This window comes from Enterococcus infantis, assembly GCF_049166715.1.
Classification (GTDB): Bacteria; Bacillota; Bacilli; order Lactobacillales; family Enterococcaceae; genus Enterococcus_C; species Enterococcus_C leclercqii.
This window is the reverse complement of record NZ_JBMHFB010000004.1, coordinates 173,015-288,357: the sequence shown is the minus strand read 5'-3', so window position 1 is coordinate 288,357 and position 115,343 is coordinate 173,015. Positions and strand designations below refer to the sequence as shown.

The window sequence follows — 115,343 nt, the reverse complement described above, 5'->3', positions numbered from 1 at the left end:
ATAAAAACTCTTTTATGGCAGAATGAATCTGCCTTCCACTAAAAACGCTTAGTATCAAAATTGGTTTCTGAACCATCCTTGGCCACTCCCAAGCTTCAGGTCCAATCCTTCTATCGGTCAAATGACTTTTGCTCTGAGAAAAATTATCTCAAGGGTGCCCCTCTAGATTTTCAAACTCTAAAACAGTCACTCTAAAAAAACAGAGCGGTCAAAGAAACAGCGGGTCAAAATCGCCCCGCTGCCTCCAGTATCGTCAATTGAAAAAGCAATTCTTTGTCCATTTTGCCGGTTTTCACTAAATAGTCGTTTTCAATTAGCCTATCATAAACCTGCATCAACCGTTTTGCTGAAAATTTACGTACTTGCTGCATCGCAAGCTTAATTCGATAGGGATGAATACCAAGGATTTTTGCGATATTTGACTGTTGGTTTCCTTGTTTCATGAGGATTTGTGTCTGTAACAATAAACGCAACTGACTGATTAGAACCGCATTCAATTTGATCGTCTCTTCTCCTTGCAGCAACAAATCCTGATACAATCGTAAGGCAGCCTCCGTACGTCCTGCCAACAAGTGATCTGTCAGATCAAAAAGATTGTGATCCAGTGACTTAGGGATCAGTGCCAACAACTCTTCTGTCGTGACAGTTTTATTGCCCCCGGCGTACAAAACCAGCTTTTCCAATTCTCGCATTCCTTTGGACAAATCCAGATCCGTCAATTGAATAAATAAATCGAGTGTTTTTCTATCCATTTGTAGTCCGCTATTTTCCACGGAACGCTTTAAATACACAATGGCATCTTTTTCTTGCAAAGGCTGGACGTCGATAACCACAGCCGCTTTTTTCAAGGCCTTTGTAATTTTTTTTCGTTCATCCAATTTTTCATAGGGCGCCATGATTACCATTACTGCCGTATCTGCCGGTTGTGCGAGGTAAGTCAGAAAATCTTCAAAATCATGTTCTGGAACGCCAGTTTTGCGCTCGGCCGTCAAAAAGAAAGGATTCTCAATAAAAATCAAGCGCTTGTCCTCAGATGAAAACAAGGGCAGCGTGTCGGCTTCGGCAACTGCCAAGTTCAGATAGTCCTGCTCCATATCGAAACTCACTAAATCCAGATCGTCTTTTTGCAGATCCAATCGCTTCAAAAAGGCTTTTCTCACCTTGTCTTGAAGGTAGGCTTCTGTTCCTAACACTAGATAGATTGGTGCTAGTGGTTGTGATTTGATCTTTTGCAATGCACTTTGAGTATCCAGTATTTCCGCTTCCTCTCTGCCTTTTTTCGGCAAGAATCCCTTTTGCTATCCTATCATTTCGCTAGTATTTGTGCAATGCCGCAGCTAGCTTCACTCCTCTATCACAAGAACTTTTGCCGCTGCTGCTTCTTCGCCAATCGAATAGGAATAATAAATCATTCCTTGCAAGTCCGTTCGCAAAATATGGCAATTATTTGCTGTCAACGTATCTAACACTTCTTGATGGGGATGTCCGAAACGATTCTCAAAACCGGCAGAAATAATGACATCTTCAGGCTGAATCTGACTCAAAAAGTTCGCATCTGAAGAGGTCCGACTGCCGTGATGCCCGACTTTCAATACGTCAACTTTCAGTTGTGAAAACCGCTTGAGCAATTTCCCTTCGCCTTCCTTACCTAAATCACCGGTAAATAAGAATCGTTGCTGACCAACTCTAGCTGTCAGTACCACCGAGTCTTCATTTTCCCCTTTGCCCGAACCCGCCGGTGCCAACACCTGCATTGAAAAAGTATCATTTAATAAGTCACCGGCCGTCACTTGGGTGATTTTCGTTTTGGAGGGGATTGTCGTTAGTAACTGTGACAGATTTGGATGAGTGAACGCCCCTTTTCCGATGATTAGCTCATCGATTTGAAAATGCCGGAATAAAACCGCCGCATCCCCCATATGATCGCTGTCTCCATGAGTCAAGACCAGTTGATGAATCCGCGTTACACCTTCCCCTTTCAAAAAGGGAATCAGAGAGTACTCTGCAGCTGCTTTAGTCGCACCATGTGCCCACTCTTCTTTAGCAAAGCCCAAGCGGCCACCAGTATCAATCACAGTAACTTGCTGATTAAAACGATCCTTCACCACGATACTGTCTCCTTGACCGACATCAACAAATGCCACTATTTTATTGAGGGGGAAGCGACCAAAAATCAACGGAAGTAAAAAACAGACTACTGCCAGCTGCCATAACCCGGCATTTTTTTGTTGAATGAGCAAAAGACCCACTAAGAGGCAAAAGACAACTAGCATAACTGTCGGCTTGCCTGTGATTACCGAAACAAAGCCACTTCCTTGTAACAGGTAATTGATCATTAGTAATGCATTTTCAAGCAACTCGGAAAATACACCAGGCAGCGTCAGGCCGATTACCGAGGTGAGCGTCAAAAAAAGAAAGCCCGGTAATAAGAGATGACTGAAAAGTGACAAGCAGCAGACTGTCAATAAGCCACCTATTAAAGACCATTCATAAAACAAGTACATTAATAACGGTGCCGGCAATAAAGTTAGCTGTAATCCCTGAAGAAGCTGTTCCTTCAAAGTGACCGCTCGTGGCAACAACGTGAGCAACCAGGCCATATACAAAGACAGTTGCCCCCCTGTAGTCAAAAGAAAACGCGGCCAGACAAGTTGTAAGATTAATAAGACAATTGCAAACCGGTCCATGGCTGATAGTCGAATGCTAACCAGCTTCAACGTCCGGGTAACAAAATATAACAAGACAGCACGGGAAACACTACTGCTAGCTCCAAACAAGAGCCAGCCGACAGCTAAGCATAGACACATCGGCAAATAAGCTTCACCTTTTGTCAGTCCGATGCGGCGAAACAGTTTGTCCAGCAGTCCAAAGAAAAACAGTAAGTGCATTCCGGATATACTGAAGAGATGCAGGATACCGGCTTTTTTGAAGCCTTCTGCTGCTAATTGAAATTCGGGGTCTTTAAAACCGAAAAGAAGGGCTTTAATATAAGAGCCGGTAACAGGATAAAAGTGCTCTTCCACATGGTTGATCATATACCCACGAATGCGGCGAACCAAGGCAAAGAAACGGTCTTTCAAATTACTGTGACCCACTGGTTTATAGTTTTCAATGGCTGCTATTGTCACAGCCCCACGATAGCCGTTATTTTTCAGATACTCCTGATAAGAAAAGCCGTGTAGATTTCGCTTCAGCGTCCCTTTCGTCCACGTTCCAGTAACCGTCATTGCCAGTGTCTGTTCTCGAAAGTCTTGCCATTGTTGTTGCTGCTCCTGCTTTTTCAGATACAAAGAGACACGCAGCTTGTGTTTATCGGCAGTTATTGCATCAAAGCTGACCCGATCTCCATTGATTTGAATCGTATCACCTAAAAGCGTGAGGTTTAAAGACACTTTTTGTCCTTCAATCTGCCTATTTAAAGAACTTGCCTCGATGTCGTCATAAGAACCCAAACGAAGTACGCACAAAAAACCACAGAAGCAACCGATAACAACTAACCAGCGCTTTCTGTGGCAAAGAACCACACTAAAATAACCGAAAACCAACCAAAAAAACAGGGCACCTGTCACAACAGCCAAGACTAGCGACATTGCCAAAAGACTCGGGAAAATCAATTGGTTGCGCCAGCCCCTCCAATAGTTGTTACTCCTCAGAAGCATCCGCCAATGCACGAGCTGAGAGCTTCTCAAAGTACTTAGGGTCCAACGTCACCTGATGCACCGAGGCGCCTACTCGTTGGATCAGATCCATGGCATACTCGTCGTTGCGGTAGTCATGCAGGTAATGGATCTTTTTCACGCCAGCTTGCAACAAAGCCTTCGTACAATTTAAGCAGGGAAAATGGGTCACATAGATTTCTGATTGATCAGCTGAGATTCCCAGCTTCGCACATTGCAAAAGAGCGTTCACTTCTGCGTGGAGCGTGCGGATGCAATGCCCGTCTACCACATAACACCCCTCATCAATACAATGGACATCTCCAGAAACTGCGCCATTGTACCCGCCGGCAATAATTCGCTTGTCTTTGACCAAAGTAGCCCCCACCTCTAAGCGGGTACACGTACTGCGTAACGATAGTAAAACTGCCTGTGCCATGAAATACTGGTCCCAGGGGATGCGGGCATCTTTTCCCCCTGAAGAAATACTCAAATCACTGGTATCATCATATTTTTGCTGTTTTTCACTCATGTCAAATTCTCCTTATCTTCCAAAGTGGACACAAATTAGACACACGATTACATATTCAAGAAAACCATGTGCACGTTTTCTACTACAAAGTTGATCTATTCACAAAAAATCAGCAGCTTTCAAAAAAAAAAACGATAGAGCTACGGGCATTTTCTCATATCTATTTTGATACTGGATCTTGTTGAAATAAAAGCTTACTTTGGTCTATCTACCTAAATAGGTCTCGGATAAGTAATATTTTTGCTACTAACTATCCTAAATTTACCATATTCCCATACGTTTGGGTATCCACTTTTATAACACGACTCATCATCAGCCGCTACAATAAAAGTTATTGCAGCCTGCTTGCAAAACCTGCTTTATAAGCAAAAACCTTCCCCATCTTACATCAAACAAAAATCAGCGACATTTTTTCATCAGAATGACCTTTATCTGCTGGTACGAAGCATTCTTTTTTCAAAGATCGTTGTCAGCTAGAAGAAAATACTTGTGCCTAGTGCTTCAAACTGGTAAGGATTTAATCAACCTCTTCAAAAACTTCTTTTTCCTCGGCTCATAGTTAAAAACTTTTAGAAAACACTTGGTTTAAGAACCCCCGCCTACAGATAGCTTCCTACAATAAAAATCAAACCTGCAATTTTTTATCATTTCCCGAGGGTAGTTAGCTGTAGACCTCCAAGATAGGCCCATGGCTAGCCATGTTTCCGCATCGCTGACACATGATCTCAAAAATGTTTTCCTTTAAAATAATTACGTCTTTTTCTCCGCTTTTTTCGGAATTATGTAAATGATAACAAACAGTACTTGCAACTACGGATCCCAACTTAATTCAAGGTATGCCACGCTATTTTCCTGCGAAACTATAAAAAGGTCCCCACCGTTAACTACTTCTCTATATTAAAAAGGGGGCCGCTGTTTGTCTAAACAACGCCCCCAGCGGATAATTGATTTTGGAGATTAGTTATCAAATCATTTGGAAAATACTGGGAAACTCCGATACGCACCGTAATCGATTTTGCCTACTTTTAACAGAGTTTCCATATCGGTAGCCGAAATATCAAAGTCAACCGCTGCGTTGTTTTTCATATGCTCGCTATTCTCTGTCTTAGGCAATGGCAACAACCCCAGTTGCAACAAGAAACGAATCGCCAACTGTGGGATTGACACTTGATATTTAGTTGCCATTTTGGTGATAGTCTGATCTTTCAACATTTCCCCATGAGCAATCGGTGAATAGGCCTCTGTCAAAATCCCTTTCTCTGTTGTGTAGCGAATCAATTCAGTGGGGATTTCACCAATATGAGCCAGTACCTGATTGACCATTGGTTTGACAGTGCCGTGACTAATGATGTTTTGCAGGTCTTCTTTTTCAAAATTCGATACACCAATTGCCCGCAACTTGCCAGCTTGATAAGCTTCTTCCAACGCTTTCCACGCTGATAAATTTCCCGAAAAATAGTGCTCGTCTCCTTGAAATTCAGCCCATGGCTTCGGGCTGTGGATGATCATCATATCAATATAGTCGATATTCATTTTTTCAAGAGAACCTTCAATGGCTGCTACTGCTTCCCCGTAGTCTTTGATTTCTGCCGCTAATTTTGTAGTCACAAAGAGTGCTTCTCGAGGAACACCGGAATCACGGACCCCCGCCCCTACACCTGCTTCATTTCCGTAAGCTTGGGCTGTATCAATGTGTCGGTAACCGACAGCAATGGCTTGTTTTACTCGTTTTGCAGCAGCTTTTTCTTCAATCATCCAGGTGCCATAACCAATTTTGGGAATCTGGACACCATTTGCCAATTCGTAAGTATCACTTAACATGCAATTACCTCTTTTCTTTATTTCAGCACTTCTTTTAATCATTTAATTACATACAATTGAAAGTTCCTTACTTATGACTTTCTATCAACCTGTCTTGTAGTAAGTTTACTCGTCTATTTTCAGGCTTCTTTGCTAACAATCATCCCTTGCTTTAGGATTGGCTCTAAGCTTCAGGGAACGATTACCCAGGATTTCAGAAAACTTTTTTTGACACAGCCTGATTCCCAGCAGACATCCAAGTAGGATTCCCTCAAATAAAAACAGCCTGTTGTTCGTGATTGCCGGCAATACAGCCTGAAGTGCACCAATAACGATGGGCGAAAGTGCCGCCCCCAGATTAAACGTAATGAGTAAAATGGCCGTTCGCTTCTCTTGATTGAACTTAGCCTGATTCACACTATTAAACACATAAGGTACAAAGAGTCTGAAAAAGAATCCCGTCATCCCACCGCAAAGATATACCAGCCAAAGGGTGTTGGAAAATGCCAAAAGAATCAGCATGGCAGCCATTCCGGCGATTGAAAGTGAAACGATTCTTTGACCAAGCCAAGTAAATAGCTTACCAAAGAAAAATCCTGCCACCATAGCACCAGCACCAATTAGTGCAAGAAAGTTGCTAGCTTGCGTTCCGGCACCCAGATTAGCTGTCTGTAAGAACGAACCGATTTTAAAACTCAAAGACATATAGATGGTCACTAAAATCAGCAAGAGGCCCACAAGCTGAGTAAAGTTCGTTTCACTCGATCTTGGGGTTTTACCTTTTTCAGGTACAAGCTTGTGAGTCGCCAACACCGGCGGCATAATTTCCGGTACAAATAGGAGAAAAAGAACAAAGATTGGCAAAGCCATTCCATAAACAAGCAAAGAAGTCCGCCACCCAAAAATCATCAACTGGCCCACAGTAAGGGTAGCCAACATTCCGCCAATTCCTTCAAAGGCACTCTGAAAACCAATAACTGTCGCTAATTCTCTCCCTCGATAAAGTTGACTGGCAAAACTATAAAGCAAGGGATTGATCAACCCAATATCCACACCAAAGAAAATTCTTGAAAGCAGCAGCAGCTGAAAACTTCGCAGGAAAACAGGCAGAATTCCCATCAACAAAACCAATCCGATACCAACTAGAAGGCTCGTCTTATAACCAATTTTTCCTGCAAGCTTGGGACTGAGCAATACCGTGAGAATCACAAAAAGTGATGGAATGGTGACTAGCATTTCAATGAATACCAGACTGACTTCCGGATACGTTTGACTGATCTCAGGAATATTTCCGGCTATCGCTCCACCGGATACGATTAATAACGAAGCACTCAACAGACTGATCTTTGTCAGCAACGGATGCCTCTTTTTAGCCATCTTCATCTCATTTCTCAAAAATTTCTTTTGCCATACTAAAGGCAGACCAGGCTTTTGGCCAACCCGCGTAAAAGGCGAGATGGGTGATTAATTCCACAATCTCTTCCTTTGTGACCCCATTTTCTTTGGCAATGGTTAGATGACTTTTCAATTGCGGTGCCCCCATTGCCAATAATGCGGAACAAGTAATCAATGAACGGTCGTGTGCCGACAGCTGACTTTCTCTTGACCAGACTTCCCCAAATAGGACATCATCATTCAATTCAGCAAATTTGGGGGCAAACGCTCCCAGATGTTCTCTACCGGCTGTTTGTTTTTTCATTTGGATTCACCCCTCTGTAATTTTTTCCAACTCATTGTAATAATCGTCAGTAACGGGCTCCAACCACTCTGCCGACCCTGCCGTAATAGCGAGATGTTCAAACCAGCTATCTGCAGTGGCACCATGCCAGTGTTTAACACCATCATGGGTGATCACAACATCTCCTGCTGTTAAAAAGCGGGGGCTGTGTCCGTCTTCTTGGTACCAACCTTCGCCACCGGTCACTAACAATAATTGAAAGCCATCGTGATGAATGTGCCAATTATTTCGACAAGCAGGTTCAAAAGTAACATTTGCCACACCGACATTGATTTTGGGATCTGAGACCAACGATTTTAAATAGCTTTGACCGATAAAATATTGTGCAAAGGCCTCGTTTTTATCACCACTGGGGAAAATAACCCCATTCTTGATTTCTTCATTTTTTAACATTGTTGTCCCTCCAATTTTTTAAGTAACTGATCAGTTCTCCATGGCTGCCAACCAATTTTTGACAGCCGGTAATGCCTTTTGCACCCGGGAACCGGTGACCGGCAATTCCAAAGCGATTTCACTTTGGGGACACAGGCGTTTCAATTCGCAGATACTTCGTCCAAAGCCGCTTCCTTCGTGGGTACAGAAGGGATGGATGGTTTTCCCGTCTAAGTTTTGTTCACTAACGAAGGTCTTGATTACTTGAGGAAAACTTCCCCACCAATTTGGGTAGCCCAATAAAATTCTCTGATAATCGTTCAAATCCAGGTCAAGAGGCAGATAAGGTATTTGCAAATTGAGTTCAAACTCATTTTTAGCCAGCAGCTTAGTCCCTTCGTAGTCAGTTGGGTATGGGTTTAAGGGTTCTATTTTGCAAAAGTGCCACTGAGTTTGGGTTTGAATGATTTTTGCCAGCGTTTCCGTATTTCCTTGCGTCAAATGCTGTATTTCACCATCTAAATAATTCTCACCCGCTCTCGAAAAACAGAGGATACAAGTTTGCATTGCTTCACCTCCTAAAAAAAGCTGTAAAATGATTTCTACAATCATCTTACAGCCTGCTGGGTTATTATTCTAATGCCTATTTTATTCGGGTCTATGCTTTAAAAGCATATTTAAAACGGCGAATCACTTCTTTTACAACCGGTGTATGCATGCGTTTTTTCCAGACTAAGACACAGTTTGTTTTTACTTCTGGCATCAATGGCACAAATTTCGTACCCTCGCTCTTTCTATTTGAAATCGCTCCTTCAATAGCAAACGCAGAACCTACCCGATTTTCGACTAAAGCAAAGACATTAAAAATTAAATTATACGTACCAATCACATTGAAATCCTCCACCGGAATTTTGGCCCAGGCAGATAGCAATTCCCGGACTTCTTTTCTTTTAGAAAGAAGTAATGGCATGCCGAGAATATCAGCTGGCGTGATACAATCCTGTTGTGCCGCAAAACTGCTGGATGACACGAGAAAGCCCCACTTTTCTTCTCGAGGCAATCGCAGCGACTCCACAGCATTCAAGGTTACTGGTTCCAAAAGAACCGCCAAATCCAGAATTCCTTTTTCCAGCTTATCGGAAATTTCATCTGAAGTTCCAGTCACAAGGTCAAAACTGACTTGGGGGTGATCAGCTAAAACTTCCTCAAGCATCATCGCTACTGTGTCAGAGTTGTCTGCTTCTACACAGCCGATAGAAAAGCTGCCTGACAGCTCTTTATTTTGCCGATCCAGAAAGTCTTTTTCCAATTTAGCATTCAGTTGCAAAATCTCTTCGGCACGTTCTTTTAAAAAAAGACCATCCTCCGTTAGTTGCAGCTCTCTTGGACCTCGTTCAAAGAGGGGCGTCCCTATCGTTTCTTCCAGATCTTTGATTTGACGGCTTAAAGTTGGCTGCGTAACATTTAACACTTGTGCCGCCCGTGAGAAGTTTTTTTCTTCAGCAACCACCCAAAAATATCGCAGCAATCTGATTTCCATAAGAACCACCACCTTTTTTATAGTATAGCAAATAGACTACTCATCAGGTGTTTTTTTACAACGCCCCCACGATTCGATGCGGTACGTAAGGTTCTTCCAAATAGGTTATATCTTCTTCCTTGAGTTTCAAATTCACTGCCGGCAAAGCATCCGTCAGGTGTGTTATTTTCGTTGCACCGATGATAGGTGTGGCAACCGCCTTTTTTTGCATTAACCAGGCCAAGGCAACTTGAGCTCGCAGCACACCGTATTTATCAGCAACTTCAGCCACTCGATCCACAATAATGTGATCTTGCACTTCCGTGCTGTCGTATTTTTGCCGTGCAGTTTTATCAGTCAAAAAGCGTTTTGTCGTCGCCTCCCAGTCCCTTGTTAAACGTCCACCTGCCAGCGGACTATACGGGGTTACCGCAATTTTTTGATCCTCACACAAAGGCAGCATCTCCCGCTCTTCTTCCCGATACAATAAGTTCAAGTGGTTTTGCATGGAGACAAATTTCGTCCAGCCATTCTTTTCCGCCACATGCTGGGCCTTGGCAAATTGCCAGGCATACATTGCAGAGGCACCGATATATCTGGCTTTACCAGACTTTACAATATCATGAAGCGCCGCCATGCTCTCTTCAATTGGCGTATCATAATCCCAACGATGAATAATATAAAGATCCACATAATCCATTTGCAAGCGTTTTAAACTTTCATCAATTTGATACATCAGTGCTTTGCGTGACAATCCGCGATTATTCGGCGCTTTTTTCAATCCCATAAAGGCCTTGGTAGCAATCACCATTTCATCACGCTGAGCGTATGCTTTGATGGCTTTCCCAAGAATTTCTTCACTGGAACCATAAGAATAAATATTGGCGGTATCAAAAAAATTGAACCCTCTCTCAATCGCCTCTTTTAAAACCGGCAACGCTTCTGTTTCTGGTAAAGTCCATTCATGAAAGTTTGATTTTGGATCGCCAAAGCCCATTGCACCGATACACAATGGCGAGACATCCAGTCCGGTGTTGCCAAATTTGATATAGTCCATCTTAATTCCTCCGGTTCTTTCTTACTTCAATCAACTCAACAAACCTATCAACAGTCTTAGGATCCGCAAAGTCGAAAAACATACTTTCTTTCTTATCCAGCGTTTTAATACTTTCCATATCCGCTGACGAGAGATGAAAATCAAATACATCAAAATTTTCTGCCATTCGCGTTTTGTGGACAGATTTTGCCAAAACGACAATTTGTCGTTGAATCAACCAGCGCAAGATGACTTGAGCTGAAGATTTTCTGTATTTATGACCAATCTCAGTCAATATTGGGTCTTCAAAGATTCCCATTTTCCCTTCACCAAAGGGTGCCCAGGCCTCTGCTTGGATATTTCGCTCGACCAGATTTTCTTGTTCAGCAACTTGCTGATGAAAAGGATTGATTTCAATCTGATTAACCTGAGGAGTCACTCGATTGAAAGCCGCAAGATCTGCCACACGGTTCGGATTAAAATTGCTGACACCGATTGCTCGAATTTTTCCTTCTTCATACAGCTCTTCCAACGCCCGGTATGCTCCATAATAGTCACTTAAAGCTTGATGCAATAAGACTAAGTCGATGTATTCAACCTGCAGCTTTTCCATGGATGTCAAAACAGATGCCCGCGTTTTTTCATAGCCATAATTGTCTATCCAAACCTTTGTCGTGATAAACAGCTCTGATCGCGGAACAGCTGTTTCAGCAATTGCCTCTCCGACAGCTGCCTCGTTAAAGTAGCTTTGGGCGGTATCGATCAATCGATAGCCAACTGTGATTGCCTCCAAAACCGCTTGTTTTGTTTCCGCTTCGGGAATCTGGTAAACACCAAATCCCAAAACCGGCATTTTGATGCCATTATTCAAATTTACAAATTCCACTTGCTATCCCTTCTTTCTTTTAATGAACGACTGGATTGATAATGTCGACTAACTCGAAGGTCCTTTTTTCATAGTAAAATTTCAAAATACAGCAATTTTTTAACTTTTCCTTTTGATCCACATGACTGGTATGGGCCCATTTTCGCATAAATTGGCGACAAGCACCGCCATGAGAAACCATCAAAACCGTTGAGCCCGCCACTGCTGCCATCAACTGGCTTATGCCATTATTGATACGTTCGCGAAATTCTTGTTCTCCCTCACCGCCACTGAATACGAAAAAATCTCCATAAGGTAACGGCGGATTCAGCTCTTCTGAGGCCCCCTCGTATTTGCCGAAATACCATTCTTTCAGAGCTTTCACCCGTTGGTAGGCTTGACTGGTAATGATCTCCAGCGTGTCACTGGCACGTTCAGAAGTAGAAGAAAACGCCGCGTCAAACTGAATCCCCTGTTCACTAAAATAGGTCTTTGCCGCCATCGCCTGCTGAATACCAAGAGCAGTTAACGGCGAATCGCACCAACCTTGTATCAGTTTTCGCTGATTAAAAGCCGTCTGTCCATGTCGCATCAAATACAGTGTCTTCATTTGCTCTCCTCCACAGCTTTTTTATCCAATTTTATTTCATATGAACGCAAGTGCTCTTCATAGGTTTCAATTTTATGGTTCAAGTAATGCAAAGTTTCCGTTAGTTCCTTTACTTTTTCCTGCAATTTTTGTCGTTGTTCAATCAACAAGCTTTTTCTGGCTTCCGCAGTTTTTTCTCTGCCCATTTTGAAAAGTTCATTATACTCCACCAGTGCTTCAACTGAGACTCCAGCATTACGCATGGCTGTGGCAAAATATACCCAATTTAAATCATACTCTGAAAAATTCCGGTAACCATTTTGATCCCTTGTGATTGGTGGAATCACACCAACTCGCTCATAATACCGTAATGTGTCCGCTGAAACCTTGTACTTCTTACTCACAGATGTAATATTCATACGCTTCCCCTTCTTTCACGCTTAGGATACTCCTTGAAGGTAACTCCAACGCAAGTCAAAAAAGCATTGCCGCATATCATTTTTCAATTCCCAGTTTATAAACACTTCGCCGCTTCGTCCAATACTTCTCTTAAAAAGCAGCTATGCCTGAAAAGCATAGCTGCTTTTTAAAACACGGCTTCGGTTTTATTCCTGCAAATAGTTGCGCCACTCCTCGTGTCAACGTCCCCAGAAAGAACATTATCAGATGTAAAAAAAAGGTGAACGAGACTGACTTAACTTGATGCAATCAAGATCAGTCAGCGCTTGAAATTTTTAACAATAAAAAAACCAAGACCCTTCCGCTGTCTTTAAAGGAAATGACTTGGCTTTTCATCGTTCCTCACGTATTAGTAGTGTTCGTTTTGGAGGCGATTGCCTAGCTGATGCTCACAGTTTTTTGCCTGCAATTCGTCTCATTCGCTTCATGAAATGACGATACGACGATTATTGCAGTCCCTATCCTCAGTCAAACCGTAATAGACGGGCGCAGCTTTTCGACAGTTTTTTCGCCAATGCCCGAAACTTCCTTCAAGTCTTCCACTGTTTTAAAGGGTCCATTTTCTTCCCGGTAGGAAATGATCGCCGCTGCTTTTTTCTGCCCAATCCCTGATAACGTGGTTAGCTCAGCAACATCTGCTGTATTGATATTGACCTGCTCTTGGTGAGAGCTGTCTTGATCAGATTCAGGTGTCATACCCTGCCCGTTTTCCTGGAAGACTGCCGGAGACAAGTCTTGTTCTTTTGCTTCTGTCGTGGTGAGCACATAAATCATTTGTTGGTCTGTCAAAATTTGAGCCTGATTCAAAAGCTCAACCGCAGCTTCCTCTGTCAGGCCGCCAGCGAGTTTCAACAAATCATGTACTCGTTCACCGATTGACAGTCGGTACACACCAGGTTGCACAACCGCTCCTTTGATATCAACAAAAATAAACTGATCCTCACTACTATTTGCAGCTACTGAGGCGCTGGAAGCTTCTATGTCAGAAGTTTCCGAAATAGCCAACAGCTCCTCCTTTTTGTTTGCCGGCAGATTCTGCCGATCCGCAAAAAACAGCTTACCCAAGCCAAGTCCCACTGCTAGTAACAACAGAGCGCCAATCATCACCAGCTGTCTTTGATAGGCTTTCAATAAATCATACATACGCATCGGTTCACTCCCTTACAGTTTAGCAGTCCCTCTTTGAATCCTTAGTGTTGTTTACTCTTCATAAGAAGGTACGCAAAAAAAGCTGTCGGACTTAATTTGCCCCACAGCTTTTCTAATTTCTGGCTTTTTCTTTATTTCTCTAAAAGAGCAATAATTTCTTGCGGTGTATGACAGACGAAATCTGCAGCCACATGTTCCAATACATCCTCGTTATCAAAAAAACAAGAATGGATTCCAGCGCTATTGCCGGCTTCCACGTCCATGATACGGTCCCCAATCATAACACTGCTAGCGGGATCCATCTGATATTTGTTTACCAAATACAAAACCGCCTCAGGGTCCGGCTTGCGGGCAAATTTCATTTCAGGCCCGACAATCGCTTCGAAATACTCTGCCAAATCATCTTTTTCCAGCAAAGAACGGGTATCATCTGCCATCCGATGAGTCATAATGAATTGGCGCCCGCCACCTGCCTTAATAGCTGCTAGGGTTTCTTTTACACCAGAAAAGGGCTTTGGTACTCTCGCATCCAAGTCTTCAATGGCATGCTGCTCTTTGGCAAATTGCTCAAAATCAATCCCATAGGTTTCAGCAACCTTTTTTGAAGAGAACTCTTTGAGCATCTTATAAACAGTCTTTGAATCAGCTGCCACGCCATGATTTTCCAAAACCTTCATAATTGCCGCTAGAATTATCGGATAGGTATCATACAATGTCCCGTCAAAATCCCAAATAAAGTATTTCATTCCTGTAAATGTCACTCCTTTTATTGAATCCATCAGTTGTTGCTTTCTTTTAACAACGATAACCTAAAACAGAAATCGTCGCAACCTTTCTGAAAATAAATATATCTTTTTCAAACAATTATTTTCAAAAAAGATTGCAGCCTCAAATTCACTCCAAAAAAAGAAGACGACGAAATTCGCCGTCTCCTGAGAATGAAAATACAATTAGTTTTTGAAGGAATGAATTGGTGCTGGAATCCGTCCGCCTCGTTGAATGAAGGCAGTGGATTTCGCTGGGTTGGTCCCCATCACTGGTGCTCTTCCCAACAAGCCACCGAACTCTACCATATCCCCAACTTTTGTTCCAGCTGCCGGAATGATACGAACCGCAGTCGTTTTGTGATTGATGACACCGATTGCGGCTTCGTCAGCAATCATTGCAGCAATTGTCTCAGCCGGAGTGTCTCCCGGAATCGCGATCATATCCAAGCCCACGGAGCAAATAGCCGTCATCGCTTCCAACTTTTCGAGATTCAACAGGCCTTTTTCAACCGCAGTAATCATTCCTTGATCTTCTGATACCGGAATAAAAGCACCTGATAATCCACCCACATGATTGCAGGCCATCACACCGCCTTTTTTGACTGCATCATTCAACAATGCCAAAGCGGCCGTCGTGCCATGAGTTCCCACAGAACCCAGACCCATTTCTTCCAAAATATCCGCCACACTGTCACCCACAGCCGGTGTCGGTGCCAAAGACAAGTCCACGATTCCAAATGGTACTCCCAGACGTTGGGAAGCGATTTGTCCCACCATTTGACCCATCCGTGTGATTTTGAAAGCTGTCTTTTTGACGGTTTCTGCTACCACATCAAAGGATTCCCCTTTGACTTTTTCTAACGCTCGCAAAACAACTCCCGGCCCGGAAACACCCACGTTGATTTCACAGTCGGCTTCTCCTACACCGTGAAAGGCACCGGCCATAAAAGGATTGTCTTCGACTGCATTTGCAAAGACCACCAGTTTGGCACAACCCATGTCAGAAGCTTCCGCAGTCTTTTTGACCGTTTCGCCCATCAAGCGCACAGCATCCATGTTGATACCGGCTTTTGTGGAGCCAATATTGACAGAAGAACAGACAAAATCAGTTTCTGCTAAGGCTTGTGGGATCGATTCGATCAATGCCAAATCTGCCCCTTGATAGCCTTTTTCCACTAAAGCCGTATACCCGCCGATAAAATTGACACCCAATGTTTGTGCGCAACGATCCAATGTTTTGGCAAAGGCCACACAGTCCTGCCCGCCACTGGCAGCTGCCACTAGAGAAATTGGCGTTACTGAGATTCGTTTGTTAATGATGGGAATACCAAACTCCAGCTCAATCTCGTTTCCGACTTTGACCAAATCCCGAGCTTTAGTAGTGACCTTCTGATAGATATTGTCGCAGGTGGTTTTGACATCCGACGAGATACAGTCTAACAATGAGATTCCCATCGTGATTGTCCGTATATCGAGATTTTCTTCTTCCACCATGCGGATCGTTTCTAAAATCTGATTCGTTTCCATTGCTTACCCCCATGAAAATATTGTAAAAGCTGATAGGCAATTCCTTATGAATGCCACAGAATTCTTAACTGTGCTTACAATTTATGCATAGCGTTGAAGATTTCTTCGTTTTGGACTTTGATTGACACACCCAAAGTCTCGCCTACTTGATTCAGTTCACTTCTGATCTTTTCAAAATCGCTGTTTTTATCCATCGATAGCATCATCATCATCGTAAAGTAGTCATCCATGATCGTTTGTGAAACATCTAGGATATTAATTTCCAGTTCAGCTAATTTCTGACTGACTCCGGCAACGATCCCGACTTTATCTTTCCCGATTACTGTTAAAATGGCCCGCATGTTGAAGCTCCCCCTTTGATTTTTTCATAGTATAGCATAAAATTTATACTAAAAATGATTATTTGTTAACATTTATACGTTTCCACCTTTTTTTGTTCGTGTTTCTTCTTGCTAATCTCCTGCGAATATCAGCTATCCAAATGATTGTTTACAAGATGGATTTAGAAATGATCTGCAGGTTGTCATCAAATTCATATAAAACCGGCGCCGCATTTGGAATTTCAATGGTATCCATCTGATCTTCCGGCACCTGTTCTAAATACTTCACTAATGCCCGCAAACTGTTGCCATGGCCACAAACCAATATGTTCTTTTGCTGCAATAGCTGCGGGGCAATCTCATCTTGCCATAAAGGCAGAACACGTTGAACCGTCATAGCCAAATTTTCAGCATGAGGAATTGTCTGTGGGTCCAGATAGGCATAACGTCGATCCAATTGGTTTTGCTCCAGTCGTGGCGGCATTTCATAATAGCCTCGGCGCCATTTTTTCACCTGTTCGGCACCAAATTCTTTTTCCATCTGCTTTTTATTCTTCCCCACTAAAGCGCCATAATGCCGTTCATTTAACCGCCAGCTCTTCGTCACTGGTATATAGAGCTGATCACAGACCTCCAGCACCGTCTGACAGGTGATCATTGCTCGTTGTAATACGGATGTGTAGGCACCATCAAAAATGATTCCCGCCGCCGCAATTTTGGCTCCTGCTGCTGCGGCCTGTTGGCGTCCTTTTTCAGTCAGTGGTACATCCAACCAACCCGTCCAATAATTTTCGTAATTTGCTTCGCTTTCTCCATGACGGATGATTATCATCTTCATTGCCAACAGCTCCTTTTACGGTGAGACAGACTTGCTGAGTTGAAATGTATGCTCTTTCAGTGCTTTTTCTAATCAGTTCCATCTGTTTTCAGTATTTATTATTGCAGTTTTTCGGCAGCTTGTCATGAAAAGACCAACGAAAACTTGGAAAACAGTAAATTTTGTCATCTAGGCCGATTTGTCTAAATGCCCTGACCTAACTTTTGACCGATTTTTTTCTTCGGCGCATACTAAAAGTGGAAATAGAAACAACTGGTCTGGCACAGAAAAGCGTTGTTTCAACAGGCTTGCTTTTCTCAGATCAAAAATTGGAATCGGAGGGATCTTGATGTATTACAGCAATGGCAACTATGAGGCGTTTGCCCGCCCGAAAAAACCCGCAGATGTAGACAACAAATCTGCCTATCTAGTAGGTGCCGGCTTAGCTAGCTTGGCAGCCGCCAGCTTTTTGATTCGCGATGGCCGCATGAAAGGTGAAAACATCCACATTTTGGAAGAATTGCCCATCGCTGGAGGTAGCTTGGACGGAATCTTGAATCCGGACCGTGGATTTATCATTCGAGGTGGTCGGGAAATGGAAAACCACTTTGAATGTTTGTGGGATCTATTTCGCTCAATTCCTTCTCTGGAAGTCGAAGATGCTTCTGTTTTGGACGAGTTCTACTGGTTGAATAAAGAAGATCCCAACTACTCTAAATGCCGGATTATCAATAACCGTGGTCAGCGCAAAGCTACTGATGGCCAGTTCACGATGTCTGATAAATCATCTGAAGAAATGGTCAAATTGTTTCTAACGCCAGAAGAAGACTTGCAAGATATCAAAATCACTGATGTCTTTTCAGAGGAATTCTTTGAATCCAACTTCTGGATTTACTGGTCAACAATGTTTGCTTTTGAAAAATGGCACTCCGCTATGGAAATGCGCCGCTACATCCTGCGTTTCATCCATCATATCGGTGGTCTCCCTGATTTGTCAGCCTTAAAATTCACCAAGTACAACCAATATGAATCTTTAGTTTTACCATTGGTCAATTATTTAGAAAGTCATCATGTGGACTTTCAATACGACGTTAAAGTCACGAATGTTTTGGTAGATTCTACCGGCAATAAAAAAATTGCCCGCTCATTAGCCGTCACTCGTGGCGGAAAAGAAGAAACAATTGATCTGACCGTTAACGATCTTGTTTTTATCACAAATGGCAGTATCACTGAAAGCACAAAATACGGTGACAATGATCATCCTGCTCCAGCAACTCATGATCTGGGCGGCAGTTGGCAACTGTGGAAAAATCTTGCAGCTCAGGATAGCGCATTTGGTCGTCCGGAAAAATTCTGCGAAAATCTCCCAGAAAAAAGCTGGTTTATCTCAGCAACGACAACTGTCAAAGACAAGCGTGTTGCTGAATATATTCAAAAAATCAGTAAACGGGATCCTTATGCAGGTAAAGTTGTTACTGGTGGTATCGTGACTGCCGAAGATTCTAGCTGGATGATGAGTTATACCTTGAATCGTCAACCTCACTTCAAAGCACAACCCCATGACGAACTGGTGGTTTGGATTTACGGTCTATACTCCGACGTTCCCGGTGATTTTATCAAGAAGCCAATCACACAATGTACCGGTGCAGAAATCGCCGAAGAATGGCTGTATCACATGGGTGTTCCAGAAGAATTGATTGCTGATTTGGCCCACAACGGCTGTGAAACAATCCCAGTCTACATGCCTTTCATCACTTCTTACTTCATGCCACGGGCCTTGGGAGATCGTCCTCTTGTGGTACCAGAAGGCTCACAAAACTTGGCCTTTATCGGGAACTTTGCAGAAACACCTCGTGACACAGTCTTCACAACAGAATATTCTGTGCGGACTGCGATGGAAGCTGTTTATACTTTGCTGGATGTAGATCGCGGGGTTCCAGAAGTCTTCGCCTCTGCCTATGATGTCCGGACACTGTTGTCTTCTACTTCTCGCTTGATGGACGGCAAAAAACTAGCCGATATCAAAGTCCCATGGTTGATTAAGCTCGTCGAGAAAAAAGGCTTGAAGAAAGTAGATGGCACAATCATTCCACAATTGTTGAAAGACGCCGGCTTGTTGTAAGCAATCCCCGATTCTTTTTTGAGCAAATAAAATTTCATAATAGAATACAGTGAATAGAAAAAAGAGCATCGCCGGTTTTATTCGGCGATGCCCTTTTTTCTATTCATCAATCAGTGATTCGCTTGGTTTAATGACAGCATTCTCTTTTTCAAAAAAACAGCTTCAATGCTTCCTCCTTCATGAACTGTTCTATGAATACTTGGCATAATTTAGTTGGTTAAAACTTTCATAGCGTAAAGAGCTAGCCGTCTCTTCTGCGATTTTTTCAAAGCCTAGTTTCTCCAGCAAGGCGATACTGCCACTATTTTCTTCGTGCACATCCCCTTGAAGTCGCTCAATCTGCAGTTGCGTGAGGGCATAACCACTCAAAAAGCCGACACAGTCAAACGCAATTCCCCGCCTTTGATAATTGGGACTCACGGCATAGCCAATTCGACAAATCCCACTATCTTCTGAAATTGACAAACTAACGTTGCCCACTAACTTATTTTCTGACTTCAGAATAATCCCATACTTGCCCAGTGGTTGAGATAGGTGCCATTTAACCATCATCGATAAACTCTCTTCTAAGTTTTGATGCGCTGGATAATCATATTTCAGCGCTTCGTCATTTGCAGTCAACTCATGATAGTCTACCAAGTCGGCAATAGTGATTGGTCTTAAATAAAATTTTGGCAGCTCAAATTTCTGATTGCGAGCAAGTTGAATCAAGTTTTGCTGATATAAAGTCGCCATTGCTGTTCCTCCTCAGTTTTTCTTGATACAAAAATCATACCATGGACTCCTACATGAATCGCTTCTTCTGTTCTCTTTCCTTTTGAAATGCCCTTTTGCATTTCCCGCTATCTCCCTTCCTAAAAAGCAAGATACAACAAAGAAAAAGATAAGATTTTCCATATTTTTTTATTGATCGTTGTGATAGACTAAGGCTTGCTTGAAAGAACTTTGAAATTTTACATAAAAGGAAGATAAATAGATGCGTGATTTAACAAAAGGTACTCCTGCTAAACTGATTTTCCTCTTTACGATTCCATTGCTGGTCGGTAATATTTTCCAACAATTTTACAATATGGTGGACATGATCATCGTCGGTCAAACCCTAGGGAAAGGTGCCTTGGCTGCAGTGGGCTCTACTGGTAGTATCACCTTTTTAATCATTGGCTTTGCTCAAGGACTTAGTGCAGGGCTTTCGATTATCACAGCGCAACGTTTTGGAGCAAAAGAATACCGTCGAGTAAAACGCAGCTTTGCCGTCAGTGTCATGATTAGTCTGGCCGTGACAGTGATTCTAACTGCTCTGAGCCTGATTTTCATCGATCCGCTCCTGCATTTGATGCAAACGCCTGCTGATATCTACCAACAAGCAAAAGAATTCATCTCGATCATCTTAGGCGGAATGGTTGCCTCTATGGCTTTCAACCTGCTTTCCAATATGATCCGAGCATTAGGAGATAGCCGTACCCCTTTACTTTTTTTAATCTTTGCGGTCATTATCAATGTTGTATTAGATCTAGTTTTCATTATCAACTTTAATATGGGCGTTGCCGGTGCTGCATGGGCAACGATTATTGCGCAATTGGCTTCTTCAATTATGTGTTATATTTACATTTTGAAAAAGATCCCGTTATTACAGCTGAAAAAACGTGATTTTTATGTCCGCAAAGAGGAATATCGTGTGCATTTGAATGCTGGTCTTCCTATGGCTTTTCAGTCTTCCATCATCGCAATTGGAACGGTGATTTTACAAGCAGCCCTCAATAGCTTGGGAACTGACGTAGTTGCTGCACAAGCCGCAGCAGGGCGAATTGACCAATTTGCCACCCAACCAATGATGTCCTTTGGCGTAACGATGGCGACCTTCACTGGTCAAAATTTTGGTGCCAAAAAATACCGCAGAATCTTAATTGGTGTAAAACAGTGTTTAATGATGAGTATTGGTTTCTCCATTCTAGCGGGAATTGCTGTAATTTTCTTTGGACAAAATTTCGTGGCTCTATTTGTAGCGCGAAGTGAGACAAATGTATTTGAGCTGGCTCAAGTCTATTTCAATGCCAATGCCAGCATGTACTGGATTTTAGCTATCTTATTTATCCTGCGCTATACCCTTCAAGGTCTGGGACAAGCAAAAATCCCGACTATCGCTGGGATCATGGAATTGTTTATGCGCTCTTTTGCAGCAATTTTTCTGACTCGACTTTTTGGCTACCACGGGGCCGTGTTAGCTTCTCCATTGGCTTGGGCCGGTTCTGTAGCGGTCTTAGTCTACTCCTATTTGAAAGCCATTAAGGAATTGCGCCGCCTGGCAGAAGCACAAGAGCAAGAAGAGCTGCCTCTGAACTAGCAACTGACACTTTCTCTGCCTCCAAAGCTTGCGCAGTATTATTGCAAGCTTTGGAGGCTTTTTTTATATGTCTTCTGTGGGAAACGGTCACCACTTTGCTGCAATCCTAAGCCGAAACAGCTGTTCTAATAAAAAAAGAGGTGCACTTGGCTCCTCTTCTACGATTGCTATTCATCTGCTTCATTGTCTAAGAAAGTTTCCATCTCTACTACTTGGCGATAGGAATTGATGGCTGTGATACCAACGACTTTATCAATGTTGATGGAAAAACATATGCCATTGCCCGGCTTGTCGATTTTGATGCCCCGACTGATCGCATTCATCACCTCAGCGGTTAATGAATCTGGCACCAGTGTCAAGACAATATCTTTTTCCGGATCAATTTCCAAACCAAAAAATTTGGCCTTTTCATGGGCTCCGGTTCCGCGACCATGTATGATGGTACCACCGTTTGCACCAGCTTCTTTGGAATACTCAATAACATCTTCGCCGATCCCCCGATCCACGATTGTAACAATCATCTCTAAATTCAATGCAACTGGTTTATCCATTTTTATCCTCCACTTCCTGCAAGCGATTCTTTTCTTTTTGATCTCGTTCGGCTTTACGCTTGTATAAATAGCCCAATGCTAAGGTAGATAAGATTGGTGTCAAGGCAATCAATGCGACGACACCAAATCCGTCAATCAACGGGCTGCGGCCTTCGATTTGAGCGGCGATAGCCACAGCCATTGACAAAATGAAGGTTGAGCACATTGGTCCTGTAGCCACCCCGCCGTTATCAAAAGCCATCGCCAAAAACATATTATCGACTTTTCGACCAAGGATAAAAACCAATACATATCCGGGAATCAGGAAATAGTAGAGGCTGAACCCTGCCAACAGGCGCCACATCGACAGCGCCACTGCAACACCGATTCCCACTGAAACGACTGCCAATAACACTCTTCTCTTCACCGCACCGCCGCTTTCTTCTTCCACCTGTTTGACCATTACATGAATGGCTGGTTCCGCAAAACCCACTAAAAAGCCCATTAAAAAGCCCAGGGGAATCAAAATGTAATTATTTTCCAGTTTGGCCAGCTCGGTCCCTAAATGCTGCCCCACAGGTACATAGGCGATGTTGACCCCATGAAGAAACAAGATCAAACCAATTGTCGTAATCAAAAAGCCAATCATAATTTCACCGAATCGTTTAGGTTTCAAGTGGAAACTTGTAAAATTCAAAATCACAAACAAGAGGACGATTGGTGCAATAGCCATTAAAACTTCAGTAAACTGGATGTCGATTCCAGTAAAAATCTGTTTGAGAAGGTTCACTTAAAGATCACCCCCAAAATCATGACTGCCAAAACCGGACCCAGCGAAGAGACTCCTACCATGCCAAAACTGTCACTGTCCCCTTTGCCCTGGTGAATCATACTGGTGACCCCACTAGCTAGGGCTAAAATGAATGGAACCGTTACAGGTCCTGTCGTCACTCCTCCGGCATCAAAGGCAATGGGCATAAATTCTGGACTGGTAAAAAAGGACATTGCAAATACCAGAAAATAGCCGATGAGCATCATTTTGTAATAAGACAATCGAAAGACGGTCCGTAACAAAGCAAACGCCAGAAAGATCCCGGTACCGACAGAAACGACACCAATCAATAAGAGCTTCGTAATGGCACCATCAGAAATATCACGTACCTGACTTGCCAACACTTGAACGGAAGGCTCGGCAATCGTGATTCCAATTCCAATGGCAAAGCCCAAGCTCAACATAATCGCCAGGCTGCGCTTTTTAATCATATACTCCCCTACTAATGAACCTACCCGTAGCATGGAGTAATCGGCACCAAACAAAAACAGGGCCATTCCAATCATCATGATAGCTGCGCCGACAATAAATGTGATCAAGTCATCTTTGGGCAAAGGCGCGTAAATCAATGTAAGCACTACGATCAAGACTGTCATCGGCAAAATTGCAACAATGACCTCTTGAAAACTTTTCTTCATAGAATTCCTCCTCATATCTTGATTGATCATAGCCAATTGCACTTTCAAGCTTTCGGCCATCAGTGGCTTTTTTCTAAAACGCGGTGAATAGTTCAATTCATCCCCTCATCTTTAGAAAACTACAACGCATGGTATCTATGATCGATTCTGATTGATTACTTCCGAAAGCGCTATATTTAGTGTACCCTAAAAAATGACAAGACGCCAACCTGTTTTATTCAGTTTCTCATGGATCTGTGCTACTATTGGTCGGGAAATGAGGGAATTGATATGAAACATAAAAAACCATTATTCTTCCTTTTGCTGCTTTTGAGTTTTTTAGGAGTCTTATTCCTGGAAAAAGGCGTTTGGGCACCGACTGAAGGCCGTGCTGAGGGAAGTGCTGGCGAAAATTCGCTGTTCTCTGAAAAAGGGCAAGATTTCTGGATTTTAACAGATGTCCACTTTCTAGCACCGGAACTCCATGATGATGGCAAAGCTTTTTCCTTTATCAAAGGAACCGCTGCCGGCAAAGATTTGGATTATCAGGAAGAAAGCTTGGAGGCCTTCTTAGCTCAAGCACTTGCCAAAAAACCGGCTGCTGTGATTATTACCGGGGATCTCACTTTAAATGGAGAAAAAATCAGTGCGGAAAAGCTAGCCGAGATCTTGGCGCCTTTAAAGAAAGCCGGCATCAAACTCTATTGTATTCCTGGGAATCATGATATACACGACGGTTGGGCCCGTAAGTTTTCTGGCGACACACAAGAACGAACTGCACAGATCAGCCCAACAGACTTTAAAAAGATTTTTCCTCAAAGCTATGAAGATGCGCTTTCCACAGCTCCTGAAGACCTTAGCTACAGCTTATCAATTAACCGCTACTATCGTTTTGTGATGCTGGATAGTAATATTTATACTCGCGATGATAGCACCGCTCAACCTGTTACCCGAGGCGAATTGAAAGAGAGCACCCTGACCTGGCTGAAAGAGCAATTGGAAGAAGCAAAAAAGAATAAGCAACGCACCATTGTATTCATTCACCACAACTTGCTGACCCATAATCCGCTAGTAAACAAAGGCTATGTTCTTGATAATGCCGCCACAGTAAAAAAACTTTTAAAAACCTATGAGGTGCCAGTTGTGCTTTCCGGCCATATCCATGCTCAAGATATTATGGAAGAAGCTGGTCTAACGGAAATCGTAACCAGTTCTTACGCGATAATCAATCATGGCTACGGGGTCTTGCGTCTTACTCCAAAGCAGATTACTTACAAGCGGCAGACAATCAGTGTCTCTGATTGGGCCGTAAAAAAAATCGCGGAAGTCGGTGGCGCCAGCTCCCCATTAACCACCCATGATGCCTATCTAAAAGACTCATTTTTAAAAGACGGTGTCCGAATGGTTTATCAGGATTTGATGGACAAAGGGATTTATGACCAGAAAATCATTGATCCCGTGGCTGATTTGGTAGCCCAAGTCAATTTGGATTACTTTAGCGGCAACGATCAATTAACCAACCAACAAACCGCTGACATCAAAGCCAAAGACAGTTATAAAGCATTGGCAAAGAACTCCGAATTTTTAAAAGACTATGTTGACTTTGCCCTTCAAGATCACAATTTGCCAGATCAATTCTGGCAAAAAGATTTCACTGACTGACCGTGTGTGCTAAAGCTAAATGACTCTAGCTTTCATGAATATGGACTTTCTGTGAAAGGCTACGTTTTTTTATTCAGAAGTTTCCTGGTGTTTCTTGTAAAGGAAGACATCTCTTATAGTCCTAAAAAAAGCACCATCTGCTCCCTACTTCATCAAGTAGGAACAGATGGCGCTTTTCAATTTATTTGGTTTTGAGATTAGTCAAGAATCGTTACTTTGACTTGTCGTCGCCCCCAGGCTTCACATTGTGCATAGGTTGGGAAGTGAACATCGATGATATTGCCTTGAATGGCACCACCGGTATCCACGGCATATGCTTCACCGTAGCCTTCAACATACAGATGAGTCCCTAGAGGAATAACGCTTGGATCCACTGCGACTGCCATCGGGTTTTCTAAAAGATTTTGGCCGGTTGCGGTATAACTCCCGCCACCAAGGGCATCTGCTGGATCAGAGCTATAGGCTGTAGCTTCCATATACATCGTAGTTCCAGCGTAACTATTTTGATCACCAGCCGTGTCAGTTACAGTTTCTTGTGTTGCAGTTTGCGCTGCCGGTTCTTGGTTAGTTTCTGATGAAGCTTCTGTGTCAGCTTGGGTTGTTTTAACAGAAGCGGTAGACTTGTCATCGGTATTGATCAGTAAAACCTCGCCATCGTAAATCAAGTCTTTATTTACGATATCATTGTCTTCAGCGATTTTATCGATATACGCTTCTGATCCAAAGTATTTAACTGAAAGACCCCACAACGAGTCCGAGGATGTCACTACGTGTTCGATTTCTGCAGCATCTGCTTTCCCACCAAAGGCCACGATTCCTGCTACTACCGCGGAACCAAATAAGAATGTTTTTACCAGTTTCATAGATTCGTCTCCTTTAAGTTGCAATGTGTCTTATTGACGTAGACAATCATAGCAACTTTGAAGCTACGGATGGTAACAACTGGATAACAGAATGTTTCAGTCTCGTGAGATTGTTACAAAATAACCGTATTTTAAGTTTTAGCTGTTATGTAAACAGCTAGCAAGCGGACGAGACAACTTTAAATTTTCTGACAATCGTAATATGACAAAAATATTACGAGCTCAAACCATAAGATTTGATTAATTTGGATCTAAAAACGCGATTGTGACAGTCGCAAGATTACATAATCCTGTACTTTGTAACCTGGCGTTAAACTAATACATCTGCAACCGCTTTCTTATAAATAACAAAAAATAGATACAGATTAACAAAAGCCAGCTCGTAAAAAATCATCACATCCTTGCTAATCCGCATGGAAAAATACGTCTTGCATCTGGAAATGATTGCAATCAGATGAACTGAATCGTGTTTGTTCTGTATCGTAAGTGACAGCCTATTTATTATAGATTTTGGGACCTTTACGCATATTCTTACGGTCGTTTTTCGGAGTTTCCATTTTTTTTGAGCGACCGCCACCCTGCTTTTTCTCAATTAGTTCCTTCATCTTCGCTTTGGCATCTTTTCCTGTACTCATTATTTCACCTCATAATTTTCGCTTGGCCTTTCAGCTCTGTTCTTCCCTCAGACACAACTCGTTTATCATACCCGATGCCTTACTATTCAGCAAGTCTATTTTCAATAGGTACCTCTTTTTATAAGGAAAAAAATGACTCATTTGTGAAATTTTCTTGGATTTCAGTAGGTTTCTTTCGAAAGTTTAGCGTTTTTTCATGAAAAAACTATCTTTTATTATGAAAATTCTGCTTTAAAAGGACGGTTTATTGTGTTAGGCTGAACGGTGGTTTTTGTTATTATTCAGATCATAAATATCAGCAGTCTTATAGGATCTGGATTTCAGAACTGCATTTGTCTACTATTTTATAGAAGGAGAATCAAAAATGAGTACGAATACGAAACAACTGCGCTGGACCAACATCGGTATCATCGCCTTCAGTATGGTCTGGGGCTTGGGGAATGTCGTCAACAACTATGCACAACAAGGCCTATCTGTTGTCACTTCCTGGGTAATCATCTTAGTCTTATACTTCATCCCTTATGCACTGATTGTGGGCCAATTGGGTTCCACTTTTAAAAACAGCAATGGCGGCGTTAGCTCCTGGGTAGAAAATACGACGACTAAAAAGCTGGCCTTCTTCGCTGCTTGGACTTACTGGGTAGTCCATATTCCTTATCTGGCGCAAAAACCTCAAGGAATTCTGATTGCTTTAGGCTGGGCAGTCAAAGGCGACGGTACGCTTGTTTCTTCCTTACCAATCACTACCGTTGCGCTGTTGAGCTTGGCGATTTTCTTAGTTTTCTTGTACCTTTCAACAAAAGGTCTGTCCACACTGAAAATTATCGGTGGTCTGGCAGGAACGGCAATGTTTGTAATGTCCATTTTGTTTATCCTATTGGCAATTGGTGCACCTGCCATTAACTCTGGGGTCACCTTTGCAACACCACACATGGACAAACTGAGCAGCTATATCCCTAAATTTGACTTTACCTACTTTACAACGATTTCTATGTTGGTCTTTGCAGTAGGTGGTGCTGAAAAAATTTCACCATACGTTAACCAAACTAAAAACCCCGCAAAAGAATTTCCAAAAGGAATGATCTTATTAGCTGCCATGGTGGGAATCAGTGCGATTTTGGGTTCCATTGCGATGGGTATGCTGTTTGCCAGCAACAATATTCCTGAAGACTTGATGGCCAATGGTGCTTACACCGCTTTCCAAAAACTGGGCCAATACTACGGCGTCGGCAACAGCTTAATGATTGTCTATGCTCTGACAAATACTATCGGCCAAATCTCAGCACTGGCCTTTTCTATTGATGCGCCATTGCAGATCCTTTTGGCAGATGCTGATCCAGCTTATATTCCACAATGGCTGCGTCAACGGACCGACAAAGGCATTTTGAAAAATGGCTACCTGCTGACAGGAATCTTAGTCAGCACTTTGATTTTGCTGCCTGTACTGGGTATCGGTAACATGAACGAATTGGTAAAATGGATGACTAATTTGAACTCTGTCGTTATGCCATTACGCTATCTGTGGGTATTCTTTGCCTTCATGATGCTCAATAAAGCGCGAAATCAGTTCGACTCAGAGTATAAATTTGTGAAAAACCCTAAAATCGGTTTTGCTGTCGGCTTGTGGTGCTTCTTGTTCACTGCCTTCGCCTGTCTTTTAGGGATTGTACCAAAAATGGAATTTGATTTAAGCTCAAAAGCTTGGTGGTTCCAAATGATTTCTAACATTTTGACGCCAATCGTGCTAATTCTTTTGGGTGCTTTGCTACCAGTTATCGCTAAACGTAACAATCATCCGAAACAAAGTAACGAAACAACCATTTAATCTCTTTAACAAGTACTATCAAAAAAGCAGGTCCTAATAGTTTGTTTTTGATGCCATGACGTTTTCGTTCATCAAAAGAGCAAACTATCCGGTCTGCTTTTTTGTTTTCATGGGGTAATTTATTTCAGTTCATTCTGCGATTTGTCACGCTTCTTCGATTCTCAGCTTTGTCAATCCGGGCGCAATTTGCTAGTATGGAGTTGTTCAGAAAAAGCAGTTTTATTAAAGGAAGGAATCTGATTTCATGCACATACAAAAATCAAAAGTTGCTATTATTGGTAGCGGACTGGTGGGCTCTTCAACAGCCTTCAGCCTTATCACTCAAGGGGTTTGCGACGAAGTACTGATGATCGATCTCAATCACGAAAAAGCGTTGGGCGAGGTGCGAGATCTGAAAAACTCCATCAAATATCTGGATCGCAATGTCAAAGTGACTGCTGGTGGCTACGAGGACTGTGGCGATGCAGATATCGTCGTCATCACAGCTGGTGCTCCTCCAAAACCTGGTCAAACTCGCTTAGATACTCTCGATATCAGTGCCAAGATTGCCAAGTCCATCGTGGACCCGGTGATGGCGTCTGGTTTTGATGGCATTTTCATAGTAGTCTCCAATCCGGTAGATATGTTGGCTTACCTGGTCTACAAATTATCGGGTCTGCCAAAAAACCAAGTGTTAGGCACCGGTACCTCTATCGATTCGGCCCGTCTGCAAAATTTCTTAGCGGATCTCGTCGATGTAGACCCCCGCAGTGTTTACGGCTATGCCATGGGTGAACATGGCGATTCACTGATGGTGCCGTGGTCCACTGTCACTATTGCCGGCAAGTCTTTCCAAGATGTGATTACTGATAACCCAGAACTAGTAGGTGATATCGACTTGGATGAGCTGGTGTTGAAAACTACTCGCGAAGGCTGGGAGATCTTTAACCGTAAAGGTACTACCTATTACGGCATCGCTTCTGCCTGTGTGGGGATTATCAAAGCCATTCTTTACAATGAAAACTCCATCATTCCCGTCTCTACTCTTTTAGAAGGTGAGTATGGGGAAGCTGATATTTTCGCCGGTGTTCCAGCGATTTTGAACCGTAACGGTGTCACTGATATCCTTGAAATCCATTTGACAGAAGAAGAAAAAGATAAGTTTGCCTCTTCTGCAGCTGTGATCCGCGAAAATACTGGTAAAATTCTAGGGTATATTGCAGACTAAGCTGAAGATCACCCCATCTTTTATCTGACCCCAAAACCGTGGCCCTCTTCAATTATTAATCTGAAGAAATGGCCACGGCTTTTATGTATCTGAAAGCTTTTCTTGGTCAAAAGGTTCGGAAGAGATTATGATATACTAAAATAAAAAAAGTACGGAGGGTTCTTATGACCAACTCACTGATTCATCAAATCAAAACTGCGGGCAAACGGGAACCTGCTGACCTCGTTATAAAAAACGGACAAGTGGTCAACGTCTTTACTCGCCGAATTACAACAGCTGATATCGCAGTCACAGACGGAATGATTGTCGGATTTGGCGCTTATGAAGGGAAAAAAGTTTTTGATGCCGCCGGTCAATTTGTGGTCCCTGGATTAATCGATGGGCATGTCCATATTGAGAGTTCACTGTTACCGCCTCATGAATTTGCTAAAGTCTCCTTGTTGCACGGGGTCACAACCGTAGTTACCGATCCCCATGAAATTGCCAATGTCGCAGGAGTCACGGGGATTCAATACATGATTGATGACGCTCAAAAGGTACCTATGAACATTTTTACCATGCTCCCTTCCAGTGTTCCTGTCACGGCCTTTGAGACTAGTGGCGCCTCCCTTGCCGCAGAAGACCTTGTTTCCTTCATGGCGGACGAGCACGTCTTGGGCCTCGCTGAAGTCATGAATTACCAAGCAGTTGCCCATACTGAAAAAGAAATCATCGACAAGATTGTCGGTATAAAGGCCGCTGGTGGCGTCGTTGATGGTCACGCAGCAGGAATTTCCCCCGATGAATTAGCCGTTTATGCGACTGCCGGGATTCGCACCGATCACGAGGCGGTAAATTTGGACGAGGCCTTAGCCCGACTAGAACTGGGCTTTTATCTGATGATTCGTGAAGGAACCGTTGCAAAAGACTTACACGCGCTGCTGCCTGTAGTGAATGAGACGACTGCACGGCGCTGTCTCTTTGTGACAGATGACAAGCTGATTGATGATTTGTTAGAAGAAGGTTCCATCGACCACTGTCTCCGATTGGCGATCAAGCAGGGACTTGATCCTTTATTAGCTATCCAAATGGCAACTCTAAACGCGGCAGAGTGCTTTGAGCTAAGAACAATTGGTGCCATCGCTCCTGGCTATCAAGCAGATTTCTTTTTGACTGATGATTTAACAACGCTTGCCGCCACCGATGTTTTCGTCAAAGGGCAGCAAGTAGTCGCAGAGGGCCAATTGCAAGAGCAGCTTTTCCCAACAGCTAGCAGTAATCCATATTTGAAAAAACTCCCTTCGATGAATGCATTGCCGCTGACAAAAGATAGTTTCTCACTCCCGTTGAAAAGTACACAGGTCAAAGTGATTGAGATTATTCCCAACTCACTGATTACGAACCAGCTGATTGAAACCGTCACCCTTGAGAAGGGCAGCTTCTCCCCTTCCATTAAAGAGGATTTGCTGAAGATTGCTGTCGTTGAACGGCATCGTCAGACAGGAAATATCGGTCTGGGGATTGTCAAAGGCTTTCAACTGCAACATGGGGCGCTAGCGACGAGCGTCTCCCATGATTCTCACAACATCGTAGTCGTAGGTACCAATGATTCAGATATGCTTTTTGCTGTTGAACGGCTATTGCAGACAGGAGGCGGCATGATTGCAGTCAAAGATCAAAAAGAACTCGCCTGTCTCCCCCTCGCAATTGGCGGCTTAATGTCTCAACTCGGGTATCAAGAAACTTTCGAAAGCTTGAAAAGGCTGAATGCAGCTGCCGAAAAACTGGGTGCAAATCCTCACTTCGATCCTTATTTGACCTTGTCTTTCTTAACGCTGTCAGTAATTCCTGAACTGAAGCTCACAGACATGGGCCTCTTTACCTTCAGCACTTTTTCATTAACTTCTGTAGAAGCCTGATTCTTTCGCCTTTAGGCTATTCACATAAGTGCTGTTTTATAAAAAAAGCTTGAGCGGTCTATGAATGACGCACTAACAACCAGACGTTTCGTCTAGTCGCTAGTGAGTCATGATAGACGTACTCAAGCTTTTTTATTTTGTTTTATTGATGAGGCGGAGAGTTATTTTTCCAATAATGCTACTGCCTCCACATGATAAGTCTGAGGAAACAGATCCACCGGCTGGATTTTTTTAGTAGTATAGCCTTGTTCACCAAACAGTTTCAAATCTCTTGCCAAAGTGGCAGGGTTGCAAGAGACATAAACGATTCGTTTTGGAGCCACGGTTACTGCCGCTTCGATGAAACGAGCGTCCAATCCTTTTCTTGGCGGATCCACGAAAATCACATCTGGTTTCAGACCTTCTCTAGCCCATTGGGTCATGACTTTTTCGGCTTTTCCCACAAGGTAAGTCGTGTTTTTGATGCCGTTGATTTCTGCATTGATCTTCGCATCGGCAACCGCTTCAGGAATGGATTCGACGCCGTAAACATGATCTACTCGATCTGCTACTGACAAGCCGATGGTGCCGATACCAGAATAAGCATCGATTACTACATCTTCTGGCTTCAATTGGGCAAAATCAAACGCGGTTTCGTACAAAACTTCTGCTTGTTGCGTATTCACCTGATAAAATGAAGGGGCTGAAATACGGAATGTTTTTCCCAGCAAACGATCTTCAATGTAGCCTTTGCCGTAAAGCACGACTTCTTGGTTCCCCAAAATCACGTTGGTGCGTTCTTCGTTGATGTTTTGGATTACGGAAACAACTTCCGGCAATTCTTCAGCAATAACGCTGGCGATTGTTTCGCCTTTGAAGAATTTCGCTTTACGGGTCACGAGAACCACCATCATTTCATGGCTGTAATGTCCGCGGCGAATAACGATATGTCGCAGGAATCCTTCATGAGCGGTCTCGTTATACGCTTTGACACCAAAGCGTTCTAAGATTTCCCGAACTTTTATGATTGCTTTATCAATGACTTCATCTTGAATGTAAAAATCATCAATCGGAATCATATCATGGCTGTTTTTCCGGTAAAAACCGGTAGCCAACTTCCCATCAATCTTACGCACGGGAATCTGAGCCTTGTTGCGGTAGTGCTCAGGCTTAGCCATGCCGATAGCCGGCAGAACCGGAACATCTGGCATACCAGCGATTTTGCGCATGTTGTTGGCGACTTGTTCTTGTTTGAAAAGCAACTGACTTTCATATTGCAAATGGCTTAACGGTGCAATCCCTGTTCGCAGCAGATCTTCATTGGCGGTTTCTACTCGAGCTGAACTCTTTTCTTCGTAGCTGAGTACTTTGGCAAAGCCGAATTTGTTGCCTACCTTCAATACTTTGATTTTAACGACTTCTTGTGGCAGCGCATTTTCAATAAACAACAGGTAATTGTCGACTTTGGCAATCCCCATTCCTTCATGGGATAAATCGGTCACAGTAACCGTTAATTCTTGATTTTTCTTCACTGGGTATTCTTTCACATTGATCCCTCGACTTTCTTCGTACATCATACGGGAAACCACTCCCGGTTACAACCTTTTTCAGAGCCTCTTAAAGCAATCACAGCTTTCCGCTACCTTTACTCCGAAAAATCTTAGAACTCACACAAAAAAGGTGAAACCAAAGTGGTGATTTCACCTTCATTTCCTGATTTGTTTGCGTATCATTGTGATTACTATTGCTTCGGAGATTGTTTATCATCAGCAATTTTGCCATCGCCATCCAAATCCTCTTGAGACAGGTGCTCAACTTCCTGGATAAATTCCTTACTGACAATATCAAAGTCTTTGTCTGCTTCATCCATGCCTACCACTGCTTCGTCTGGTATATCATCCAGGTTGGCATACATTTCGATATGCTGATGAAGATTGGTAAAGGTCATTGGCGCATCACCACCATACTCCCCATCCAGATTGATCATCAGCCGATCCTCCGTTTTAGGAACAACTTCTAATTTTGAGGTCTTTGTATACAACAAACGAGGATCTTTGATGTGTTTTCCACCGTTCATCATGAGGGCTACCAGGTGTACGATTTCAAAAACATTGGCCGTTTTCACAACAATCAGTGAAAATTTTCCGTCATCCAGTTTAGCATCCGGAGCAATTTGCTCGAAGCCGCCTACTGAGTTGGTTAGACCCAGGAAAAACATGGAGGCATTGCCTTCATAGACCCCTTCATCATAGACTAACTTCATAGGAATCGGTTTGACCCGCGGCAATAATTCGGCCCCTTTGGCTAAATACGCAAGATAACCAAAGACACTTTTCAGCTCTGAAGGGACATCATACGTCAACTCCGTCAAATGCCCCCCCGCCGCAATATTAATAAAATAGTCGTGATCTGTCTTACCAATATCCATTTTGACCGTCTGTTTTTTCAAGATGACCTCGGCTGCGGCTTTGACATTGTTACGAGGAACTTTTAAAGCCCGGGCGTAGTCATTGGTTGTCCCGGCCGGAATAATCGCCATCTTCGGTCGTTTTTCCAACGGGGCAATACCGTTGACAACTTCATTGATCGTACCGTCTCCTCCGGCAGCAACAATCAAGTCAAATCCTGCTAGACCGGCACGGCGCGCTTCCTTAACGGCGGAATTTGGTTCTGGTGTTGTCGCATACGCGCTGGTTTCAAAGCCGGCACGCTCCAAAACATCCAAAATATCTGCCAGATTTTGTTTCATGATCTCTTTTCCGGAGGTGGGATTGTAAATAACACGGGCTCGCTTCATCAAGACCGCTCCTTTCCAGGTGATTTCAGAAGGCACGCAAATGACAGTCCAGCTTTTTCACCGAGACTTTTTCGTGTCTATTCATTTCATGGGCTTATGGTGCAGTCGCCGTTCTCCTAAATTTTAGCATAACACAACGGTCTGTGCCAATCGCGGCACAGACCGTTTCTACAAGATCCTCTTAATTTGAGGATGCATTCTTTTTTTAGCGTTTGGCCAATTCTTCTTGCAACAGCTTATTGACAACCCCCGGATTGGCTTTTCCTTTAGTGGCTTTCATGATTTGGCCAACTAAGAACCCGACAGCCCGGTCTTTCCCGTTTTTGAAGTCTTCCACGGATTGCGCATTGTTGTCAAGAACCTCATTGATGATTGGTAACAGTTGTGCTGGATCAGAAAGTTGTACCAACCCTTTTTTCTCAACGACTGCTTTTGCATCGCCACCGTTTTCAATCAATTCTTTGAAGACTGTTTTGGCAATCTTGGAACTGATGGTTCCGTCTGAAATCAATGTGATCATCCCTGCCAGGTTTTCAGGTGTCAGCTTGGTTTCTCCCAGTTCCAGTTTTTCACTATTGAGATAAGCGGAGACTTCACCCATCAACCAGTTGGAGGCTTGTTTGGCATCTGCTCCGGCGGATAACGTTTCTTCAAAGAAATCAGACATTTCTTTGGTCAACGTCAAGACTTTCGCATCATATTCAGGCAATCCCATTTCTTCAACATAGCGTAGGCGCCGAGAAGCTGGCAGCTCAGGCAATGTTGCTTTCACTCGCTGAATCCATTCGTCATCAATGACAAAACGAGGAATATCCGGTTCAGGGAAGTAGCGATAATCGCTTGAGCCTTCTTTGACACGCATTAAGATTGTCTTATTTGTCGTTTCATCAAAACGGCGAGTTTCTTGTTGGATTTCCCCACCAGACAACAAGACTTTGGCTTGACGTTTTTCTTCAAAAGCCAGCCCTTTGCGAACAAAGCTCATGGAGTTCAGGTTTTTCAATTCCGTTTTGGTCCCGAATTCTTCTTGCCCATAGGGACGCAAAGAAATATTGGCATCACAACGCATGGAGCCTTCTTCCATCTTGACATCAGAAACCTCAGTAAACTGAATGATTGAACGCAAGGCTTCCAGATACGCATAAGCTTCTTCAGGAGAACGCATATCCGCTTCTGATACGATTTCGATCAAAGGCGTGCCTTGACGGTTCAAGTCGACATAGGAATAGCCGCCGATCCCGTGCATATTTTTACCGGCATCTTCTTCCAAGTGAACCCGTTCAATACGAATCTTTTTCTTCTTGCCCTCTACTTCAATCTCAATCCATCCATCATGGCCAATCGGCTGATCAAATTGTGAGATTTGATAGGCTTTGGGATTGTCAGGATAGAAGTAATTTTTTCGGTCAAAATGCGTATCGTGGGAAATTTCGCAATTCAATGCCAGAGCTGCCTTCATTCCAAATTCGATAGCTGCTTTGTTCATAACTGGCAGAACCCCAGGGTATCCCCAGTCGATGACGTTGGTGTTACTGTTTGGTTCTGCACCAAAGTGAGCCGGCGCCGGTGAAAAGATTTTAGAGTTGGTTTTTAATTCCACGTGGACTTCCAGCCCGATGACTGTTTCAAAGTTCATTAGTCGTTCCCCCCTAAAATCACTGGTTTTTTCGTATGGAAATCAGTCGCCTGTTCAAAGGCATACGCTGCTTTATACATTGTTGCTTCATCAAAGGCTTTTCCGATAACTTGTAAGCCTACTGGTAGACCTTCAGAAAAACCAGCCGGAATACTCATCCCAGGCAGGCCGGCTAAGTTTACCGGAATTGTCAGGATATCACTCATATACATAGTAATCGGATCATTGATATTTTCTCCGATACCAAATGCTACTGTTGGTGAAGCCGGGCCAATGATTAGATCATAGTCATGGAAAACTTTTTCAAAATCTTGTTTAATCAATGTCCGAACTTGGCCAGCTTTTTTGAAATAAGCATCGTAATAGCCAGCACTCAACGAGAAAGTTCCCAACATGATGCGTCGTTTTACTTCATCGCCAAAACCTTCGCTACGAGAATTAACATACACATCTTCTAAATTTTTCACATCTTCAGAACGATAGCCATAACGGATGCCGTCAAAGCGTTGCAGATTTGAGCTGGCTTCAGAAGAGGCAATAATATAGTAAACCGCCACACCGTATTTTGAATGAGGCAAGCTGACTTCTTCGACTGTTGCTCCCAGCGCCCGGAAAGTGTCGGCGGCTTTCAAAATAGCTTCACGAACCCCTGCTTGTACTCCTTCGCCTAGATATTCTGTAGGCAAACCGATTTTCATGCCTTTGATATCTCCGGTTAATCCTTCAGTAAAGTCTGGCACAGAGATACCTGATGAGGTGCCGTCTTTTTCATCATAGCCTGCGATAGCATTTAAAGTCAGGGCATTGTCTTTTACGGTACGCGTCATCGGTCCGATTTGATCCAATGAAGAGGCAAAGGCAATCAAGCCAAAGCGGGAAACACGACCATATGTCGGCTTCATGCCTACAATCCCATTAAACGCAGCGGGCTGACGAATTGAACCACCCGTGTCAGAACCCAATGATACTGGGACTTGTCCTGCTGCCACAGCAGCTGCTGAGCCACCAGATGAACCGCCGGGAACTTTGGTCTGATCCCAGGCGTTTTTAGTTTTCTTAAAATAGGAAGTTTCGGTAGACCCCCCCATAGCAAATTCATCCATGTTTAGTTTTCCGACTGGGACAAAATCCGCACCATACACTTTTTCCATGACGGTAGCATCGTAGATTGGGTCAAAATTGTACAAGATTTTGGAAGCAGCTGTCGTGAGAATATCTTTGGTCACGATATTGTCTTTGATCCCAATAGGAATCCCTGCCAGCGGATTAGTTTCTGTGATTCCTTTTTCATCCAGCGCTTTTGCCAGTTGCAGTGCTTTTTCATCAGCAAGCGTAATAAAAGCGTTCACTTGTTCGTCAGTCTCTTGAATCCGATCGATGGTTGCTTGTGTCAAATCGACAGCTGTGATTTCTTTGGATACCAAAAGATTGTGCAGTTCTTCGATTGTTTTGTCATATAATTTCGTCATTAGGCGCCCGCCTCCCCGTTATCGATGATTGCCGGCACTTTGATAAAGCCGTCTTCTTTTTCGGGAACATTTCTCATCAATTCGTCTCTGTTCATACCCGCTTGGGCCCGGTCAGGACGCATCACGTTAACGGTTTCCACCACGTTTGAAGTAAAAGGAACACCCGCTGTGTCCACTTCTTCCAACAATTCCACCATATCGATAATTTTCCCTAATTGATCGGTAAAATCCTGTAATTCGTCGTCGGAAAACTTGAGCTTCGCAAGTTTTGCAACGTGTTTGACTTGTTCTTCAGTAATTGCCATAATTTCCCCGCTTTCTGTGCAAAGAGCGCACGAATCCTCACGAACATCAAATGTTCTCACTGAAACAAACAATGCTCCTTTGAAAGTTGATTGTTGCCAATCGTAGGCTTTGTCTATAAAGGGGTCTGTTCCAGTCTTTCTCCTTATAATGAAATAACTTTCGCAATATTTCAAGGATTAATTTCAGCTTAATTGAAAATATAAGAGATGATTTCCTTTTGTCTGGCTTTGCGAGAGACAAATGCCTGCGGTCCTTCCACTGACAGAATCTGAACTTCTACTTGCCCGCTGACACCATCAAAAATTGACTCTACTTGCTTACCGATATATTGAGTAAAGCTGGTGACTTCTGTCTTGGTATAGTACTTGGAATCCACTTTGATCGTTAGTGTTTGTAGCTGATCATCTGCATAATAACCGGTAGCAGTCACCCCCGTCAGGTTCGGGAAAAAGTTTTGAATCGAATTTCTGAAACTGGTGAATTTATTGGCGACACCATCGCGAGTCGCCGCATTGTCACCGCCTCCGATAATTGGCAGCGAGACGTATTCTTCATTGACCTGATCAAACTGATCAATTGTTGTGGCGCCATCTTTAGCTACTGCTGTATAGATGTATTTCCCACCGGCGATATCATCTTTTGCTGCCTGTTCAAACAAACTGACAACGATAGGAATTTTTTCCAGACCCTTTGTTTTACGCATTCTAGTCAATACAGCATTCACGGATTTACGAGCATTAGCCATAATTTCTTCTCTGGAAACGTTGGTGGCAATTTCACTGTCACCATCTTGACGATAGTAAACCGAATTAAAGGCAAAGCCCAAGCTGATGCCACCTAAAGTTTTCCCATCTTCTTCAAGAAAATCGTGTTCCAAAATCTGTTGTAAAATCAAAGGCTGCGCCGTATCAGCTGGATTCAATCCCTGATTATTGTCATCGGAATTACGAGCTAGCCAACTGGTGAGTGTGTCGTAGTCCAGCTGTTGTCCTTCTTGGAAGAAGTATTTATCTGGTGAAAAGGTTTGATGAGACAGTCGCAGCAACCCGTTTTCAAAGTTTCCTTGATTGTAACCACTGTTTAAGCTAGCAACGGCCTCTCGAGCAGCGCTTGTTTCATAATGTCCATCCGGCATAATTGCCTGATAAACGGAGTTGTCCACCCGACCAGTGGTGATACTACCGCTTTCCGTCTTTTCGCCTTCGTCTACCTTAGAGATTCCCATCTCCAAATTTCCGCAGGCACTCAAACTCAACAAACAAAGACCCAACGCCAGCATTTTTTTAGTTTTCATCGGTTGTGTTGCTCCCTTCTATTGCTGTTACCATCTGAGCTTCATCCCAAATCTCGACACCCAGATTTTGCGCTTTGGTCAATTTACTGCCGGCTTCTTCACCGGCAACAACGATATCGGTTTTCTTGGAAACACTGCCAGTGACTTTGCCACCAAGGCCTTCGATACGTTCTTTGGCTTCTTCTCTGGTAAAGTGGGTCAATTTGCCGGTCAAAACGATGGTCTTCCCGGAAAAAGGTGATTCTATTTGAGCGACATCTTGAAGACGGGGCCCTTTATAGATCATATTGACGCCGGCGGTTTTTAATTCCGCAATCAGCTCATGAACCTCGTGATTGGCAAAATAAGTCACCACGCTGTCGGCAATAATCTCACCCATGGTATCCAACGCGATAATTGCGTCTTTTTCTGCGTGAGCCAACTGTTCCATCTCGCCAAAGTTTTCTGCCAAAATCTTAGCAGCTTTGGCTCCCACATGACGAATCCCCAAACCAAAGAGCAGCCGTTCCAGCGAGTTTTCCCGACTGGCATCGATGGCCCGCAGCAAATTGTCCGCCGATTTTTCTTTGATCTTATCTAATGTCAGAAGTTGCGCTTCCGTAAGCTGGTACAAATCTGCGACGTCCTTTACCAACTTTTTGTCGTACATTTGATTTAGTACTCGTGGGCCCAAGCCATCGATATTCATCGCATTTCGAGAGACAAAATGGGCTAGCCCTTCTTTCAGCTGAGCTGGACACTTGGGATTGATGCATCGTAAGGCAACTTCATCATCCAAATGAACCAGCTCACTCTCACATTCAGGACAATGACTTGGCGCGTGGTAAGGCGTGCTGTCCGCAGGTCGTTCTTCCAAAACTACTTGGGCAACCTCGGGAATGATATCCCCTGCTTTATATAAGACAACGGTATCATTGAGGCGAATGTCCTTGGCTTCAATATAATCCATGTTGTGGAGACTGGCGCGGCTGACAGTTGAACCAGCGATAAATACCGGCGTCATTACCGCAGTAGGCGTTACCACACCGGTACGTCCCACGGTCCACTCGATCGTTTCTAATTTGGTATGGGCTTCCTCTGGAGGAAACTTATATGCCGCAGCCCATCGCGGTGCTTTCACGGTAAAGCCCAACTCATCTTGCTGATGGAAATCATTGACCTTAATAACAACCCCGTCAATCTCGTAAGGCAATTGAATCCGCTTTTCGTGATACTCTTGGATGTATTCCCAAATCTCAGCGACGGTTTGACAGACACGGCGTTCCGGATTGGTATGAAACCCTATTCGGTCCAACTCTGCCAGTGCGCGGCTCTGACTGTCTGCTTCCAATGGCCCAAAATCTGCCACCGTATACAAGAAAGTATCCAAATTTCGTTTCGCAGTCACCCCTGTATCCAACTGGCGCAAGCTACCGGCGGCGGCATTACGGGGATTTGCAAAGACCCCTTGGCCCGCCTCTTCTCTTTCATTGTTCAACCTTACAAAGGAAGCTTTTGGCATGAAACATTCGCCCCGGACTTCAATCGTCAAAGGCTCTGCCAAACGCATCGGAATTGAACGAACCGTCTTTAGGTTTTCAGTGATATTTTCCCCGACGGTCCCGTCACCACGCGTGGCGCCTTGGACAAAAAAACCGTCTTGGTATTTTAACGAAATAGATAACCCATCGATTTTCAATTCACAAACATAGCTCACCTGATCGCCCAACGCTCGTTTAACACGCTCATCAAAAGCTTCGATTTCGCTGCGAGTAAAGACATCATTTAGGCTGTATAGCGGTACATCGTGGACGACTTTTTCAAACCCTTTGAGAACCATCCCCCCGACTCTTTGGGTAGGAGAGTCAGGAGTGATTAATTCAGGATGCGCTGCTTCCAATGCCGTCAGTTCCCCGTAGAGCTTATCGTAAACATAATCTTCTACAGTAGGCTGATCCTGCACATAGTATTCATAAGCATAGCGGTTCAACTGCTGCTGCAGCTGAGAAACCCGCTCTTTAATAGTCTGCTCTTTTTCTTCAGTCAAAACCCGCCACCCTTTCTAGATTTTTTCAATCGGCGCAAAAGCCGCTAACAATCGTTTGATTCCCTGAGAAGGAAAGGCCACGTCTAATTCAACATCTTTTGAGCTGCCTCCTATACGAACCACTGTTCCTTGGCCCCACTTTTTATGTTGAACCTTATCACCGACTTGCCAGTTTTCACCTGCTGCAGCTGTTTCTTGTTTACTGGAAACGCCTCGTGTGGCGGCTTGTTTATACTCCGCTTTAAAAGTCTTTGGTGAAAAGGTGCCGCTGCCCCCTGAAGCTCCTGTGGAACTACCAAATCCCGTGGGTGCAGCATTGCCTTTGTTGGCCAGCAATTCTTCTTCAATCTCTTTGACAAAGCGTGAAGGACGATTGTATTGGGTCTTCCCGTAAAGTGTGCGGGATAGGGCATTGGTTAAAAAAAGCTCCTCTTCAGCCCGGGTAATCCCTACATAAGCCAAGCGCCGTTCTTCTTCAAGCTCATTTTCTTCCATCAGCGCTCGAGATAAAGGAAAGACGCCTTCTTCCAATCCGACTAAAAAGACTACCGGAAATTCCAATCCTTTCGCCGCATGAAGAGTCATCAGTGTGACCTCGCTGGCTTCTTCTTCGTAGCTGTCTACATCAGAAATCAATGCCAAATCGTTCAAAAAGATTGTCAGCTTATCTTCAGCAGATTCGGTCTCGTCTTCTTGAGTCGCCGCAAAAGTCTTATCAAACTCTTGTGTGACAGAAATAAACTCTTCCAAGTTTTCCAAGCGGTTTTGAGACTCCAACGTATTTTGCCGCTTGAGATCTTCTTCATAGCCAGACTTCGCTAATACTTCTTTCGTCAGCTCCGTTACTGTCAAATAAGGAATCATCTGGTTAAAACCATCAATGAGATCACCAAATTCCGCAAGCTCTTTTGCCGCTTTCCCACTCAGAGGCGACAAAGCGACATTTAGGGACGCTTCCAATAGTGAAAGATCATGGGTATCGGCAAACTCCCGCAGACGTTCAAGCGAGGTCTGACCGATGCCGCGTTTGGGGGTATTGACGATTCGGGCAAAGCTCAGCGAGTCGGCAGGATTGGCAATTACTTGCAGATAAGCCAGAATATCTTTGATTTCTTTGCGATCGTAGAACTTGTGGCCCCCCACCATTTTGTAAGGGATATTGGCTTTTAGCAGCGTTTCTTCCACCACACGAGATTGGGCGTTAGTGCGATAGAGCACCGCAAAGTCGCCATATTTACGTTTTTTCTCCCGTTGTTGTTTTTGAATTTCAGAAACGATGAAACGCCCTTCATCTCGCTCGCTATCGCCACGATAATAAGTGATTTTTTCACCGTCGTTGTTTTCCGTCCACAGATTTTTAGCTTTACGGTTGGTATTGTTAGCAATCACCTGGTTTGCCGCAGCTAGAATCGTTTTAGTCGAACGATAATTTTGTTCCAATAAGATCGTCTGGGCATCGGGATAATCCTTTTCAAAGTCTAGGATATTTTGCATATCGGCGCCACGCCAACCATAAATACTTTGATCGGCATCCCCCACTACACACAAATTACGGAACTTAGCTGCCAACATATTCACTAATGTGTATTGGGCATGGTTGGTATCTTGGTATTCATCTACATGGATATAATGGAATTTACGCTGATAATAATTTAGAATTTCTTCATTGTCTTTAAACAAGCGAATCGTGATCATAATCAAATCGTCAAAATCCATACATTGGTTGCGTCGCAGTTCCTTTTGATACAAGTCGTAACATTTGGCCACCAACTGTTCAAAAAAACTGCCCTGCATAGCGGCATAGTCTTCTGGGGTCAAAAGCTCATTTTTAGCATTGGAAATTGCCCCGAGCATCGAGCGAGGATCGTATTTTTTGGGATCGATATTCAATTCTTTTACGACTCGTTTCATCAATGTCAGCTGTTCGGAGCTGTCAATAATCGTAAAATTACGTGAGTAGCCAATATGATCCACGTCTCGCCGCAGGATTCGCACACACATGGAATGAAACGTCGAGATCCAGACATCCTCTCCGCCGGCGCCCAACAAACTGCTAACCCGCTCTTTCATTTCTCGCGCCGCTTTATTGGTAAATGTGATTGCCAAAATATTCCATGGGTTGACCTCTTTTTCTTCAATCAAATAAGCGATTCGATGGGTCAAGACACGGGTCTTACCACTGCCGGCGCCGGCCATGATCAAAAGAGGCCCTTCTGTTGCCTGGACGGCCTCCGCCTGTTTGGGATTCATCCCTTTTAGAAATACATTGGCTGTCATCAAAAACTTCCTTTCATTTACAAACAGTCGCTGCCCTTAAGCAGTCGTCTGTTTTTCAATCCCTTCAATTATAGCATTACCCCCTTATTGATAAAACGGCTAGCCCCTAAAAGTTAATAAAAAATTGACTGAAAATCTTTTTGAAATTCCCAATCCCACTTGTCAACTGAAAAGAAACGGACTACATTAATAGAAAAGCTTATAAAAAGGATGTTTTCCATGGAAGTCACTCGTGTCGATAAAACACGTATCACCTATTTAATGAAAGGTACCGCAGTCGGTATCATTGCCGGTATCGTAGTCAGTATGTTTCGTTTAGCCATCGAAGAATTGGGAGCGGCGGTGTTTCATCTCTATGGCTATTTTCATCAAAAACCGCTGCTTTTGTTGCCTTGGATTTTGATTAGTATCCTTTGCGCAGTTGTGGTAGGCCGATTAGCAAAATCTGATCCAACTATCAAAGGTAGCGGTATTCCCCAAGTTGAAGGGCAGTTGCAAGATGCCTTGACGGTCAATTGGTTTTCAGTTTTATGGAAAAAATTTGTTGGCGGGGTTTTGGGAGTCGGCATGGGGCTTTTTCTTGGTCGTGAGGGGCCGTCGATTCAATTGGGCGCCAGTGTCGGACAAGGTTTCGCTGAATTCACCGGGGCAGATCGTTCGGAAACTAAGATTTTATTGTCCAGTGGTGCCAGTGCCGGCTTGGCAGCGGCTTTCAACGCCCCTGTGGCTGCTTTATTATTTATCGTGGAGGAAGTCCACCACAACTTTTCTCCATTAGTTTGGCTGACCTCTTTTACTTCTGCTATTGTTGCTAATTTCGTTTCAATGACCATCTTTGGCCTACAGCCGGTGCTCCACATGGGTCAGATTTCTTCACTACCGTTAAAAAATTATTGGCTTTTGCTCTTATTGGGAATCGTTTTAGGTCTTTTAGGCCGATTTTATCAAATTGTTCTTTTACACTTGAATCAGTGGTATCAAAAACTGCCCCTTCCTGATTATCTCCACGGGCTTGTCCCTTTTCTCCTAGTAATTCCAATTGGCTATTTCTGGAGAGAAACCCTAGGCGGCGGCAATCAGATTGTCCTAGGCTTTGGCCTGCACTTGCCGTCCTTGACTGTTTTATTGTTCCTCTTTCTTTTGCGCTTTGTTTTTTCGATGGTCTCTTACGGCGCAGCTCTTCCAGGGGGAATTTTTTTACCGATTTTGACATTAGGTGGCATTATCGGTGCCTTTTTCGGTCAATTTGCAGTCATGTATTTGGGGATGGACCCTATTTTCGCCAAAAACTTTGTGATCATCGCCATGGCCGGCTACTTTGCTGCTATCGGTAAAGCTCCCTTAACAGCAATCATTTTGGTCACCGAGATGGTGGGTTCGTTAAATCACTTGATGCCATTAGGTTTGGTAGCCCTAATTGCTTATATTGTCGTCGATTTACTAGGGGGTAGCCCCATTTACGAGACTCTGCTGGAACGCTTGGTTGAAACAAAACCTTCTGATATTAAAGGCGAAAAAGTTGTTTTAGAATATGCAGTTCATGCCGAAAGTGTCCTCGATGGAACGCAAGTGAGGGACTTCCGCTGGCCTAAAGATATGCTATTGATCTCAATCCAAAGGGGGGAACAAGAAGTATTGGTCCATGGAGATACAATTATCCAAGTAGGTGATCTGCTAAGGATTTTGACGGATACTCGCCATGCTCGAAATATCTATCAAGAAATCACAGCTTTGGACAGACCTGCGTTAAAATAGTCGTCATCCTTCAAATAATGAGATTGTAGTAACTCCTTGTCACCCTTCGCAAAAGCCCACTAGAAAAGAGAGACTACTTCCAAAAGAATAGAAGTGGTCTCTCTTTTCTGTGATATCCATTTCAAGCCTGAATAGTTTTGATTTTGTCAAGCCAGGTCAGCGTCATTTAATTCTCTTTCAAAGAATAGCCGCTTCCTTCAACTGACTAAAGCTCACCAATTGTCGGCAACTAATTGCTAAGAGACTACGTTTATGGCAAATGACTTCCTGTTACTCAGCCTAGTACTTCAGCCCGCCTGCAGAGGTGAACAGTCACTCAACCCTTATTTGAAAACGTCACTAAACCGATTCCTCAATGTACTCAGTCCAATGCCTCACTGATTTTCATTTTCTGACACGTCATATGAAGGTATTTGAAGCAGCTCATCAACATCTTGTATGCGTGAGACAATTGCTTCGTTGACATATACAGAAATTTGACCATCATTGACTGGGAAAACGCCACGGCCATTTTCATCCAAAATAATTTTGGCATCATTGTTTCCTAATGCATCTACGAAGGTGTTACCGGCATGAACTGCACTTATTGTCATTTCTAACTCTCCTCCAGCAGCATTGGTCATTACCACAGCATAGCCAGAATCTTCGTGATCGAAATCTCCAGTTCGTACCCACCCGATTTGATCCGCATCGTTGAAATAGTCGACTTCATTGCCATAAGCTAAGTATTTCCGCAGTAAAAGTAAGACCAGCAGCTCTCTACCTACAGGATCTATATCTTGTGATGGAATTCCATAGAGATCACCCCAAAAGACCGTTGGCGTACCCGCTTTTCGCAAAAGGATGAGAGCATAGGCATGCGTCTTAAACCATCCTTCTACCCAAGACTCTAAGCTCTGCCCTTTTTGTGTGTCATGATTGTCTACAAAAGTCACGGCATAATCAGGGCGAGATTGTAACAAGGTCTGGTCAAAAATCTGCCGCATATCAAAGGCCCCCATGCTGCTGGCCGCTCGATAAAAATTGAAATGCAGAGGTACATCAAAAAGGTTGATTAAATTTCCAGAAAGGTCCAAGTAATTTTCCAACTTATCCACTTCATCTGCCCAGTACTCCCCAACCACGAATAGTTCACCATTTTTTTCTTCTCGACGACGTAATAACCAGTCAACAAAATAATCAAACTGAATGTGTTTGACTGCATCTAAACGAAATCCATCAATTCCTGTGGTCTCCATAAACCATTTGCCCCAGTTATCCAGCTGTAGATTCGTTTCCTCATATTCCATATCCAAGTTGCAGCCCATCAAGTAATCAAAATTACCATTTTCATTGTCTACTTCATTGGCTTCTACCCAACCTTTATCCCCCAGATTAAACACCGCGTGATCTTTCGTTCGGGCGTCATAATCAACACCGGAAAAATTCTTCCAAGTCCAGACATAGTCGTTATAAACGCCTTTGCGACCGGGAAAAGTAAATCTCGTCCAAGCTTCAATCAGTTCTTCACCACCGATTTGTTGGTTCCGATCGTCCCAATTATATTTAACCGCTGATACTTCCTCTGTTTCATCAGCTCCCAAAAAATGATTAAAGACAATGTCTGCGTAGACTTTAATTCCAGATTGTTGAAGCGCATCAATCATTTTCAAATAGTCATCTTTAGTACCATATTTGGTAGGAACTGAGCCTTTTTGATCGAACTCTCCCAAATCGTATAAATCGTAGGTACCATAACCGACATCTTCCGCGCCAGCTGATCCTTTCGAAGCTGGCGGCAACCAGAGAGAAGTGATCCCCAATCTATTAAATTCTTCTGCCTTTTTAGTCAACAATTGCCAATGTTGATGATCTGCTGGTAATTCCCATTGAAAAGCCTGCAAAATTGTTTCGTTTTTCATAGCATATCCTCCTTTGTAAAACTATTTCCTTATATTCCATTAAGCCAAAGACGCTAACAACCTGTCAAACAAAAGCCGTTTTCCCTTCACATAACCTATAGATACAGCGTTTTCAATGACAAAAAACGATCCTTCTTGAGCGATTTTGAATGATTTTGATTGCATTTGAATGAATAGCGTGATATTATACTAGCGAAGGGAGGATTGTAAATGCTTACAGAAGAACGTCAGCAAAAAATACTCCAACTAATCCAAGAAAAAAATATCGTCAAATTGCAAGAGCTCACCCAAAAGCTGGATGCATCTGAGTCCACAATTCGACGGGATCTCCAAGACCTGGAGGACCAGCATTTATTGGAACGAATCCACGGTGGTGCAAAAAAAATTCAACGCTTCATGTTGGAACCGGACATGCAGCAAAAGGCGACTGAACACACCGCGGAAAAACGCGCAATTGCCGCCTATGCCGCTGCACTGATTCACAAGGATGATGTCATCTATTTGGATGCCGGTAGCACGACGTTAGAGATTATCAACTATCTGCCTCAAAATTTACACATCAAAGTCGTGACCAACTCCGTCCAGCATGCCGCCCGCCTGATTGATCGCAATATTGAAACCATCATTTTGGGAGGCAGCATTAAGTTATCGACACAAGCGACTTTTGGCTATACCGCGATCCAACAGTTGGCACCCTTTCGTTTCACTAAAGCATTTATCGGTACCAACGGAGTCGAACTAAACGCAGGTCTCACCACTCCCGATCCAGAAGAAGCATTATTGAAAAAGGCAGCTTGTCAGCAGTCAGAACTTGCGATTTTGCTGGCTGACTCCTCCAAATTCGAGCAGATTACCTTCACAAAATTTGCTTCACTTAAAGATGTCGTGATTGTTACTGACCGTTTGGCGCTACCTAACAAAAATGCCTACCATGAACAAACCAGTATAACGGAGGTAAAAAAATGATCTACACAGTTACTTTGAATCCATCCATCGACTATATCGTCCACGTCACTGACTTTCAGCCGGGAACGGTCAACCGGATGACAAAGGATTTCAAATTTCCCGGCGGCAAAGGAATCAATGTCTCCCGCATCTTGAAGCGCTTAGACGCCTCTTCTACTGTCTTGGGATTTCTTGGTGGATTTACCGGTACCTTTATCAAGGAAGCTTTGCAAAAAGAAGGACTTGATTGTGACTTCACGGAAATTGGCGACGACACGCGAATCAATATCAAGTTGAAATCTGCCACAGAGACAGAGATTAACGGTGGTGGCCCGGAAATCACCAATCAAGAGATTCAGCTGTTAAAACAACAACTCAGCAACGTTCAAAAAGGCGATATCGTCATTTTATCTGGCAGCGCCCCCAGCAGCTTACGCAAAGGCTTTTACCAGGAACTGATTGCAATCGTTAAAGAAAAAGATGCCGATTTTGTCATCGATACCACCGGACAAGATTTGGCAGATGCTTTGTCATCAGAACCCCTCTTAGTCAAACCAAATAATCACGAACTTGCCGACTTATATGACACAACCTTCAACAGTATTGCTGACATTATTCCTTACGGCAAGCGTTTATTGGCGGATGGCGCTCGCCACGTCATCATTTCCATGGCCGGCGACGGGGCGCTCCTCTTCACCGATGCCGGTGTGTATCAATCCAATGTATTAAAGCGGCCACTGAAAAATTCAGTTGGTGCCGGCGATTCCATGATTGCTGGATTTATCGGCGCATACGAAAAGACTTCTGATCCGTTGACTGCCTTTAAAATGGGGGTTGCCTGTGGTAGCGGCACTGCTTTTTCTGACGATTTGGCTACCCGAGAGATGATTGATTCCCTTTTGGATGAAGTCATCGTGACTAAAATCAGTGAATAACTCTGAGCTGTTCAGAGAAAAGAAATTATTATTCTGTGTTACTACAATGCGGTGGTTTGAAAGATAACTCCGCTGCCTATGATCAAAAGGAGGAACTGCTACATGAACATCAAAGATTTAATGTTAAAAGATGCCATGATTATGGACCTGCAAGCCACTGACAAACAAGGCGTCATCGATGAAATGGTTCAAAAAATGTATGATGTCGGCCGTATCAGCGATATCAAGACTTACAAGGATGGCATTTTAGCTCGAGAAGCACAAACCTCTACCGGCCTCGGTGATGGAATTGCTATGCCCCATGCCAAAAATGCAGCCGTCAAAGAAGCAACTGTCCTTTTTGCCAAAAGTCAAAAAGGAGTTGATTATCAGTCACTAGATGGTCAACCCACCTATCTGTTTTTCATGATTGCCGCTCCTGAGGGTGCCAACGATACTCATTTACAAGCATTGGCTGCCTTGAGTCGTCTACTGATCAATCATGACTTTGTAGAAAAACTGAAAGGTGCCCAAACACCAGATCAAGTCCAGCAATTATTCACAGAAGCTGAAGCTCAAAAAGAAGCAGAAGAAAGAGCCGAAGCACAAGAAACAGCTGAAAACGAGTTAAAAGACTTCAATCGCCGCTATATCGTGGCTGTCACAGCTTGTCCCACCGGGATTGCCCACACGTATATGGCAGAAGACGCGTTGAAAAAACAAGCCAAAGAAATGGGTGTCGATATCAAAGTCGAAACCAATGGCTCAGAAGGAATCAAAAACCGGCTGACAGCTGAAGATATCGCCAGAGCAGATGGGATTATCGTGGCTGCCGATAAAAAAGTTGAAATGAATCGATTCGACGGCAAGCCATTGGTTAATCGTCCCGTATCAGACGGCATCAGAAAACCAGAAGAACTCATTAACGAAGCCTTGAGCGGTAAAGCGCCGGTCTTTCACGGTGACGGCTCTGCAGCAGGTGACTCTGGTGAAAGCGCCGCAGACGGAACAATTGGTCAACGGATCTACAAAGATCTCATGAACGGCGTCTCCCACATGTTGCCATTTGTTATTGCCGGTGGGATCATGATTGCTATTTCCTTTATGATCGATAACTTTATGGGGGTCCCTCATGATGCACTGAGCAAGTTAGGTTCTTTCAATGAACAAGCCAAATGGTTCAATGATATCGGTCAAGCGGCATTTGGTTTTATGTTGCCAGTCTTAGCTGGGTTCATTGCTTCCAGCATCTCCGATCGTCCCGGCTTGGTAGTCGGTTTTGCTGCCGGTGCCTTAGCAAATAGCGGCGGTGCCGGTTTCCTCGGCGCTTTAATCGGTGGTTTCCTGGGAGGATATGTGATTGTCTTCTTACGTAAGATCCTCAGCGGGTTGCCAAAATCATTGGAAGGTATCAAAGCAATCCTCTTCTATCCTTTCTTTGGTCTCTTGATCACGGGCTTCTTGATGCTTTTAATCAATATACCGATGAGCGCCATCAATAGCGGACTAAACGACTTCTTAAACAGCTTGGGAGGAACAAACGCTGCTCTTTTGGGTGCCCTGTTGGCTGGAATGATGGCAACTGACCTTGGTGGCCCAATCAATAAAGCGGCTTATGTTTTCGGTACTGCGACCATTGCCAACACTGTCGCTGAGGGCGGATCTATCGTCATGGCCTCAGTAATGGCCGGTGGGATGGTCCCTCCATTGGCCATCTTCGTAGCTACTCGCTTGTTCAAGAACAAATTCACCAAAGAACAACAAGACGCTGGTTTAACGAACATCATCATGGGGCTGTCCTTTGTAACAGAAGGTGCGATTCCATTTGCTGCTTCTGATCCATTGCGGGCAATTCCAAGCTTCATGATTGGTTCTGCTATCACCGGTGGTTTTGTTGGCGGCCTAGGTATTCGCTTGATGGCTCCTCATGGCGGAATCTTCGTTGTGCCACTCTTGAGCCGTCCCATCGTCTATCTCTTATTGATTGCTTGCGGCGCATTAATTTCTGGCGTGATTTTCGGTCTATTGAAAAAACCACTGGCAGATGCCAAATAACACAGTTTGATCCGAAGGGGATTTTCCTCTTCGGATTTTTTGACTATTTTTTTGTATAGCCAAAAAAAGCCGGTATCTTTTGCGACACCGGACTCTATCTTCTCGTATTTTATCCATCAGCGACGGCTTCTTTGCTGCTGTTTTTCTTGTGCTTTCACTCGTACTTCGGCTGCTTTTGGTTCATACCAGCTGAGAAAGACACTCATCAGCACACCGGTTAGAAGAAAGAATAGACAAACCGGTACCTTCCAATAAAAATCAGGTAAAACACAGAGCACTATGAGTAACCCAGCTGTTGGCAACATTATTTTTTTGAACACTTTGTCTTCTTTCATCCTCCTGATCCCCCTATTATATTTTCCAATTGTGGCATTGATGAAGCTTGCAAAAAATTAACCCGCAAGTGATTTTTACCTTTTTTTAAGTCAAAGTAACGCTCACCTCTGCGCTTTTTCAGGCGAGAAAACTTGATATCTGCCATTTCTTGTTTTAATTGTTGATAAGGAATCGCCTGTGCGTGTTCATCTGGCAGATAAATATTCAAAACCACCAAGTATTCGTGGTAACGACCATCTTTGGGGTCGATTTCGATCTCTAGATAGTTCCTAATGTAAAACATGTAGGCTTGTAGTCCGTCATCCAATGCATAGCCGGGATTTAAAACGAGATAGTTCATCATCTTCATTCGCTGTTCATCCACCCAAGGAAAATAAGCCTGTGCATTCAATGTTCCCCGCACGCGCTTCACTTGCTGTTGATCTCGCACCAAATCAAACGTTCTGGTCACAAAATGGGTAGCTGCTTTTTTCTCAGTCGGCTGCAGTCGATCATTTTGATATTGTACCGTCTGAATCATATTATCGGAGTAAGCGTATTCAATGAAGGGCTCTCTCAATATTCCAATCCCATTATCCCAAGCCAGCTGATCGACTCCCAGCTGATCTCGAAACATGCGCTGATAGTGCAAATTACACTCTCGATCCCAATGAAAGGGGTCACGATACAGCTCTACCAAAATAACATCTGGCGCGATACGACGCACCTGCTCCACCTGTTGGACGTCCTCGATGACAGCCAGTGGAATAACTTTGTGATAGTAACGGCTGAAATACATGCGCCAACAGGAGGTTAGGCAATAGCCTTTGTAGAAGATGTCGTAACCAGGAAATTGATTGCAATCGATCACCAGGTCTCCATGAGGTCGTATAATCTTAGGTAAGCAACTAATCTCTTCCGCTGTTTGAAAACGTAATCGCTTATCAGGTGTATCGGCGTTATGATGCAAGTACTCGTCATAAGACCGTAAATAGCCGAACAACCCTTTTGTTTTCATCTGAACCTCGGTATAATCCAAAATCAGTTTTTGATTCCTTTTGAATAATCCTTTAGTCAACAGATGGCGCTCCAGAAGATTGCCGGCTACCAAACGAAAACTCGCTTCATTCTCATCATCGGATACATGAAGGGTAAGATCTTCTTTGTCGCCGGCTGATTTCAAGAGCTTGAGACAACGAGTTAACGAAAAGAGCTCCTGTTTTGTCTCATCGATACACATCTTCTTTGGTTCAAACAAGATGCGTACAAAAACCAGCCAGTCCTGAATATGTTTTCGAATCGCCTGTTCTTCCAACAAACGATACTGGATGCTTAAAAGCAGCTTTTCCTCCTTCTTCATACCCTCACCCCATTCTAATTTTTCTATAACCTTATTATAACTAATATATTATCAAAAGCAAAGCATAGCTGCTCCAAAAAACGTAAATTGTAAGCAGCTATTTTTTTCGAAATCATTAAAAAAGCATTATCTCTTGGATTCCTGGATTGAGATATTGTATGGTTGGTCACTGTCGTGATAAACTTGGTGGGCGGAGGTGAAGGCAATGGGATTGAAATTTCAGCGAGACGATTCTTTGGACCGGAAATTTGAAGAGTTTGCTATGCTGCCTGAGCAAAAGGCAGATAAAAACAAAGAGAAAGAAGCTGCACTCAAACGTTTCTTAGAACCGGAATCAAAAACAGAAGAAACAAAAAAAACTGACCCGCAATCATGACGGGTCAGTTTTTTTGTTTTTGAAAAAGAGAATTAACATTTTTATTTTTTAATTGCTGCTTCGATAGCCTGCCAGGCCTTGTCTTTGCCTTCTTTTGTCACAGAAGAAAAGATGATAAACGTGTCCGCAGGGTCGAATTCCAACGCTTTTTTAATCACTGATTCGTGTTTGTTCCATTTTCCTCTGGGGATCTTATCTCCCTTAGTAGCTACTAAAATCACCGGCAGCTCATAGTATTTTAAAAACTGATACATCTGGATATCTTCTTGGGAGGGAGCATGGCGCAGGTCTACTAGTGACACCACGGCTTTCAATTGTTCCCGATTGGTCAAATAGGTCTCAATCATCTGGCCCCATTTCGCCCGCTCAGTTTTGGAAACCTTCGCGTAGCCATATCCCGGAACGTCAACAAAATGCAGGCTGTTTTCGATTAAGTAAAAATTCAAGGTCTGCGTCTTACCAGGCTTGGAGGATGTACGAGCTAGATTTTTACGATCAATCAGCGTATTGATAAAGGAAGATTTGCCAACATTTGATCGACCTGCTAAAGCAATCTCCGGCAAGTCTCCTGCTGGATATTGTGCCGGAGAAACAGCACTGATCACGATTTCGGCATTGTGAACTTTCATGATAAGGGTATCCTTTCTTAAGACTGTCACTGCTAACGAAAAGAAGGGATACAAATCCAGCGACTTGTATCCCGTCAAATCATTGTCGGCGAATCAGCCGGCTTTTTTTTCTTCTTCGGCAAAGACGATTTTTGGTTGTGCCCCTTCTGTTACCGCTTCTTTGGTGATTACGACTTTCGCGATAGTTTCATCAGAAGGTACATCAAACATAACATCCATCATGATATCTTCAATGATGGACCGCAGTCCGCGGGCACCAGTATTGCGTTCGATTGCTTTATCGGCGATTGCCTTCAAAGCTTCCGGTTCAAATTCCAAGGCAGTCTCATCGAGCTCCAACAGCTTTTTGTACTGCTTCACAAGCGCATTTTTAGGTTCTGTCAAAATTCGGACCAAATCCTCGTTGGTCAATTTATCCAACGCTGCCATCACCGGCAGTCGACCAATGAATTCCGGAATCAAACCAAATTTCAATAAATCCTCTGGAATGATATGCTTCATGATGCTTTCGCCTTCAGCAAATTTCTTGTTGTCGGTACCGAAGCCGATAGTTTTTTCACCCATGCGATTTTTAACGATGGTTTCGATACCGTCAAAAGCTCCGCCTACGATGAAAAGGATATTGGTTGTATCGATTTGAATCATTTCCTGATGAGGATGCTTGCGCCCACCTTGAGGAGGAACGCTGGCTTCTGTTCCTTCCAGGATCTTCAAAAGTGCTTGCTGCACCCCTTCGCCGGAAACATCACGAGTAATAGACACATTTTCACTCTTACGGGCGATTTTGTCGATTTCATCGATGTAGATGATTCCTTTTTCGGCCCGTTCTACATTGTAGTCTGCAGCTTGCAAGAGTTTCAACAGAATATTTTCTACGTCTTCTCCCACATAACCGGCTTCTGTCAAGCTGGTCGCATCGGCAATCGCAAACGGAACATTCAGTGAGCGAGCCAATGTCTGCGCCAAAAAGGTCTTACCAGAACCAGTTGGTCCAATCAAGCAGATATTACTTTTTTGTAGTTCCACATCATCTGTGGAAGTGGTTTCGGCATTAACTCGCTTGTAATGATTATAAACGGCCACTGCCAACGCTTTTTTGGCCCGTTCCTGACCGATGACATACTCATTCAAAATAGCCAGGATTTCTTGCGGTTTCGGGACTTCCATAAACTCACGAACAGCATCTTCATAAAGCTGTTCATCAATGATCTCTTTACACAGATCGATACACTCGTTACAAATATAGACACCCGGACCAGCCACGATTTTTCGCACTTCTTCTTGGGTCTTGCCACAGAATGAACAACGCACTGTGTCATTGCTGTTAGGATTATCGTACATGGTTTTCACTCCTTGGACGAACTTCATTTAGAAAGTTCGTTGTATTTCTTCCAGGCTCCGCCACGAGTGGAATAGATTGATTCAAAACAGTCTTAATAAATCATATCACACAACGGTCAAAAGCAAAAGACTTTAAGACAGCGGCCCTCTTCAGATAAGAGTTATTTAATCTTTTTTGCTTGTTAAGCTGGTAATCTTTCAGCAGATTTCTTCTACTTTCAACAACTGGCCCGCAAACGGAATTTTTTTACGCCATAGTTTTTTGGCAATGAAAAAAGCCCCTCTTATCGGGACTTTTTTCAAGGCTTAATCAGGACTGTCCTTTAGTAAGCCGAAATTTTTGCTTCGTTACTCTTTGTTCAGGTCTCGAAGCATTTGGTCGATCTTGTTGCCGTATTGTACGGATGCATCGACTTCAAAGAACAGTTCAGGGGTTTTATACAAACTTAACCGCTGTCCCAATTCTCTGCGGATCAGACCACTGGCTTTTTCCAAACCCTTTTGAGCCTTTTCCCGTTCAGATGCCAAATCCGACAGAATGCTATAGTAAATCGTGGCCTGCTGCAGGTCACCTGTGACCCGCACATCTGTGATGGTCACGTCTTGGACCCGGGGATCCCGGACACGTTTACGCAAAATGTCGTTGACTTCCCGTAAAATTTCGTGGGCAACACGACGATCACGGTAATTCGCCATAGGTCATGCCTCCACTCTTAATTTACAAATTCTATCAAACAACGCAAGGCAGCTATTCAAGGAATAGGTACTGGCGCCACATTTGGACGCCAGACCTATTTGATTTTCTGTCCTCAAATCAAGTTTAATCTTGTTTGATTTCTTCCATGATGTAAGCTTCGATTACGTCATCTGCTTTCAAATCATTGAATTTCTCGATCATTGCACCACATTCGAAACCTTGACGAACTTCTTTCACATCGTCTTTGAAGCGTTTCAAGCTGGCCAATTGACCTTCATAGATTACGATACCGTCACGGATCACACGGACACCACTGTCGCGACGAATGAAGCCATCTGTAACGAAACAACCGGCGATAGTTCCGACTTTGGATACTTTGTAAGTTTCACGTACCACCATTTGACCAGTGATTTTTTCTTCAAACTCAGGATCCAGCATCCCTTTCATCGCTGTTTCGATTTCTTCAATCGCTTTATAGATGATGCGGTGCAAGCGAATGTCAACCTGTTCACCTTCAGCCTGTTGTTTAGCTTGTGGTGTAGGCCGTACGTTAAAGCCGATGATGATGGCATTTGAAGCCGCCGCCAACGTCACATCGCTTTCGTTAATCGCACCGACTGCAGAATGGACGATATTGACACGAACACCCTCCACGTCGATTTTCTTCAAGGATGCTCCCAAAGCTTCGGCAGAACCTTGAACGTCTGCTTTGATGATGACATTAACTTCTTTGAGCTCGCCTTCTTTCAGTGACTCGAACAAGTTGTCCAAAGTCACGCGACTAGAAGATGCTCGTTGTTCCACCATTGCCCGTTTTGCCCGTTCTTCACCAGCTGCCCGTGCTGTCTTCTCATCTTCAAAGACAACAAAGTGATCGCCGGCTTGCGGCACATCGTTCAAACCGGTAATTTCTACTGGAGTTGCAGGACCGGCTGTTTTGTCCCGACGTCCGATATCATTTGTCATTACCCGGACACGACCAAAGGTATTTCCGACAACGATTGGATCGCCGACTTTCAACGTACCATTTTGAACCAGTAAGGTTGCCACTGGTCCTTTTCCTTTATCCAACCGGGCTTCAATTACTGTACCGATTGCCCGTGCAGTTGGATCTGCCTTCAAATCTTCTACTTCTGCTACCAGCAAGATCATTTCCAGCAATTCTTCGATATTTTGACCGAATTTCGCGGAAATTTGTACGAAGATCGTGTCGCCGCCCCAAGCTTCTGGAATCAACTCATATTCACTAAGCTCTTGCATAACATGATCAGGATTTGCCCCTGGTTTATCAATCTTGTTGACTGCAACGATGATTGGTACACCAGCTGCTTTGGCGTGGTTGATTGCTTCGATGGTTTGTGGCATCACACCATCATCGGCGGCAACTACCAAGATAGTGATATCCGTAATAGAAGCTCCTCGCGCCCGCATACTAGTAAAGGCCGCGTGCCCTGGTGTATCCAAGAAGGTGATTGGTTTTCCATCGATATCAATTTGATAGGCACCGATATGCTGTGTGATCCCGCCAGCTTCACCACTCGTTACACGACTGTGACGCAACGTATCCAACAAAGTCGTTTTCCCGTGGTCGACGTGCCCCATGATAGTTACTACCGGTGGACGTGGAACCAAGTTTTCTTCGTTGACTTCTTCAGGCTCAAAGAATTTATCGATATCAGCAATATCAACCTGCACCTTTTCTTGTGCTTCGATGCCATAGTCTGTTGCCAACAATTCGATTGTATCTTTATCCAATGGTTGGTTTTGGTTGACCATCACACCCATCAAGAAAAGTTTCTTGATGATTTCAGCAGGTTCACGATAGATTTTTTTAGCGATTTCAGCAACGTTCATGCCTTCTGTATATTCCAATACTTCTGGCAACTCACGGAACTTACGCGGTGGCACAGCAGGTTTTTGTGCAACTTGCTGTTTCCCTTTTTTGCCTTTTTTCTTGTTTCGGCGGTTATTATTATAATTGTTGCCACCACCGAAGCTGCGTTCCCGTGATTCAAATTTGTCTTTCTTATCACGGAATTCTTTTTTCGGTTTTGCATCTGTTTGTTTAGGTTGTTCCGTCTGCTGTTGCAACACTTCTTTTGGAACCGCTGGAATAGCGGGGGCCTTTTTAACAGGTGCTTGGCTATTTTGCGTACGCCGTTCTTGCTGTTTTGGCTTATTATCAGCAGTTTTTGGTTGTTCACTGCGACGTTGCTGACGTTGGCGCTGTTGTTGTGCTTCATTCTCGATTTCAGCGGCCCGATTTTTTGCCCGTTCCAGCGCACTCATTTTAGCAGCCCCTTGTGGTCGCTGTGCCTGTTGCGCGGTTTGGGTGCGAGGCTGTTGATCACGACGGTCATTGCGATCGTTACGATCCCGTCGTTGGTTGCGGTTTGGGCCGCCTTGACGGTTTTGATTATTTGCGTTTCCTTGGTAGCCTCCTTGACGGTTTTGATTACCTTGAGTACTTTGGCCACCTTGACGGTTTTGATTGCTTTGGTTTTGACCGCTGCGGTTTTGGTTCTGACCACCTTGGCGATTTTGATTGTTCTGATTGCCTTGATAACCCCCTTGACGGTTTTGGTTACCTTGGCCGCCTTGGCGATTGCCTTGGTTTTGGCCACCTTGGCTGCGCGTATCTTTGTTACGATTCTGGAATTTTGGATTATTCCGTTGAGTTACGAATTTTTTATGCTCTGGTTTTTCCTGAGCATCGTTTGTTTGGTTAGCAGGTTGTTGGGTTGCAGGTTTGGGATCGTTAGCTGGTGCTTTTGGTGCGGGTTTGGAAGTGTTTCCTCCTGACACTGCTTGTCGCAGCTGTTTTTCTTCGTTATCGGAAATAGCTCCCATATGATTTTTCACATCAAAGCCCAGTGCTTGTGCTTTATCCACAAGTTCCTTACTGGATCGATCGATTTCTTTTGCAAGTTCATAAATTCGTTTTTTCCCCATGCAATCACCTTCCTCGTAAATGTGCCGCAACGGCAGATTACCAGCATGTTGTACAGCATCTCGACTCATTAGAATTGAGATGTGTGCACAGCTGACTGTTGCAGCCTAACTAACCTTGGATCAATTCCTTCATCTTCTTGGCAAACCCCTGGTCCATCACTGCGACCGCTGTCCGCGGACGACCAATCGCATGACTGATAGCAGCTTGGGTGAGCCCGTCAAAAAAGGCGACCTCATAATAGTTGCTTTTGTCTTGAATTTTTTTATGGGTATTCTTCCCTGCATCTTGGGCAACAAAGACCAGGTTGGTGCTTTGAGAACGGATTTCTTTCACTACCGCTTCTTCACCAGTCACCAGCTTACCGGCCCGCATTGCCAGCCCAAGCATATTCAACAATCTTTCTTCATTCATTTCCAAACAACTCCCGCCGTGCTTTTTGATGGCTGACATAATCCAACAGCTCTTGATAAAAAGCATCTGTCAGCTCTGTTTCCAGCACGCGGTCTAAAATTCGTTTATCCCACGCCTTCTGAACCTCATCAGGCTCAATTGCAACATAGGCTCCTCTTCCAGGCAATTTACCGGTAGGATCAATGGCAACGGCGCCTTCCTTGGAACGAGTAATCCGAATGAGCTCCTTTTTGGGGAGCATTTCGCCGGATACGACGGATTTTCTTAAAGGTACTTTGCGTTTTTTCATCGCGGTCACCTCTTAGACTTCCTCATCTTCGTCTGCGGCAACTTCCGCATCCAGTTCAGCGGCTTCTGATTCAGCGACGGCTTCTTCTTCAGCTGCTAGATCTGCGGTTACTTCTTCTGTGGCGTCTGCTACGGTTTTTCCATCTTCAAAAGCGATTGCTTCGTATTCGTCGCTAGTCAAATCAGAAGCAACGATTGCTTCGTCTTGAACATCTTCTTGAAGCGCTTCTTCTAGTGATTCAAATTCTTCACCAGCATCAATGTAGTCGCCTTCTTCCAGCTTCGCATAGAAATCTTCCATATCGGATTCAGACTTGATATCAATCTTGAAGCCAGTCAATTTAGCTGCCAGGCGCGCATTTTGACCTCGTTTACCGATAGCTAAAGACAATTGGTAATCTGGCACCACTACAGTGCAGGCTTTAGGATTTTCCAAGTCAAAGATGACATCTACCGCTTCAGCTGGATTGAGAGAGTTGGCAATAAAAATTGCTGGATCCTCATCCCACTCTACGATATCCATGTTTTCGCCTTTCAATTCATTGACGATTGCTTGGACCCGAGAGCCTTTGGGACCGACACACGTACCTACTGGATCCACATTGGGGTCATTGGAACGTACGGCAACCTTGGAACGATCACCGGCTTCACGCGCGATACTGACGATTTCAACGATACCATCATAAACTTCTGGAACTTCTTGTTCAAAAAGACGGCGCAAAAGATCCGGATGGCTACGGCTCACGAAAACCTGTGGGCCTTTTGAGGTATTGTCCACGCGGGAAACATACACTTTGATCCGATCGTGCGGTTGATAAAATTCATTCGGCATCTGGTCTTGTTTAGAGAGAACCGCTTCAATCTTGCCTAAGTTCACATAGATGTAGCGGTTATCTTGACGCTCCACAATCCCTTGCATGATGTCTTTTTCATATTGAGAAAATTCTTCATAAATGATATTTCGTTCCGCTTCACGTACCCGTTGCAAGATCACTTGTTTAGCTGTTTGGGCTGCGATTCGGCCAAAATCTTTTGGTGTTACTTCAAAACGAATTTTGTCACCAATCTCATAGGCCGGATTGATTTTCAATGCTTCTTTCAAAGAAACTTCCAATTGTGAATCCATCACTTCTTCGGTTACTTCTTTGACTGAATATACATGGATATCGCCTTTTTTCTGGTTGAATTCCACTTCAACGTTTTGGGCTTGACCGTAATGACGCTTGTAGGCAGAAACCAACGCGGCTTCCAGCGCTTCAATGACGATCTCTTTTGACACGCCTTTTTCCGCTTCCAAAGCGTCCAATGCGTTCAACATTTCTTTACTCATTGTCTGATTCCTCCGTCTTAAAATTGAATGGCTAAACGAGCCTTGGCGATATTTTTGCGATCAATTGTCACTTCTTTGACTCTCGTTTTGATCTTCACCTTCAATGTCAATTCTTCCGGAGTAAAAGATGCCAAAGTTCCTTCGTAGTGCTTTTCTCCGTCCACGGGTTGATACAAAGAGACATGGATATACTCTCCTTGTGCCCGCTCGTAATCACTTTCTTTTTTCAAAGGCCGTTCAGCTCCGGGAGACGACACCTCCAAGAAGTACGCTTGGGGTATGGGATCCGGGTTACAGGCATCCAATTCTTCGCTCAAGCGTTCACTGACATAGGCACACTCTTCGATATCGATACCGCCTTCTTTATCAATAAACACTCGTAAAAACCAGCTTTTGCCTTCTTTCAAAAATTCGATATCCACCAATTCAAAATGCTTTTCCTCCAAAATCGGTGTTACCAATCCGGTCACCGTTTCGATCACGCTGCTCAATTGACTTCGCCTCCTTTTGCATATTTCGTAAACGACGCTTTTCATTAAAAAGAGTGAGGGAAAAAATCCCTCACTCCACAAAGTATCATTACCGTTGTAAACTATAGCACATTTTTTCTGAAAGCTCAACCATTCCCACCGTTTTTCTTGTTATTTCGCGGATTTAAGCAGTTCTGATTTACTTTTTCTTTATAAAATCTGCTCGTTTATCGAAGCGTTGACAGCCACTTCTTTAAAGTTTCCGCAACTTGTTTTTGTTGCTGGCTTTCTGATAATCCTTTTTCTTGATGACCGGCTACACTGGCAAAGCCCAGATGGTCCCCTCCGTTAATGGAGACAAATTGACTGTTTTTCGGATAGGCAGCCTTTTTAGCCAATACATTCTTTTCCTTGATGTCTTCGTCTTGTGAACCGATTACTACCAGAGAAGCGAGTTCGCTGTCTTTTAAAATCGGAGCCTCCTCGGTATAGCTGGCCAAATAAAAGATTCCTTTCAGCTGCGAATCCTTTTCTTCCAGACGCTCAACAGCAAATTTCGATGCAGTATAGCCCCCCAGTGAGTGGCCGCCAATCACGTACTCTCTTTGGGGAAAACGAGCCAAGACTTGCTCTGCCCGCTGCGGAGCCAACATCGTCAGTTCAAAAGGCATCGTCACTAAAAAGACCGGGTACCCGTCATCAGCTAGTTCTGCTGCCCAAATGCTGTAAGCCGCCACATCAATTAGAGCCCCTGGATAAAAAATGACCAAAGGCAGTTCATCACTTAAGCTTGGAAAATACCAGCCCTCATTTTGTTTCAAAGCCTCGCGTTTTGCTTGTTGGGCCTTTTCAGAAGGTTCTTTGATGTTTCGCTGCAATAAAAAGGCTCCTCCCACAGCAAGCGCTCCAACACCTGCCAGCACACCGCTGATTACTTTGGTCCGTTTCTTCATTTTCCGACACCTGCTTTCATCCCCAGTATACCGACAATCTCATGCTTTCGCCAACTGATAAGTCAAAAAAACCGCCGACAGCAAGCGTCGGCGGTTTCGCAAAACTTATTTTTCAACTGCTGTCCCGGTTACCAGTTCAACAGCTTTCTTCATTTTAATGTCATGTTTCAGCATATCTTCAGTCAACACGCGTTTAATCTGTTCTTCCGGCATGTTGTAAGCTTCTGCCAATTCTTTGATTTCACTGGCGATATCTTCTTCAGTTGCTTCGATACCTTCAGCAGCAGCAATTGCTTCGATTACCAGATTCGTTTTCACACGAGTTCCAGCTTCGCCTTCAAATTGTTTGTGCAGATCTTCTTCAGTCGAACCTGTCAATTGGTAGTAAAGTTCAGGAGAGATTCCTTGACGTTGCATATTGTTCAAGAATTCATCCATTGAACGGTGAACTTCGTCATGAACCATCACATGAGGCAATTCAACAACTTCAGCATTTTCAACCGCTTTTTTGATTGCTTCTTCGTCACGAGCATCTTCAGCGCCTTTTTCTTTCGCTTCAGTCAGTTCTTTACGATATTTTTCTTTCAATTCATCCAGTGTTTCAACGGAATCATCGACGTCTTTTGCAAATTCATCATCCAATTCAGGAAGCTCTTTGCCTTTGACTTCGTGCATAGTCACGTTAAAAATTGCTTCTTTACCGGCTAAATCTTCTGCTTGGTAGTCTTCAGGGAAGGTAACAGTTACTTCTGCATCTTCGCCAGCTTTCTTACCAACCAATTGTTCTTCAAAACCTGGAATAAATTGGCCTGAGCCCAATTCCAAAGAATAGTTTTCGCCTTTGCCGCCTTCAAAAGCCGTGCCATCAACAAAGCCTTCGAAGTCGATAACAACAGTATCGCCGATTTCAGCAGCTGCATCTTCTTTGATAACCAGTTCAGCTTGTGCTTCTTGTTCCCGTTGCAGACGAGTTGCAACATCTTCATCTGTTACTTCACGGTCTTGTTTGGAAACTTCAAGCTCTTTGTATTGACCCAATTTAACTTCGGGTTTTACAGTGACTTCCGCTTTAATTACCCAAGCCGCATCTTTTTCCATGCTGTCAACGTCAATTTTAGGTTGAGAAACTGGATCAATTCCTGCTTCTTCTACCGCTTTTTCGTAAGCTTCCGGTAAAACGGCATTCAATGCATCTTCATACAGTGCTTCTTCGCCGTACATCCGGTTAAATACTTGACGGGATACTTTCCCTTTACGGAAACCCGGTACATTCAAATTACCTTTTACTTTATTGAAGGCTTGTGTCAAACCTTTTTGTACTTCTTCTTGCGGAATCGAAAAAGTCAACACACCATCGTTGGTGCCTGTTTTTTCCCATTTTGCAGTCATTGTTTTCCCTCCGAATAAACAGAAATTTTCATATGATTGGCTTAATACATACTTAATGATAGTACACTAAGCCTTGATAAATGTAAACAATTTGACAAGAAATCGGTTTTAAAAAATGCCGTTTTCCCTCCATAAAAAGCTGTTCTTGAAAAAACAGCCGTGAAATTTCCTTCAGGTCCAGTACAGATGCGAGTTCAGGTCCAATTTAGTAGAGTGCTGTCAAAAGCTTGCGGTAGCTTGCTTTGATTTCTTGAATTGCTGAAAAAGGCACCAGCACAGCGTCGTCTTGTTCCCCAATAGCCACTTGGTATTCCAGCCAGTAGCTCTCAGCCCAAAAATCAGGAGCCGCACTTTGCGGTGAAAAAGGAAAACTCAGGGCAAAATGTGCCTGTACTTCGCTCATGACACCTTGCAGCAAGGCCGGATCTTCATGACCGTGTTCTGCTTCTAGATAATGAAGCATCTGCAATAACACAGGATCGTTTTCCGGAAGCACGAGTTGTGACAGCGAACAACTCCTGATTTCACCTTGCAGGTCACAGATGTTTAGTGTGTCAGTCACCCCTAGTTTTAGCAACTCTTCTACCAGACGTGGCCGCAAAAAAGGATTGCTGATCTTTTCAAGCAGTGCTTCTGTGATTGAAATGAAACTTTCAATGGTAATCCCTTGCGACCATTCCTCCCAGTTCTTTTGTGAGACCGGTAACCCACTTTTATCGATTTGCAGCAACTCGGCTTTTTTGACAATCGGAAGCTCCGGCTCATAAAAGAGTTGCTGTTTCTCCAAAAGCGCCAGTTCCTCTTCGTGGATTTTCTGTGCTTTTGTATTCACCCAGCCATTATTTACACCTTGTGTTAGATACTTTTTAGCAGTCAAATAGTGCTGATCCAACAAATACAAGCGAAACACTTGAGTAAACCCCAGCGGATCACGCAAGTAGTCTTCTTGGTAGTCTGTCACTAAAGCCAATGCCTGCCGATAGTCTCCCGTTTTTTCCAACGCCAACAACAATTGCTGATGAGTTGAAAAATCAGGGTGCTCCTGATAGGCATCTTGTAGATAGGCTACAGCTTGTTGATAGTTTTGCTTTGCTAGTGCCTGCTGGCCAAGTTTAAGCTTTCGTTGCCATCCTTCTGGAAATAAAACCGTTTCCCCCACTAGCTGGTCACCTCTCACTTTGTACTAATTTTGACGTTCCTTTTCTTACTTTTCATTGCCTGCTATTTGTTAAATGAATGGCACAAGTTCTTAAAAAAGCTTGCCAATACCAGGTTTTGGTACTGCTTTGCGTTGTTTCAATTACTCAAGCGAGCTCTTTATTGAAGGCTTTGATGATATTTACGGTAACCACACTGGTTTCGGCAAAATAATCTCCTACGTGCTGTTTTTTGGCAGTGAAAGCGGCGGGGAGATACCCTAGATTCAACGGAAATTTCATCAGGATAAAGCGGCAACAGATTTCCCGGACCAACACTTGATACCAAGTCAGCTCTTCTCCTGAAAGTGAGACGACTCTCAGGCCAAACACCATTTTCCCAATCGTCTGTCCGTGATTGTACTTGGTCAGCAAAGCAAAGTACGCCAGATAGATGGCAATGCCAACCAAACTATACACACCTAAGAAACCGCCCTGCCACTCCAAACCCAACAAACGATACACCAAGCCTAATGAGCTGTTTTTGATTGCAGAAATACACAATAGATCCAGCGTGAAGGCAAACAGCCGCATCCAAAAACCGGCAAAGAAATAATCCGGCAACTGATTTGAAACTTGTTCTTCCGGCACCTCATAATGCTGCCATTCTTTTTGTAACTGTGCTAATTCTGCGGGCTGCAACTTTTTCTCTACTCGCGCCTGCTGCGAGTTATAAAAGACTTTCGGTCCGTTGCTGGAGGCTGCTGCCATTTTTGGCGAAGCAGTCGCTTCTTCTGGGGCTGCTATGTTTTCCTTATCTTTTTCGTAATTGAAATGATTCTCAGTCTCTTGCTCATTGCTTGTTGGGCCATTGGTTATTTCTGACAACTCCTTGTTCTTTTCGTCAACCATCTTATTCACCTCCGTAATAATACAGCGGTTTTGGTGAAGACGGTGTGCCCAATGATTCCACCAATTGCAGTACCCGGTTGGTATCGGATTGTTTCAGACCTTGGGCTTCTGCTAGTTTCAGTCCCAACCAAGAAGAAGCAAAGCCCGTAGTATTCACATCATATTCCACTACTTGCGCATCTTGTAGCTGCTGGTCTTTTTGCAGTGCGGCCAAAGCATCTTCTGGGAAGCCAATTTCGTCAATCAACCCATTTTCTTTAGCCTGCGCTCCATCATAAATGCGGCCATCAGCCAATTTTCTGACTTGAGCTTCGGTCATCCCGCGGCCATTAACCACTACATTGACAAACCGGTTGAACGCACTGTCTACATAGGCTTGTAAAACCTCAGTGTCCTCTGCAGTAGGCTTACGGCTGGAAGAACCGATATCTTTCAACGCACCGCTTTTGACGGTGGTGTCTTCAATACCCAATTTTTCAAAAAGTCCGGCATAGTTGGTTCCCGACATGATGACACCAATTGAACCTGTCACTGTTTCATCTGTAGCAAAAATTTTGTCAGCTGCCGCGGAAATGTAGTAACCGCCACTAGCAGCCATCTGTTTCATGCTGACATAGATTGGAATCTGCAGCTCTTTTAATTTGGCAATCTCTTTGGCAATTTCTGCGCTTTCATAGACTCCGCCACCAGGTGAATTGACTTCAAGTAAAATGCCTTTGATGGTTTCGTCTTCTTGAGCCGCGCGCAATTCTTCAAGCAAAAATTGGTGGTCATAGGTTTCTGTAGAAAACAGCCCACCACTGCCAGTATCGGCAATCGTGCCCTCAACACTCACTTTTAAGATCTGCTGATTTTCCTTTCCATCTTGTAAGACAGTCTTTTCCAATTGATTGGACCCGTATAGCCATTGGTTTAATCCTTTTATAGTAGTCTCTGTTTCTTCTTCGCTGGACTTCTGAGCCACCACGCCTTGTGTCATCCCTGAAAATATAAACAACCCGGCAGCAATAGCTATTGCGACCCATCTTCTTCTGTTCATTCACTTTTCCTCCTATCGCCTCTTACGCTCTGTTAATCAATAGAGATTTTTGATTACAATCACAGTTTCCGCGTCGCCAGTTGCCGCTAACTTCCCGGTATTTTCTTCAAGACTATAACCTGGGAAACGCTCTTTAGTCAGCGGGTCCTCAACCCAGAAAATTTTTGCCTTTTCAGTGCTGATTGCCCCCGGCTCGATTTCTTGAATGCTGTCCCACCCTGTATTTAAAAAGACCTTTGTGTCATCAGTTACGGCTGGGTCGTTTTCTAATGATGCTACGACTTCTTTTAATTCCTTGAAGCGCATGACTTTGACTTCGTTTTCCATAGTATCCCCCGTATTCTATAAGTTATGTATAAGTGGTTCTATATAGGATGATAACTCAAAACCTTTTTCGTGGGAATGTTTTTGCCAAAAAGTTCTTTTTCTCCCCTTCTTTTCGCGAAAAACAGATGGCCTCTATTTACGAATCCCCCTACTTCAAAAACCGAAAAATAATCCGCTTTCATTCTTTTCACCTCAGGATTTTTCTTTTTTATACCATTCCTTTAATAGTTGTTGCCTCCGTTACGATTCCAGAACCCAAGTATACCATTTAGCAAAAAAACTTAAAATTCATTGACAAGCACTCTTTAAAAACTGTAAAATACTCCTGTGTTTTTATAAAAAATAAAAGGAGTAGAGATAGACCATTAGGAATAGCGCCAGACCTGTCTGTACAGGTGACGAGGATGTGAGCTTATCGAAATTTCGGCGGATGGCTCCGGGGACTGCACTCTTGAGGCGAAGACAAAACGGATCTGTAAAGACTCGAAACAAAACCTTCGCCTAGCAGATAAAAACACATAAAATCTAAAGTCGAAGAAAGTAGGACAATTTTTATGTGCGGAATCGTAGGAATCGTAGGAAAAAAAGAAGCAGAGAAAGTAATTCTTTCAGGATTGGAACGGTTGGAATACCGGGGTTATGACTCAGCAGGTTTGTTTGTAGCCGATGATACTACTGCTCACCTGATCAAATCACAAGGACGGATTAAAAACTTAGCCGGCAAGATCACTCCTGAAATAACGGGAACGATTGGTATCGGCCATACACGCTGGGCGACTCACGGCAAGCCTAGTGAGGCCAATGCCCATCCCCATACTTCACAAAGCGGCCGGCTAATTTTGGTTCATAACGGCGTCATTGAAAACTTTGACGAATTGCAGCAGACTTATTTGGCAACAGATCAATTTCAAGGACAAACGGATACAGAAATCGTTGTCCATTTGGTAGAAGCCTTGATGAATTTGGAAGGCAGCGATACACTGACAGCTTTCAAAAAAGCCTTGCAACTGATTCAGGGTTCCTATGCCTTTGCATTGGTGGACAAAGAAAACCCCGCAACTATTTATGTAGCGAAAAATAAAAGCCCGCTGTTAATTGGGTTGGGTGAGGGTTTCAATGTCATCTGCAGTGATGCTTTAGCGATGCTCGATCAAACAAGTCATTTCGTTGAGATTGAAGATGGTGAATTGGTGATTGTGACAGCCGATCAGATACAGATTGAAGACCAAAAAGGCAATTTGGTCTATCGAGAATCCTATGAAGCGCAGTTGGATTTAACGGATCTTGAAAAAGGGACCTATCCTTATTACATGCTTAAAGAAATTGATGAACAACCCACCGTTATGCGACGACTAATACAAAAATACCGCAATCCAGATGGCTCAATTGCCATTGATCCGCAACTGCTGGACACCCTCGGCCAAAGCGATCGCATTTACATCGTGGCTTGCGGGACTTCCAACAATGCCGGTTGGGCAGCAAAAAAAATGTTTGAAGAATTGACCCAGATTCCTGTAGAGATTCACCTCTCCAGTGAATTTGGTTACAATATGCCGCTGCTATCAAAAAAACCATTTTTCATCTATTTGAGTCAAAGCGGTGAAACAGCTGATAGTCGACAAGTCTTAGTACGAACCAATCAATTGGGCTGGCCCGCACTTACTATTACCAATGTGGCTGGCTCTACTTTATCCCGGGAAGCCGATTATACTTTGCTGCTGCATGCCGGGCCAGAAATCGCCGTAGCTTCTACAAAAGCCTATACTGCCCAAATTGCAGTACTGGCAATTCTGGCAAAAGCAGTGGCTCAATGCAAAAACATTGGGGCCGGCAATGTTTTTGATGTCTATCGTGAACTATCTATTGTTGCAACTGCCATGGAAAGCGTCATTTCCGAAAAAGCTGCTTTGAGCCAACTGACCGAAGATTATCTGGGCATCACGAGCAACGCCTTTTATATCGGCCGCAGCAGCGACTATTATGTATCAATGGAAGCCGCCTTGAAGCTAAAAGAAATTTCCTATATTCAAGCAGAAGGCTTTGCTGCTGGTGAGCTGAAACACGGCACGATTGCACTGATTGAAGAAGGCACGCCGGTAATTGGTATCGTCACCGAAGAGATTACTGCCCCTCATACCAGAGGCAACTTGAAAGAAGTCGAAAGTCGTGGTGCTCAAACACTGGTGATTGCATCAGAGGAATTAGCTAAAGTCGGTGATCAGATCTTACTCCCACAAGTTCATCCTTACCTCACCAGTTTAGTGGCCGTAATCCCCACTCAGCTGCTGGCCTATTTCGCCACACTGCAACGGGGTTACGATGTAGACAAACCGCGGAACTTGGCAAAATCTGTCACAGTGGAGTAGTCAGCAATACCTCAGAAGCGAAGAGTAAAAAAGACTCGGTGACAAGCTGTGTGTCTTCCTATTTGAAGAAGACACTAGCTTACAGGAAAAGTAATCGGCACAGCACAAGAGCCTACTCAACAAAATCAAGGTTAGTCGGCCTTTGAAATTTTCGATCACAAAAAAGAAGCCACTGCTGTTCTTTAATAAACGGTGATGGCTTCTTTTTACTTGTGGCTTGCGTTAACTCCTGCACGCTTCGGAGGATAGTGACACACTAATTGTCATCTTCGTCGTTTACTTTACAGCGATGTCAATCTGACAAGTGAGGGCTGACTTTCTCTGAATCCTTTGCCACCAACCGTTTTACAAAATAGTATTTGGTAACTCCGGTCATGGGAACATCTGCCAATTTTCCAAAGCACTCATAGCCTTGCTTACGATAAAATTCCGGTGCTTGGTAGCTGCGAGTCGTCAGTGTTACCGTTTTAGCCCCCGCTTCTTGAGCTGCTGCTTCTCCTTTTTTTAAAAGCGCCGTTCCAATCCCTGCTTTTTGAAAATCTGGGCGCAGTGCCAGTAGTGAAATGTGGGCTGTTTCATATTTTATTTCTATCACGATTCCTCCGACAAGCGCCTCGCCTGCAAATGCTCCTAATGTCAAATAACGACTGCTTTCTTCCGGAATACCAATGGCTGACTCTTGTTGTTCGGCAAAAATTTTTTTGAGCGCCGTCAATAAATAAGCGGCATCCATTTCTTTGATATCCATCCTTTACACTTCCTCACCAAATTTGGATAAAAAAGGAGCACCTGTCCAAAAAAACGGTACAGGTGCCTTTTCTCACGTCATTATTAGCGGATAACAGCCGCAAAATTCTCAGCCAACGCCTTGGTTACTTTTTCCATTCCGCGATTGATTTCATCATCTGTCAAGGTTGCTTCTGGATTAACAAAAGTCAGACTGTAAGCCATTGATTTTTGACCAGACTCAATATTTGCTCCTTGATAAACATCAAACAGTTTGACATCTGTCAAAAACTTGCCGGCAGCTTTAGCAATAACTGCGGTGATCTCTTGATTGCTGATTTTTTCAGCCACCAACATCGCAATATCCCGACTAACCGATGGGAATTTTGAAACGTTTTGGTAGACAAGTGGTGCCACTTCTGCTGTTAATAACGCGGCCAGATTCAATTCGGCAACATATGTTTCAGGAACATCGTAGGCTTTAGCGACAGCCGGATGTACTTGACCGAGAAAGCCGATTTTTTCACCGTCTAAGAAAATATCTGCGGCACGGCCTGGATGAAGATCTTTCATGTGGCTGGCCTCGTAAGTGATTCGTTCTGCCAATTTGAACTTCACAAACACAGCTTCCACGATACCTTTGACAGTAAAGAAGTCGACTTTTTGTGCTTTAGTCTGCCAATCCTTCACAATTACATCGCCACAAACTGCAAAAGCCAGGTGTTTTTCTTCCTGCGGCAGGTCTTTTTTAGGATCATTTTCTTGATAAAAGACACGACCAATCTCATACAAAGCCACATTTTGATTCTTTCGAGCGATGTTATAAGCCACATCGTCCAACAAACCACTGATTAGATTCAAACGTAAGACAGCTCGCTCTTCCGTCATCGGCCAATCCAGACGAGTCAGTTTGCTGTCTTTCATCGCAAAGCTTTCTGATTTGGCTTCTGTTGTCAGAGCATAGCTGATTGCTTCACTCAACCCAGTCCCTTCCAGTAAGCTCCGCAAATCACGAGTTTTTTGCTGATGGGCAGTTAGACTTCCCGCAACGGTTTCACCACTTGGCAAAGTCGAAGGCAACTTGTCATAGCCGTAAATACGAGCGACTTCTTCTACCAAATCAGCTTCAATATGAATATCCCAGCGCCGTGGCGGTACACTGACTGTGTATGTCCCTTGCTCTTCAAAAGCTTCAAAGCCCAATGCAGCAAACACTGCGTCGACATCTGTCGTTGTAAGTTCAGTTCCCAACGCCCGGTTAATGTGGGCCAAAGTCGTTGTAACGACTGCATTTTCAACAACTGGTTCTGCGCCTTTTACCGCGCCGGCCAATACTTCACCACCAGCTAATGAAGCAATCATTGCTGCAGCTGCCTCACAAGCCTCACCGATTGTCCCGCGATTAATCCCTTTTTCAAAGCGTGAAGACGACTCACTTCGCAAATTGAACTGCTTGGAGGTTTTGCGAATCGAAGTACTGTCAAACAACGCTGCCTCCAACGCAACCGTCGTGGTGGTTTCCGTAATTTCTGAATCCAAGCCCCCCATCGTGCCGGCTAAAGCAACTGGAGCAGAACCATTGGTGATTACAATATTATCTGAGGTCAGCTTGCGGGTTTCCCCATCTAATGTTACCAACTCTTCTGCATCGACAGCACGCCGCACTAAGATTTCTTTGGAACCCAGCTTGTCATAATCAAAAGCATGTAACGGCTGTCCGAACAACAGCAGAATATAATTGGTCACATCCACGACGTTATTGATTGGTCGAATGCCTTCGTTCATCAGACGGTTTTGCAACCATTGTGGACTTGCTGCCACTTTGACATTTTCAATAATACGAATCTGGTAAGCAGGTGTGTCGGTAGTATCGGCGACGCGAACAGCAATTTTTTCTGCTGCCAACCGGTCAGCTTCTACCAAGACCTCATCATTAAATACAGGCTTTTGATTGTAAATTGCGCCTACTTCATAAGCAACGCCACGGATAGACAAGGCATCTGCCCGATTCGGCGTAATGGACAATTCAATGATTGCATCGTCCATTTCAAGGTATTTGAAAACTTCTTCTCCGGCAACCGCGTCTTGTGGTAAATATTGGATTCCTTCTGAAAATTCTTTTGGAATCACGCTGTCAGCATAGCCGATTTCTTGCAACGAACAGATCATTCCATTGGAAACAACGCCCCGCATCTTGCCTTTTTTAATTTTGACATTGCCCGCAATACGACTGCCTGGTAGCGCCACAATAACTTTGATGCCGGCTTTGACATTTGGTGCCCCGCAGACAATCTGAGAGAGCTCTGCTTCACCGATATCTACTTGACAGATGGACAAGTGATCAGAATCCGGATGGGGAACACATTCCATGACTTCCCCAACTACGATTTTTTTCAATCCTTCTGACGGATAGCTCACACCTTCAACTTCAATGCCGGTGACGGACATTTTGTCCCCCAGCTCTTTTGGCGTTATTTTTGAAAGGTCCAGGTATTCCTGTAACCATTTATATGAAACCAACATGTTGTTATTCCCCCTTGAACTGGCTCAAAAAGCGCACATCATTTTGATAGAAACTACGGATATCGTTGACACCGTAACGAAGCATTGCTACCCGATCCGGCCCAATCCCAAAGGCAAAACCGGAATATTCTTCCGGATCGATTCCGCTCATCGACAAGACATCCGGATGGACCATCCCAGCACCTAAAATTTCAATCCAACCGGTATATTTACAAACGTTACAGCCTGCGCCACCGCATTTGAAACAGCTGACATCCACTTCAACAGAAGGTTCCGTAAACGGAAAATAGCTGGGACGTAGACGAATCTTGCGGTCAGCTCCGAACATCTTTTGCATCATGACTTCAAGGGTTCCTTTAAGATCAGCCATAGTCACATTTTTATCAACGACAAGGCCTTCAATTTGATGAAACTGATGGCTGTGAGTAGCGTCATCGGTATCGCGTCGGAAAACTTTCCCCGGCGAAATCATGCGCAATGGTCCTTTGCTGAAATCATGTTTTTCCATCACACGCGCTTGAACTGGCGAAGTGTGGGTACGAATCAGTGTTTCTTCAGAGATGTAGAAGGTATCTTGCATATCCCGGGCAGGATGATCTTTTGGCAGATTCATCCGCTCAAAATTGTAATGATCGGACTCCACTTCATTGCCTTCGATCACTTGATAACCCATGCCTACAAAAATATCTTCAATTTCTTCCAAAATTTGAGTCAAAACATGGCGCCCTCCAACAGGTACTTGGCGCCCAGGCAGTGTCACATCGATAGCTTCTTCTGCCAATGCTTTGTCCATTACCGCTTGTTCCAGTTCAGTTTTTTTAGTTTCAACAGCTGCTGTTAGGTAATCACGGATTTCATTCGCAAACGCCCCAACTTTAGGACGTTCCTCAGCGGATAGATCTTTCATTCCCCGTAAAACTTCGGTAATAGGACCTTTTTTCCCCAGCGTTTCTACTCTGATTTGGTTCAGCGTCGCAAGATCAGCTGCCGCTTGAATCTTTTTACTGGTCTCATTTTTCAATACTTCTAGTTTGTCTTTCAGAGACATGGTGTCACTCCTCTTCTTTAGGTACCGCAATGGTACATTGTTTGACGACAGGCTCATTAGTGAATCTTTAGATGGATTGCTGTTTCTCGAAAAAAACATAAAAAAGCGACCCTCCGCCCCTGTAAAGGAACGAAAGATCGCGTTACCATCCTAAATTTGCAGTATCTTTCACTGCACACTCACTTTGATTAACGATGACAACTGCCACCGGTCATAGTCCGCCTGCTTTGATCAGACGTCTGTGACGAGCTCCGGAAGTGAACTTCATTTTTCGAAACCGCAACCTGCTCTCAGTCTCTGACAGGTCTCCCTTATGCGGCTCAGCCAAATTACTCTTTTCCATCTGCGCTCTTTGGTTATTCAATTGACCTTAGTTTACAGAAGACTGCTGAAAAAATCAACTGCATTCTGATTCATCGATCCATTTTTCACTCCACTGCTTCACGCAGACCAGGCTTTCTTCAAGATCGATGCCTTTTTCTGTCAGACTATAAAGATTTTGTTCTTTTGTCAGGATGCCTTCATTGGCCAACTCTTTAAGGCGTTCTACCAATACCCGATCACTGACTTCCGGAATTTTTTTTGCCAGGTCCACAAATCGTTGCGGGCCATCTTCCACTAGAACGTCCAAAATCAACCCGTTCCATTTTTTTCCCAATATGGAGAAGGCTTTTTCGAACTTGGGACAAAGCATGAATTCCTGAGTTTTTACTGCTTCCATGTTCTTCACCTCGATAATGTGTTTGCGACTGTCGGTGACCAAATGTTTGGTCAACCTGTAACTGTTGGTCACTGCCTTTCAACATTGACCGGCTGTAGGAGAGCCACTTCTAAAGCCCGACTTCCATTACTTCTCACACATTATAGCACAAACCTTATTTTTTGTAAGTAACGGACAACTAATCTTAATAATTTCCTGCTATATGAGAAAAATACGATTGCTCCACCATCCTAAAGGTAGTCTTGCAGATCACCAATTATAAATCGATAATCTTTCGCTGCGGCAACCAGATTAGGACCGTCCTTGTAACCGGTTTTTGCAGGGCTTGTTCCAAGGCTTGTTTGTATAGACTTAACTGTCCCTGATACCTTTGGCGCATCACTTCTATGTCTCCATTGAAAACAAAATCCGTTTTGAAATCGTAAAGAAGAACTTCGTCCGCCGTTTCCAAGTATCCATCGATGATACCATGAATCAGCATTTCGTCATCTGCATTATCGTACTCTCGAAAAATTTGTGAAGCAGCTTTTAGCATCGCAAAAGGCTGCTCCCGGTGAACTGCTGCGGAATGGCTGCGAAGTTCCCTCCCCAATGGTGAATCCAAAAACCAGGCAATGCCTTCAAAATCAATGTGATCTGCCAGCTGTGAGGTAATGATTTTCTGCTGAACCAACTGACTGGCAAAGTGTTGCAACGCTTGAGGATCCGACGCTGTCTTCAGTGGCCACAGCTGCAAAAATTCGTGGGTGGCTGAGCCGATCTGTCGACCCTCAATTTCAGTTTCTTCTAAAAAGGCTGGTTTTGCTAACTCAGAACCAGTAAACCGAAACCGCCGCTGACTCTCCACTTGATCAGTGCTCTGCCAATCAATACGAGCCTCATCGGCATTGTCAGGATCATCAAACAGCCGTTTGATCTCTGAAACCGACTGATAACTAGTGGTCATCGTGGCTTTTTCATGAGGATAACGATAATCCAGGCGTTGTTTCAGTTTTTCAAAATGACTTTCCTTTGCTTGCAATTCTTCTACGCGGAGAACGGTTTCCAAAGCTGCGGGTTTTTCTTGAGTCGCAGTCTTTTTGTTGAGTGTGTCTGTGACCAACTTCAAAAGTTGCGACTCATCAAGAAAATCTATTGAAAATTCGACAGGCGCATTCACCGTGAAGCGGCGTTCAGCTGCTTCAGAGAAGTAGTCGGTCATTTTGGGATGACGCCATAACGTTCGTCCTACCCAATTCATCAAGACACCGCTGGCCTGCATGCGCAATGCGGGATTTAACACCAGCTTTTCTTGCCCTTCAGCCTGCGACCATTTTTTCCCAGCTTCCTCCTTATTTTTATAAGAACCGACTAGAAAAAGCTTTTGTTCAGCCCGCGTCAAAGCCACATACAATTTCCGCATTTCTTCTGAATAGGCTTTTTGACGACGTACCTGTAAAACTGCTTGATAAGGAAGAGTTTCATATTCTACCCGTGCCTCAGGATCCAAATATTTGATTCCGGCGCCAAGGGTTTCTTCAAATAAATAACGAGTGCGAAAATCTTGCTGGCTCATTTCCCGTGACATATCCAAGACAAATACGATAGGAAACTCCAAACCCTTGCTGCCGTGAATCGTCATAACCCTGACGGCATTTTCAGCGGGAGTTGCCAGGGGTTTTGCCAGATCGACTTGCTTTTCTTGCATCTTTTCTACCATACGAATGAACTTATACAGTCCTCTAAAGCTAGAGCGCTCGTAAGTTTTTGCCCGCTCTACCAAGGCAATCAAGTTGGCATAGCGCTGACGGCCAGCTGCCATTGCCACCACATGATCCAAGTAGCCAGTGTCATCATATATCCGCCACAACAGTTCAGGAATTTCCCGCGTTTTTGAAAAGTCTCGCCACGCTGTCAGCTGCTGGTTAAAGGCAACAATCTTCTCTTGCAACTGTGCTTCCCCCACAGTTTCATAGTCAGTTACGGCTTCAAAGAAACTTCCTTGAGGATGCTGTGCCCGAACCATCGCTAATTCTGGTTCCGTTAGGCCAACGATTGGCGAACGTAAAACTGATGCCAATGGAATATCGTTATCTGGGTTATCAATGATTGTCAGTAAACTGATCATGGTTTGGATTTCAGTGGTTTGAAAATAATTTTCCGCATCGCTGATTTCCAAAGGGATATCCAACTGTTGAAACACGGTGATGATCGCTTCATTATTGGTCTTTGTTGGTGTCAACAGGACAATATCTTGGTATTCTACCTGTCGCATTGCCTTTTTCTTCTTATCATAAATAGAAAAACCCTCATCCACCAGCTGCCGAATCTTGAGTGCCGTCAAAAGCAGCTCCCCTTGGGTTTTGTTCTCTACCAATTCTGATGATTCTGTTTTTCCGTCCCCTTTTTCGTAAATCAACAGCTCCGTTTCAAACCCTGGGACTTCCGGAAAAGCAGGGAAAGCAGGAATCAGTGCCGCCGCCTCGTCATAAGGAATCTGCCCCACTGCCGAATCCATTAATTGCTTGAAAACCAGATTGGTAAAATCCAACACTTCATGACGACTGCGGAAATTTTCCGCCAAAATGATTCGTCGTCCACCCTGCTGTTGTTCAAAAGCTAGATATTTGTCAATGAATAACGTAGGATCAGCTAAACGAAACGCATAAATGGATTGCTTGACATCCCCCACCATAAACATATTTCCACGACGATTTGGGTGGGCTTGCGGGTCTATTTGACGGACCTGATACAAGATGGCTTCTTGCAGCTGATTGACATCCTGATACTCGTCTACCATCACCTCAGAGAATTTTTGACGATAGTAAGTACCTGCCACTGAAGGGGTTACGCCATCGCCTTTTAAGATCGCCAATGTGTAGTGTTCCAAATCATTGAAATCCAGCAGCCCTTTTTCCAGTTTTCGCCCGCGATAACTTTTCATGAAATCACCGGTCAATTGTGCCAGTTTGGCTACCAACGGCTGCGCTAAGGCCATCAAACGCAGACTTTCTGCTGGCGAACACACCATAACTTCATTTAGTGAAACTAACAGCTCCCGACCCGTTTTACGATGTGCCAAAAGTTCTTGTGACAGTTCTTTATTTTCGTTGCGCTTAGGCATCAAGCGAGCAGCGAGATCTAGGCTAACCAGTTGTTGATAAAAACGCTCTGTGTCATCAGAAGCCAGTGCGTCTGCCAAATTTTTTGCTTGGGCAATTTCATGTTGCAGTTTGTCCAGATAATTGGCAAAGTCATCCTGGGCATGCGCCATGTCCAATGCCTTGGCGTATTCAGCTTGCGCCAGTGTCAGTGTTGCTTCAAGTTGTGGTTTAATTTGTTGCTGATACAGTGGGTTCTCACTAAAGTCTTGTTCAGTTTGATAGTTATCTGTCAAATGCGCTAGCCACGCTTGCGGGTCAGGACTTGCGACAGCAAAAAGATACAGACGCATAACCAAATCCGTCAAGCCATCATCAGAACGGTCATTGGAGAAATTTTCCACCAATTGGTAAAAGACCTCATCTTCTGAAGCATAGTAGGATTCCCTTAATTCTTCCCAGACTTCTTCTTTCAACAGAAGAGTCTCCGTCTCATCCGTCAGCATTCTAAACACTGGATCAATCCCAATCAGAAAATAAAAGCGGCGAATGACAGTCAAACAAAAAGCATGCAGTGTCGAGATATTGGCCTGGGGCAGCAACCCTAATTGGCGTGCATAGCGGGCTTGTAGCTTCGGATCGCTTTCTTTGGCAAGGGATTCACTGAGGGCCGTTTGAATCCGTTCTTTCATCTCGCGAGCAGCCGCTTCGGTAAACGTTACGATTAATAATTCATCAATGCCGGTGCCGCTTTTCAGTTTTTCAATCACCCGTCGAACCAGGACCGTCGTTTTACCGGAACCGGCGGAAGCCGAGACCAGTAAATTGTCCCCCCCATCAAAAACCGACTGCCACTGTTTATCAGTAAATTGTTCGTTATCCGGTTTCAAAGGAATTTCGTAAGGATTTTTTTTAGGCTCAGAAATTGTGCCTGTCTCAACTTTTGCAGTCTCATCTGCTTTTTGGGGCTGTTGACTGGTTTCCTCCCATAAAGAGGTTTGATAGGCTTGCTCCTTTGACAACTCCCCCTCTACCAGCGAATCATGCTGGCGAGAATTGTCATTGGTTGGTTTCGTCATCTTCAACAGCTCCTTTCATTTCATCCAGTAGATGCTCTTTGTCTTGACTAACTAAACGGTGATAGTCATTTTCTTTTAGCATCACATCAAACCCGCACAAACTACGGAAAGGACAATAGGTACAAGCCCGTTTGCCACTAGCCGTCAGATAAGGATTCAATGCAATCTCTCCGGAAACAATCTTATCCCCGGCACTTTTCATCTTCTCCCGATTGTATCGCCGCATGGTATCAATCTCAGCTTCAGTGTAAAAAGTCTTTGTTTGGGGCGTATTTTTCAAAATTCCTTTAGCATCTCGATTGATTGGAAACAATTGCGAGGTTTCTTTTGGTCCAGGAGAGTCATCCATTTGTTGGTACAACTCGCCGTCTTTCAAATAGAAGCCTTTCATCTTAAATTTTTCTAACAAACGATCATTTTCAGCTTCTTGCGGACTTAGCACTGGATCGTGGACCCGCATGTAATAGGCACCTGCTGGTCGGACTGCTTCTGTTCCCACCAATTCTTTGGCATCCATCAAAGCCACATCCAAGTAAGTAATCAACTGCATAGCTAGACCGTAATACGCTTCCACCAAGCTAAACTGCTTGTCGCCAGACTTGTAATCAACAACTGCCAGCCAAGTTTGATCGTCTTGTTGGGCGACATCCACACGGTCAATCTTGCCTCGCACTCGTAGTTGACCGCCATTATCCAAGGGTAGTTCAATGCCAGGGATCCCTTTTTTGCCAGCAATCTGACCAAAGAGAACTTCTGTTTTCACTGGATATAAACGGGTCTTTTGTGATTGTTTGTGCAACGCCCAAGTGACTTTTTCAACTGTTTTTCCTAAACGATAGCGCAGATACCGCATCCGTGCTGTACTTTCCAACACGCTGTACTGGGCTTCGCCAAGGATTTCTTGTAATAATTCCTCTAAAAGCAGCTGGCGTTTTTCGTCACTCAACTCCGCCAAATCCACAGACAATTCACTGATTGCCTTCAAAAAACGATCCAAGGCATCGTGAAACAGACTGCCCGTCATCATGGTATCAATTCCGTACAATTCCCGCTCCTTCAAACGCAAGCCATACTCGGAAAAATACCGGTATTCGCATTCGTAAAAACTTTCCAGGCGAGAAACTGACGCATACAGGTCCTTGCCGTAAATCGTCTCTGCCAATGCTGGGTCCAGAGGCAAGGGAACATTTTGCCGGCTTCGCCCGAAGAAAGCCCGCAAAGCCACCTCTTTTTCAGGAGACGTTTTTACAGCCTGCTCCAAGCGTTGCCAAAGATAAGGAATATTCATCTTTTCGTCTTCACACTGTCGGTAAAGATTGTTCAGTTGTCCCACCAGCATTCGATAACTGGCCACGAACGGATCAGGTGTTTCTTGCGGTGTCAATAATCGCCGCTCGTCTATTCCTAGTCCCAACTGACTAACAAAACGTCGAACATACGGTGACATTTTGATGTTTTGCTGCGTATCTTGATTAGCGGCATAGCTCAGATAGAGTTGATCTGTCGCTGACAAAAAGAGTTTATACGCAATCAGTGGTGAACGAGCGGCTTGTCCCCCGGTTCCTTCCTGGATAAACTTATCCTCAGGTAAAACCTGGTTTAATCGCTCCCGCTCTTCATCAGTTAATAGGCTATGGTTGCTGCCTTGTTGCGGAAAATTAGACTCATTGAGTCCAATAGCAAAAGTAATGCGGCATTGCCGTGGTCTGGTTAAGGTCAGCTGATTGACCTGGATCTGATCAATAGCAGCAGGTATTCGACCATAGGCAGAGGTTTCCAACCCGGTAGTAAAAACTTCAGTGAATACTTCTAGATCAAAAGGATCTTCTCCATAGATTTGAACATATTCATCCATGAGTGTCATAAGCGCTTGCCAAGTCTGCTCGTGATTTCTCGCTTGCTCCAATGCGCCCTGGGAAACTTCTTTGTCCCGCCAAGAAAGCAAGGTTTCTTCCACCCCTGCTTCAAGTAAAAAATGATAGAGATGTGTCACTGCCGTACGTCCATCTGCTGAAGCTCTCAATTTTTTAAAAAAACTGCCGACTAGATCGCGGAAACTACGCCGCAACCGATTGGAACGAATTGTCAAAGGTCCGCTTTCTAACCGTTCTTGATTTTCAAAATCGTATTCAACCACTGGCCAGTCCTCTTTGGCCAACCATTGATACCCTTGTAGATTATTCTTTAATGCCAGATTTTCTGTCAGATCGACATCTCGACGAAAAACAGCAACGGCCTGTTGGCGACGTGTCACTCGAAAATCTTCCTTTTCAGAAACACTTCCTTTTGCTGTTTCTGCTGAGGGCTCTAAGTACACAGCGGGCAAGATAAGTTCACTCTTTAGTAGACGTAAGATGTCTTCTAGTCTGAAATGATAGGTTTCCAACTCCAGCAGCGCCCGCAAAAACTCGACAAGAGGATGTTGTTCCATCGTCGCTTTTTGATCGATGTATAAAGGCAAATCGGCTTCTTGAAAAATATGCGGAATCAACTGGCCATAGGTTTCCAGATCATTTGTCACCAGTTGAATATCTTTCAAACGCAGTGTGGGATCAGCTACCAAGAGGCGCCGGATTTCCGCAGCAATCTGGCGCAGTTCCTCTTCAGGAGTAACGGTCTTCCAAAGATGAACTTGTTCAGACAAATCAAAAGCTGGTTGATAACGTCCCTGATTTTGCGTCAGGCGCCAAAAACCTTCCAACTCCTCTAAATTGGGATACCGGGTACAATCTTGCGCCGGTTCCAATACCCGCACGGTTTCTCCAGCCAAACGAGCAGCCTGGGTCAATTGATAGAAGATTTTACCCGTACTATAGAAAAGATCCAGCTGTGCTGGCTTTTCCGTAGTGTATTGCCGGTCCAACATCAACGCAACAGTCAGTTCAGCTTTTTCTGCCAAAACTTGCAACAATTGCAGCTCTTTCGCGTAAAGTTCTTCAAACCCGTAGGCAACAAACAGCGTATCTGTCAGATCCGGGGCCTCAACTATTTTGCCTTCCCATTGACCCTTTAAAAAGTCTGTTAATAGTACAAGAGGATCTTCCGTCTGCAGTTGGCGCAAAACCAGCGCGTTTTGATAGCGATCGAGAATCTTAGCAATTTCTGCCAGCTTTTCTTGTTGATCCTGCCATTTTACGGCCTCTGCATCAGAAAGCTGTGTTAAAAACTCGTCTTTCGGCGTGGATAAAAGCTCAGCTGGTGTCAGATTGCCCGCAGCAAGCTCCGTATTTAAATCCAGCAGTTGGCGGATAAAGCCCTTTTTGCGGATTTCACTTTTGAAAACTGTCAACTCTTCTTCCATTTCAGACAAAGTTTTTCGCAGCAACATACCGCTGCCCACATCACTGATCGTATTTTCAGACAATGCACCTGTTTGTTGTAAAAAGTACCACGCTAGTCGATAAAAACTGAAGACTTGAATATCAATCGTACTGAAATCCACTATGCCGCTACGTTGCTTTACTGCCTGCAGGAGTTCTTGCTCTTGCATAAATTTATTGAAATTAGGCACCAGAAAAAACACTTTGCGGCCAGCAGACTTGCTGCGCCATGCCAATGCTTCATCGACAACCCTTGTTTGATGGTCACAATTGCCATGTCCTAAAATAAAACCCAGACCCATTCAAAAAGCCCCCTTTTGCTATAGTGGGTATCACAGACAGTATACCTGTTTTTATCATTCGTCGTCCATGCCAGAAGACCAAAGACAACGCAATTCTTTTTCTATAATAGTTACTCTTGAAAATAACTAGCCAAAAACTATACGCCTCCTCAACAAAGCAAATAAATACGAAAGAACCAGCAGTAAAACACTGCTGGTTCTTTCGTATTTTCTTATTTATTTAGGCTGATTGTTGCCTTTTCACCGTCACTCTTTGATAAAACCGAACTGCTGTAAAGGCCAGAAGATAAACTTTACATCTCCTACAATATCTTTTTCCTTGATAAACCCAATCGAGCGAGAGTCTTTTGAAATCCGCCGATTGTCCCCCATAACCAAGATCTCGCCTTCCGAGAGTTTACCGAAAGAAAACGAGGTTTCTTGATGTGGACCCAACGTCAACGGTAATCCATCTGTCACCTGTTTTTCATAACGATCAAGATAAGGTTCTATGATCTTTTTCCCATCAATGTACAAAACACCTTCCCGATATTCTACTACTTCTCCCGGCAAACCGATCACTCGTTTAATATAATTTTTCCCCTCTTCATCCGGCGCGGGAAAAGTCACAATGTCAAACCGTTTGACATCGGTATTTAGTAGCGCAATCACCCGTTCACCATCCTGCAAAGTCGGGTCCATCGAATCCCCCTTCACAATCACCGGAGTAAAAACAAAGTGGCGCAGCAACCACAAAACAGCAAATAAAGCTGCTAAGTATAGAGCTGTTCTCAGCCATTCTTTTTTCATATGCGCCGCTTCCTTTCTGATAAACTGCTTCTGATTCAAGTGTACCACAGGGAAAACAAGGGGCAAAAAATTAGCATTCAGCGGAGTACCAAGATTTCGAGAAGTAGTTTTAACACTTCCTTACTACCCTTGATAAAAGCGAGAAAAATTTATGGATTATCGAAGAAGACAGGGGCATCGATTAATCATGTTTGTGAAATAGTTTTCCCTTTTTATAGGAGGAGTCTAGCTGTTAGGTAATAATTAAAGCTCTTGGTTTGTCCTTTGGAAATCTCCTCATTCAAATTTCTTTCAAAAACTTGAGCAAATTATTTTACTTACTTTTGGTTAGCATATATACTCACTCTTGTAGCAAAGAAAAAACAAAAAAAGGGAGTTTTTATACTATGACAGAATTTATGGATGCAATCAAAAACCGCCGTTCCATCTACGCTTTGGGTCGGAACGTTGAAATTTCAGAAACAGAAATTGAAAACTTGATCAAAGACGCTGTTAAATATAGCCCAACAGCTTTTAATGCCCAATCACCACGGGTTGTCGTATTGTTTGGTGAAGCCCATGAAAAATTGTGGGAACTGACTGAAGCAGCTTTGAAACCATTGACACCGGCAGAAGCATTCCCTGGTACACAAGCTAAACTGGCTGGCTTTAAAGCTGGTTTGGGTACTGTTTTATTCTTCAAACACACCGACACTATTAAAACTCTGCAAGAACAATTTGCTTTGTATGCCGACAATTTCCCAGATTGGTCTGAACAATCTAATGGTATCGCAACTGCTAACGCTTGGGTTGCATTGGAAGACGCTGGCTTAGGCGCTAACTTGCAACACTATAACCCAGTAATCGATGAAGCTGTTGCCAAAGAGTGGGATATTCCTGCAAACTGGAAGCTTCGTTCACAGTTGGTATTCGGTTCTAAAGAAGCTGAAGCTGCTGAAAAAGAATTTATGCCAGAAGAAGATCGTTTCCGCGTTATTCGCTAATTACTGATTTATTCTGAGCTGGAATATTTTTGAAATAATAGCAAAAAACCATGAAGTGAACGATTTCTCGTCACTTCATGGTTTTTTGTCATACAGTACTATAAAAAGAACTGATTTTCCTTAGTATCTCATCGAGAAATCAAACTTTTAAACTGCAACAATTGCATCCGTTAGAGGGATACTCCAACTAATTTAATCCACATAATCAAATAACTTAAGATCCACTGCATCTATATAGCCGATATTCTTCTTTAAATCCCACAGTTGAATTTCAGAGGTTTCACTATTTTCCATAAACGGCTGAAGTTCTAAAAGCGTACCAAAATAAACAGGATTATATTTAATTTCGCCATTCATTAGGTTCTTTGACTTTAATAAGCCTTTGAATTCTAAATTAGAAATCCGTTGACCAGTTTCTTCGTAAAGCTCTCTGATTGCACATTCCCTGGGCGTTTCATCCTCCTCTCTGTGACCCGCTGGCAATTCCCATTGCTCTCTTAACGTATTGTAGCATAAGAGATATTTACATTCGGACTTTATTACTGCATAGGAACCAGCCAGCCGGTGATATTCAAACATTTCAACCTCTTTTACAACAAGAAAATCAAGAAATTCAAAGCCATTATTTTTGGTAAACATTCTTACCCCACCTATCGATACAATTTTTTAATAATTTACGTTTCAAAAATATCTACATTTAACGCATCAAAAGTACCATCAGCTTTAATAAAAACAAGAGTGGGTATGTAATTCTCACAAAACGCTTCCTCAGATTTTTATAACTGAATGCAGTGGGTTAATTATATCACCAGAAACAGTAAGCGCATACACATTCCGGAATCATCTTCTCTTATCTATTTACATTATCTTGATTAATCGTTACTCCTAGTCAACCTTTGCATGTTATTCGATATGTTGTAGTATTCCAACATATCAATACTAGTCATTCAAAAAGCAAAAATTGTTTTATATTATATACGCGTTAGACAAAAGCTTAAATAGTTGCAGACATTTAAAGTCATTTGATGTCTAAAGCAGTAAAATTACATCGTAAAACAACAAATTCCAATAAAAAAGAACCTCTTTAAAAAAAATCCGCAGAGGTTCTTTTATCGATTGCTCATGTATCTTTTCTAAGTTAATGATCGTCAGGGTGTTGTTCCAAAAGAACATCAATAGGCGTTCCTTTTGGCAGATGTTCTGTCAAAAATAAGACAACCTCTTCAACCGGCGCCTCAAAAATCAGCAATGGGCCCCGCATACCTAAACGAAAAAAATTCATTTTAGTTTTGTCCCCACTGAAAAGCAGCACGACTCGGCCAACTTCCTCATAGGGAATCCCTCTAAGATCCATGGCATTACTGACAATACGATCCTTTGCGAGGCCTCTGGAGTCAAACAAGAAACTCAAAATAAAGAATGCGGCTACCACTCCTCGCACCTGATCTTCCAGCGTTTTAGCATCGCTCAAAGACAGCAGCAGTGCACCAACTGCCAAAAAAGGAACGGCAGTGACAAATGTGCTTCGCCGCTTTGAGATAAACACAATGTCTCGTCGAACTAATAAAAGATAGAGGTACAAAACCACCAGCATCACCACTAACAACAAAGTAAATCCGCTCATGGGCCATCCCTCCTTTTGATTGCTTCTCCTTCAAAGATACTGTATCCCTCTTAATTTGACAACCATTGCCTACCAAGGAGCGTTTTTAGACTATCAAAAGCTTATGGATTCAAATTTAACTGCCTATCCGCTACAATAAAGACACAAAGTTGGAACATCTGGAGGAATCACTATGGATAATTTTATGAAAAAAATGGCACAATACGACCTGCTGCGTGGGGTCGTACTTGGCCTATTGGGAATAATCGTACTTTGGAAGCCGGGGATGATCTTCAATGGAATCGTTTATATCATCGCCGTCTATTTCGCATTTATGGGAATCTTGAACCTGTATACAGTTATCAGAGAAAAAGCTGCTTTTGCCGGTGCCTATGCTTCAGGAATTTTTCTGCTATTGGCTGCTTTAGCTGTCATAGTTTTAGCCAAACCAATTGTGTCTTTTATTCCATTACTTTTGGGCCTGTTCGTACTTATTGGCGGAATTCGACAATTGTTACAAGAGATTCAACTTCATCGCCAAGGATCTGCTCGCATCGGTTGGCTGGTCTTCAGTATTTTATTAATGGCTGCCGGTGCCTTACTCGTTTTCAATCCTTTTGAAAGTGTATTATTGATGTTCCGTATTTTTGGTGGAATTTTAGTTGCTACTGCCATTGCAGCAATCATCAGCTATTTTCAACAAAAAAATATGTAGTACTTGCTGTTTTTCAAATGGGAATGTGACATAAGTAATATCCCTAAATAGCGTATGTCTAACCACAATGAATAAAAATGTGCGGATGAGGAAAATTGGTGACACTCTTTATATCTTAGTTCGAAGAGAGAACATTCCCATACCTGGAAAGAGAAAAAGTGAATGAGGCTGATTTCGCTTGATTTCATCATGGACAGTCAGCATTTGACATTTTTAACAATAAAAAGCCGACAATCTTCCGATGATTTAAGGAGGATGGTCGGCTTTGGGAGTCTCACATTTGGTAGTGTTCACTTCAGCAGACGGTAACTCAGCTATTGTCTCATCCCTTTTTGCTTAGCTTAAACTGACTGTAAGGCTTGAATAATCACTTTTTGTGCCTGTTTTACTCAACGATATAAAATACCATGTGTATGACTTGACATTTTCTTAATCTTACACTTTCACACATTGTTTTTTCCCTTGGAACCGGCTATACTGAGTGTAATATTAAAAGAAAGTTGGTGTGCCCATGGCCGCTGGAAACTCACAAGAATTGCCAGTCATTTTAATTCGTGACCATGAAGGCAATGTCATCGAAAAAATTTCGGTTAAAGAATGGATGCGCAGAAAAGCACTCCCACAAAATGAAAATTTCGAGATTAAGCTCTATCGGGAAGCCTTGAATTATTACGCAATCGAAGAGTTGGATAAAGCAGAGGATTTGCTTTTGTATTTGTGTGAGCTCTCTGACTATACTCACTATGAATATGTTGAACGAATCGCCAACTTATATCGTCGCCAAAACCGTCCGGACAAGGAGCGTTGCGTTTTGCTCTTTGCTTACCGCAAGTTGCGTCATGACCCAATTGCCAGTCGAATTGATCGTCGCTTAGAAAAACTGGACCGGGCCTTTCTACCTAAGACAAAGTTCCTCAATCAAGCTTTTATCGGAAACTGACTGGTTACTCCCGTCAGTTTTTTTGTGCCAGCTCCAAAATCCATGCGACCGGCATGGCCTTCATTTGCATCTTTTGTCCGGGCGTTTTGCTTTCCGAAAAAAGAGCCTCGTGCTACACTTTAATTGCGTTACATTGCAATCTTTCGACTTTTTGTCGGGGAAATTTTTCAGATACTCTGAAGGAGGAAGCAAAAATGAACAAAGATGAATTGATTCAAAAGGTAAAAGACCTGATCGGTGAAGGCAACATCGAAACTGCCCAGAAGTTTGTAGAAGCGCATAAGGATGAACTCGGTGATTTTGCAGAAAAAGCCAAGGATATGATCACAAACTTTAATCCTGACGAGTTTTCCGAAAAAGCAAAGCAGACATTTGGTGACGCAAAAGATGCCGCAAATGCGGATGGAATCGTAGACAAAATCAAGGATCTCTTCGGTAAAGAAAACAAATAATTTATCTCAAAAAAACCGGCTGTCAAAAGACAAGCCGGTTTTTTCATCCACAAAACAGTGCTTTTTTCATACACTGCTTTGTGACCGTAATGAGGTGTGGTCAATACTGATGGGAATCTTGTGATCTTAATTCAACAAGATCACGGTCATCATGCCGAAATAGCCAAGTTGCCTCAGCTGTCGTGATGCCCTTTATTCAAATCAGTCGCCGCTATTCGGTCAGGAGCGATCAAAAACCGATAGCGGCAGACGGATCTGCAAGTGATTGAGGGAATTTCAGAAAGCCTCTAGGTCTGAAGGTTTGAAGATTAACAGCAAAGGCCTTCAAAAATTTATTTTCCCTTTTTCATACCTGCCATTTCGGAATAAGTTTCCGAACGGCGTTCCATTGCTTCAACAGTGGCATCAAACATCTCTTCCACTAGCTCTGGATCTTTTTTGACGTTATTCAGCGCAGAAAAACGTGTCTGTTTCAACAAAAGATCTGGAATTCGATCAAAATCAGCTTTTTTGAAGTCTAAACGGAATGGATCTTTACCTTTTTCTGCCAGCCGTGGATCAAAGCGATACAATTGCCAGTAACCGGACTCAACAGCCTCCCGAGCTTCATACAGAGAATTAGCCATACCACCTTTTAAGCCATGAGTGATACAAGGAGTATAACCGATAATCAGTGATGGTCCAGGATAGTTTTCCGCTTCTGTAATGGCTTTGATTGCTTGTGTTGGATTGGCTTCCATTGAGATTTGTGCGACGTAGACATTGCCATAAGTCACCGCCATCATCCCCAGATCTTTTTTGGAAGTTTTTTTACCGCCGGCTGCAAATTTTGCGATTGCCGACGTTGGTGTTGCTTTACTCATCTGCCCCCCGGTATTGGCATAGACTTCGTTGTCCATAACAAAGATATTGATGTCTTCACCGGATGCCAAAACATGGTCAATCCCGCCAAAACCAATATCATATGCCCAACCGTCGCCACCAAGAATCCATTGACTCGGTTTAGCAAAGAGGTTGCGATCAGACAGAATTTCCTGCAATAGCGAATCAGATTCGGTCGCCAGTGCTGCCGCCAGTTTGGCAGCTCGTTGTTGTGTGCCATCCCCTGCTTCAAAATGATCCAACCAATCCTGCAACAATGCCCGAGTATCTTCAGTTCCCAGATTTGCCGACAAGGCAGCCGTAACCCGATCAGCGACCCGTTGACGACGCACATTGTTAGCCATGTACATCCCAAAACCATATTCGGCATTGTCTTCAAATAGCGAGTTAGACCAAGCTGGTCCTTGTCCCAAATCGTTAGTAGTATACGGTGAAACTGGCGCAGAAGCCCCCCAGATAGAAGAGCAGCCGGTGGTATTGGCAATCATCATTCGGTCGCCATACAGCTGTGTCAATAATTTGATATAAGGTGTTTCCCCACAACCCGCACAAGCTCCGGAAAATTCCAATAATGGCTTTTCAAATTGAGAGCCGCGAACGGATTCTTTTTTCAGCGGATTTTCTTTATGCCGCAATGTCATAGCAAAAGCCCAATTAACAGCTTCTTCTTGCTGCGTATCATAGTCTTTCATCACCAATGCATTGGCTGGGCAAGCTTCCACACAAAGACCGCAACCCGTACAATCTTCCAGGGATACTTGGATCCGATATTTCAGACCATCTTTTCCCTTAAAGTCCCGAACAATAAAGCCTTCTGGTGCCTGTGCCATTTCTTCTTCATCTGCTAAAAATGGTCGAATGGACGCATGAGGACAGACAAATGAACATTCATTACACATGGTGCAGACTTCTGGAAGCCATTCTGGAACTTGTAAAGCGATGCCGCGTTTTTCATATGCTGCTGTTCCTAACGGCATCCGTCCGCCTAACATTCCATTTTCAATCAAATCACCCACCGACAAATCATCGCCTTCTTGTCTTGCAATGGGATCTAAAATGTTACGTACAAACGCTGGCCGATCTTTTGGCGCAGCCTCAGTTACTGGTTCCAAGTCCGCCCATTCAGCAGGAACTTCGACTTTACGCAAGTGTTCGAAGGTTTGGTCAATTGATGCCCAGTTGCGTTCCACGATTTCCTTGGATTTTTTCAAATACGTCTTTTCAATTTCTCCTTTGAGCAACGGCAAGAAAGTATCTCGATTCATAATGTCAGTAACCTCAAAGAAAGCCGCTGACATCACGGTGTTGATTCGTCGTCCTAAACCATTATTCATGGCGATATGCATAGCATCGATAATATAAAATTCATTGTGATGTTGTGCCAGATAACGTTTCAAATTAGTTGGTAAATGTTTTTTCACCTGTTCTTCGTCCCAAACAGTGTTCAACAAGAAGGTGCCACCATCCCGCAGCCCTTTTACCAAATCATATTGGTGGAGATAAGCAGCGTTGTGGCAGCCAATAAAGTCGGCATTTTCCACAAGATACGTCGAATCAATCGCCTCATGACCAAAGCGTAAATGAGAAACAGTCAACCCACCAGACTTTTTGGAGTCATAGGAGAAATATGCCTGGGCATACATATCAGTGTTATCCCCGATAATCTTGATGGCTTGCTTATTAGCCCCCACGGTCCCGTCAGAACCAAAGCCCCAGAATTTTGCTTGGAAAGTCCCAGGTTTTGTGAGATCCAAAACTTTTGTTTGGGGTAAACTCAAGAAGGTAACATCATCTTTGATCCCGATGGTAAAGCGCTGTTTCAATTGTTCTTCCGGCAGCAATAAATGATCGTAGACACCGACAATCTGATCAGGCGTCACGTCTTTTGAAGCAATCCCGTAGCGACCACCAATAATCACTGGCCGATTTGGATGGCGATACAAGATGCTTTGAACATCCAAAAGCAGCGGTTCGCCGTCAGCTCCAGGTTCTTTGGTCCGATCCAAAACAGCAATACGTTCGACAGAAGCTGGCAGCTTCGCCAAAATATCATCGGCTGGGAACGGGCGATACAAATGCAGGTTGATATGACCAACTTTGCGACCTTTTTCATTCAGATAATCTACTGCCTGACGAATTGTCGGTGTTGCCGAACCCATCGAAACAATCACTTCCGTCGCATCTGGTGCACCGTAGTAAGTCGTCAAATCATACGCAGTTCCCCGCAATGCATTGATTTTATCCATATATTTTTTTACGATGGCCGGCATTCGATCATAGTATTGATTCACCGTTTCTCGTGATTGGAAGTAGATGTCTGGATTTTGGGCAGTCCCGGAAATGTGCGGATCATTTGGATTCATGGCACGATTACGGAAATCTTGGAGGCCTTTTTGATCTACCATGTCTTTCAAATCGTCATAATCCAAAACTTCAATTTTTTGCAATTCATGGGACGTACGGAAACCGTCAAAGAAATTCACAAATGGCAAGCTGCCTTCAATGGCTGCCAAATGAGCCACTGCTGACAGATCCATAACCTCTTGCACACCGGTTTCTGCCAACATACAAAAGCCGGTTTGCCGCGTTGCCATCACATCGCTATGGTCACCAAAAATACTCAATGCATTGGTTGCTACCGCCCGAGCAGCTACATGGAAGACACTTGGCAACAGCTCACCAGCGATTTTATACATATTTGGAATCATCAACAGCAATCCTTGAGAAGCAGTGTATGTCGTCGTCAGAGCACCGGTTTTCAGTGATCCGTGAACCGCTCCTGCTGCTCCGGCTTCAGATTGCATCTCAACAACTTTGACCTTTTCACCGAAGATATTTTTCTGGCCTTTTTCCGCCCATTCATCCACGACTTCTGCCATGGTAGAACTTGGTGTGATGGGATAAATCGCCGCCACTTCGGTAAATGCATATGAAATATATGCAGCAGCTGTATTTCCATCCATTGTTTTCATTTTCTTCATCTGTCTAAACTTCTTTCTGTTCTGATCTGCATTTCCTCATTGATACACATGCTTCACATACCATCCTCAATGTTTCAACCAGGTAGCCGCATGTATCGTCAACCCTACTCAATATCAGTCTCCAGTAGATACTGATTACTGGCAACCAACAATTCCCCGAATAAATGACAATCCTTGCCTGAAACTTTAACTCTAACTTGCTCCCCAAGAAAACGACATCTCTGGCGACATTGCCCCCCGCTTATTTAGTCGCAACAAACATAGAAAACATCATTTCCAACAGACACACCAATGCCCCTATATGGTTGCCTGTTTTTGTTTCAAAATTTTGTTGTTTCAAATGTTTTTTATATTCTTTTCCCCGTTGTTCTTTCCACCGTCATTACAAACAACTTAACACTATTTTCAAAAGTTTTTATGCAGCTTATTTTATCCCTAACACACTCAAGAACTGCTTCCTGCCTCGTATAACTTCTTAATGAAAAGATCTAAGTAGTAATCCCCACATCACTACCTATCAGTCAGACAGTGCCACACTTTTGATGCAGAAGCCTTTCCCAAAAGTTGCCATAACGTCTTGTATAGTATTCAGTAAGCTTTAAGTCCTGCATCCCCGATTATTAGCAGAACTAATCTTTGTAACTACCTACTCGTAAAACCACGAATCCTCTCGTAGAAACACTTTTGATGCTTACAAAAACAGAGGGTTAGTCAACTGCTGCGATTAATTCCTTGACAAAAGCAGCGAGAACTTCTTCGTCTTCATCATCGGCATCATTTTCGATTTTCACGGTAGCTGCGCCTTTTTTTGCACCGGCTTTTTCGAAAGCTTCGGCAAAATCATCGGCGGCTTTACAGAAATAATCAGGATATAGTTCGCTGTCGCCGCTACCGACTACACCAAATACTTTACCTGACAAGTCAGCTTCCGGTAGTTCATCAAAGAAATCTTCAAAATCAAAAGGCAATTCACCATCATTATAAGTATAAGTTGCAACCACACAGATATCCGCATCTTCGAAAATATCGGTATCCGCATCATCAGCCTCCAGTCGTTCCACATCAATTCCGGCTTCTTCAAAGTTTTTTTCTAAGATTTCTGCGATTCCTTCTGTATTTCCGGTCATACTTGCATAAACGATTTTTGCTGCTGTCATACTTGTTCATCCTTCCATCTTCTAATTATTGTAAGCGCCCGCTCTTCTATAAAAAAACAAGAATAACGTACGTTTTAACCACTATCACTATAACACTTTGTGAACGCTATCTCAATATTTTTAAGGATAAAAAAATATTTTTCTGATTTTTTCTTTTCATCGCTTCCCTATGAATGTATCGGCGAAGTTTTACTAAAAAATAAGAGACCGAATCCAATGATTCGGCCTCTAGACAGTTACGACAGTGCGGCTTGGATGACATGCTTATTCAAATTCCAGTTCCCAAGATTGCGGGTCAATTTTCTTTTCAACGGCAACCATCTGTTGGAGTTGCTGATAGTCCTCCGGTGTGTCGACATCCATCAGCAATTGATCTGCTTTTGAAAGAGTGACCCAAGCTTCCGGATGCGCATCACGAACCGTACGACCGCCATTGTCGCCGTTGACACGTAACAATTCATCAAAAAAATCACTGCCAAAATAAATCGGCGTCGACGGTTGCTTGTTTCTAGTAGGAAAAACAATGTTGCTCTTTTCTCCATTGCGAATGATATTCATCAACAAGTCTCTCGTTAGTAGTGGCTGATCCGCAGTCAAAAAGAGAACGCCGTCGCCTTGCACTTGTGCAGTTCCAAACCGGACACTCGCACTTTGGCCTCGTTCAGAAGCATTGTTTTCAATTACGGTAAAGCTGCGGGGCACTTTGATTTTTGCCAGATCTTCTGGCTTGATAACCAAAACCACCCTACCAAATCCCACCGAACGTACCAAATCCATCGTTCGTTCCAAGAAGGTTTGCTCTTGCCAAGTTAAAAACAGTTTGTTTTGCTTCATCCGCAAAGAATGTCCACTAGCCATAATCACTGCACTGATATTCGCCTTTTTCGTTTCAGCTCACCTCCTTTAACCCTTAGCAGCCAGATCAATCGTTGTACTCGAAAAAGATCCCGCCACTTGCTTGTTGACCGGGAGTTCTGCTACCCCCGGTCAGAGCGAACATTATTTCCGTCGTTTTTGATACGGCGTTTCATCAATCGGCAGTGTTGGTCGCAGCTTTCCATCAAAGGCCATGTAAGCTGCGGCAATTGCCGGAGCTGTCGGAATTGTCGCCAACTCACCTACACCTTTAACACCATATGCCAAGCCCTCGTGGATTCCTTCAGACTGGACAAATCTAATATCCATCGGCGGTACCTTGGTAGCATCAATCAGGCCAAGTGTCGCATATTTGGCTTTGACATAGCCGTCTTCTAGTGCAAAGTTTTCAGTTAATGCATAGCCCATCCCCATGACGATTCCGCCTTCAATCTGGCCTTCACATGCTCGAGGATTGACAACTTGTCCCACATCGTAAGCAGCTGTGATTTTCTCCAATTTCCCTTTTTCGTCGAGAATTACGACTTCTGCTGCATAACCGTAGCCGGCATGGCTGACAGGATTCTTTTTGTCATTTACTAATGGATCAGTTTTTGCAGAATACTCGCCGTAATACTCATTGCCTTCTAGATCCGCCATAGCATAGCCCATATCCAAATCTACCCGCAATTGTTTGCAGGCACGGCGACAAGCCTCCCCTGTAAAGAGTGACTGGCGGGAAGCTGTTGTCGTCCCAGAGTTTGGTGTCCGACGTGTGTCCGGTGCTTCGGCAATAATCATTTCCGGTGGCAGGTTCAACGTTTCGCAAGCAATTTGAGTAGTAACGGTAGCCATTCCTTGTCCAATACAAGCCGCACTGGTTCGAACATGAATTTTTCCTTCTTCGACCGATACAATACAGCGACCGACATCTGGCAACCCAACACCGATCCCGCTGTTTTTGAAGAAGCATGAGATCCCAGCAGTTTCCGCATTCTCGTAATCTTCTTTCACACTCAAGAGGGCTTCTTTTAAAGCAGCATTGGTAGAAACCAGCTGACCATTCGGCAAAGCATCGCCATGTCCAACAGCATTTCGCCAACGAATCTCCCATTGTGAAATTCCTACTTTTTCAGCCAAGAGGTTCAAATTATTTTCAATAGCAAAGGCCGTTTGACAGACACCAAAGCCACGGAATGCTCCACATGGCGGATTGTTGGTATAAACTGCAAAGCCTTCGATATCAATGTCTTGATATTTATAAGGTCCCGCAGCATGGGTGCACGCCCTTTGTAAAACAGGTCCCCCCAAAGACGCGTAAGCCCCCGTATCCGCATAAATTACTGCTTTCATCGCAGTCAGGTTGCCTTCTTCGTCGCAGCCAGTGGTGAAATCCATTTCCATGCCATGACGTTTCGGGTGAATCATTAATGATTCTTGACGGCTGAAGAGAACTTTCACTGGTTTTTGTAGCAGATAGGCAGCCAAAGACGCATGATGCTGAACACTCATGTCTTCCTTACCACCAAATCCACCGCCGACTAACTTAGCCTGAACGTGAACCAGCTCTTTTTCTATTCCTAACATCCGTGCGACTTCTCGCTGTTCATCATAGATACTTTGACCTGCACTAAACAACAAGATTCCATCACCTTCTGGTTGGGCAATGGCACATTCCGGTTCCATAAAGGCGTGCTCATTAATTGGTACCGAGTAATGCTCCGTGACTACATACTTAGAAGCCGCCAATTTTTCAGCCACATTTCCCCGAACCAAATGTTCGTGACTCAAGAGATTGCCTCGTTCATGAAGTTGCGGTGCATCTTCTGCCAATCCGGCTTCACAGCTTAAAACAGGTGGCAACTCTTCGTAATCGATTTCAATCAATTCTTTGATTTCAGACAAGCTTTCCTTTGTACGAGAGACAACCAGACAGATAGCATCTCCAACATAGCGGGTAATCTCACCTTCTGAAATCATGACGTCCCAATCGGAAATGAATTCCAAATGACCAATTTTGTTGTTTCCCGGAACGTCTGCAGCAGTAAATACTGCTTCACAATCAGGATGGGTCAATGCTTTTTCCTTGTTGATTTTTAAGACTCTTGCTCGAGGATATGCGCTACGGACTGCACTAGCATATAACATGCCATCCACAACGATATCATCTACGTACAACCCAGTCCCCAGCGTTTTTTCCACGGCGTCTACCCGTTTCATATCTTCACCCAACTTGCCGCTGGAATGTTCTTCTGGGATTGGCGTTTCTTCATTCAGCATTTGAGCTGCCAATTTGATACCTTCAATAATTTTCACATAGCCCGTGCAACGGCAGATATTGCTACGGACACCTTTGCGGATATCCTCTTCAGTAGGATCTGGTTTCTTTTCCAAGAGTCCCATCGCCGATACCACGAAACCGGGAATGCAGTAGCCGCACTGCACTGCCCCGCTTTTTGCGAAAGCGTAAGCGAAGACATCTTTTTGTCGTTGGCTCATGCCCTCGACAGTCGTAACATCTTTGCCATCGACTTTTGCTAATGTAAACAAGCAGCTTTTGGAAGCCTTTCCATTAATTAGCACAGTACAAGCGCCGCAAGCCCCTTGATCGCAGCCATCTTTTGTGCCGGTCAAACGCAGGTCGTCCCGCAAAAAATGCATCAGCTTTTTATCTTCCTGAGCGGTTACCGGTTGACCATTTACGGTAAATGAATACATTCAGTACACCTCGATATCCAGTTTTTTTCTCTTCACATTTTTTATTATATCATCTAAAAATTATTTTGGAGTACAAATTTTATTTTTTTGATAGCGTTTTTATATTTTTTCTTACAAGCTGTATTCACTGCTTTTTTTCACAATAAGAATAGGATGATAACGTTGTTTTTCGCTCTGCATTTCACGAGATAACGAAAATAAAAAAACACCATTTTTTCTCATCATTTTTTTATTTTATTTCAAAAAAGCCGAATCCTTAGGCAACACCTGTCTAACAACACAAAGAGAAGCGTTGTTAAACAGATATTGTCGAGTGGATTCGACCTTGTTAGGTGCTTTTTCAATCTGAGCTAAGCTTGTTACAAAGGAAAGCTATTATTTTCCTTCCACAGTATTGCTTCGGCGTTTGGCATTCTTACGCAGTTGTTTCTGAGCCTTTTTTGAACCTCTTTCCAAGTCACGCAGGAATTTTCGTTCCCGGAAGTCAGTAAATAAACTATCTAGGTCATAGCCTTGCGGATAAAGCTCTGCAGCCGGCATCTCTAGTTGTAATCGGCGTAAGGGAACTGTCTGCAGTTTTTTATCTACCAGAATACGGCCTTCGTTAGTGTCCTGCAGCTCATAAAACAAGCCAATGGCACCCGTTTCGGTCAGCAAAACGCGATCACCTTTTCCAAATGCTGGTTGGGCTTCTGCTTTAGCCTTTACTGTTTTGCTACTGTTTTTAGCGAACGTCTTTTTCAATGTGGTTGGCGCAGTACCTTTCAGATAGGTTGCCGCTTTAGCCAACAACCCACCAGACAAGCCCTTTTCTTTTGCAATCCAAAACGCATTGCTTTCCCCTACTTGATCCATCAAAAGTTCGTATTTAGGAGCCAATGTCTGGGCATCAAAAGCCATTGCCGCTGTTTTGAAATCCTCGTGGTGCAGCGCAAAATCTTTAATCTCTCCATAGTGGGTCGTGGCAATGACCAGAGCCCCCTGCTCATAAAGAGCTTCCATGACTGCAATTCCCAGCGCCGCACCTTCTTTAGGCTCAGTTCCGCTGCCAATCTCATCTACCAATACCAGACTGCCTCGATGACTGCGACGAAGAATGCCACTGAGGTTTGCCATATGACCGGAAAATGTGCTCAATGCATTTCCAAGATCTTGTTGGTCGCCAATATCGATTTCAATATTTTGCAAAATCGGTAATGTACTTCCCCCCTCGTGATGAGGCAATAGTCCTGAAGCGGCCATCAGGCAAAGAAGCGCGATGGTTTTTAGCACGACCGTCTTCCCCCCAGCATTGGGACCCGTGATGACCAAGCCCCGATTTTCTTCGCCTAATTTCAGATGCAGAGGAACGGCCTCTGAACCTAAAAGTGGATAACGCGCACCATTCAAATAGATTTCTTCCCGATCATTCACAGACAGCATCCGGCCATCGATTCGCCGGGAATATTTTCCACGAGCCAAAATAATGTCAAGTTCCCCAAGAATCTCGCGACTGTAGTCTATCTCAGAAAGCCGCTCAGCAATCAATCCTGTCAGTCCTGCCAAAATCTGATAGACTTCCGCCGTTTCTTCTGCTTTGGCCATAATCAGCTTATCATTTGCTTTTGCAACTCCCGCCGGCTCGATAAACACTGTCGTTCCCTTATTGGAGCGCTCAATAATATTTCCTTTGATCCGGCTCTGAAACTCGGTTTTTACCGGTAGAGTAAACCGTTCTTCTTTGATGATCACCAATCGATCTTGCAGGTATTTCGTAATGGTAGGATTTTTGAGGAATTTATCCAATCCCTGCTGCAAATCTCTTTCAATCGTATGGATTCGCCCACGAATCTTTCGTAGTTCCCGAGAGCTATCGTCTTTTAAACGACTGCCACTTACGGCTTGTTCGATTTCGGTAGTAATTTCCTGGAAATCTCCCAATCCCTCCGTATAGCGGTACAACACCGGTAGCTGAAAACGATTGGTTTCAAAAAGTTTGCGAATCATGCGAAAACTGCGGAGGAAATCGCCGTATTCTGTTAATTCTTCCGCTTCTAAGATCTGTCCTCGTTTGATTTTTTCTGTCAATCGGCTGATATTGGCCATGCCCATAAAGGGTACATGTTGTCCTGATCCCAAAAGCGCCATGGCTTCTTGTGTTTCCAACAATCTTTTTTCTGCGGTTGGTAAATCTTTGGCAGGCAATCGTTTAGCAAAATCTGCCTTTGCAAAATCGCTGATAATTAGTTGTTGGACTTCTGCTAAAACATCGTTAAAACCGCTCTCTTTGTATAATATTTCTTTGTGATTATCGCTAGTCATACTGTTCCCTTCTCATTTCAGCGCGGCTGTAAAATTACCTTTAGCTCGTTTCATAATTGTAATCAAATTAACGCTGATTGATTGAGTCTTTTTAAAAAGAAAAAAAACGAGAAGACAGAATCTACCTGTCTTCTCGCTTGATCAATCATTGATTACTGATTTATCAGGTATCTGCAGGCACGCCAAAAAAACTTTGCTATTTTGGCTTAAATTGCTTGATTAGATACCTGTCACACTCACAAAACGTCCTTCTTTCTGAAACGAGTTCTCAAAAAGAGTATAAAGGATTTTCCCTTAAAAGACAATCCCGTTCTTATCAAGAATACTTTTCTTCAGCCTCAACTTCCACTAACAGTTCATGAAAGCTTTCCGTAAATCGCTTTGCTAAGTCCTGCTTTGCCATTTCATAAAAGTCTTTATAAGCTTCTAACAAGCTGCGGCCAGCCGGAGTTAATCGGGAACCACCACCGCTAGCCCCGCCAACATTGGATTCGATTAATGGCCGCCCCCACTCTGCTTCCGCTTTTTGAAGGATCCGCCAGGCTTTATTATAAGACATGCCCATTTCTTTTGCGGCACCTGATAAAGAGCCCGTCTTATCGATCAGTTCCATCACTGTCACGACACCGGGACCAAAAAAGACTTCTTTGCGTTTAATTCGCAAGGTCATCACAAAATCCAATGGCTGTTGCTCCATTTTATTATCCTCATTTCTTAAAAGACGTTTAAACGACTATTCGCTTTTCGTGACTGGTAGGCGACTGTTTGTCTTAGTTGATCACTTACCTTTGACTAATTGACCTCTTGGTGGACTTCACAGGTTTCAGTGCGATGCTCCAATTCCGCTGTTGGTTTAAGTTTTTTAAAAGGCTTATTCAAAATCAAGTTTAGCAGAATGGCTAAAATTGTCGTTAAAATAACTTCGGAATGTCCAAAAATCGTAGTCACCCATTCCGGAAAACCGCTAAGAGCTCCTTCTGACATAACGATCCCTGCACCAAAAGCTAAAGAGAGTCCTACGACAGTCGTATTCTCTGTCGTGAGTTTTTCGTTTGCAATCGTCCGGATACCGGTCATGGCAATCGTTGCAAAAACTGAGATTGTCGCCCCACCGATGACACCATAAGGAATGGTTGTCAGTATACCCGCAATTTTAGGTAAAAAACCAGCCAATAGCAAAATAGCAGAGGCAAAAACAAGAATAAATTTGTTGACGGCTTTGGTTGCAATAACCAGGCCGACATTTTGACCAAAGGTGGCACAAGGAACAGAGCCGAAAAAGCTCCCGACAAAATTAGTCAAACCACTTCCCATAATAGCGCCGGAAAGCTCTTTATTTGTCGGTTCCCGATCCATCGCTGAAACTGTCGTGGCAGTAAACTGACCAACAGATTGCACGGCATCCACCAGAAACATCACAACCAAAGTCAGTATCGGAACAATTTTAAATTCAAAACCAAAATGCATAGGTTTAATCATTTGAAAAAGCGGCGCAGTCGTTACCGGTTCAAACGAAACAATGCCCATAAAATACGCCAAGATATAGCCTACCACCATCCCTACTAGAATCGAGGAAAGCTTCAGCAAGCCCTTGCCAAAATTGTTCAAATAAAAAACCACTGCAAAGGTCACTATAGCTACCAACCAGTTATGGGGCGTTCCATACCAGGGATTTCCGGCACCACCAGCCATATATTTTATCGCAACTGGAAATAAAGACAATCCAATACTTAAAATCACAGTTCCCGTGACAATCGGCGGAAATAAAATGCGGAGCTTATCAATAAATAATCCAATAATCACGACTAAAATACTACCTACTAGCTGAGCACCAAAAATTGCTCCAATTCCAAAGTCTGCACCAATGGATAATAAAATCGGAACATAAGCAAAGCTTGCCCCCATCATTACTGGAAGTCGTGCACCGAAACGTCGAAACAAGGGAAACAGTTGTAACAGTGTCGCCAGTCCAGAAAAGACTAATGAGGTTTGAATGATCAATCGGGTATCCGCCGCATCCAGTCCACAAACTTTTGCGATCATCAATCCTGGTGTCACAATACCGACAACTGCTGCGACGACATGCTGCAGCCCTAGAGGTACTACTTCCTTGAAATCCGGGCGCCCATCAAATTCGAACAATTTGCTACTTCCGCCATTTTTTTCTTCTTTCGTGATTACCATTTCATTTGCCTCTTTTCATTTGACAGCACTGTCATTTGCCATCTATTTGCCCCACGATCTTGTGCTGGGCAGTTCGTAGACACGAACTTATGGAAGGCCGTTGCCTACCTTGCATAAATTCATCTCCCATTTTTACGCTTGAGGTTACCATTCCGTTAGCAAGAAAGCGGGACAATAGTTGTTTTTACTCCCTCTGCCCCGTCTTTCCAACTATCCGGATAATCGTCATTTGCAGTTAGTTGCGGTTTAAACTAGCAAACCTGATAGGATTGAGTTATAAATCAGTTTTCGGTATTCCGATCCGCTGGTGTTTCCTTCAACAGCAGATTCAAAAGGATCGCTACAAGTGTTGCTAAAACTACCGGTGAGGTTCCGATAGCGGTATACAGTTCTTGGGGAATAAAGTGCATCCCTGCATTCCAAGCCTCTGTACACACCGCCGTAAAGCCCATCCCGATGGCAACCGACATGCCTACAATCGTCAAATTACGGAAGGTCATGGGTTGTTTAGCAATCAATTTTAAGCCGTTCATCGTAATCATCGAAAAGACTGATAAAGTGGCTCCACCGATTACCGGGTAAGGAATCGTTGTCAAAATTGCTGATAATTTTGGAAAAAGCCCGGCAATAATGATTACGACTGCAGCTGTGGTGAAGACGCGTCGGGCAATAACCTTATTAGTAGCAACGATTCCCACATTTTGTGAAAAAGTAGCTGTCGGCGGTGCACCAAGAATAGCCCCCATGATATTCATGAAGCCATACCCGATAATTCCTCCTTGAAGCTCTTCAGTTGTCGGTTCGCGATCCATCCCGCCAACTGTTGTTGAAGTCAAATCACCAATCGCTTGAATAGAGTTGACAATAAACAAGATAATAAACGAAATAATGACAGCCGGTTCAAAGCGTAAGCCGAAGTGCAGCGGTGACGCTACCTTCAACCAATCCGCTGAAGCAACTTTGGCAAAATCTACCATCCCAAAAGGAATTGAAATTACATAACCGACAACCATAGCAAACAAAACACTGGAGAGTTTGGTGATCCCCTTGGTGAAATTGTTTAATATGAAAGCGGTCGCCAAAGTGATAATTCCCACAAGCCAAAACTGCCACGCACCCCAAGGTATCATCTGACCATTTGCCATTGCGACTTCAGCAGTTACACTGCCGGCGCCCCCCATATACCGTAAGGCAATGGGATACAACGACAAGCCGATGACAAACACAACTGTTCCAGTCACGATAGACGGAAAGAAGCGTTTGATGACTTTGATTGTCAGACCCAGCAAAATGGCTGCCACGCCCCCTACCAACTGGGCACCTAAAATAACTGCAACAGCTTGTTTGGGGTCATTTAATGTCCCTGAGTATAAAGCTGCCACTGCAGACATCGTGGGCACATAGGCAAAACTTGCTCCCATGATGACCGGCAAGCGTGCGCCTAGTTTTCCAAATGGTGCAAAAAGCATCAGCAAGGTGGAAACACCGGAGACAATCAATGACATTTGAATCAAGATAACCCGATCTGGCTCAGTTAGTCCGGCAGCACCGGAAATTACCAGTGCCGGCGTGATACAACCAGCAATCATGGCTACCACATGTTGGAGCGCTAGAGGTAAGGTTTGGCCAAATGACGGCTTGCCCTCCCATTTAAAAATTTCTTGTTTATCTGTTTGAACTGCTTTGTTATCAAATAAGTCGCGTTTGTTTTCCTTTGTGTTATCCATAATTTTCTCCAATCTGATATGTATTCCTGAGAAAGCGTGGCACCGGCGCTCAAGCGTTTTCAAAAAAAGAATACATCATGTTGTTTTTCCGGCACCACATGATTCCTCAAAGGTCAAACTCGATCAGGTTTGCAACGTCAGCTTATTTTACCGCAACAACTTCAATTTCGAATTCACCACCCAAAGGCAGCGATTTAACGGCTACGCAAGAGCGTGCCGGTTTCCACTCACTAAAGTATTCTCCGTAAATTTTATTTACCTCAGCAAAATCACCCATATTGGTTAAAAATACCGTCGTTTTGACAACATCGGTCAAGTCGTAGCCTGCTTCAGCGAGGATTGTTTCTAAGTTTTTGAATCCTTGCTGCGCTTGAGAAATAACTCCCTCAGCTAGCTTGCCAGTTTGGGGATTAATCCCTAACTGCCCTGAAACGTAAATTGTATCACCGGCAATTACCGCATGGGAATACGGACCAACAGCAGCCGGACCTTTTTCAGCATTAAACATTTTTTTCAAATTGATAACTTCCTCTCATGAACATTACTGAATTTCCTTGAAACATTTTTATAGCTAACTTCTTTTTATAAACGACAATTAGGCTATAGCAATACTTCCTTATAAAGAGTTAGTGGAAAGTCACTAGTGAATATTTTCACGTTATTTTCGCCACGTTTTTCTTGTCTTGTTTATGAAAAGACGGAAGTGCCACCGCCTTTACCGGTGACGCTTCCAATAACATTTATTCTCAGCCGACAATCACTGTACCCGTTTTTCCAGCTAAGCCGTCTTTGGCTTTTTCCAATGAAGTGATTAGCGTTTTTTTGCCTGGTTTTGCAGCAAAGTTTAGCCCTGCTTCTACTTTTGGCAACATTGATCCTGGTGCAAAGTGATTTTCACCAATATATTGTTTCATCTGATCGACAGTGACTTCACCAAGTTCTTTTTGATCTGGTTTGCCAAAGTTCAATGCGACTTTTTCCACTGCTGTCAAAATCACTAGCTGATCCGCATCAATAGTTTCTGCTAACAATGCTGAACAGTAATCTTTATCGATAACCGCTGGAACACCTTTTAAGTGGTCATTTTCTTGTTTGATGACTGGAATCCCCCCGCCACCACAACAAATTACCAGTTGGTCTGCTTTCAACAGAGTATCAATGGTTTCCAACTCAACGATTTCTTTTGGTTTAGGAGAAGCCACTACGCGACGATAGCCACGCCCAGCATCTTCCATAACCGGAATACCCTCAGCAGCTAATTCGTCAGCTTCCGCTTTATCCATAAAACGGCCAATAGGTTTAGTCGGTTTGTTAAAGGCTGGATCGTCTTTATCCACCACCACTTGCGTTGCTACCGTAATTACCGGTTTGTGGATGCCCCGATGCAGCATCTCTTCTCGCAAAGCATTTTGCAAATCATAGCCGATATAGGTTTGGCTCATCGCCACTGATACAGACAATGGAACTGGTGGATATTTTGAAGGATCCTTTTCAGTCAACTCATCCATAGCCAGTTGAATCATACCAGCCTGCGGGCCATTGCCGTGAACCAAGATGACATCATGGCCTTCTTGGACCAAATCAACGATGGATTTTGCTGTTTCTTTAACAGCTTCCATCTGTTCAATCAAATTATTTCCCAATGCGTTGCCCCCGAGTGCAACAACGACTTTAGCCATAGTGTTTGCCCCTTTTCAACGTTTTACCAGAAGCCTAAAAAATGGTGAAGTTAACACCACGTTCAAAGCTCTCTTAAAATAAAACGCTTTCTATTTTTTGAATATCAACAGCGTCGCAACTCTCTAACTCCTATGAGATAAAAAATTGATTTTACTTTCAAAAAACAGCTAGGCAATGGTCAGCCGCATGCCTCAGCCGCCATTGCCCAGATGCTTACGCTTTACTTATTTCTCAGACACTGTACGTTCTTGTCCACGCGCTTCTAATTGTTCCAACATTTTTGCTGGATCTTTAAATTTGCTCAAGAAGATCATTGCAGCGATTACGTAAGGTTTATTTGATGCTTGACGGTACAATTCGTCACGGTAGCGATCAAATACAGAGGCGTCAACTTCCCCTTCTTCTGCTGAAACGCCTGTGATGTCTGCTGGAAGCGGATGCATATACAATGCTTTGCCATCTTTCGTAAGTTTCATCATTTCTTCTGTACATGCCCAGTCTTTAAATTTTGCGTTATCGGCTAACAACTCTTGTTCCAATTTGTCGATGCCATCAAAATCTCCTTGACCATACAATTCAGTACGTTTTTCCATCGCTTCAAATGGTGCCCAGCTCTTACAGATAACAACATCTGCGTCGGTAAATGCTTCTTTCATGTCATTTGTCCGAGCATAAGAACCACCGGATTCTTCAGCGTATTTTTTAGCAATTTCTTCGACTTCTGGCATTACTTCATAGCCTTCTGGATGGGCCAAGACGACATCTGCCCCAAAGCGGGTCATCAAGCCAATGGTTCCTTGAGCTACAGACAATGGTTTACCATAAGACGGTGAATATGCCCATGACATGACGATTTTTTTACCCTTCAAGTTTTCGATGCCGCCTACTTCATGGATAATGTGGTTTAAATCAGCTAAAGCTTGAGTCGGATGGTCTTCATCATCTTGCAAGTCAACTAGAATTGGGCGCTGTTCCAAAATACCATCACGATGGCTTTCTTTAACAGATTCAATGACTTCTTCCATATAGGCAGCACCTTTACCGATGTACATGTCGTCTCGGATACCGATAACATCTGCCATGAATGAGATCATAGTCGCTGTTTCACGAACAGTTTCACCATGAGAAATTTGTGATTTTTTTTCGTCCAAGTCTTGGATCGCCAAACCTAGCATGTTACACGCAGAGGCAAATGAAAAGCGCGTACGAGTTGAATTGTCTCGGAAAATAGATACTCCTAGTCCAGAATCAAAAATCTTAGTTGAAATATTGCGTTCACGCAAACTGCGCAAAGCATCAGCAGTTGCTAAGGTTGCACGAATTTCATCGTCTGACTTTTTCCACGTTTGCATAAAGTCGTTTTGATACATTTTAGAAGTATCTTTTTTGTCAATTGCATTTACCAGTTCTTTAAAATCTGCCATGTTTAGTAGCTCCTTCATCAGTAAGTATTATAAATAATTGGGACTGGTTTCGTTAAAGACAAAAGATGTTGCAATCTTATAATTAATTTTTAGGAGGAAATCAATAGTGTCCTCTGAAAAGCCTGTCGTCTTTTCAGAGGACGAACAAAGCCGCATCGATTAGTCAAAAAACGATTCCCGTCAAAAACGATTCATACGAGGGTATTACTTAGTATTATTGGTGTAGACAGTTGGCAGTGCAGCATAGACAGCAGCACAGCGAACCAAGTCTTCTTTCCAAGAAATTTCATTAGGTGCATGGGCTTGATCTTCAGCACCTGGGCCAAATCCGATACAAGGAATACCATTGCGACCCATAATTGAGACACCGTTTGTAGAGAATGTCCATTTATCCAACAATGGACGTGCTTCACGCATCTTAAGTTGAGTAGCTGGACCTTGACGTTTTTCACCATACAGGTTGTGGTGAACTTCCATCAATGCTTTGGTTACTTCGTGGTCTTCCGGAATTACCCAAGTTGGGAAGTAGCATTCGATAGGATATACCATACCAGTGTAGCTTGGACGATCGTAGTCATACATGGATACGACAACATCTTCCCCATATTTCTTAACAGCTGGCAATTGGCGAATTTCTTCCAAACAGCTTTCCCAAGTTTCGCCGGCAGTCATCCGACGGTCCAATGAAACAGAACAACCATCAGCAACCGCACAACGAGATGGAGAGGAGAAGTAAATTTGAGAAGTAGTCACTGTCCCACGTCCCAAGAAACGGGCTTCTTCCCAATGTTCAGGGTTCCATTTTTCATGGAGCATCTTTTCCAATCCGATGATTGAAGTAGATTCTGTATAGCCATTGTTGTTTAACGCCCGCACGTCATTTAAGATATCTGCCATTTTGTAGATGGCGTTGTCTCCACGTTCGGGTGCAGAACCGTGAGAAGAAACACCTTTAACATCGATGCGGATTTCCATACGTCCCCGTTGTCCACGGTAAATCCCGCCGTCAGTTGGTTCAGTTGAAACAACAAACTCAGGACGAATACCGTCTTCTTTGATGATATATTGCCAGCACAAGCCGTCACAGTCTTCTTCTTGGACAGTTGCAGTGACTAAAACTGTGTATTCATCATTCAACAGGCCCAAATCTTTCATGATTTTCGCACCGTAAACGGCTGAAACAATCCCACCTTCTTGGTCAGAAGTCCCGCGGCCACCGATTTCAGTTTCGTTTTCGTAGCCTTCATATGGATCAAAATTCCAGTTTTTAATTTCACCAATGGCAACTGTATCCATATGTCCGTCAAATGCTACCAAACGTTTACCAGTTCCCATATAGCCCAACAAGTTCCCTTGTTTGTCAAACTCCACTTTGTCAAAGCCGAGTTTTTCCATTTCTTCTTTGGCGCGGTTCAGTTTGTCACCTTCACCGGAAGATTCTCCAGGGATACGTACCAAATCCCGCAAGAATTTGACCATGTCTTTTTCATAACCAGCTGCTGCTTTTTTTATTGCTTCGAATTCCATTTTATTAGTCCCCCCACACAATGTGTTTATAATTTTCAGGATCGGTGTCTCCTTCAGTTGAGAACATCAAAACCTCTGAATCCTTGTTTAAACCTAAGAAATCTTTCAAATCGGCGTATTCTGGATCTTGCATCAATGTTGCAACTAGTCCCATTCCCACAGCACCGGACTCACCAGAGATGACTTGATCATCTCCTTTAAGAGGCGCCGCCAACATACGCATTCCTTTTGCGGCTACCCAGTCAGGACAAGAGACGAAAGCATCAACGTGATTTTCCAAAATATCAAATGAAATCGTATTTGGTTCGCCACAAGCTAAACCAGCCATGATTGTTTGCAGATCGCCTTCAACAAAACGAATCTTACCATCTTTGCCAAGAGCGGATTTATACAGACAATCTGCCGCTTGTGCTTCCATTACGATCATTTTTGGTGGATTTTCTTTGTAAAGATTGCTGAAATACCCGATAACAGCTCCGGCTAAAGAACCCACACCCGCTTGAACGAAAATATGAGTTGGTCGTTTGCCTTGAGCGGCCAATTGTTCCCCTGCTTCAGAAGCCATTGTTCCGTAACCTTGCATAATCCAAGTCGGAATCTTCTCATAGCCTTCCCAAGCCGTATCTTGTACCATGACGCCATGATCTGTTTCTTCCGCCATTTTATTGGCCATTCGCACACATTCATCATAATTGACGTCTTCAATAGTAACTTGGGCGCCTTCTTTGGCGATGTTGTCAAAACGACTCTTTGCAGACCCTTTTGGCATCAACACAACTGATTTTTGTCCGAGTTTATTCGCTGCCCAAGCGACGCCTCGGCCGTGGTTGCCGTCGGTTGCTGTAAAGAATGTCGCTTGTCCGAACTCTTCTTTCAATTGCGGTGAGGTCAAGGTATCATAGTCCAATTCTGCTACATCTTTGCCGGTTTCTTCGGCGATGTAATTGGCGATAGCGTAGGAGCCTCCCAACACTTTAAAAGCATTTAGACCGAAACGATAGGATTCATCTTTAACAAAAAAATCCTTCAGTCCCAGTAAGCCAGCCATTTGCTTCAAGTCAGCCAATGGTGTTTCATTGTATTGCGGAAAACTTTGATGAAAACTACGAGCTTTTTTCATGTTACCTTCATCCATCAACGGCAAATACTTGTCATTGGTTTTAGGCATCTCGTTTTTCACCCATTTGATCTTATCCAACCTGCATTCCTCCTATTGTCTGGCGCCTTGTTGGGATGTGCGCGCCTTAAATTTTAGTAGTTGATCGCAAGCGAGGCGATTAGCGGTGTCGTCGACCGGATATGCCCCGATCTTCGGCAAAAGCAGCTGAGTGATCAGCTGACAATATAAAACAATTACGAAAATCAGAGACAGCAGTTACATGATGAAAAGGGAGAGTTTGATGGGAACTACAAAAACATCAGTGGTACCCGCTATTCTCTGTTTTTCCTAATGTGTTACCAATTTTTCGGTGAGGCTTTGATCCAAGAAGAGCTCTCGAATCTCCCTACAAATTTGAATCTATCAATTTGCCAGCATAAAGCTGTATTCATTGATTACTGTTTCCATGAAGTCCAACAGACCATTGGGAATATCCATGTTCGGCTCAGAAAGGGTAATGGTAGCAGTCTGTCCTTTATAGCGCAGGAGTACTTTCTGTGCTGCTGCATCAATGGTATAAAACCCTTCATTGGTGCTGTCATAAAAATCAGCTTCTGAGTTGAATAACGTGAACTTGTCTTTATAAGGAGCTGAAGAATATGGACAGAAGGTTTCACAGTTGCCACATTCATTACACATCCGGTCGATATGCAAAATCTGTGGATCATCGTTGACATTGATTACGACATTGGCACGGTTCGGACAAACGTCCACACAAGATTCACAAATCGTTGAGCATTCCAGACAGCGTTCAGCTTGGGTCATTGGTGTGTCATCAGTAACCAGGATTCCTCGTTTCGCTCGTGGAATACGGCGATCAATGTTTTGATTGGCTCTTTCAAAATTTTTGTTATGAACTTCTGTAATTGCATTGCAGGCTTTGGTCGCATCCGCGATAGCTTCAACAATGGTTGCTGGTCCGCGATTGGCATCCCCCACAACAAAAACATTGTCCAAGTTCGTTTGCAGCGTGTCCCGATCAACAATTACCCGTCCGCGATTGTCTGTCTGGATACCGATTGCATTAAAGAAAGTATCGTCCACTTTTTCACCAATGGCAGACACCACGGTAGTCGCTGGTACTTCAACAAATTCACCAGTTGCTTCCGGTTTTTTACGTCCTGAAGCATCACGGGCCCCTAATTTCATGACCTCACATTTCAGCTGGCCGTTTTCTAAGCCAATTGGAGCCAACAATTCGCGGAAGGTGACACCATCTTCCAATGCCATGTACAGCTCTTCTTCATCGGCAGGCATATTGCGTTTGTCCCGACGATAAACCAGAGAAACATTTTTAACGCCCGGCAGATGTTTGGCTGCACGAGCACAATCCATCGCTGTATTTCCGCCACCGATAACGACGATTTCTTCGCCATATGGGTTAGTATTTGGATTTTTACGGCAAGCTTGCAAAAATTCCAAGGAGTTGATGGCTTCACCTGCGGCCAGTTTCAAGTTGTTGTGTTTCCAAGCACCGATAGCGTAAATGACATTGTCGAAGCCTTGCTCTTTCAGCTCTTCTAGACTTGGTGCCGCTTGTCCACATTTGAACTCAGCCCCCATAAATTTCGCCAAATCCACATCGTGTTGCACGCTTTCCATCGAAATACGGAATTCAGGAACGATCTGACTGCAGACACCACCAATTGTTTGATCTTTTTCAAATACAGTGACAGGGAAACCTTCCCGAGCCAACAAGTAACCTGCCGAAATCCCCGCTGGTCCCCCACCAACAACTGCTGTCCTCGGTGCATCTGGCACTGAAATTGGTTTAACCATAGTAGCCATCAATTCGTCGTAAGCATGTTCAGCTGCTTCCAGTTTCACGCCGCGAATATCAATAGCCCCTTCATAAAACTGTCGTGTACATTTGGTTTCACAAGGATGCGCACAAATCGTACCTGTGATGAAAGGCAACGGATTTTTATCTGTAATAACTTTTAACGCTTCTAGGTAGTTACCTTCTGCTACATAACGCAAGTAAGCTGGAATATCTTGATCAATAGGACAACCACCAGTGCCGCGGCAAGGCGCTGTATAGCAATTTAGCAAAGGCAGTGTTTCTTTAATCTTTGGTGAAATCGGCAACTTGATAGACTTCTGATAGCGGGCTTGAGTCTTAGATTTTTCCACTAACGCAGTCAGTTTTTCCAGATCCAGCTGTACATGCGTTGGATAGTCAAGCGTAGCCACTACATTGGCGACTTGACTCATCCGTTGATACCCACCTGGTTTCAACAGCGTGGTGGCAACCGTAATTGGCCAAATGCCAGCTTCAAAAAGATCTTTTACATTAAAAATGTCCGCACCGCCGGAGTAACTGATTTGCAATTTGCCACCGAACGCATCTGAAAGCTTTTTAGCAACCATGACAGACAATGGGAATAAGGAACGCCCTGACATATACATTTCTTCAGAAGGCAATTCGTTTTGCCCAACATCCACTGGAAATGTATTGGTAATTTTGACACCAAAGTTCAGTTGCTTACTGTTGGCCAATTCCTGCAGACGATGCAGCATTGGGACAGCATCTTCAAATTGTAAATCTTCATTAAAGTGATGATCATCGAACTCCATATAATCAAAGCCAAGCTCATCCATTGTTTTACGAGCATAGTCATAGCCCAACAGCGTCGGGTTGCACTTGATAAAGGTATTCAATCCTTTGTCTTTTAGAAGGTGAACTGCGATTCGTTCAATTTCATCTGGTGGACAGCCATGCAACGTGGATAAGGTAATCGAATGAGAGACTTTCGGGCTGATTTGATCGATATAGCTTTCATCTACCCGAGTGAAGAGGTCTAGATTAGCCTTTGCTGCAGCAATACATTTTTCCCAAACAGCTGTCGTAGACGCATCTTGCATACCATCAATATAGGCTTGAATCTTCGGCGTCTTAATCCCTTCCAAATCATATCCGACACTCATGTTAAAAATGAAACCATTAGGATCTCCAAGTTCAAACTCTTTTGCCAATAATTTCAAAATGAACCAAGCTTTGATGTATTCTTCCATTGCTTGAGGTACCCGCAGTTCTGTGGACCATTCACAGTTATAGGCTTCATCTCGGGCTGTAATACAAGGTTTCGATACCGGCAAATCCTCGCCATCCAGAATTTGAACTGTTTTTACTTCAAAAAAGCGCGAGCCAGTTAGGTAAGCAGCAACAATGTTTTGGGTCAACTGGGTATGAGGCCCAGCTGCCGGTCCGACAGGCGTTTCCATCTGCTCATTAAATAAAGAAATGGTTTTATTCTTTTCAGCTTTAAAAAATTTTCGAACCCCAAAAATCGTGTTACTCTTTTTGTATTCTTCCATGATCCAAGGAAGCAATGCTTCAATGGAGATTGGGCGCATAATGTCCGTCATTTGTTTCACCTCGTTAGATGTTTACCGGCTGCCTTGCTTTCCCCTGCCGGCGTCTTCGTCTTCTTTAGTTCTTTTTAAGCGTTAATCCGATCCCATAATTTTTGAGCTTCTTCTCGAGCATGCGCGTAAACTTCCCCTTGGTCTACTCCCAACACTTCCCGATTGCGCATCTTGACTTGACCGTTAATAATTGTGTCTCGAACATCTTTACCGTTCATTCCAAAAAGGATATGACTATTGAAGTTATTTTCGGTCATCGGTGTCGGCGCATAATAATCTAAGACAATTACGTCGGCGGCAGCACCTGGTTCAAGAACCCCAAGCTTAGTGTTAAAATAACGGTTAGCCATTTGAGCGTTATTGTCAAACAGCATTGCCGGAATTTCTGTCCAGCCAGCATTTGGATCTGCCAAGTGATGTTTGTGGATAATATTGCCTACTTTGTAAGACTCTGTCACATCGTTGGTGTACCCGTCTGTGCCTAAGCCGCATAAAATATCAAACTCATTAAACATTCGCAGTACCGGTGGGCAACCTACTGCATTTCCCATATTGGATTCTGGATTGGTAACTACCATCGTATCGGTATCTTTGATTAATTTCATTTCATGAGGATTGATGTAGATGCAATGGGCAACCATTGATTTTTCTCCCATAATTCCTAAATCAAACAAGCGATTGATAATTGGCTTGTTGTACTTGTGAAGAGAATCCTGTACATCTGCAAGGTCTTCTGCCACATGGATATGGAAGCCGACATTTTCCGGTGTCACTTCCCGCGCTTTTGTGATTGTCGCATCTGACAATGTAAACGCCGCATGCATCCCCATCATTGCGTATTGCATATCATCATTTCGTTTTGCTACTTCTTTAATGAAACGAATATTTTCATCGATGGCTTTTTGTGCCTGCTCCTCGCCGTGACGATCACTAACTTCATAACACAGACAAGTCCGTACACCGAACTCGTCAGCTGCTTTTGACAGCATGTCCAAGCTACCGTCAATCTCACCATAGCTTGCTTGGTGATCGAACATCGTCGTGACACCATTTTTTACACTGTCCAGATAAGCAACGCGGCCACTATGATAAGTCGTATGATTGTCCATCTTACTGTCCAGTTTGAACCATTGGCCCGCTAAGATATCCATGAAGTTTTTCGGATGGTAGCCGTTGATGCTCAATCCTCGGGCAAAGCTGGAATAGATGTGATTATGCATATTGATGAAGCCCGGCATGATTACGCCGCCTTGGGCATCGATATACTCGGCATCAGGATATTTTCCTTTCAACTCTTCGGTTTTCCCTACCTCTTTGATTTGATTGCCGTCAATAGCCACGGCACCATTTTCAATGAAAGCCTTTTCCTTTTGTCGCGTGATCAAATTCCCATTTCCAATCAACAACATGTATTTTTTCCTCCATTTCAAAAGCTTTCTGATGGAAAGCTAAAAATTTTTTAGTTTTTTTGCTTTTTTTAAGCCAGGAACCGCTTTCAACTTTTGCCTAATTTTATACCTATTTGTTATAATGAAGAACAAAGAGGTGCGAATCATTTTTTGATCAAAGCGCAGTCCGTCAAGCTTTTCCCGCTTTATCGATAATCTGTATCTCTTTTCACAACATAGTATAGCACTGAACCTAAAAAATAAAAAGGGGTACTAAAAAATATTTTTGGTAAATTTGTAAAACGCTATCAAAAATGCTATGATAATTTGGAAAAAACGCTGATACGGCGCTATTTACAGTCATTGGAGGTCAAGTTATGTTATCGGACAAAAATTTGGATTTTTTGAAGCAAGTCGGTAAAGCGATTGCTACTCAATTCGGTGAGGATTGTGAAGTAGTGATCCATAAAATCGATCCTGAGGATATGGATCATTCTATTATCTCCATTGAAAACGGGCATGTCACTGCCCGTCATATTGGTGACGGTCCTTCACAAGTCGTGCTGGATACAATGAAAAAAGATCCCGCAGAACTGCAGGATCGTTTCAACTATTTAACCAGAACTCATGACGGTCGAGTTCTCAAATCTTCAACTGTTTACTTCAAAAACGGGGAAGGTCAACTGGAATGTATCTTTTCTATTAACTTTGATACCTCCTCACTCTATGCGGCTGAAAATGCCATCAAAAAACTAACGGCTACAGCCGAAGACGAGAAAACCGCAGATCCCGATTTCATTCCTAAAGATGTCAATGAACTATTGGATGAATTAATTATGGAATCTGTCAAGATTGTCGGCAAGCCAGTTGCAATGATGACAAAAGATGACAAAATCAAGGCCATCCAATTCTTGAATAAAAAAGGAGCCTTCCTGATCACAAAGAGTGGCGATAAGATTTCAAAATTCTTTAACATCTCAAAATACACCCTCTACAATTACATCGCAGACTAAAATGAAAGGGGTTGTGACGATTATCCCGTCACCATCCTTCGAGCGAACATTACTAAACGTAACTCAAGAAAAGCAACTTCCGTCAACGAGCAGAAGTTGCTTTTTTTCGCTGTTAAACATTTCAAATGCCAACTGACTTTATTCTATTGTGCAAGAGTCAGCGTCATCCACTTTTCCTGATCCCTGAATGCTCGCCTATACTCAGTAACAGCTGCAATTACCAACTGACTTTGCTACTCCCTACTCTTTGCCGCCAAAGAGACTCCGATGCTTTCTTTCCTTAGATACGATCTTGCCTTAAGTAAACACACCCCACATGACTATTTCTTTGCTACATTTATTTTCCTTCTTATTGAATTTTCGGCCGCTTTTAAACGAATGGAGAATGAACAGAAGATATCAACAGAGACAAACTTTTATTTAGGTCACAAAAATTATTTTTATTTCAAATATAGTTATTTATAGTCACCTTTGGCTTTGTTAATACACCACTTAATTCAAAATGTCACCGTTTCTTTTTAATCGATAAACGTTTTTCAATTCTCTTCACTCTTGATTTCAACTATGAAAACGCTATAATTCATATGTACTATAACAGTTAAAAAGGAGATGCTACAGATGCATAACAGCAGTAAACTACAAAATCAGTATGGTTTATTCATTAACGGCGAATGGACAGATGGCACCGATGGAATACTCTTAGAAGCTGTTAGTCCAGCAGATGGCGAAGTTTTAGCAAAATTCATCGATGCCACTAGTGAAGATGTTGATGCGGCCGTAAAAGCTGCTCGAGAAGCTTTACCTGCCTGGCGTAAAATCGGTTTGGAGGAGCGAAGCCGTCTTCTATTGGCAATTGCCGATGTCATCGAAGAAAATGCCGAACACTTCGCACTAGTAGAAACATTAGATAACGGAAAACCACTTCGAGAGACCAAAGCCATCGACATTCCCTACTCTGCCGATCACTTCCGTTATTTTGCCGGAGTCATCCGCTCTGAAGAAGGCACCGCTCAGCAAATCACTGAAGATATGCTAAGCATCAATCTTAGAGAACCCATTGGTGTTGTTGGCCAGATTATTCCATGGAACTTTCCTTTTCTGATGGCAGCTTGGAAAGTTGCCCCTGCTTTGGCGGCTGGCAACACCATTGTTATCCACCCTTCTTCTTCGACCTCATTGAGCATTTTGGAGTTTGCCCGCTTGATTCAAGATATTTTGCCCAAAGGCGTACTAAACGTCATCACTGGTCGCGGCTCAAAATCAGGAGAATATATGCTTCATCACGAAGGCTTCGACAAATTGGCCTTTACCGGCTCAACCGAAATTGGCTATAATGTGGCTCAAGCTGCTGCCCAACGCCTGATTCCGTCTAC

Annotated in this window: 91 protein-coding genes (1 of these 91 cut by a window edge); 18 read left to right on the top strand and 73 right to left on the bottom strand. The window is 43.6% G+C overall.

Features of this window, described 5'->3' with window-relative positions; translation table 11 throughout:
- Positions 1 to 224: 224 nt before the first annotated feature.
- From holA to ACOMA8_RS06560, 18 genes are all read right to left on the bottom strand, one after another.
- Complete coding sequence (gene holA, locus ACOMA8_RS06645; RefSeq protein WP_421369527.1) at positions 225 to 1,253, bottom strand: DNA polymerase III subunit delta; 1,029 nt, start codon at positions 1,251 to 1,253, stop codon at positions 225 to 227.
- A gap of 90 nt (positions 1,254 to 1,343) precedes the next feature.
- Positions 1,344 to 3,392, bottom strand: a complete 2,049-nt coding sequence (locus ACOMA8_RS06640) for a DNA internalization-related competence protein ComEC/Rec2 (RefSeq protein ID WP_421369482.1) — start codon at positions 3,390 to 3,392, stop codon at positions 1,344 to 1,346.
- Between the two features lie 250 nt (positions 3,393 to 3,642).
- Complete coding sequence (locus ACOMA8_RS06635) at positions 3,643 to 4,188, bottom strand: ComE operon protein 2 (RefSeq protein WP_421369480.1); 546 nt, start codon at positions 4,186 to 4,188, stop codon at positions 3,643 to 3,645.
- 969 nt (positions 4,189 to 5,157) lie between these two features.
- Entirely contained in the window at positions 5,158 to 6,009 is an 852-nt protein-coding gene (locus ACOMA8_RS06630; protein WP_421369478.1) for an aldo/keto reductase, read from the bottom strand.
- A 132-nt stretch (positions 6,010 to 6,141) separates the two neighbouring features.
- Positions 6,142 to 7,371 carry an MFS transporter gene (locus tag ACOMA8_RS06625; protein WP_421369476.1) on the bottom strand — a complete coding sequence of 410 codons (1,230 nt, stop codon included), beginning with the start codon at positions 7,369 to 7,371 and terminating at the stop codon, positions 6,142 to 6,144.
- Between the two features lies 1 nt (position 7,372).
- Complete coding sequence (locus ACOMA8_RS06620; RefSeq protein WP_161900585.1) at positions 7,373 to 7,687, bottom strand: carboxymuconolactone decarboxylase family protein; 315 nt, start codon at positions 7,685 to 7,687, stop codon at positions 7,373 to 7,375.
- Between the two features lie 6 nt (positions 7,688 to 7,693).
- On the bottom strand, positions 7,694 to 8,119 hold the full coding sequence (locus ACOMA8_RS06615; protein ID WP_421369474.1) for a cupin domain-containing protein: 426 nt from the start codon (positions 8,117 to 8,119) through the stop codon (positions 7,694 to 7,696).
- Positions 8,120 to 8,149: 30 nt separating this feature from the next.
- Positions 8,150 to 8,710, bottom strand: a complete 561-nt coding sequence (locus ACOMA8_RS06610) for a flavodoxin (protein WP_421369473.1) — start codon at positions 8,708 to 8,710, stop codon at positions 8,150 to 8,152.
- A 46-nt stretch (positions 8,711 to 8,756) separates the two neighbouring features.
- Positions 8,757 to 9,638 carry a LysR family transcriptional regulator gene (locus ACOMA8_RS06605; RefSeq protein WP_421369471.1) on the bottom strand — a complete coding sequence of 294 codons (882 nt, stop codon included), beginning with the start codon at positions 9,636 to 9,638 and terminating at the stop codon, positions 8,757 to 8,759.
- 55 nt (positions 9,639 to 9,693) lie between these two features.
- Complete coding sequence (locus tag ACOMA8_RS06600; RefSeq protein ID WP_421369469.1) at positions 9,694 to 10,674, bottom strand: aldo/keto reductase; 981 nt, start codon at positions 10,672 to 10,674, stop codon at positions 9,694 to 9,696.
- Position 10,675: 1 nt separating this feature from the next.
- Entirely contained in the window at positions 10,676 to 11,539 is an 864-nt protein-coding gene (locus tag ACOMA8_RS06595) for an aldo/keto reductase (protein WP_421369468.1), read from the bottom strand.
- 19 nt (positions 11,540 to 11,558) lie between these two features.
- Complete coding sequence (locus ACOMA8_RS06590; protein WP_421369466.1) at positions 11,559 to 12,128, bottom strand: histidine phosphatase family protein; 570 nt, start codon at positions 12,126 to 12,128, stop codon at positions 11,559 to 11,561.
- Positions 12,125 to 12,526, bottom strand: a complete 402-nt coding sequence (locus tag ACOMA8_RS06585) for a MerR family transcriptional regulator (RefSeq protein WP_421369465.1) — start codon at positions 12,524 to 12,526, stop codon at positions 12,125 to 12,127. Before ACOMA8_RS06585 ends, ACOMA8_RS06590 begins: the two co-directional genes overlap by 4 nt.
- A gap of 508 nt (positions 12,527 to 13,034) precedes the next feature.
- Complete coding sequence (locus ACOMA8_RS06580; protein ID WP_421369463.1) at positions 13,035 to 13,715, bottom strand: helix-hairpin-helix domain-containing protein; 681 nt, start codon at positions 13,713 to 13,715, stop codon at positions 13,035 to 13,037.
- A gap of 131 nt (positions 13,716 to 13,846) precedes the next feature.
- Positions 13,847 to 14,494 carry an HAD-IA family hydrolase gene (locus tag ACOMA8_RS06575; protein ID WP_421369461.1) on the bottom strand — a complete coding sequence of 216 codons (648 nt, stop codon included), beginning with the start codon at positions 14,492 to 14,494 and terminating at the stop codon, positions 13,847 to 13,849.
- A 171-nt stretch (positions 14,495 to 14,665) separates the two neighbouring features.
- Entirely contained in the window at positions 14,666 to 16,009 is a 1,344-nt protein-coding gene (locus ACOMA8_RS06570) for a PFL family protein (RefSeq protein ID WP_161900594.1), read from the bottom strand.
- A 74-nt stretch (positions 16,010 to 16,083) separates the two neighbouring features.
- Positions 16,084 to 16,350, bottom strand: coding sequence for an ACT domain-containing protein (locus tag ACOMA8_RS06565; protein ID WP_161900595.1), 267 nt, complete (start codon positions 16,348 to 16,350; stop codon positions 16,084 to 16,086).
- Positions 16,351 to 16,498: 148 nt separating this feature from the next.
- Positions 16,499 to 17,167 carry a 2,3-bisphosphoglycerate-dependent phosphoglycerate mutase gene (locus ACOMA8_RS06560; protein WP_421369459.1) on the bottom strand — a complete coding sequence of 223 codons (669 nt, stop codon included), beginning with the start codon at positions 17,165 to 17,167 and terminating at the stop codon, positions 16,499 to 16,501.
- 328 nt (positions 17,168 to 17,495) lie between these two features.
- Between ACOMA8_RS06560 and ACOMA8_RS06555 the strand changes: the two genes are divergently transcribed.
- Complete coding sequence (locus tag ACOMA8_RS06555; protein ID WP_161900597.1) at positions 17,496 to 19,268, top strand: oleate hydratase; 1,773 nt, start codon at positions 17,496 to 17,498, stop codon at positions 19,266 to 19,268.
- 189 nt (positions 19,269 to 19,457) lie between these two features.
- On the opposite strand, the gene ACOMA8_RS06550 is transcribed toward ACOMA8_RS06555, so the two are convergent.
- The gene (locus ACOMA8_RS06550; RefSeq protein ID WP_421369457.1) at positions 19,458 to 20,003 is read right to left on the bottom strand and encodes a GNAT family N-acetyltransferase; all 546 of its coding nucleotides are present in this window, start codon (positions 20,001 to 20,003) and stop codon (positions 19,458 to 19,460) included.
- Positions 20,004 to 20,244: 241 nt separating this feature from the next.
- Here ACOMA8_RS06550 and ACOMA8_RS06545 point away from each other — a divergent pair, with 241 nt between their 5' ends.
- On the top strand, positions 20,245 to 21,609 hold the full coding sequence (locus ACOMA8_RS06545) for an MATE family efflux transporter (RefSeq protein ID WP_161900599.1): 1,365 nt from the start codon (positions 20,245 to 20,247) through the stop codon (positions 21,607 to 21,609).
- 167 nt (positions 21,610 to 21,776) lie between these two features.
- Here the strand turns inward: ACOMA8_RS06545 and ACOMA8_RS06540 are convergent, their stop codons facing one another.
- Genes ACOMA8_RS06540 through ACOMA8_RS06530 form a run of 3 tightly spaced genes read right to left on the bottom strand, consistent with a single transcriptional unit; the run spans position 21,777 to position 23,609 of the window.
- Positions 21,777 to 22,160: a P-II family nitrogen regulator gene (locus ACOMA8_RS06540; protein WP_161900600.1), complete on the bottom strand. Its 384-nt coding sequence runs from the start codon at positions 22,158 to 22,160 to the stop codon at positions 21,777 to 21,779.
- A complete protein-coding gene (locus ACOMA8_RS06535) occupies positions 22,153 to 22,872 on the bottom strand; it encodes a DUF1538 domain-containing protein (RefSeq protein ID WP_421369525.1) in 720 nt (239 codons plus the stop codon). Before ACOMA8_RS06535 ends, ACOMA8_RS06540 begins: the two co-directional genes overlap by 8 nt.
- Positions 22,873 to 22,925: 53 nt before the next feature.
- On the bottom strand, positions 22,926 to 23,609 hold the full coding sequence (locus ACOMA8_RS06530; protein WP_161900602.1) for a DUF1538 domain-containing protein: 684 nt from the start codon (positions 23,607 to 23,609) through the stop codon (positions 22,926 to 22,928).
- Positions 23,610 to 23,879: 270 nt separating this feature from the next.
- On the opposite strand from ACOMA8_RS06530, the gene ACOMA8_RS06525 reads away from it, so the two are divergent.
- The gene (locus ACOMA8_RS06525; RefSeq protein WP_421369455.1) at positions 23,880 to 25,250 is read left to right on the top strand and encodes a metallophosphoesterase family protein; all 1,371 of its coding nucleotides are present in this window, start codon (positions 23,880 to 23,882) and stop codon (positions 25,248 to 25,250) included.
- Between the two features lie 197 nt (positions 25,251 to 25,447).
- On the opposite strand, the gene ACOMA8_RS06520 is transcribed toward ACOMA8_RS06525, so the two are convergent.
- Both ACOMA8_RS06520 and ACOMA8_RS06515 read right to left on the bottom strand, forming a co-directional pair.
- Complete coding sequence (locus ACOMA8_RS06520; RefSeq protein ID WP_421369453.1) at positions 25,448 to 26,113, bottom strand: 3D domain-containing protein; 666 nt, start codon at positions 26,111 to 26,113, stop codon at positions 25,448 to 25,450.
- Between the two features lie 494 nt (positions 26,114 to 26,607).
- The gene (locus tag ACOMA8_RS06515) at positions 26,608 to 26,748 is read right to left on the bottom strand and encodes a hypothetical protein (RefSeq protein WP_202622236.1); all 141 of its coding nucleotides are present in this window, start codon (positions 26,746 to 26,748) and stop codon (positions 26,608 to 26,610) included.
- A 364-nt stretch (positions 26,749 to 27,112) separates the two neighbouring features.
- On the opposite strand from ACOMA8_RS06515, the gene ACOMA8_RS06510 reads away from it, so the two are divergent.
- The 3 genes from ACOMA8_RS06510 (at position 27,113) to ade (ending at position 31,678) form a co-directional block, all read left to right on the top strand.
- Positions 27,113 to 28,573 carry an amino acid permease gene (locus tag ACOMA8_RS06510; protein WP_421369451.1) on the top strand — a complete coding sequence of 487 codons (1,461 nt, stop codon included), beginning with the start codon at positions 27,113 to 27,115 and terminating at the stop codon, positions 28,571 to 28,573.
- 244 nt (positions 28,574 to 28,817) lie between these two features.
- A complete protein-coding gene (locus ACOMA8_RS06505; protein ID WP_161900606.1) occupies positions 28,818 to 29,780 on the top strand; it encodes an L-lactate dehydrogenase in 963 nt (320 codons plus the stop codon).
- Positions 29,781 to 29,944: 164 nt separating this feature from the next.
- Positions 29,945 to 31,678 carry an adenine deaminase gene (gene ade / locus ACOMA8_RS06500; RefSeq protein WP_421369449.1) on the top strand — a complete coding sequence of 578 codons (1,734 nt, stop codon included), beginning with the start codon at positions 29,945 to 29,947 and terminating at the stop codon, positions 31,676 to 31,678.
- A gap of 161 nt (positions 31,679 to 31,839) precedes the next feature.
- On the opposite strand, the gene rlmD is transcribed toward ade, so the two are convergent.
- From rlmD to pcrA, 8 genes are all read right to left on the bottom strand, one after another.
- The gene (gene rlmD / locus ACOMA8_RS06495; protein WP_421369523.1) at positions 31,840 to 33,204 is read right to left on the bottom strand and encodes a 23S rRNA (uracil(1939)-C(5))-methyltransferase RlmD; all 1,365 of its coding nucleotides are present in this window, start codon (positions 33,202 to 33,204) and stop codon (positions 31,840 to 31,842) included.
- A 194-nt stretch (positions 33,205 to 33,398) separates the two neighbouring features.
- Complete coding sequence (locus tag ACOMA8_RS06490) at positions 33,399 to 34,454, bottom strand: diacylglycerol kinase (RefSeq protein ID WP_421369447.1); 1,056 nt, start codon at positions 34,452 to 34,454, stop codon at positions 33,399 to 33,401.
- Positions 34,455 to 34,659: 205 nt separating this feature from the next.
- Positions 34,660 to 36,090, bottom strand: a complete 1,431-nt coding sequence (gene gatB / locus ACOMA8_RS06485) for an Asp-tRNA(Asn)/Glu-tRNA(Gln) amidotransferase subunit GatB (RefSeq protein ID WP_161900630.1) — start codon at positions 36,088 to 36,090, stop codon at positions 34,660 to 34,662.
- On the bottom strand, positions 36,090 to 37,559 hold the full coding sequence (gene gatA, locus ACOMA8_RS06480) for an Asp-tRNA(Asn)/Glu-tRNA(Gln) amidotransferase subunit GatA (RefSeq protein ID WP_421369445.1): 1,470 nt from the start codon (positions 37,557 to 37,559) through the stop codon (positions 36,090 to 36,092). Before gatA ends, gatB begins: the two co-directional genes overlap by 1 nt.
- Positions 37,559 to 37,864 (bottom strand): Asp-tRNA(Asn)/Glu-tRNA(Gln) amidotransferase subunit GatC, encoded by a 306-nt coding sequence (gatC, locus tag ACOMA8_RS06475; protein ID WP_161900632.1) that lies wholly within the window; start codon positions 37,862 to 37,864, stop codon positions 37,559 to 37,561. Before gatC ends, gatA begins: the two co-directional genes overlap by 1 nt.
- Positions 37,865 to 38,052: 188 nt before the next feature.
- Positions 38,053 to 39,159 (bottom strand): CamS family sex pheromone protein, encoded by a 1,107-nt coding sequence (locus ACOMA8_RS06470; protein WP_421369443.1) that lies wholly within the window; start codon positions 39,157 to 39,159, stop codon positions 38,053 to 38,055.
- Positions 39,149 to 41,185, bottom strand: a complete 2,037-nt coding sequence (ligA, locus tag ACOMA8_RS06465; RefSeq protein ID WP_421369441.1) for an NAD-dependent DNA ligase LigA — start codon at positions 41,183 to 41,185, stop codon at positions 39,149 to 39,151. The genes ACOMA8_RS06470 and ligA overlap by 11 nt, the downstream gene beginning before the upstream one ends.
- Before the next feature lie 15 nt (positions 41,186 to 41,200).
- Positions 41,201 to 43,462 carry a DNA helicase PcrA gene (gene pcrA, locus ACOMA8_RS06460; RefSeq protein ID WP_421369439.1) on the bottom strand — a complete coding sequence of 754 codons (2,262 nt, stop codon included), beginning with the start codon at positions 43,460 to 43,462 and terminating at the stop codon, positions 41,201 to 41,203.
- Between the two features lie 219 nt (positions 43,463 to 43,681).
- Between pcrA and ACOMA8_RS06455 the strand changes: the two genes are divergently transcribed.
- Positions 43,682 to 45,217 carry a ClC family H(+)/Cl(-) exchange transporter gene (locus ACOMA8_RS06455; protein ID WP_421369437.1) on the top strand — a complete coding sequence of 512 codons (1,536 nt, stop codon included), beginning with the start codon at positions 43,682 to 43,684 and terminating at the stop codon, positions 45,215 to 45,217.
- A gap of 374 nt (positions 45,218 to 45,591) precedes the next feature.
- Here the strand turns inward: ACOMA8_RS06455 and ACOMA8_RS06450 are convergent, their stop codons facing one another.
- On the bottom strand, positions 45,592 to 47,118 hold the full coding sequence (locus tag ACOMA8_RS06450) for an alpha-amylase (protein WP_421369435.1): 1,527 nt from the start codon (positions 47,116 to 47,118) through the stop codon (positions 45,592 to 45,594).
- A 210-nt stretch (positions 47,119 to 47,328) separates the two neighbouring features.
- Between ACOMA8_RS06450 and ACOMA8_RS06445 the strand changes: the two genes are divergently transcribed.
- The 3 genes from ACOMA8_RS06445 (at position 47,329) to ACOMA8_RS06435 (ending at position 51,032) form a co-directional block, all read left to right on the top strand.
- The gene (locus tag ACOMA8_RS06445) at positions 47,329 to 48,084 is read left to right on the top strand and encodes a DeoR/GlpR family DNA-binding transcription regulator (RefSeq protein WP_421369433.1); all 756 of its coding nucleotides are present in this window, start codon (positions 47,329 to 47,331) and stop codon (positions 48,082 to 48,084) included.
- On the top strand, positions 48,081 to 48,998 hold the full coding sequence (pfkB, locus tag ACOMA8_RS06440) for a 1-phosphofructokinase (protein ID WP_421369431.1): 918 nt from the start codon (positions 48,081 to 48,083) through the stop codon (positions 48,996 to 48,998). Before ACOMA8_RS06445 ends, pfkB begins: the two co-directional genes overlap by 4 nt.
- A 102-nt stretch (positions 48,999 to 49,100) precedes the next feature.
- Complete coding sequence (locus tag ACOMA8_RS06435) at positions 49,101 to 51,032, top strand: PTS fructose transporter subunit IIABC (protein WP_421369429.1); 1,932 nt, start codon at positions 49,101 to 49,103, stop codon at positions 51,030 to 51,032.
- A 116-nt stretch (positions 51,033 to 51,148) separates the two neighbouring features.
- Here ACOMA8_RS06435 and ACOMA8_RS06430 read toward each other — a convergent pair whose 3' ends face one another.
- Together ACOMA8_RS06430 and ACOMA8_RS06425 are read right to left on the bottom strand one after the other, a co-directional pair.
- Positions 51,149 to 51,367, bottom strand: coding sequence for a hypothetical protein (locus ACOMA8_RS06430; protein ID WP_421369427.1), 219 nt, complete (start codon positions 51,365 to 51,367; stop codon positions 51,149 to 51,151).
- Positions 51,364 to 52,707 (bottom strand): hypothetical protein, encoded by a 1,344-nt coding sequence (locus tag ACOMA8_RS06425; RefSeq protein WP_421369425.1) that lies wholly within the window; start codon positions 52,705 to 52,707, stop codon positions 51,364 to 51,366. Before ACOMA8_RS06425 ends, ACOMA8_RS06430 begins: the two co-directional genes overlap by 4 nt.
- 205 nt (positions 52,708 to 52,912) lie before the next feature.
- On the opposite strand from ACOMA8_RS06425, the gene ACOMA8_RS06420 reads away from it, so the two are divergent.
- Positions 52,913 to 53,083 carry an SPJ_0845 family protein gene (locus tag ACOMA8_RS06420; protein ID WP_421369423.1) on the top strand — a complete coding sequence of 57 codons (171 nt, stop codon included), beginning with the start codon at positions 52,913 to 52,915 and terminating at the stop codon, positions 53,081 to 53,083.
- A 41-nt stretch (positions 53,084 to 53,124) separates the two neighbouring features.
- Here the strand turns inward: ACOMA8_RS06420 and yihA are convergent, their stop codons facing one another.
- The 14 genes from yihA to ACOMA8_RS06350 all read right to left on the bottom strand — a co-directional run bounded on the left by yihA (position 53,125) and on the right by ACOMA8_RS06350 (position 66,958).
- Complete coding sequence (yihA, locus tag ACOMA8_RS06415; RefSeq protein WP_161900643.1) at positions 53,125 to 53,712, bottom strand: ribosome biogenesis GTP-binding protein YihA/YsxC; 588 nt, start codon at positions 53,710 to 53,712, stop codon at positions 53,125 to 53,127.
- A 93-nt stretch (positions 53,713 to 53,805) separates the two neighbouring features.
- Positions 53,806 to 55,053 carry an ATP-dependent Clp protease ATP-binding subunit ClpX gene (gene clpX / locus ACOMA8_RS06410; RefSeq protein WP_161900644.1) on the bottom strand — a complete coding sequence of 416 codons (1,248 nt, stop codon included), beginning with the start codon at positions 55,051 to 55,053 and terminating at the stop codon, positions 53,806 to 53,808.
- A gap of 348 nt (positions 55,054 to 55,401) precedes the next feature.
- Positions 55,402 to 55,749 (bottom strand): 30S ribosome-binding factor RbfA, encoded by a 348-nt coding sequence (gene rbfA, locus ACOMA8_RS06405; protein ID WP_161900645.1) that lies wholly within the window; start codon positions 55,747 to 55,749, stop codon positions 55,402 to 55,404.
- A gap of 124 nt (positions 55,750 to 55,873) precedes the next feature.
- The gene (infB, locus tag ACOMA8_RS06400) at positions 55,874 to 58,702 is read right to left on the bottom strand and encodes a translation initiation factor IF-2 (RefSeq protein WP_421369420.1); all 2,829 of its coding nucleotides are present in this window, start codon (positions 58,700 to 58,702) and stop codon (positions 55,874 to 55,876) included.
- 109 nt (positions 58,703 to 58,811) lie between these two features.
- Positions 58,812 to 59,114 (bottom strand): YlxQ-related RNA-binding protein, encoded by a 303-nt coding sequence (locus ACOMA8_RS06395; protein WP_161900647.1) that lies wholly within the window; start codon positions 59,112 to 59,114, stop codon positions 58,812 to 58,814.
- Positions 59,107 to 59,403 carry an RNase P modulator RnpM gene (gene rnpM / locus ACOMA8_RS06390; protein WP_161900648.1) on the bottom strand — a complete coding sequence of 99 codons (297 nt, stop codon included), beginning with the start codon at positions 59,401 to 59,403 and terminating at the stop codon, positions 59,107 to 59,109. The genes ACOMA8_RS06395 and rnpM overlap by 8 nt, the downstream gene beginning before the upstream one ends.
- Before the next feature lie 12 nt (positions 59,404 to 59,415).
- On the bottom strand, positions 59,416 to 60,732 hold the full coding sequence (nusA, locus tag ACOMA8_RS06385) for a transcription termination factor NusA (RefSeq protein ID WP_161900649.1): 1,317 nt from the start codon (positions 60,730 to 60,732) through the stop codon (positions 59,416 to 59,418).
- Positions 60,733 to 60,749: 17 nt separating this feature from the next.
- Entirely contained in the window at positions 60,750 to 61,223 is a 474-nt protein-coding gene (gene rimP / locus ACOMA8_RS06380) for a ribosome maturation factor RimP (protein ID WP_421369417.1), read from the bottom strand.
- Between the two features lie 206 nt (positions 61,224 to 61,429).
- Entirely contained in the window at positions 61,430 to 62,155 is a 726-nt protein-coding gene (locus ACOMA8_RS06375) for an alpha/beta hydrolase (protein ID WP_421369415.1), read from the bottom strand.
- Positions 62,156 to 62,260: 105 nt separating this feature from the next.
- Positions 62,261 to 63,544 carry a trigger factor gene (gene tig, locus ACOMA8_RS06370; protein ID WP_161900652.1) on the bottom strand — a complete coding sequence of 428 codons (1,284 nt, stop codon included), beginning with the start codon at positions 63,542 to 63,544 and terminating at the stop codon, positions 62,261 to 62,263.
- Positions 63,545 to 63,749: 205 nt separating this feature from the next.
- Positions 63,750 to 64,703 (bottom strand): tetratricopeptide repeat protein, encoded by a 954-nt coding sequence (locus ACOMA8_RS06365; protein WP_421369412.1) that lies wholly within the window; start codon positions 64,701 to 64,703, stop codon positions 63,750 to 63,752.
- A gap of 145 nt (positions 64,704 to 64,848) precedes the next feature.
- On the bottom strand, positions 64,849 to 65,592 hold the full coding sequence (locus ACOMA8_RS06360; RefSeq protein ID WP_421369410.1) for an RDD family protein: 744 nt from the start codon (positions 65,590 to 65,592) through the stop codon (positions 64,849 to 64,851).
- A 1-nt stretch (position 65,593) separates the two neighbouring features.
- Complete coding sequence (gene sppA / locus ACOMA8_RS06355; protein WP_161900654.1) at positions 65,594 to 66,631, bottom strand: signal peptide peptidase SppA; 1,038 nt, start codon at positions 66,629 to 66,631, stop codon at positions 65,594 to 65,596.
- 36 nt (positions 66,632 to 66,667) lie between these two features.
- Positions 66,668 to 66,958: a hypothetical protein gene (locus tag ACOMA8_RS06350; RefSeq protein WP_161900655.1), complete on the bottom strand. Its 291-nt coding sequence runs from the start codon at positions 66,956 to 66,958 to the stop codon at positions 66,668 to 66,670.
- 554 nt (positions 66,959 to 67,512) lie between these two features.
- On the opposite strand from ACOMA8_RS06350, the gene glmS reads away from it, so the two are divergent.
- Entirely contained in the window at positions 67,513 to 69,324 is a 1,812-nt protein-coding gene (gene glmS, locus ACOMA8_RS06345) for a glutamine--fructose-6-phosphate transaminase (isomerizing) (protein WP_161900656.1), read from the top strand.
- A gap of 292 nt (positions 69,325 to 69,616) precedes the next feature.
- Here glmS and ACOMA8_RS06340 read toward each other — a convergent pair whose 3' ends face one another.
- The 7 genes from ACOMA8_RS06340 to lepB form a co-directional block, all read right to left on the bottom strand.
- Entirely contained in the window at positions 69,617 to 70,072 is a 456-nt protein-coding gene (locus tag ACOMA8_RS06340; RefSeq protein WP_421369407.1) for a GNAT family N-acetyltransferase, read from the bottom strand.
- Positions 70,073 to 70,155: 83 nt separating this feature from the next.
- Positions 70,156 to 72,573, bottom strand: a complete 2,418-nt coding sequence (gene pheT, locus ACOMA8_RS06335; RefSeq protein WP_421369405.1) for a phenylalanine--tRNA ligase subunit beta — start codon at positions 72,571 to 72,573, stop codon at positions 70,156 to 70,158.
- Between the two features lie 4 nt (positions 72,574 to 72,577).
- Complete coding sequence (gene pheS, locus ACOMA8_RS06330) at positions 72,578 to 73,621, bottom strand: phenylalanine--tRNA ligase subunit alpha (protein ID WP_161900659.1); 1,044 nt, start codon at positions 73,619 to 73,621, stop codon at positions 72,578 to 72,580.
- Between the two features lie 397 nt (positions 73,622 to 74,018).
- The gene (locus tag ACOMA8_RS06325) at positions 74,019 to 74,342 is read right to left on the bottom strand and encodes a winged helix-turn-helix transcriptional regulator (protein WP_161900660.1); all 324 of its coding nucleotides are present in this window, start codon (positions 74,340 to 74,342) and stop codon (positions 74,019 to 74,021) included.
- 256 nt (positions 74,343 to 74,598) lie between these two features.
- Positions 74,599 to 78,501, bottom strand: a complete 3,903-nt coding sequence (gene addA / locus ACOMA8_RS06320; RefSeq protein WP_421369402.1) for a helicase-exonuclease AddAB subunit AddA — start codon at positions 78,499 to 78,501, stop codon at positions 74,599 to 74,601.
- Positions 78,482 to 82,123 carry a PD-(D/E)XK nuclease family protein gene (locus ACOMA8_RS06315; RefSeq protein WP_421369400.1) on the bottom strand — a complete coding sequence of 1,214 codons (3,642 nt, stop codon included), beginning with the start codon at positions 82,121 to 82,123 and terminating at the stop codon, positions 78,482 to 78,484. Before ACOMA8_RS06315 ends, addA begins: the two co-directional genes overlap by 20 nt.
- Positions 82,124 to 82,369: 246 nt before the next feature.
- The gene (gene lepB, locus ACOMA8_RS06310) at positions 82,370 to 82,912 is read right to left on the bottom strand and encodes a signal peptidase I (RefSeq protein WP_161900663.1); all 543 of its coding nucleotides are present in this window, start codon (positions 82,910 to 82,912) and stop codon (positions 82,370 to 82,372) included.
- A gap of 386 nt (positions 82,913 to 83,298) precedes the next feature.
- Here lepB and ACOMA8_RS06305 point away from each other — a divergent pair, with 386 nt between their 5' ends.
- Positions 83,299 to 83,895 carry a nitroreductase family protein gene (locus ACOMA8_RS06305; protein WP_161900664.1) on the top strand — a complete coding sequence of 199 codons (597 nt, stop codon included), beginning with the start codon at positions 83,299 to 83,301 and terminating at the stop codon, positions 83,893 to 83,895.
- A 192-nt stretch (positions 83,896 to 84,087) separates the two neighbouring features.
- Here ACOMA8_RS06305 and ACOMA8_RS06300 read toward each other — a convergent pair whose 3' ends face one another.
- Together ACOMA8_RS06300 and ACOMA8_RS06295 are read right to left on the bottom strand one after the other, a co-directional pair.
- Positions 84,088 to 84,534: an NUDIX domain-containing protein gene (locus tag ACOMA8_RS06300; protein ID WP_421369398.1), complete on the bottom strand. Its 447-nt coding sequence runs from the start codon at positions 84,532 to 84,534 to the stop codon at positions 84,088 to 84,090.
- A gap of 499 nt (positions 84,535 to 85,033) precedes the next feature.
- Positions 85,034 to 85,519: a hypothetical protein gene (locus ACOMA8_RS06295; RefSeq protein WP_421369396.1), complete on the bottom strand. Its 486-nt coding sequence runs from the start codon at positions 85,517 to 85,519 to the stop codon at positions 85,034 to 85,036.
- A gap of 172 nt (positions 85,520 to 85,691) precedes the next feature.
- Here ACOMA8_RS06295 and ACOMA8_RS06290 point away from each other — a divergent pair, with 172 nt between their 5' ends.
- The 3 genes from ACOMA8_RS06290 (at position 85,692) to ACOMA8_RS06280 (ending at position 87,605) form a co-directional block, all read left to right on the top strand.
- On the top strand, positions 85,692 to 86,213 hold the full coding sequence (locus tag ACOMA8_RS06290; RefSeq protein WP_161900667.1) for a DUF308 domain-containing protein: 522 nt from the start codon (positions 85,692 to 85,694) through the stop codon (positions 86,211 to 86,213).
- A 511-nt stretch (positions 86,214 to 86,724) separates the two neighbouring features.
- Complete coding sequence (locus ACOMA8_RS06285; protein ID WP_161900668.1) at positions 86,725 to 87,153, top strand: hypothetical protein; 429 nt, start codon at positions 86,725 to 86,727, stop codon at positions 87,151 to 87,153.
- Between the two features lie 194 nt (positions 87,154 to 87,347).
- Positions 87,348 to 87,605: a hypothetical protein gene (locus ACOMA8_RS06280; RefSeq protein ID WP_161900669.1), complete on the top strand. Its 258-nt coding sequence runs from the start codon at positions 87,348 to 87,350 to the stop codon at positions 87,603 to 87,605.
- A 332-nt stretch (positions 87,606 to 87,937) separates the two neighbouring features.
- Here ACOMA8_RS06280 and nifJ read toward each other — a convergent pair whose 3' ends face one another.
- The 15 genes from nifJ to ssnA all read right to left on the bottom strand — a co-directional run bounded on the left by nifJ (position 87,938) and on the right by ssnA (position 112,978).
- Positions 87,938 to 91,468, bottom strand: a complete 3,531-nt coding sequence (gene nifJ, locus ACOMA8_RS06275) for a pyruvate:ferredoxin (flavodoxin) oxidoreductase (RefSeq protein WP_161900670.1) — start codon at positions 91,466 to 91,468, stop codon at positions 87,938 to 87,940.
- Positions 91,469 to 92,175: 707 nt separating this feature from the next.
- Positions 92,176 to 92,625, bottom strand: a complete 450-nt coding sequence (locus tag ACOMA8_RS06270; RefSeq protein ID WP_161900671.1) for a flavodoxin — start codon at positions 92,623 to 92,625, stop codon at positions 92,176 to 92,178.
- 264 nt (positions 92,626 to 92,889) lie between these two features.
- A complete protein-coding gene (locus ACOMA8_RS06265) occupies positions 92,890 to 93,459 on the bottom strand; it encodes a nucleotidyltransferase family protein (RefSeq protein WP_161900672.1) in 570 nt (189 codons plus the stop codon).
- A gap of 165 nt (positions 93,460 to 93,624) precedes the next feature.
- Positions 93,625 to 96,198: a selenium-dependent xanthine dehydrogenase gene (xdh, locus tag ACOMA8_RS06260; RefSeq protein ID WP_421369392.1), complete on the bottom strand. Its 2,574-nt coding sequence runs from the start codon at positions 96,196 to 96,198 to the stop codon at positions 93,625 to 93,627.
- Positions 96,199 to 96,573: 375 nt separating this feature from the next.
- A complete protein-coding gene (locus ACOMA8_RS06255; RefSeq protein WP_421369390.1) occupies positions 96,574 to 98,499 on the bottom strand; it encodes an endonuclease MutS2 in 1,926 nt (641 codons plus the stop codon).
- Between the two features lie 316 nt (positions 98,500 to 98,815).
- Positions 98,816 to 99,196, bottom strand: a complete 381-nt coding sequence (locus tag ACOMA8_RS06250) for a winged helix-turn-helix domain-containing protein (RefSeq protein ID WP_421369388.1) — start codon at positions 99,194 to 99,196, stop codon at positions 98,816 to 98,818.
- A 95-nt stretch (positions 99,197 to 99,291) separates the two neighbouring features.
- Entirely contained in the window at positions 99,292 to 100,683 is a 1,392-nt protein-coding gene (locus ACOMA8_RS06245) for a uracil-xanthine permease family protein (protein WP_421369386.1), read from the bottom strand.
- 281 nt (positions 100,684 to 100,964) lie between these two features.
- A complete protein-coding gene (locus ACOMA8_RS06240) occupies positions 100,965 to 102,410 on the bottom strand; it encodes a uracil-xanthine permease family protein (RefSeq protein ID WP_421369384.1) in 1,446 nt (481 codons plus the stop codon).
- Positions 102,411 to 102,552: 142 nt separating this feature from the next.
- Entirely contained in the window at positions 102,553 to 102,918 is a 366-nt protein-coding gene (locus tag ACOMA8_RS06235) for a RidA family protein (RefSeq protein WP_421369521.1), read from the bottom strand.
- A 238-nt stretch (positions 102,919 to 103,156) separates the two neighbouring features.
- Positions 103,157 to 104,089 carry a carbamate kinase gene (gene arcC / locus ACOMA8_RS06230; protein WP_421369382.1) on the bottom strand — a complete coding sequence of 311 codons (933 nt, stop codon included), beginning with the start codon at positions 104,087 to 104,089 and terminating at the stop codon, positions 103,157 to 103,159.
- Positions 104,090 to 104,314: 225 nt separating this feature from the next.
- Positions 104,315 to 105,514, bottom strand: a complete 1,200-nt coding sequence (ygeW, locus tag ACOMA8_RS06225; RefSeq protein WP_161900679.1) for a knotted carbamoyltransferase YgeW — start codon at positions 105,512 to 105,514, stop codon at positions 104,315 to 104,317.
- 204 nt (positions 105,515 to 105,718) lie between these two features.
- The gene (locus tag ACOMA8_RS06220) at positions 105,719 to 107,041 is read right to left on the bottom strand and encodes a YgeY family selenium metabolism-linked hydrolase (RefSeq protein ID WP_161900680.1); all 1,323 of its coding nucleotides are present in this window, start codon (positions 107,039 to 107,041) and stop codon (positions 105,719 to 105,721) included.
- Between the two features lie 4 nt (positions 107,042 to 107,045).
- Positions 107,046 to 108,239: a diaminopropionate ammonia-lyase gene (gene dpaL / locus ACOMA8_RS06215; RefSeq protein ID WP_421369379.1), complete on the bottom strand. Its 1,194-nt coding sequence runs from the start codon at positions 108,237 to 108,239 to the stop codon at positions 107,046 to 107,048.
- 324 nt (positions 108,240 to 108,563) lie between these two features.
- Positions 108,564 to 111,569, bottom strand: a complete 3,006-nt coding sequence (ygfK, locus tag ACOMA8_RS06210; protein ID WP_421369377.1) for a putative selenate reductase subunit YgfK — start codon at positions 111,567 to 111,569, stop codon at positions 108,564 to 108,566.
- Positions 111,570 to 111,643: 74 nt separating this feature from the next.
- A complete protein-coding gene (gene ssnA / locus ACOMA8_RS06205; RefSeq protein WP_421369375.1) occupies positions 111,644 to 112,978 on the bottom strand; it encodes a putative aminohydrolase SsnA in 1,335 nt (444 codons plus the stop codon).
- Positions 112,979 to 113,334: 356 nt separating this feature from the next.
- Between ssnA and ACOMA8_RS06200 the strand changes: the two genes are divergently transcribed.
- Both ACOMA8_RS06200 and ACOMA8_RS06195 read left to right on the top strand, forming a co-directional pair.
- Positions 113,335 to 113,970, top strand: a complete 636-nt coding sequence (locus ACOMA8_RS06200; protein WP_161900684.1) for a helix-turn-helix transcriptional regulator — start codon at positions 113,335 to 113,337, stop codon at positions 113,968 to 113,970.
- Between the two features lie 618 nt (positions 113,971 to 114,588).
- Positions 114,589 to 115,343 carry the 5' portion of an aldehyde dehydrogenase family protein gene (locus ACOMA8_RS06195; RefSeq protein ID WP_421369372.1) on the top strand. Its footprint extends 733 nt past the window's final position, so 755 of the gene's 1,488 nt are visible here — the first part of the coding sequence; the start codon lies at positions 114,589 to 114,591; its stop codon lies off the right edge, out of view.

Bases quoted from the DNA above. Each gene is read 5' to 3' on its own strand.
- ACOMA8_RS06635 (WP_421369480.1), bottom strand. From the start codon at position 4,188: ATGAGTGAAAAACAGCAAAAATATGATGATACCAGTGATTTGAGTATT.
- ACOMA8_RS06630 (WP_421369478.1), bottom strand. From the start codon at position 6,009: ATGTTAAGTGATACTTACGAATTGGCAAATGGTGTCCAGATTCCCAAA.
- ACOMA8_RS06625 (WP_421369476.1), bottom strand. From the start codon at position 7,371: ATGAAGATGGCTAAAAAGAGGCATCCGTTGCTGACAAAGATCAGTCTG.
- ACOMA8_RS06620 (WP_161900585.1), bottom strand. From the start codon at position 7,687: ATGAAAAAACAAACAGCCGGTAGAGAACATCTGGGAGCGTTTGCCCCC.
- ACOMA8_RS06615 (WP_421369474.1), bottom strand. From the start codon at position 8,119: ATGTTAAAAAATGAAGAAATCAAGAATGGGGTTATTTTCCCCAGTGGT.
- ACOMA8_RS06610 (WP_421369473.1), bottom strand. From the start codon at position 8,710: ATGATTGTAGAAATCATTTTACAGCTTTTTTTAGGAGGTGAAGCAATG.
- ACOMA8_RS06605 (WP_421369471.1), bottom strand. From the start codon at position 9,638: ATGGAAATCAGATTGCTGCGATATTTTTGGGTGGTTGCTGAAGAAAAA.
- ACOMA8_RS06600 (WP_421369469.1), bottom strand. From the start codon at position 10,674: ATGGACTATATCAAATTTGGCAACACCGGACTGGATGTCTCGCCATTG.
- ACOMA8_RS06590 (WP_421369466.1), bottom strand. From the start codon at position 12,128: ATGAAGACACTGTATTTGATGCGACATGGACAGACGGCTTTTAATCAG.
- ACOMA8_RS06585 (WP_421369465.1), bottom strand. From the start codon at position 12,526: ATGAATATTACATCTGTGAGTAAGAAGTACAAGGTTTCAGCGGACACA.
- ACOMA8_RS06580 (WP_421369463.1), bottom strand. From the start codon at position 13,715: ATGCGTATGTATGATTTATTGAAAGCCTATCAAAGACAGCTGGTGATG.
- ACOMA8_RS06575 (WP_421369461.1), bottom strand. From the start codon at position 14,494: ATGGATTCAATAAAAGGAGTGACATTTACAGGAATGAAATACTTTATT.
- ACOMA8_RS06570 (WP_161900594.1), bottom strand. From the start codon at position 16,009: ATGGAAACGAATCAGATTTTAGAAACGATCCGCATGGTGGAAGAAGAA.
- ACOMA8_RS06565 (WP_161900595.1), bottom strand. From the start codon at position 16,350: ATGCGGGCCATTTTAACAGTAATCGGGAAAGATAAAGTCGGGATCGTT.
- ACOMA8_RS06560 (WP_421369459.1), bottom strand. From the start codon at position 17,167: ATGAAGATGATAATCATCCGTCATGGAGAAAGCGAAGCAAATTACGAA.
- ACOMA8_RS06555 (WP_161900597.1), top strand. From the start codon at position 17,496: ATGTATTACAGCAATGGCAACTATGAGGCGTTTGCCCGCCCGAAAAAA.
- ACOMA8_RS06550 (WP_421369457.1), bottom strand. From the start codon at position 20,003: ATGGCGACTTTATATCAGCAAAACTTGATTCAACTTGCTCGCAATCAG.
- ACOMA8_RS06545 (WP_161900599.1), top strand. From the start codon at position 20,245: ATGCGTGATTTAACAAAAGGTACTCCTGCTAAACTGATTTTCCTCTTT.
- ACOMA8_RS06540 (WP_161900600.1), bottom strand. From the start codon at position 22,160: ATGGATAAACCAGTTGCATTGAATTTAGAGATGATTGTTACAATCGTG.
- ACOMA8_RS06535 (WP_421369525.1), bottom strand. From the start codon at position 22,872: ATGGCTATTGCACCAATCGTCCTCTTGTTTGTGATTTTGAATTTTACA.
- ACOMA8_RS06530 (WP_161900602.1), bottom strand. From the start codon at position 23,609: ATGAAGAAAAGTTTTCAAGAGGTCATTGTTGCAATTTTGCCGATGACA.
- ACOMA8_RS06525 (WP_421369455.1), top strand. From the start codon at position 23,880: ATGAAACATAAAAAACCATTATTCTTCCTTTTGCTGCTTTTGAGTTTT.
- ACOMA8_RS06520 (WP_421369453.1), bottom strand. From the start codon at position 26,113: ATGAAACTGGTAAAAACATTCTTATTTGGTTCCGCGGTAGTAGCAGGA.
- ACOMA8_RS06515 (WP_202622236.1), bottom strand. From the start codon at position 26,748: ATGAGTACAGGAAAAGATGCCAAAGCGAAGATGAAGGAACTAATTGAG.
- ACOMA8_RS06510 (WP_421369451.1), top strand. From the start codon at position 27,113: ATGAGTACGAATACGAAACAACTGCGCTGGACCAACATCGGTATCATC.
- ACOMA8_RS06505 (WP_161900606.1), top strand. From the start codon at position 28,818: ATGCACATACAAAAATCAAAAGTTGCTATTATTGGTAGCGGACTGGTG.
- ade (WP_421369449.1), top strand. From the start codon at position 29,945: ATGACCAACTCACTGATTCATCAAATCAAAACTGCGGGCAAACGGGAA.
- ACOMA8_RS06490 (WP_421369447.1), bottom strand. From the start codon at position 34,454: ATGAAGCGAGCCCGTGTTATTTACAATCCCACCTCCGGAAAAGAGATC.
- gatB (WP_161900630.1), bottom strand. From the start codon at position 36,090: ATGAACTTTGAAACAGTCATCGGGCTGGAAGTCCACGTGGAATTAAAA.
- gatA (WP_421369445.1), bottom strand. From the start codon at position 37,559: ATGACGAAATTATATGACAAAACAATCGAAGAACTGCACAATCTTTTG.
- gatC (WP_161900632.1), bottom strand. From the start codon at position 37,864: ATGGCAATTACTGAAGAACAAGTCAAACACGTTGCAAAACTTGCGAAG.
- ACOMA8_RS06470 (WP_421369443.1), bottom strand. From the start codon at position 39,159: ATGAAAACTAAAAAAATGCTGGCGTTGGGTCTTTGTTTGTTGAGTTTG.
- pcrA (WP_421369439.1), bottom strand. From the start codon at position 43,462: ATGACAGCCAATGTATTTCTAAAAGGGATGAATCCCAAACAGGCGGAG.
- ACOMA8_RS06455 (WP_421369437.1), top strand. From the start codon at position 43,682: ATGGAAGTCACTCGTGTCGATAAAACACGTATCACCTATTTAATGAAA.
- ACOMA8_RS06450 (WP_421369435.1), bottom strand. From the start codon at position 47,118: ATGAAAAACGAAACAATTTTGCAGGCTTTTCAATGGGAATTACCAGCA.
- ACOMA8_RS06445 (WP_421369433.1), top strand. From the start codon at position 47,329: ATGCTTACAGAAGAACGTCAGCAAAAAATACTCCAACTAATCCAAGAA.
- pfkB (WP_421369431.1), top strand. From the start codon at position 48,081: ATGATCTACACAGTTACTTTGAATCCATCCATCGACTATATCGTCCAC.
- ACOMA8_RS06435 (WP_421369429.1), top strand. From the start codon at position 49,101: ATGAACATCAAAGATTTAATGTTAAAAGATGCCATGATTATGGACCTG.
- ACOMA8_RS06430 (WP_421369427.1), bottom strand. From the start codon at position 51,367: ATGAAAGAAGACAAAGTGTTCAAAAAAATAATGTTGCCAACAGCTGGG.
- ACOMA8_RS06425 (WP_421369425.1), bottom strand. From the start codon at position 52,707: ATGAAGAAGGAGGAAAAGCTGCTTTTAAGCATCCAGTATCGTTTGTTG.
- ACOMA8_RS06420 (WP_421369423.1), top strand. From the start codon at position 52,913: ATGGGATTGAAATTTCAGCGAGACGATTCTTTGGACCGGAAATTTGAA.
- yihA (WP_161900643.1), bottom strand. From the start codon at position 53,712: ATGAAAGTTCACAATGCCGAAATCGTGATCAGTGCTGTTTCTCCGGCA.
- clpX (WP_161900644.1), bottom strand. From the start codon at position 55,053: ATGTACGATAATCCTAACAGCAATGACACAGTGCGTTGTTCATTCTGT.
- rbfA (WP_161900645.1), bottom strand. From the start codon at position 55,749: ATGGCGAATTACCGTGATCGTCGTGTTGCCCACGAAATTTTACGGGAA.
- infB (WP_421369420.1), bottom strand. From the start codon at position 58,702: ATGGGGAAAAAACGAATTTATGAACTTGCAAAAGAAATCGATCGATCC.
- ACOMA8_RS06395 (WP_161900647.1), bottom strand. From the start codon at position 59,114: ATGAATGAAGAAAGATTGTTGAATATGCTTGGGCTGGCAATGCGGGCC.
- rnpM (WP_161900648.1), bottom strand. From the start codon at position 59,403: ATGAAAAAACGCAAAGTACCTTTAAGAAAATCCGTCGTATCCGGCGAA.
- nusA (WP_161900649.1), bottom strand. From the start codon at position 60,732: ATGAGTAAAGAAATGTTGAACGCATTGGACGCTTTGGAAGCGGAAAAA.
- ACOMA8_RS06375 (WP_421369415.1), bottom strand. From the start codon at position 62,155: ATGAAGAAACGGACCAAAGTAATCAGCGGTGTGCTGGCAGGTGTTGGA.
- tig (WP_161900652.1), bottom strand. From the start codon at position 63,544: ATGACTGCAAAATGGGAAAAAACAGGCACCAACGATGGTGTGTTGACT.
- ACOMA8_RS06360 (WP_421369410.1), bottom strand. From the start codon at position 65,592: ATGGTTGACGAAAAGAACAAGGAGTTGTCAGAAATAACCAATGGCCCA.
- sppA (WP_161900654.1), bottom strand. From the start codon at position 66,631: ATGAACAGAAGAAGATGGGTCGCAATAGCTATTGCTGCCGGGTTGTTT.
- ACOMA8_RS06350 (WP_161900655.1), bottom strand. From the start codon at position 66,958: ATGGAAAACGAAGTCAAAGTCATGCGCTTCAAGGAATTAAAAGAAGTC.
- glmS (WP_161900656.1), top strand. From the start codon at position 67,513: ATGTGCGGAATCGTAGGAATCGTAGGAAAAAAAGAAGCAGAGAAAGTA.
- ACOMA8_RS06340 (WP_421369407.1), bottom strand. From the start codon at position 70,072: ATGGATATCAAAGAAATGGATGCCGCTTATTTATTGACGGCGCTCAAA.
- pheT (WP_421369405.1), bottom strand. From the start codon at position 72,573: ATGTTGGTTTCATATAAATGGTTACAGGAATACCTGGACCTTTCAAAA.
- pheS (WP_161900659.1), bottom strand. From the start codon at position 73,621: ATGTCTCTGAAAGACAAACTAGAAGTATTGAAAAATGAGACCAGTAAA.
- ACOMA8_RS06325 (WP_161900660.1), bottom strand. From the start codon at position 74,342: ATGGAAGCAGTAAAAACTCAGGAATTCATGCTTTGTCCCAAGTTCGAA.
- addA (WP_421369402.1), bottom strand. From the start codon at position 78,501: ATGACGAAACCAACCAATGACAATTCTCGCCAGCATGATTCGCTGGTA.
- ACOMA8_RS06315 (WP_421369400.1), bottom strand. From the start codon at position 82,123: ATGGGTCTGGGTTTTATTTTAGGACATGGCAATTGTGACCATCAAACA.
- lepB (WP_161900663.1), bottom strand. From the start codon at position 82,912: ATGAAAAAAGAATGGCTGAGAACAGCTCTATACTTAGCAGCTTTATTT.
- ACOMA8_RS06305 (WP_161900664.1), top strand. From the start codon at position 83,299: ATGACAGAATTTATGGATGCAATCAAAAACCGCCGTTCCATCTACGCT.
- ACOMA8_RS06300 (WP_421369398.1), bottom strand. From the start codon at position 84,534: ATGTTTACCAAAAATAATGGCTTTGAATTTCTTGATTTTCTTGTTGTA.
- ACOMA8_RS06295 (WP_421369396.1), bottom strand. From the start codon at position 85,519: ATGAGCGGATTTACTTTGTTGTTAGTGGTGATGCTGGTGGTTTTGTAC.
- ACOMA8_RS06290 (WP_161900667.1), top strand. From the start codon at position 85,692: ATGGATAATTTTATGAAAAAAATGGCACAATACGACCTGCTGCGTGGG.
- ACOMA8_RS06285 (WP_161900668.1), top strand. From the start codon at position 86,725: ATGGCCGCTGGAAACTCACAAGAATTGCCAGTCATTTTAATTCGTGAC.
- ACOMA8_RS06280 (WP_161900669.1), top strand. From the start codon at position 87,348: ATGAACAAAGATGAATTGATTCAAAAGGTAAAAGACCTGATCGGTGAA.
- nifJ (WP_161900670.1), bottom strand. From the start codon at position 91,468: ATGAAGAAAATGAAAACAATGGATGGAAATACAGCTGCTGCATATATT.
- ACOMA8_RS06270 (WP_161900671.1), bottom strand. From the start codon at position 92,625: ATGACAGCAGCAAAAATCGTTTATGCAAGTATGACCGGAAATACAGAA.
- ACOMA8_RS06265 (WP_161900672.1), bottom strand. From the start codon at position 93,459: ATGAAGCAAAACAAACTGTTTTTAACTTGGCAAGAGCAAACCTTCTTG.
- xdh (WP_421369392.1), bottom strand. From the start codon at position 96,198: ATGTATTCATTTACCGTAAATGGTCAACCGGTAACCGCTCAGGAAGAT.
- ACOMA8_RS06255 (WP_421369390.1), bottom strand. From the start codon at position 98,499: ATGACTAGCGATAATCACAAAGAAATATTATACAAAGAGAGCGGTTTT.
- ACOMA8_RS06250 (WP_421369388.1), bottom strand. From the start codon at position 99,196: ATGGAGCAACAGCCATTGGATTTTGTGATGACCTTGCGAATTAAACGC.
- ACOMA8_RS06245 (WP_421369386.1), bottom strand. From the start codon at position 100,683: ATGGTAATCACGAAAGAAGAAAAAAATGGCGGAAGTAGCAAATTGTTC.
- ACOMA8_RS06240 (WP_421369384.1), bottom strand. From the start codon at position 102,410: ATGGATAACACAAAGGAAAACAAACGCGACTTATTTGATAACAAAGCA.
- ACOMA8_RS06235 (WP_421369521.1), bottom strand. From the start codon at position 102,918: ATGTTTAATGCTGAAAAAGGTCCGGCTGCTGTTGGTCCGTATTCCCAT.
- arcC (WP_421369382.1), bottom strand. From the start codon at position 104,089: ATGGCTAAAGTCGTTGTTGCACTCGGGGGCAACGCATTGGGAAATAAT.
- ygeW (WP_161900679.1), bottom strand. From the start codon at position 105,514: ATGGCAGATTTTAAAGAACTGGTAAATGCAATTGACAAAAAAGATACT.
- ACOMA8_RS06220 (WP_161900680.1), bottom strand. From the start codon at position 107,041: ATGGAATTCGAAGCAATAAAAAAAGCAGCAGCTGGTTATGAAAAAGAC.
- ygfK (WP_421369377.1), bottom strand. From the start codon at position 111,569: ATGACGGACATTATGCGCCCAATCTCCATTGAAGCATTGCTTCCTTGG.
- ssnA (WP_421369375.1), bottom strand. From the start codon at position 112,978: ATGTTGTTGATTGGAAATGGGAATTTGATCACGCGACAAAAGGAAAAG.
- ACOMA8_RS06200 (WP_161900684.1), top strand. From the start codon at position 113,335: ATGTTATCGGACAAAAATTTGGATTTTTTGAAGCAAGTCGGTAAAGCG.